This window comes from Maritimimonas sp. 2205BS37-2 (genome assembly GCF_056591755.1).
The window spans coordinates 115,343-230,685 of sequence record NZ_JBWQOI010000001.1 but is presented as its reverse complement, the minus strand read 5'-3'; the positions used below and the strand labels follow the sequence as shown (position 1 = coordinate 230,685).

General features: G+C 33.8%; 95 protein-coding genes (2 of these 95 running past the window's edge). 53 read left to right on the top strand and 42 right to left on the bottom strand.

All coding sequences use genetic code 11. From position 1 onward, the window contains the following. From AC1EUU_RS00990 to AC1EUU_RS00975, 4 genes are all read right to left on the bottom strand, one after another. Window positions 1-827, bottom strand: partial view of an alpha-amylase family glycosyl hydrolase gene (locus tag AC1EUU_RS00990; protein WP_480199507.1) — the 5' end (the start) only. Its footprint begins 1,705 nt before the window's first position; 827 of the gene's 2,532 nt are visible here — the first part of the coding sequence; its start codon is at window positions 825-827; its stop codon lies beyond the left edge, outside the window. A gap of 77 nt (window positions 828-904) precedes the next feature. After that, the gene (locus tag AC1EUU_RS00985; RefSeq protein WP_480199506.1) at window positions 905-2,224 is read right to left on the bottom strand and encodes a SusE domain-containing protein; all 1,320 of its coding nucleotides are present in this window, start codon (window positions 2,222-2,224) and stop codon (window positions 905-907) included. A 17-nt stretch (window positions 2,225-2,241) separates the two neighbouring features. Next, entirely contained in the window at window positions 2,242-4,089 is a 1,848-nt protein-coding gene (locus tag AC1EUU_RS00980; protein ID WP_480199505.1) for a RagB/SusD family nutrient uptake outer membrane protein, read from the bottom strand. A 78-nt stretch (window positions 4,090-4,167) separates the two neighbouring features. Continuing rightward, the gene (locus tag AC1EUU_RS00975; RefSeq protein WP_480199504.1) at window positions 4,168-7,101 is read right to left on the bottom strand and encodes a SusC/RagA family TonB-linked outer membrane protein; all 2,934 of its coding nucleotides are present in this window, start codon (window positions 7,099-7,101) and stop codon (window positions 4,168-4,170) included. Between the two features lie 225 nt (window positions 7,102-7,326). Here AC1EUU_RS00975 and AC1EUU_RS00970 point away from each other — a divergent pair, with 225 nt between their 5' ends. From AC1EUU_RS00970 to AC1EUU_RS00915, 12 genes are all read left to right on the top strand, one after another. Next, entirely contained in the window at window positions 7,327-8,355 is a 1,029-nt protein-coding gene (locus AC1EUU_RS00970; RefSeq protein WP_480199503.1) for a LacI family DNA-binding transcriptional regulator, read from the top strand. Window positions 8,356-8,491: 136 nt separating this feature from the next. Continuing rightward, on the top strand, window positions 8,492-10,027 hold the full coding sequence (locus AC1EUU_RS00965; RefSeq protein WP_480199502.1) for an MFS transporter: 1,536 nt from the start codon (window positions 8,492-8,494) through the stop codon (window positions 10,025-10,027). Next, window positions 10,020-10,688: a beta-phosphoglucomutase gene (gene pgmB / locus AC1EUU_RS00960; protein ID WP_480199501.1), complete on the top strand. Its 669-nt coding sequence runs from the start codon at window positions 10,020-10,022 to the stop codon at window positions 10,686-10,688. Before AC1EUU_RS00965 ends, pgmB begins: the two co-directional genes overlap by 8 nt. A gap of 66 nt (window positions 10,689-10,754) precedes the next feature. After that, window positions 10,755-13,061 (top strand): glycoside hydrolase family 65 protein, encoded by a 2,307-nt coding sequence (locus AC1EUU_RS00955; RefSeq protein ID WP_480199500.1) that lies wholly within the window; start codon window positions 10,755-10,757, stop codon window positions 13,059-13,061. Between the two features lie 12 nt (window positions 13,062-13,073). Beyond that, window positions 13,074-15,014: a glycoside hydrolase family 13 protein gene (locus AC1EUU_RS00950; protein WP_480199499.1), complete on the top strand. Its 1,941-nt coding sequence runs from the start codon at window positions 13,074-13,076 to the stop codon at window positions 15,012-15,014. Window positions 15,015-15,018: 4 nt separating this feature from the next. Then, complete coding sequence (locus tag AC1EUU_RS00945) at window positions 15,019-18,510, top strand: TIM-barrel domain-containing protein (protein WP_480199498.1); 3,492 nt, start codon at window positions 15,019-15,021, stop codon at window positions 18,508-18,510. Between the two features lie 4 nt (window positions 18,511-18,514). Next, window positions 18,515-19,945, top strand: a complete 1,431-nt coding sequence (locus AC1EUU_RS00940; RefSeq protein WP_480199497.1) for an alpha-amylase family glycosyl hydrolase — start codon at window positions 18,515-18,517, stop codon at window positions 19,943-19,945. Window positions 19,946-20,074: 129 nt separating this feature from the next. Beyond that, entirely contained in the window at window positions 20,075-20,536 is a 462-nt protein-coding gene (locus AC1EUU_RS00935) for a DUF4442 domain-containing protein (protein WP_480199496.1), read from the top strand. A gap of 9 nt (window positions 20,537-20,545) precedes the next feature. Beyond that, window positions 20,546-21,292, top strand: a complete 747-nt coding sequence (locus AC1EUU_RS00930; RefSeq protein ID WP_480199495.1) for a DUF1835 domain-containing protein — start codon at window positions 20,546-20,548, stop codon at window positions 21,290-21,292. A 35-nt stretch (window positions 21,293-21,327) separates the two neighbouring features. After that, window positions 21,328-22,020: a cyclase family protein gene (locus AC1EUU_RS00925; protein ID WP_480199494.1), complete on the top strand. Its 693-nt coding sequence runs from the start codon at window positions 21,328-21,330 to the stop codon at window positions 22,018-22,020. Window positions 22,021-22,094: 74 nt separating this feature from the next. Beyond that, window positions 22,095-22,406, top strand: a complete 312-nt coding sequence (locus AC1EUU_RS00920; protein WP_480199493.1) for a YbjQ family protein — start codon at window positions 22,095-22,097, stop codon at window positions 22,404-22,406. 304 nt (window positions 22,407-22,710) lie between these two features. After that, window positions 22,711-23,511 carry a TIGR00266 family protein gene (locus AC1EUU_RS00915; RefSeq protein WP_480199492.1) on the top strand — a complete coding sequence of 267 codons (801 nt, stop codon included), beginning with the start codon at window positions 22,711-22,713 and terminating at the stop codon, window positions 23,509-23,511. Window positions 23,512-23,577: 66 nt separating this feature from the next. Here AC1EUU_RS00915 and AC1EUU_RS00910 read toward each other — a convergent pair whose 3' ends face one another. From AC1EUU_RS00910 to AC1EUU_RS00880, 7 genes are all read right to left on the bottom strand, one after another. Next, complete coding sequence (locus tag AC1EUU_RS00910) at window positions 23,578-24,267, bottom strand: DUF4369 domain-containing protein (protein WP_480199491.1); 690 nt, start codon at window positions 24,265-24,267, stop codon at window positions 23,578-23,580. A 76-nt stretch (window positions 24,268-24,343) separates the two neighbouring features. Further along, window positions 24,344-25,654, bottom strand: coding sequence for a DUF819 family protein (locus AC1EUU_RS00905; RefSeq protein ID WP_480199490.1), 1,311 nt, complete (start codon window positions 25,652-25,654; stop codon window positions 24,344-24,346). A gap of 11 nt (window positions 25,655-25,665) precedes the next feature. Next, a complete protein-coding gene (locus tag AC1EUU_RS00900) occupies window positions 25,666-28,197 on the bottom strand; it encodes a M14 family metallopeptidase (protein WP_480199489.1) in 2,532 nt (843 codons plus the stop codon). A gap of 34 nt (window positions 28,198-28,231) precedes the next feature. Continuing rightward, window positions 28,232-30,457, bottom strand: coding sequence for a DUF5916 domain-containing protein (locus AC1EUU_RS00895; RefSeq protein ID WP_480199488.1), 2,226 nt, complete (start codon window positions 30,455-30,457; stop codon window positions 28,232-28,234). 51 nt (window positions 30,458-30,508) lie between these two features. Further along, on the bottom strand, window positions 30,509-30,679 hold the full coding sequence (locus tag AC1EUU_RS00890; RefSeq protein ID WP_480200751.1) for a type II toxin-antitoxin system antitoxin: 171 nt from the start codon (window positions 30,677-30,679) through the stop codon (window positions 30,509-30,511). Window positions 30,680-30,804: 125 nt separating this feature from the next. Then, the gene (locus AC1EUU_RS00885) at window positions 30,805-30,963 is read right to left on the bottom strand and encodes a DUF4177 domain-containing protein (RefSeq protein WP_480199487.1); all 159 of its coding nucleotides are present in this window, start codon (window positions 30,961-30,963) and stop codon (window positions 30,805-30,807) included. Between the two features lie 3 nt (window positions 30,964-30,966). Further along, window positions 30,967-31,827 carry an SPFH domain-containing protein gene (locus AC1EUU_RS00880; protein ID WP_480199486.1) on the bottom strand — a complete coding sequence of 287 codons (861 nt, stop codon included), beginning with the start codon at window positions 31,825-31,827 and terminating at the stop codon, window positions 30,967-30,969. 114 nt (window positions 31,828-31,941) lie between these two features. Between AC1EUU_RS00880 and AC1EUU_RS00875 the strand changes: the two genes are divergently transcribed. Further along, on the top strand, window positions 31,942-32,724 hold the full coding sequence (locus tag AC1EUU_RS00875) for a S1/P1 nuclease (RefSeq protein ID WP_480199485.1): 783 nt from the start codon (window positions 31,942-31,944) through the stop codon (window positions 32,722-32,724). A 17-nt stretch (window positions 32,725-32,741) separates the two neighbouring features. Then, entirely contained in the window at window positions 32,742-36,104 is a 3,363-nt protein-coding gene (locus AC1EUU_RS00870) for a VCBS repeat-containing protein (RefSeq protein ID WP_480199484.1), read from the top strand. Between the two features lie 6 nt (window positions 36,105-36,110). Here AC1EUU_RS00870 and AC1EUU_RS00865 read toward each other — a convergent pair whose 3' ends face one another. From AC1EUU_RS00865 to AC1EUU_RS00855, 3 genes are all read right to left on the bottom strand, one after another. Beyond that, a complete protein-coding gene (locus AC1EUU_RS00865; protein ID WP_480199483.1) occupies window positions 36,111-39,563 on the bottom strand; it encodes a pyruvate carboxylase in 3,453 nt (1,150 codons plus the stop codon). Window positions 39,564-39,571: 8 nt separating this feature from the next. After that, window positions 39,572-40,633: a hypothetical protein gene (locus AC1EUU_RS00860; protein ID WP_480199482.1), complete on the bottom strand. Its 1,062-nt coding sequence runs from the start codon at window positions 40,631-40,633 to the stop codon at window positions 39,572-39,574. Window positions 40,634-40,737: 104 nt separating this feature from the next. Next, window positions 40,738-42,513, bottom strand: coding sequence for a DUF885 domain-containing protein (locus AC1EUU_RS00855; RefSeq protein WP_480199481.1), 1,776 nt, complete (start codon window positions 42,511-42,513; stop codon window positions 40,738-40,740). A gap of 131 nt (window positions 42,514-42,644) precedes the next feature. Between AC1EUU_RS00855 and AC1EUU_RS00850 the strand changes: the two genes are divergently transcribed. After that, the gene (locus AC1EUU_RS00850) at window positions 42,645-43,340 is read left to right on the top strand and encodes a M15 family metallopeptidase (protein ID WP_480199480.1); all 696 of its coding nucleotides are present in this window, start codon (window positions 42,645-42,647) and stop codon (window positions 43,338-43,340) included. 242 nt (window positions 43,341-43,582) lie between these two features. After that, window positions 43,583-44,335: a hypothetical protein gene (locus AC1EUU_RS00845; protein ID WP_480199479.1), complete on the top strand. Its 753-nt coding sequence runs from the start codon at window positions 43,583-43,585 to the stop codon at window positions 44,333-44,335. Between the two features lie 55 nt (window positions 44,336-44,390). Here the strand turns inward: AC1EUU_RS00845 and AC1EUU_RS00840 are convergent, their stop codons facing one another. The 4 genes from AC1EUU_RS00840 to AC1EUU_RS00825 all read right to left on the bottom strand — a co-directional run bounded on the left by AC1EUU_RS00840 (window position 44,391) and on the right by AC1EUU_RS00825 (window position 51,266). Continuing rightward, complete coding sequence (locus tag AC1EUU_RS00840) at window positions 44,391-44,870, bottom strand: nuclear transport factor 2 family protein (RefSeq protein ID WP_480199478.1); 480 nt, start codon at window positions 44,868-44,870, stop codon at window positions 44,391-44,393. A 21-nt stretch (window positions 44,871-44,891) separates the two neighbouring features. After that, window positions 44,892-46,535 carry a serine hydrolase gene (locus tag AC1EUU_RS00835; RefSeq protein WP_480199477.1) on the bottom strand — a complete coding sequence of 548 codons (1,644 nt, stop codon included), beginning with the start codon at window positions 46,533-46,535 and terminating at the stop codon, window positions 44,892-44,894. 266 nt (window positions 46,536-46,801) lie between these two features. Further along, the gene (gene htpG, locus AC1EUU_RS00830; RefSeq protein WP_480199476.1) at window positions 46,802-48,730 is read right to left on the bottom strand and encodes a molecular chaperone HtpG; all 1,929 of its coding nucleotides are present in this window, start codon (window positions 48,728-48,730) and stop codon (window positions 46,802-46,804) included. Between the two features lie 100 nt (window positions 48,731-48,830). Then, window positions 48,831-51,266 (bottom strand): alpha/beta hydrolase family protein, encoded by a 2,436-nt coding sequence (locus AC1EUU_RS00825; protein ID WP_480199475.1) that lies wholly within the window; start codon window positions 51,264-51,266, stop codon window positions 48,831-48,833. Between the two features lie 137 nt (window positions 51,267-51,403). Here AC1EUU_RS00825 and AC1EUU_RS00820 point away from each other — a divergent pair, with 137 nt between their 5' ends. Beyond that, window positions 51,404-52,411, top strand: a complete 1,008-nt coding sequence (locus AC1EUU_RS00820; protein WP_480199474.1) for a 3-oxoacyl-ACP synthase III family protein — start codon at window positions 51,404-51,406, stop codon at window positions 52,409-52,411. Window positions 52,412-52,460: 49 nt separating this feature from the next. Here AC1EUU_RS00820 and AC1EUU_RS00815 read toward each other — a convergent pair whose 3' ends face one another. The 5 genes from AC1EUU_RS00815 to AC1EUU_RS00795 all read right to left on the bottom strand — a co-directional run bounded on the left by AC1EUU_RS00815 (window position 52,461) and on the right by AC1EUU_RS00795 (window position 58,749). Next, window positions 52,461-54,392 (bottom strand): DUF349 domain-containing protein, encoded by a 1,932-nt coding sequence (locus AC1EUU_RS00815; protein WP_480199473.1) that lies wholly within the window; start codon window positions 54,390-54,392, stop codon window positions 52,461-52,463. Window positions 54,393-54,524: 132 nt separating this feature from the next. Then, entirely contained in the window at window positions 54,525-55,283 is a 759-nt protein-coding gene (locus AC1EUU_RS00810; RefSeq protein WP_480199472.1) for a shikimate dehydrogenase family protein, read from the bottom strand. After that, window positions 55,255-56,277 (bottom strand): DUF368 domain-containing protein, encoded by a 1,023-nt coding sequence (locus tag AC1EUU_RS00805; RefSeq protein WP_480199471.1) that lies wholly within the window; start codon window positions 56,275-56,277, stop codon window positions 55,255-55,257. The genes AC1EUU_RS00810 and AC1EUU_RS00805 overlap by 29 nt, the downstream gene beginning before the upstream one ends. Window position 56,278: 1 nt before the next feature. Further along, complete coding sequence (locus AC1EUU_RS00800; RefSeq protein ID WP_480199470.1) at window positions 56,279-57,199, bottom strand: polyprenyl-phosphate transporter; 921 nt, start codon at window positions 57,197-57,199, stop codon at window positions 56,279-56,281. A gap of 158 nt (window positions 57,200-57,357) precedes the next feature. Further along, entirely contained in the window at window positions 57,358-58,749 is a 1,392-nt protein-coding gene (locus AC1EUU_RS00795) for a tetratricopeptide repeat protein (RefSeq protein WP_480199469.1), read from the bottom strand. Between the two features lie 160 nt (window positions 58,750-58,909). Here AC1EUU_RS00795 and pyrR point away from each other — a divergent pair, with 160 nt between their 5' ends. From pyrR to AC1EUU_RS00770, 5 genes are read left to right on the top strand one after another with little or no spacing between them, the layout of a single operon-like run. Then, the gene (gene pyrR, locus AC1EUU_RS00790) at window positions 58,910-59,452 is read left to right on the top strand and encodes a bifunctional pyr operon transcriptional regulator/uracil phosphoribosyltransferase PyrR (protein ID WP_480200750.1); all 543 of its coding nucleotides are present in this window, start codon (window positions 58,910-58,912) and stop codon (window positions 59,450-59,452) included. After that, window positions 59,453-60,382: an aspartate carbamoyltransferase catalytic subunit gene (locus tag AC1EUU_RS00785; RefSeq protein ID WP_480199468.1), complete on the top strand. Its 930-nt coding sequence runs from the start codon at window positions 59,453-59,455 to the stop codon at window positions 60,380-60,382. It begins immediately after the preceding gene. Window positions 60,383-60,388: 6 nt separating this feature from the next. Then, window positions 60,389-60,721, top strand: coding sequence for a ribonuclease Z (locus tag AC1EUU_RS00780; RefSeq protein WP_480199467.1), 333 nt, complete (start codon window positions 60,389-60,391; stop codon window positions 60,719-60,721). Window positions 60,722-60,734: 13 nt separating this feature from the next. Then, the gene (locus tag AC1EUU_RS00775; protein ID WP_480199466.1) at window positions 60,735-61,088 is read left to right on the top strand and encodes a T9SS type A sorting domain-containing protein; all 354 of its coding nucleotides are present in this window, start codon (window positions 60,735-60,737) and stop codon (window positions 61,086-61,088) included. Beyond that, window positions 61,085-62,041 (top strand): ribonuclease Z, encoded by a 957-nt coding sequence (locus tag AC1EUU_RS00770; protein ID WP_480199465.1) that lies wholly within the window; start codon window positions 61,085-61,087, stop codon window positions 62,039-62,041. Before AC1EUU_RS00775 ends, AC1EUU_RS00770 begins: the two co-directional genes overlap by 4 nt. Here AC1EUU_RS00770 and AC1EUU_RS00765 read toward each other — a convergent pair. Beyond that, on the bottom strand, window positions 62,038-62,400 hold the full coding sequence (locus AC1EUU_RS00765; protein WP_480199464.1) for a CoA-binding protein: 363 nt from the start codon (window positions 62,398-62,400) through the stop codon (window positions 62,038-62,040). The genes AC1EUU_RS00770 and AC1EUU_RS00765 overlap by 4 nt on opposite strands. Window positions 62,401-62,529: 129 nt before the next feature. On the opposite strand from AC1EUU_RS00765, the gene AC1EUU_RS00760 reads away from it, so the two are divergent. The 7 genes from AC1EUU_RS00760 to AC1EUU_RS00730 all read left to right on the top strand — a co-directional run bounded on the left by AC1EUU_RS00760 (window position 62,530) and on the right by AC1EUU_RS00730 (window position 71,210). Beyond that, window positions 62,530-64,971, top strand: a complete 2,442-nt coding sequence (locus AC1EUU_RS00760) for a TonB-dependent receptor (protein WP_480199463.1) — start codon at window positions 62,530-62,532, stop codon at window positions 64,969-64,971. Window positions 64,972-65,137: 166 nt separating this feature from the next. Beyond that, the gene (locus tag AC1EUU_RS00755) at window positions 65,138-66,754 is read left to right on the top strand and encodes an alanine/glycine:cation symporter family protein (RefSeq protein WP_480199462.1); all 1,617 of its coding nucleotides are present in this window, start codon (window positions 65,138-65,140) and stop codon (window positions 66,752-66,754) included. Window positions 66,755-66,897: 143 nt separating this feature from the next. Beyond that, entirely contained in the window at window positions 66,898-67,644 is a 747-nt protein-coding gene (locus tag AC1EUU_RS00750) for a ComEA family DNA-binding protein (RefSeq protein WP_480199461.1), read from the top strand. Between the two features lie 7 nt (window positions 67,645-67,651). After that, window positions 67,652-68,818, top strand: a complete 1,167-nt coding sequence (locus AC1EUU_RS00745) for an acyl-CoA dehydrogenase family protein (RefSeq protein ID WP_480199460.1) — start codon at window positions 67,652-67,654, stop codon at window positions 68,816-68,818. 110 nt (window positions 68,819-68,928) lie between these two features. After that, on the top strand, window positions 68,929-70,134 hold the full coding sequence (locus AC1EUU_RS00740) for an ABC transporter permease (RefSeq protein WP_480199459.1): 1,206 nt from the start codon (window positions 68,929-68,931) through the stop codon (window positions 70,132-70,134). Beyond that, window positions 70,131-70,799 carry an ABC transporter ATP-binding protein gene (locus AC1EUU_RS00735; protein ID WP_480199458.1) on the top strand — a complete coding sequence of 223 codons (669 nt, stop codon included), beginning with the start codon at window positions 70,131-70,133 and terminating at the stop codon, window positions 70,797-70,799. Before AC1EUU_RS00740 ends, AC1EUU_RS00735 begins: the two co-directional genes overlap by 4 nt. Before the next feature lie 27 nt (window positions 70,800-70,826). After that, the gene (locus AC1EUU_RS00730; RefSeq protein ID WP_480199457.1) at window positions 70,827-71,210 is read left to right on the top strand and encodes a thiol-disulfide oxidoreductase DCC family protein; all 384 of its coding nucleotides are present in this window, start codon (window positions 70,827-70,829) and stop codon (window positions 71,208-71,210) included. Window positions 71,211-71,323: 113 nt separating this feature from the next. Here the strand turns inward: AC1EUU_RS00730 and AC1EUU_RS00725 are convergent, their stop codons facing one another. The 4 genes from AC1EUU_RS00725 to AC1EUU_RS00710 all read right to left on the bottom strand — a co-directional run bounded on the left by AC1EUU_RS00725 (window position 71,324) and on the right by AC1EUU_RS00710 (window position 75,787). Further along, entirely contained in the window at window positions 71,324-72,487 is a 1,164-nt protein-coding gene (locus AC1EUU_RS00725; RefSeq protein ID WP_480199456.1) for a sigma-54-dependent transcriptional regulator, read from the bottom strand. Between the two features lie 148 nt (window positions 72,488-72,635). Then, window positions 72,636-73,499, bottom strand: a complete 864-nt coding sequence (locus AC1EUU_RS00720; RefSeq protein ID WP_480199455.1) for a DUF6268 family outer membrane beta-barrel protein — start codon at window positions 73,497-73,499, stop codon at window positions 72,636-72,638. Between the two features lie 43 nt (window positions 73,500-73,542). Continuing rightward, window positions 73,543-74,859: an ABC transporter permease gene (locus tag AC1EUU_RS00715; RefSeq protein WP_480199454.1), complete on the bottom strand. Its 1,317-nt coding sequence runs from the start codon at window positions 74,857-74,859 to the stop codon at window positions 73,543-73,545. 1 nt (window position 74,860) lies between these two features. After that, entirely contained in the window at window positions 74,861-75,787 is a 927-nt protein-coding gene (locus tag AC1EUU_RS00710) for an ABC transporter ATP-binding protein (protein WP_480199453.1), read from the bottom strand. A 127-nt stretch (window positions 75,788-75,914) separates the two neighbouring features. On the opposite strand from AC1EUU_RS00710, the gene AC1EUU_RS00705 reads away from it, so the two are divergent. The 5 genes from AC1EUU_RS00705 to AC1EUU_RS00685 all read left to right on the top strand — a co-directional run bounded on the left by AC1EUU_RS00705 (window position 75,915) and on the right by AC1EUU_RS00685 (window position 84,680). After that, on the top strand, window positions 75,915-76,373 hold the full coding sequence (locus AC1EUU_RS00705; protein ID WP_480199452.1) for a MarR family winged helix-turn-helix transcriptional regulator: 459 nt from the start codon (window positions 75,915-75,917) through the stop codon (window positions 76,371-76,373). A 20-nt stretch (window positions 76,374-76,393) separates the two neighbouring features. Then, complete coding sequence (locus AC1EUU_RS00700) at window positions 76,394-78,802, top strand: 3-hydroxyacyl-CoA dehydrogenase NAD-binding domain-containing protein (RefSeq protein ID WP_480199451.1); 2,409 nt, start codon at window positions 76,394-76,396, stop codon at window positions 78,800-78,802. Between the two features lie 4 nt (window positions 78,803-78,806). Next, entirely contained in the window at window positions 78,807-79,994 is a 1,188-nt protein-coding gene (locus tag AC1EUU_RS00695; RefSeq protein WP_480199450.1) for an acetyl-CoA C-acyltransferase, read from the top strand. An 88-nt stretch (window positions 79,995-80,082) separates the two neighbouring features. Beyond that, window positions 80,083-81,885, top strand: coding sequence for an acyl-CoA dehydrogenase family protein (locus AC1EUU_RS00690; protein WP_480199449.1), 1,803 nt, complete (start codon window positions 80,083-80,085; stop codon window positions 81,883-81,885). A 182-nt stretch (window positions 81,886-82,067) separates the two neighbouring features. Next, entirely contained in the window at window positions 82,068-84,680 is a 2,613-nt protein-coding gene (locus AC1EUU_RS00685; RefSeq protein ID WP_480199448.1) for a zinc-dependent metalloprotease, read from the top strand. A 51-nt stretch (window positions 84,681-84,731) separates the two neighbouring features. On the opposite strand, the gene AC1EUU_RS00680 is transcribed toward AC1EUU_RS00685, so the two are convergent. Both AC1EUU_RS00680 and AC1EUU_RS00675 read right to left on the bottom strand, forming a co-directional pair. After that, window positions 84,732-85,340, bottom strand: coding sequence for a fumarylacetoacetate hydrolase family protein (locus tag AC1EUU_RS00680; RefSeq protein WP_480199447.1), 609 nt, complete (start codon window positions 85,338-85,340; stop codon window positions 84,732-84,734). A gap of 55 nt (window positions 85,341-85,395) precedes the next feature. Then, complete coding sequence (locus AC1EUU_RS00675; RefSeq protein ID WP_480199446.1) at window positions 85,396-86,235, bottom strand: 1,4-dihydroxy-2-naphthoyl-CoA synthase; 840 nt, start codon at window positions 86,233-86,235, stop codon at window positions 85,396-85,398. Between the two features lie 82 nt (window positions 86,236-86,317). On the opposite strand from AC1EUU_RS00675, the gene AC1EUU_RS00670 reads away from it, so the two are divergent. Further along, window positions 86,318-87,568 (top strand): alpha/beta hydrolase, encoded by a 1,251-nt coding sequence (locus AC1EUU_RS00670; protein WP_480199445.1) that lies wholly within the window; start codon window positions 86,318-86,320, stop codon window positions 87,566-87,568. 38 nt (window positions 87,569-87,606) lie between these two features. Here AC1EUU_RS00670 and AC1EUU_RS00665 read toward each other — a convergent pair whose 3' ends face one another. The 4 genes from AC1EUU_RS00665 to recF form a co-directional block, all read right to left on the bottom strand. Further along, a complete protein-coding gene (locus tag AC1EUU_RS00665) occupies window positions 87,607-88,026 on the bottom strand; it encodes a S1 RNA-binding domain-containing protein (RefSeq protein WP_480199444.1) in 420 nt (139 codons plus the stop codon). Between the two features lie 56 nt (window positions 88,027-88,082). Beyond that, a complete protein-coding gene (locus AC1EUU_RS00660; protein WP_480199443.1) occupies window positions 88,083-91,532 on the bottom strand; it encodes a choice-of-anchor D domain-containing protein in 3,450 nt (1,149 codons plus the stop codon). A gap of 71 nt (window positions 91,533-91,603) precedes the next feature. Further along, complete coding sequence (locus AC1EUU_RS00655) at window positions 91,604-91,900, bottom strand: DciA family protein (protein WP_480199442.1); 297 nt, start codon at window positions 91,898-91,900, stop codon at window positions 91,604-91,606. Beyond that, a complete protein-coding gene (gene recF, locus AC1EUU_RS00650) occupies window positions 91,884-92,990 on the bottom strand; it encodes a DNA replication/repair protein RecF (RefSeq protein ID WP_480199441.1) in 1,107 nt (368 codons plus the stop codon). Before recF ends, AC1EUU_RS00655 begins: the two co-directional genes overlap by 17 nt. A gap of 103 nt (window positions 92,991-93,093) precedes the next feature. Here recF and AC1EUU_RS00645 point away from each other — a divergent pair, with 103 nt between their 5' ends. The 7 genes from AC1EUU_RS00645 (at window position 93,094) to AC1EUU_RS00615 (ending at window position 99,058) form a co-directional block, all read left to right on the top strand. Continuing rightward, window positions 93,094-93,858 carry a tetratricopeptide repeat protein gene (locus tag AC1EUU_RS00645; RefSeq protein ID WP_480199440.1) on the top strand — a complete coding sequence of 255 codons (765 nt, stop codon included), beginning with the start codon at window positions 93,094-93,096 and terminating at the stop codon, window positions 93,856-93,858. Window positions 93,859-93,867: 9 nt separating this feature from the next. Continuing rightward, window positions 93,868-94,341: a 6,7-dimethyl-8-ribityllumazine synthase gene (gene ribH / locus AC1EUU_RS00640; RefSeq protein ID WP_480199439.1), complete on the top strand. Its 474-nt coding sequence runs from the start codon at window positions 93,868-93,870 to the stop codon at window positions 94,339-94,341. A gap of 84 nt (window positions 94,342-94,425) precedes the next feature. Continuing rightward, window positions 94,426-94,689 carry a hypothetical protein gene (locus tag AC1EUU_RS00635; RefSeq protein WP_480199438.1) on the top strand — a complete coding sequence of 88 codons (264 nt, stop codon included), beginning with the start codon at window positions 94,426-94,428 and terminating at the stop codon, window positions 94,687-94,689. Then, the gene (gene mutL / locus AC1EUU_RS00630; RefSeq protein WP_480199437.1) at window positions 94,689-96,521 is read left to right on the top strand and encodes a DNA mismatch repair endonuclease MutL; all 1,833 of its coding nucleotides are present in this window, start codon (window positions 94,689-94,691) and stop codon (window positions 96,519-96,521) included. The genes AC1EUU_RS00635 and mutL overlap by 1 nt, the downstream gene beginning before the upstream one ends. A 4-nt stretch (window positions 96,522-96,525) precedes the next feature. Then, window positions 96,526-97,137 carry a rhomboid family intramembrane serine protease gene (locus AC1EUU_RS00625; RefSeq protein WP_480199436.1) on the top strand — a complete coding sequence of 204 codons (612 nt, stop codon included), beginning with the start codon at window positions 96,526-96,528 and terminating at the stop codon, window positions 97,135-97,137. 30 nt (window positions 97,138-97,167) lie between these two features. After that, entirely contained in the window at window positions 97,168-98,025 is an 858-nt protein-coding gene (locus tag AC1EUU_RS00620) for a rhomboid family intramembrane serine protease (protein ID WP_480199435.1), read from the top strand. A 13-nt stretch (window positions 98,026-98,038) separates the two neighbouring features. Next, window positions 98,039-99,058: an endonuclease/exonuclease/phosphatase family protein gene (locus tag AC1EUU_RS00615; RefSeq protein ID WP_480199434.1), complete on the top strand. Its 1,020-nt coding sequence runs from the start codon at window positions 98,039-98,041 to the stop codon at window positions 99,056-99,058. On the opposite strand, the gene AC1EUU_RS00610 is transcribed toward AC1EUU_RS00615, so the two are convergent. From AC1EUU_RS00610 to AC1EUU_RS00595, 4 genes are read right to left on the bottom strand one after another with little or no spacing between them, the layout of a single operon-like run. Then, the gene (locus tag AC1EUU_RS00610) at window positions 99,042-100,667 is read right to left on the bottom strand and encodes an ABC transporter substrate-binding protein (protein ID WP_480199433.1); all 1,626 of its coding nucleotides are present in this window, start codon (window positions 100,665-100,667) and stop codon (window positions 99,042-99,044) included. The two genes, AC1EUU_RS00615 and AC1EUU_RS00610, sit on opposite strands and share 17 nt — an antisense overlap. Window positions 100,668-100,707: 40 nt before the next feature. Beyond that, on the bottom strand, window positions 100,708-101,220 hold the full coding sequence (locus tag AC1EUU_RS00605) for a DUF4442 domain-containing protein (protein WP_480199432.1): 513 nt from the start codon (window positions 101,218-101,220) through the stop codon (window positions 100,708-100,710). 3 nt (window positions 101,221-101,223) lie between these two features. Next, window positions 101,224-101,544 (bottom strand): antibiotic biosynthesis monooxygenase family protein, encoded by a 321-nt coding sequence (locus tag AC1EUU_RS00600; protein WP_480199431.1) that lies wholly within the window; start codon window positions 101,542-101,544, stop codon window positions 101,224-101,226. After that, on the bottom strand, window positions 101,541-102,095 hold the full coding sequence (locus AC1EUU_RS00595; protein WP_480199430.1) for a GNAT family N-acetyltransferase: 555 nt from the start codon (window positions 102,093-102,095) through the stop codon (window positions 101,541-101,543). Before AC1EUU_RS00595 ends, AC1EUU_RS00600 begins: the two co-directional genes overlap by 4 nt. Window positions 102,096-102,138: 43 nt before the next feature. On the opposite strand from AC1EUU_RS00595, the gene mtaB reads away from it, so the two are divergent. From mtaB to AC1EUU_RS00575, 4 genes are read left to right on the top strand one after another with little or no spacing between them, the layout of a single operon-like run. Further along, entirely contained in the window at window positions 102,139-103,473 is a 1,335-nt protein-coding gene (gene mtaB, locus AC1EUU_RS00590) for a tRNA (N(6)-L-threonylcarbamoyladenosine(37)-C(2))-methylthiotransferase MtaB (RefSeq protein WP_480199429.1), read from the top strand. 1 nt (window position 103,474) lies between these two features. Then, window positions 103,475-104,128 carry an alpha/beta hydrolase family protein gene (locus AC1EUU_RS00585; protein ID WP_480199428.1) on the top strand — a complete coding sequence of 218 codons (654 nt, stop codon included), beginning with the start codon at window positions 103,475-103,477 and terminating at the stop codon, window positions 104,126-104,128. 12 nt (window positions 104,129-104,140) lie between these two features. Next, the gene (rfbC, locus tag AC1EUU_RS00580) at window positions 104,141-104,680 is read left to right on the top strand and encodes a dTDP-4-dehydrorhamnose 3,5-epimerase (protein ID WP_480199427.1); all 540 of its coding nucleotides are present in this window, start codon (window positions 104,141-104,143) and stop codon (window positions 104,678-104,680) included. Window positions 104,681-104,692: 12 nt separating this feature from the next. After that, complete coding sequence (locus AC1EUU_RS00575) at window positions 104,693-105,616, top strand: lytic transglycosylase domain-containing protein (RefSeq protein ID WP_480199426.1); 924 nt, start codon at window positions 104,693-104,695, stop codon at window positions 105,614-105,616. Window position 105,617: 1 nt separating this feature from the next. On the opposite strand, the gene AC1EUU_RS00570 is transcribed toward AC1EUU_RS00575, so the two are convergent. The 3 genes from AC1EUU_RS00570 to mnmA are packed head-to-tail and all read right to left on the bottom strand — an operon-like array spanning window position 105,618 to window position 108,648. Continuing rightward, a complete protein-coding gene (locus AC1EUU_RS00570) occupies window positions 105,618-106,466 on the bottom strand; it encodes a GIN domain-containing protein (protein ID WP_480199425.1) in 849 nt (282 codons plus the stop codon). Beyond that, window positions 106,463-107,425 (bottom strand): NAD(P)H-dependent flavin oxidoreductase, encoded by a 963-nt coding sequence (locus AC1EUU_RS00565; RefSeq protein WP_480200749.1) that lies wholly within the window; start codon window positions 107,423-107,425, stop codon window positions 106,463-106,465. The genes AC1EUU_RS00570 and AC1EUU_RS00565 overlap by 4 nt, the downstream gene beginning before the upstream one ends. Before the next feature lie 35 nt (window positions 107,426-107,460). Beyond that, window positions 107,461-108,648, bottom strand: coding sequence for a tRNA 2-thiouridine(34) synthase MnmA (gene mnmA, locus AC1EUU_RS00560; protein ID WP_480199424.1), 1,188 nt, complete (start codon window positions 108,646-108,648; stop codon window positions 107,461-107,463). A gap of 158 nt (window positions 108,649-108,806) precedes the next feature. Here mnmA and AC1EUU_RS00555 point away from each other — a divergent pair, with 158 nt between their 5' ends. Then, window positions 108,807-110,192 carry a fasciclin domain-containing protein gene (locus AC1EUU_RS00555; protein WP_480199423.1) on the top strand — a complete coding sequence of 462 codons (1,386 nt, stop codon included), beginning with the start codon at window positions 108,807-108,809 and terminating at the stop codon, window positions 110,190-110,192. 155 nt (window positions 110,193-110,347) lie between these two features. Here the strand turns inward: AC1EUU_RS00555 and AC1EUU_RS00550 are convergent, their stop codons facing one another. Beyond that, window positions 110,348-111,073: a toxin-antitoxin system YwqK family antitoxin gene (locus AC1EUU_RS00550; RefSeq protein WP_480199422.1), complete on the bottom strand. Its 726-nt coding sequence runs from the start codon at window positions 111,071-111,073 to the stop codon at window positions 110,348-110,350. 281 nt (window positions 111,074-111,354) lie between these two features. Between AC1EUU_RS00550 and AC1EUU_RS00545 the strand changes: the two genes are divergently transcribed. The 6 genes from AC1EUU_RS00545 to AC1EUU_RS00520 form a co-directional block, all read left to right on the top strand. Beyond that, window positions 111,355-111,888, top strand: coding sequence for an adenylosuccinate lyase (locus tag AC1EUU_RS00545; protein ID WP_480199421.1), 534 nt, complete (start codon window positions 111,355-111,357; stop codon window positions 111,886-111,888). A 69-nt stretch (window positions 111,889-111,957) separates the two neighbouring features. After that, window positions 111,958-113,298, top strand: a complete 1,341-nt coding sequence (purB, locus tag AC1EUU_RS00540; RefSeq protein ID WP_480199420.1) for an adenylosuccinate lyase — start codon at window positions 111,958-111,960, stop codon at window positions 113,296-113,298. Between the two features lie 2 nt (window positions 113,299-113,300). After that, window positions 113,301-113,675, top strand: a complete 375-nt coding sequence (locus AC1EUU_RS00535) for a DNA topoisomerase IV (protein ID WP_480199419.1) — start codon at window positions 113,301-113,303, stop codon at window positions 113,673-113,675. Between the two features lie 4 nt (window positions 113,676-113,679). Then, entirely contained in the window at window positions 113,680-114,501 is an 822-nt protein-coding gene (locus tag AC1EUU_RS00530) for a TerC family protein (RefSeq protein WP_480199418.1), read from the top strand. 23 nt (window positions 114,502-114,524) lie between these two features. Then, window positions 114,525-114,824 carry a hypothetical protein gene (locus AC1EUU_RS00525; protein ID WP_480199417.1) on the top strand — a complete coding sequence of 100 codons (300 nt, stop codon included), beginning with the start codon at window positions 114,525-114,527 and terminating at the stop codon, window positions 114,822-114,824. Between the two features lie 63 nt (window positions 114,825-114,887). Next, on the top strand, window positions 114,888-115,343 hold the start of the coding sequence (locus AC1EUU_RS00520; protein WP_480199416.1) for a TonB-dependent receptor. It continues 1,869 nt past the right edge of the window; the window shows 456 of its 2,325 coding nt (coding positions 1-456); its start codon is at window positions 114,888-114,890; the stop codon falls past the right edge of the window.

Below are 115,343 nucleotides of genomic sequence, written 5' to 3'. Positions count from 1 at the left end.
GCAGCATCGCCCGTTCTCAATAACGTAACTGCATGCGACGTGCTTCCTATTGGGAAGGTTGGTAAATTTGGATAGGTAGTAGCATCTATAAAACCATCGTTTGATTCGTCTAAAATTGTTGTAGAATATGGGTCTGCTATACGCAATGTGCCATCAACAAGATATTGATACATATGATCGGTTTGTGGTGTTAAGCCTGTTAATTCTATCCAAAAACGATCTTTAGCACTGTCTTTATTAAGTAAGTAGTTGGTATCATCACGTTGCCAATTATTAAAGTCGCCTATTAAATTTACAAACTCTTTCCCTGGTGCATACAACACTAAGGTAGCTTTGGTATTATCATTTGTATCTAAATTAATTCCATCTAGCATTCCTGCCGGAACAGAAGCCTCGGTAACTGTAGGTGGAGGGTCTACTGTACCCACTTGCTCAATATTATCTTGTGATTTTTTATCACCAGTACCGTCTTTAGCTTTTACCAAAAAGCCTATGCTCCCAATACCGGTTCTGCTATAAAAAGTGGTTGGAGTCATCGTAAAAGAATAAGTCCCATCACCATTATTGGTTAACTTTTGAGATTCGTCTGAATTAGACCATGTACCATTTGTGGGCGAATCCATTGAGTTACTATCGTTAGTATCGAATGACCAGGCCCATAGGTAAATATCTGAAACTCCCCATGCTCCAGGGTTTACATTGGAAACTGTAATTGTAATTTCATCGTCTTCATTAAAAACGGTCGGCGTAACATTGAAAGTTACATTTTGTACCTGTGCAAATGAATAGGCACTTGCGAAAAGAAATATGAGTAAAAGTTTCTTCATATATTAATTTTATGCAATAAAAGGCTGTTTTCAATTAATGAAGAACAGCCTTTTATCATTATATAAGAGAATTTAAATTAATTTATGGTTATTGTAGGCACACTTGCGTTACTAAAATCTAATGTAATATTATAAGTACCAGCAGTAGAAGGAATATTTGCTCCATTTAATTCTAGCGTACCATCATTTCCATCGTCACCATAGTTTATACCCCAATCATTATTGGCTCTAATTTTAAACTCACCATCTAATAAGGTTACACCATTTAATACCCATACATCGTCTGTAGTAGACCAATCTCTGGTAAACTGCGCATCTGGAGTTGCACCCCAATCATTAAAGGCAGATCCAACCAATCCCCAAATATTATCAATAGCTTCTAAAGAATATGTTAGATCATTTAAATTAACAATTACAATATAGTTACCTGCACTTGCAACGATATTTTCACCTCCGGCTTCTAATGTTCCATTGGCACCATCATCACCATAATTAACGGTCCAATCATTATTCATTCTAAATTTCATTTCCCCATCTAATAGCGTCACCACTCCTCTAAAAGTATCAGAATATTGATCGTATTGTAACATGAAATCTGGAGTTGCTCCCCAATCATTATAGGCAGATCCTACAATTCCTAAAGAAAATGCTTCTATAGTAAATGTTAGATTATTTAAATCCATTGTGATCTTATAATCTCCTGCAGTAACGGCAATATTTGCACCTCCATCATCTAGCGTACCATCTGCTCCATCATCGCCAAAATTATTGGTCCAATCGTTGTTCTCTCTAAACTTGATTTCGCCGTCAATTAGTGTTACATATGCAGCAATTACTCCATTTTCTCCTGTTTTAAAGAATGGTAAATCAGGGCCTGCATTTCCCCAATCATTGGCTGCAGATCCTACCACGCCCCACGTAGTTGATAAATCTAATACCGAGGCAAAAGAAGTTGCACTAATAGTAGAAATCGCCGATTCTATGCTCTCATTTTGACTGAGTACAGCTACAACTTTAATAAGAAGATCGCTAGCACTACCTGCTTCGAATTCTAGATTTATTAAAATAGAATTCAGCTCTTCATTCATAAAAGTTTTTTGGGTATCTGTACCTGTAGTAATCGCTATTGCTTCACTAAAATCGCCTCCGGCTTTGTCAAATAAAATTCTATAAGTGGGTGCAGCATCAAAGCCAAAACTTGGTTCTGTCCAAGAAACAGTTAAAACATCTTGACCATTATTATTTTGTTCTAATACTACCGTAGTTGCAGATATATTTATTGCTACATTGGCATTAGAATTTATGGTCAATAGTTCGGTATCATCACAAGATCCCATGAATAAGGATACTAATGATAAAACGAATAATTTATAGTATAAAAATTTAATTCTTTTCATTTTTAAATCTTTTAAGATTAATATCCTGGGTTCTGATTAAGCGATGGATTTGCAATTATATCAGAAGATGGAATAGGAAAAATGTCTCTAAACGCTTCGGTTGTTCTTCCTTCTGCAACTCCACCTTTCCATGGCCATACACCATTAGTTGTGAATTGGTTAAAGCGAATTAGGTCTGTTCTTCTATGACCTTCCCAATGTAATTCTCGTGAACGTTCATCTAAAATAAAATCTAATGTTAAATCAGATGCGTTAATTTCACCACTAGAGTTTCCATACGCTCTTTCCCTTAAATCATTAATATATCCAACTGCAGTACCTATATCTCCACCTGCGCCGCCTCTTAAGACAGCCTCGGCATACATTAAATAAGCATCTGCCAATCTAAACATTGGGAAATCGGCATCACCGAAATCGCCTGATGGGTCAGATCCAGGTTGGCCTGTTGAAGTTAAATTGCTAAACTTCTCAACAAGGTATCCTTGTGAAAAATCAAAAGGATCAGCAATTTCTAATTCTTGTCCGTCTGTATAAAAATTGGATCTATCATCAGTAACCTGACCTAAGGAATAGGTAAGATTTCCTAAATCAAAAGTAACTTTATATGTTCCGGCACTCACAGCAATGTTGGCGCCTCCAGGCTCGGTTGTTCCATCTACTCCATCATCTCCATAGTTATTAGACCAATCGTTATTTTCTCTAAATTTAATTTCACCATCTGCTAAGGTCACAAAAGCTGAAAATTTATCGGTTCCATCTTGATAGAGTGTCATGTCTGGTCCATCCCATCCATTCACGGTAGCACTACCAACTAATCCCCAAGAAGATGCTGCTCCTAGCGCCGCATTTAAAGACGTGGTGTTTATATCAAATTTGTCCACAAAAGTTTCTGTAGTTCTAATACCAAACCATCCGCCATTAATTCCAAAATCAGCTGGATCTTGACTTCCTCCAACCGGGGCATGTAATAAGAATGTTATTCCTCCAAATCCTTGCGTTCTCAAACCATCAAAAGCAATTGGAAAAATTGTTTCATTTTGAGCGCCATTCGAATCATTATCTGCTAAAAATAACTCATCATAGCTATCATGCAGGCTATAACCCGCTGCTATCACTTTATTAATAGCAGTAAGTGCTTCGCTATATTGCTGTTGTCCTGTATATACTTCGGCATTCATATATAACTTAGCCTGTAACATCCATAATGCGGCTTGGTCGGCTCTGGCATATTCATTAGAACGAGGGCTTGCAATTTCAGATTCGATAGCATTCAATTCATCTACCACATAATTATATACAAAATCTCTATCTCTTTGTTCTGGTAGAAAAGCACCTACCGGATCATCTTCTGTAACAAAAGGAACATTACCAAACATATCAATGGCATGCCAATAACTTAAAGCTCTTAAAAAGCGTGCCTCCGCTCTAAATGTTTGAATTTGACTTCTCAAATCTTGAGAAACGCCTCTTGAATCAAGTTTGGCATCAGTGGTCTCTCTTAAAAACTCATTGGTAAGAACTATTTGAAAGTAAATTCTGTCATACATTGCTTTTACAAACTCGTTTGAAGAAGTCCAAACATGATTGTGTAAATCATGAATTGTACCATCTCTCCAAGCTATAATGGCTTCATCTGTAGTTAGTTCTTGGTGTTTCCAATATTGTCTTAAGTAATTAGAAAAACCTTCATCTATACCGGCAATATCTGGATTACCAGCAGGCCCTTGTTGTCCGCTTACAGCAAAACCGGCATAAACTCTCGCCAAAAATCGCTTATAAGAATCTGGGCTATCAAAAACATTTACAGCCGTTTGGTCTACTATTGGTTCGGTATCCAAATCGCTTTCACACGACAAAAATGCCATCGAAAAAGTGATTAACAAACTGTAAACAAATAATTTAAAAAACTTATTCATCATTTTATTTTTTATTACCATCATAAATTAAAAGTTAACATTTAACCCTAGTATCACTGTTCTGGCACGTGGGTAAAAGTTGTTATCGATACCTCCAAAAATTTCAGGATCCAAGCCCTCATAATCGGTTATTGTGAATACATTTTGAACTGTCGCAAATAATCTTAATCTACTACCATCTTTCTTAAAAATATTTTCAAAGTTGTATCCAGCGCTTATATTGTCCATCTTCAAAAATGATGCTTCTTGTATATAATAGTCACTAAATAATTGCTGAGACTGGAAATTTGTATCTAAAAATGAGGCATGTACATTAGATAATGCATTTACACCAATTAAAGATGCTTGGTTACCTGTAGCAGACGCTACATTATTATAAGCATAATTACCTACGCTTCCTCTAAGCGTAAAATTTAAATCAAAAGCTTTGTATTGTAAGCTAGAAGTAAAGCCTAAAGTATAATCAGCATTAGGTGTTTTATAACGATATTTATCACTATCATTAATGATTCCGTCATTGTTTCTGTCTTCATATACTCCTTCTAATGGATTTCCATTTGCATCATATACTTGTCGAAAAACATAAAACTGATTTTGTGGATAACCTACAGAGTTTATTTGAATGTTATTACCTACACCACCCGAAATACCTCCAACTTGCACTCCTTGAAAACTTGGATCATCATTTAAAGTAAGCTTTGTGATTTCATCATCAAAAAATGAAATATTAAAGCTAGCATCCCATGTTAAATCTTCGGTCTGCACAGGAATTGCATTTAAAGTAAACTCGAGACCTTTATTTTCAACACTACCAATGTTAGTAGTAATGAAATTTGACAAATTAGTACCTGCAGGAACTGAAATAAGCTGTAATACGTCATCAACTTCTCTAAAATATGCATCGATTGAACCTGAGATTCTATTATCTAAAAATCCGAAATCTAAACCAATATTATAAGATGTTGATTCTTCCCATTTAATATTTTCATCATACTCTTCTGGTCTAATTGTTGTTACAAATTCGCTTCCAAATTGGTAGGTTACTCTACCATCTCCATCTGTATACAGAGGTATATATGGATATGCCGGTCCTATTTCTTGCTGCCCGGTAAGTCCGTAACCAACTCTAAGTTTTAGATTAGAAAGTACTTTAGAATCTTTTAAGAATTCCTCTTGAGATATATTCCAAGCTGCAGCCGCAGAATAAAAATTACCCCAACGATTTTCTGGTGAGAAACGAGATGAACCATCTCTTCTTGCACTTAATGTTAAGTTATACTTGTCATTATGTGTAAAATTTGCCCTTGCAAAATATGATAATAATACTACATCATTTGGTCTAGTAGCAAACCCTACACTAGTAACCCCTGTACCTAACACCTCATTAAACCTTTTTGATTTAAAAAAGTTTTGATAAGAGTAACCTACTGTTAAGTCTACTTTACTATTTATACTTTCTATATCTTTTACATAGTTTAAGTAGATATCTGCAAGTTTACTTCTGTTTACAGTTTTCTCAAATCTATTCTTTCCTTGATTAACAAAATCTTGTGCCGCTTCTGGAGGGGTTATAATCGTTTGGTCTACTTCATTGAAATTAAATCCAATGTTTGCAGTTGCTTTTAAACCCTCTAAAAATGGGAGTTTATAGTCAAATTTAATACTCCCTAGAACTCTATCGGTATTAGCCGTATTACGCTGTAGATCAATTAAACCAACAGGATTTCTTGGTGCAACAGTATTAATCCCTCCACCAGCATTGGTCCATTCGAAATAACCACCGAACGGGCTTGTCGTATCAAAAATAGGTTTGGTTGGATCAAATGATACTGCCGAGCCTATTGCTCCTTGATTGCTAAAATTATCATGTAATTGAGCGCCTCTAATGTTTGCTTCAATTCTTAGATTATCTTTAAATAGATTGTGCACATATTTAACAGACATTGATGTTCTTTGCACATAACTATTCTTTAATGTACCTTTTTGGTCTAAATGTCCAAATAATACACGTATTGATGAATTTTTAAATCCTTTCGATAATGTAAAATTACTGTCATGACCAAAAGCTGATTCATAGATTTCATCTTGCCAATAGGTATTATCATCACCCAATAAAGCTATTGCATTTGGTGTATTCGTATTATTTACCGCGGTGATAAATTGCGAACGCGACAATACATCAACTTCTTCTGATACTTCTCCAACTGAAAGTTTCGTATCGAATGAAATTCTGTAATCCGTTTCTCTTCTACCCGATTTTGTGGTAATTAAAATTACACCAGCCGTAGCTCTTGAACCATAAATCGCCGCAGAAGAAGCATCCTTTAATACGGTAAAACTTTCGATATCATTTGGGTTTATGTAATTAAGACCACTATCTTGCTGATCTAATGGAAATCCGTCAACCACAATTAAAGGTTGTGTAGATCCTCCTCCATTAGAAATAGACGAAGTTCCACCTCTAATTTTTATAGTTCCTCCTTGTCCTGGCGCACCACTACTTGGCGTAACTTGTACACCGGCGGTTTTACCTGCAATAAGTTGCTCTGGAGAAACGATGGCCCCTTTATTGAAATCTTCAGGTTTTACATTTTCTAAAGAACCAGTAGCATCTCGTTTAGTGGTACTACCATAACCGATAACTACTACTTCATCCAGGCTCTCGGCCGATTCTTCAAGTAGAACATTAAGGTCATCAAAAGAAGCAACTGTTACTTCTAAGGTATTATAACCTATATATGTAAAAACCAAAACATCTCCAATGTTCACATTATTGAGCTGAAATAATCCGTCAAAGTCAGTTGAAGTACCATTGGAAGTTCCTTTTATAACAACATTAACACCCGGTAATTCGGTACTCGTTGCTTTATCTGTTACTTTTCCTTTTAAGGTTTGCTGGGCAAAAGCCATAAAGGGAAGAAGCATTACAATACTTAAAAAAGCATTCTTAAGTTTCATCATAAATTTTAATTGAATTAGTCTAATTTTTAAGCTTTAAAACTTATCTAAATTTCACATTTCACTCGGTGAAGTTACATGCTTAACATTAAATTAACAACTCTGTACCCCCCATTTTTGCTACGAAAACGGTTTCGTGTTAAAAAGTTTTTTTTATTTTCGCATTAAAGCCTTGCAAAAAAAGTTAAAACCAAATATTTAACGAACACTTTTTGTTAATTTTATAATATGCGATCTAAAATCACACTAAAAGATATAGCCAGAGAGCTAGACGTGGCGGTTTCTACTGTTTCTAAAGCACTACATGATAGTCATGAAATTAGCGAAGAAACCAAAGAAAAAATTAGAGCTTATGCAGCTTATTATAAATACAGACCCAATAGCCTTGCGTTAAAACTAAGAAATCAAAAAACTTCTGTTATTGGGGTAGTAATTCCAGAGATTGTTCACCACTTTTTTTCAAAGGTTATTAGTGGTATTGAAGATATTGCAAATAAAAGAGGGTATACAACCATGATTTGCCTTTCTAATGAATCTTACGATAAAGAACTTTTGAATATACAAATGCTCGCTAATGGAAGTGTAGATGGTGTTATTATATCTATATCAAAAGAGACTTTAAACAAAAATGATTACGATCATTTAAATGAATTGATTGAAGATGATGTTCCGCTTCTCCTATTTGACCGGGTTAACGAATCAATAAAGTGTGATAAAGTAATTGTTGATGACATTGGCGGTGGCTTTAAAGCAACTAAACATCTTATAGAAATTGGATGTAAGAAGATTGCTCTATTAACCTCTTTAGATACACTTAACGTGAGCTCAGATAGAAAGCTAGGCTATTTTAGAGCTTTGCAAGAAAACAATATTGCTGTAGATGAAGACCTCATTATTTCAATTAATGATGAAGAAGATTATTATCAGCAAATTGAAAAACTAATCCTTTCAGAAAATCGACCAGACGGGATTTTTGCGGTTAATGAAATCTTCGCAGCAATTGCTATGAAAATTGCGCAAAAGAATAATTTATCAATTCCAAATGATATAGCAGTTATCGGTTTTACCGACGGATTGATCTCAGAATTTTCTACGCCCTCTCTTACTACGGTTGCCCAACATGGCTTTACTATGGGGCAACAATCTGCCGAGTTATTGATTAATAGAATTGAAAATAAAAATGCAGGTGAAATCTATCAAACCGAAGTAATATCAACCAATTTAAAGATTAGAAATTCTACTAATAAAAATACTTAATCGTTGGGTTTTAAATAAAATTTATATATTTACACCGCTAAATTCATACAATTTAGCTCTTATTTATTTCACACTTCACACATAAGCAAGGTAGATTTATGCCTTGTATTTATCTAATCATTTAAGTTTTTTTCCAATGAAAAAACAGAAATTAAGTTTCTGGCAAATCTGGAATATGAGTTTCGGATTTCTAGGGATTCAAATGGGTTTTGCATTACAGAATGCAAACGTGAGTAGAATTTTTCAAACCTTAGGTGCCGAAATAGAAGACATTCCCATATTATGGGTAGCTGCTCCCTTAACAGGATTAATAATTCAACCTATTATAGGTTATTTTAGTGATCGAACCTGGCATCCTAAACTTGGTAGGCGTAGACCATATTTTCTAATTGGTGCTATACTGGCATCTTTAGCATTATTTGTTATGCCCAATTCACCTTATTTGTGGTTTGCTGCCGGTATGTTATGGATTATGGATGCATCTATAAATGTTTCTATGGAACCTTTTAGAGCGTTCGTAGGAGATAATTTACCTAATAGCCAATTAACAAAAGGCTTTGCTATGCAAAGTTTCTTTATAGGTGTAGGCGCGTATGTTGCATCTAGGCTTCCTGAATTTATGACGTATTTAGGAATCTCTAATACAGCTCCCGAAGGTGTTATTCCAGACTCTGTTAAATACTCATTTTATGTCGGAGGTATTGCTTTTCTTATTGCAGTTCTATGGACCGTACTAAAATCAAAGGAATACAGTCCAGAAGAAATGAAAGCCTTTGAAGAAGCCTCCGAAGATAAAAACTTTGTTAAAGAAGAAAAGACACAAGACTGGTATCTAAAAACTGGAACAGCGCATCTTAGTAAAGGAATCGGGTTAACACTCATCGGTTTATTAGCAACATTTGCCGTACATCATTTTGACCTTAAAAAAGATTTATTCGTACTTACTCTTGGCCTTATAACCCTTGGTGGTTTAGCACTCATAATTTCTGGAGTACTTCAAAAAAATAATAAAATACAAAATGGCTTTGTAACCATTGTTAATGATTTTCAATCTATGCCTAAAGTAATGAAGCAATTAGCTTGGGTACAGTTCTTTTCTTGGTTTGCATTATTTTCTATGTGGATTTATACTACTGGCGCAGTAACAGAACATATTTATGGTACCACCGATACTACTTCAGAAAGCTATAATATTGGAGCAAATCAAGTTGGTGCTATGTTCGCCAACTATAATCTGGTAGCTGCCATAGTAGCATTTTTGTTACCAATTGTTGCAAAAAAAACAAGTAGAAAATTCACCCATTTTCTTGCTTTAGTTGCTGGTGGTCTAGGTTTAATGTCTATTTACTTTATTAACGCGCCAAGCACATTTACTATTGAATGGCTACCAATGATAGGTGTTGGTATTGCCTGGGCAAGTATATTATCCATTCCATACGCTATGCTTTCGGGTGCATTACCAGCAAATAAAATGGGATATTACATGGGGGTATTTAATTTCTTTATTGTAATACCTCAACTAGTGGCCGCATCTATATTAGGATTTTTAGTTTCTAGATTTTTTAACAATCAACCCATTTACGCACTGATTATTGGCGGAGTTTCTATGATTCTAGCTGGTATACTTTCATTAACCGTAAGTGATAAAACAGTACAAGAAATTAATGAATAAAAAAGGATTCATATTCGATCTAGATGGTGTAATAGTTGATACTGCCAAGTATCACTTTTTAGCTTGGAAAAAATTGGCTAATAGCATAGGTATCGATTTTACCCAAGTTCAAAATGAACAATTAAAGGGCGTTAGTCGAGAAGAATCGCTAAAGAAAATTCTAAGCTGGGGCCAAAAGTCAATTTCCGAACAGCAATTTATGGCATTGATGGGTAAAAAAAATGATGATTACTTATCATACATTGACAAAATGAATGAGAGCGAAGTCTTACCAGACATCCCTGAAACGTTGAACTATCTTATTGCTAATCAGCAGCCCATAGCATTAGGATCAGCTAGTAAAAATGCGCGAAAAATATTGCAAAAAGTAAATCTTTTCAATCACTTTAATGTAATTGTAGATGGTAATGATGTTAGCAAAGCCAAACCAGATCCAGAAGTTTTTTTAATTGCTGCCAAAAAACTTGATATGCTTCCCAAAAACTGTATTGTCTTCGAAGACTCTCTAGCAGGTATAGAAGCAGCAAATAAAGCCCAAATGATAAGTATTGGTATTGGCGATAACAATATATTAAATAAAGCAGATTTTGTTTTCAAAAATTTTACTGAAATCTCAAGTGAATTTATAGAAACATTAATCAAAAAGAATAACGATAACTAAAATATTAAGATTTAGATGTTTTAAAAACATCATGATTTGACATCTAATTTCTAACATTTAAATAAAATGAATCAGGATTATATCATACCAAATGAATGGAGTATTGTAGAAGAAGGATTTGATGCTCAGAAAATAAAATCATCAGAAAGTTTATTTAGTATTGGTAATGGAGCCATGGGGCAACGTGCCAACTTTGAAGAAACATACTCTGGAGACACTTTTCAAGGCAGCTATATTGCAGGTGTCTATTACCCCGACAAAACGAAAGTTGGTTGGTGGAAGAACGGATATCCGGAGTATTTTGCAAAAGTATTAAACGCCCCGAACTGGATAGGCATTGATATAAAAATTGAAGAAGAGCTTCTTGATCTCAATACATGCAAAGAAGTGAAAAACTTCAGAAGAGAGCTGAACATGAGGGAAGGATGGCTTTCAAGAAGTTTCTCAGCTATTTTACAGAATAATATTGAAGTAAAAGTAACGGTGAAACGTTTTTTGAGTTTAGATATTGATGAAGTTGGAGCAATTTCATACGCAATTACGCCCCTTAATAAAACAGCTAACATTACAATTACACCATATTTAGACAGTGGTATCACCAATGAAGATTCTAATTGGGATGATCAATTTTGGGAAACCACTAGTATCTCTCATGAAGGTACACAAGCATTTATAGAATCGCATACATTAAAAACTAATTTTCATGTGTGTACGCATATGGAAACTCTCTTATATATAAATGATGAACAAATTGAGTTAAGTCCTCGATTAGAAAAGACATCTACAAAAATTGCGAGTTCTTTTACATCGAATATCAAACAGAATGAAACATTCAAGATTCATAAATTTGGAGGTTATACGGTTGATAGAAATCATAATAAAATTGACCTCAAAGAAGCCGCAAAAAAAGCATTATCTAAAGCAACAAACCTTGGATTTACCGATCTTCTAAAACTTCAGAAGCAATCTTGGCAGCAAATATGGGACATGGCTGATATTACCATAAATGGTGATGTTAAAGCACAACAGGGAATTCGATTTAATATCTTTCAACTTAATCAAACATATTTAGGTACAGATCCGCAATTAAATATTGGTCCAAAAGGCTTTACCGGAGAAAAATATGGCGGTAGTACCTATTGGGATACTGAAGCTTATTGTATACCATTTTATATGACTACCAAAGATCAAAAAGTGGCAAGAAATTTACTTGAGTATCGTTATGCCCATCTAGAAAAAGCAATAGAAAATGCAAAGAACATCGGCTTAAAAGATGGGGCTGCCCTCTACCCTATGGTAACTATGAATGGAGAAGAATGCCATAATGAATGGGAAATTACATTTGAAGAAATACATAGAAACGGCGCTATCGCTTTTGCTATTTACAACTACGTACGTTATACCGGAGATTTTAGCTATGTTTCTGAAAAGGGACTGGAAGTGTTAATCGGAATAGCAAGATTTTGGCATCAACGTGCTACATTTTCAACAAATAAAAATCAATATGTCATTTTAGGTGTTACCGGACCTAATGAATATGAAAATAATGTCAATAATAACTGGTATACTAATTATTTAGCTAAATGGTGTATTGAATATGCCATTGAATGTTTGAATAAAGTAAAGCATGAACTTCCTGAAGATTTTAAAAGAATTATCAATAAAGTAAATCTCAAAGGGGAAGAAAGCTATGATTGGATGAAAGTAGCAGACGAAATGTATTTACCTTTTTCGGAGGATCATCAAGTATATTTACAACAAGACGGATTTTTAGATAAAGAATTAGTTCCTGTTAATAATCTCGAAACTTCGCATCGACCAATTAATCAAAAATGGAGTTGGGATCGCATCTTGCGTTCACCATACATTAAACAGGCAGATGTACTACAAGGTTTTTACTTTTTTGAAGATCACTTTTCTGTAGAAGAGCTTGAGCGCCATTTTGATTTCTATGAGCCATTTACAGTACATGAAAGCTCACTTTCTCCTTGTGTTCATAGCATTCAAGCTGCAAAACTTGGTAGAATGCACCAGGCCTATGAGTTTTATCTACGTACCTCTCGCCTAGACCTTGATGATTACAATAAAGAAGTACATGAAGGCCTGCATATTACTTCTATGGCTGGTACTTGGATGAGTATTGTAGAAGGTTTTGGCGGAATGCGCATTAAAAACAACACTTTAAGTTTTGAACCTCAAATTCCGCAACAATGGAAAGCATACTCTTTTAAAGTCAATTTTAGAGGGCAAATTCTAAAAATTAGTGTATGTCACGAAGACACAAAATTTGAACTTGAAGGTGATCTAGACCTAGACATTATTGTTAATAATAAAACAATAAATGTATCACCCAATAACTTGGTAACAATTTAAAAAATAAACGTCATGAAGAAACTAATTATAATAGTAACATGTATTAGCTTCTTCTTTTCCTGCAAGCAAGACAAGAAGGATAATTTATCAATAAGCGAAGCCAATAAAACAATTTCCAATCAATCTTTATTAAGGGTTGAGCCTCCAAATTGGTGGGTGGGAATGAAAAATTCGAAGCTTCAACTTTTAGTAAATCATAAGAACATTGGTAGCTATCAACCTAGTATATCATATACAGGAGTCACAATAGACAAAATATCTAAAGCAACAGAAAGCAACAACTATCTTTTTATAGATATATCAATTTCTGAACTTGCAAATGCCGGAAAATTTGATATTGTTTTTAAAAATGAGCAAGGTGAAACAAAAGCACATACTTATGAGTTGAAAAAAAGGCTTAAGAATGGTGATGATCACAAAGGTTTTAATAACACCGATGCTATCTATTTAATTACACCAGATCGTTTTGCCAATGGAAACACAACGAATGATATTGTAGATGGACTTAAAGAAACAGTAATCGATAGATCTCATGATTACAAACGCCATGGCGGAGATATAAAAGGAATTATTGATCATCTTGACTATATCAAAGAAATGGGATTTACTCAAATTTGGTCAAGCCCTTTATTAATAAACGATATGCCTCAGGGCTCTTATCATGGATATGCCATAACCGATTATTATCAGGTTGACCCTCGATTTGGAACTTTAGAGACGTATAAAGAACTAGCTTCAAAAGCCAATGAAAAAGGGATTGGTATTATTATGGACCAAGTAGCAAATCATTGTGGGTTGGGGCATTGGTGGATTCAAGACCTTCCTTTTGATGACTGGCTGAATTATCAAGAACATTACGAAAACAATAAGGACAATTGGAACTGGAAAACAGTGATTCATTCAAATCACAGACGAACCAGTAATCAAGATTTATATGCATCTCAAGTTGATAAACAAGATAATGCAGATGGTTGGTTTGTTGACGCTATGCCCGATCTTAATCAGCGAAATCCATTTATGGCATCATATATCATTCAAAATAGTATTTGGTGGATTGAAACTCTTGGTCTAAGTGGTATTCGTCAAGATACATATCCTTATCCTGACAAAAAATTTATGAGTGAATGGGCAGGCGCTATTATGAATGAATATCCAAATTTTAATATTGTTGGTGAAGAATGGAGCTACAATCCATTATTAATAGGATATTGGCAAAAAGGTAATAACAATAAAGATGGTTACAATTCAAATCTAAAATCTACCATGGATTTCGCTATGCAGCGTAAAATTGTTGAAGCGCTAAACGATGAGGAATCCTGGGATAAAGGTCTTGTAAAGATCTATGAAGGTTTAGCTAACGATTTTGCATATGCCTCACCCAAGAATATCATGATTTTTCCAGACAACCATGATATGAGTCGTATTTTCACCCAACTAAAAGGTGATATTAAAAATACCAAAATGGCGTTGAGCTATCTGCTAGTTCTTCCGCGGATTCCGCAAATTTACTATGGTACTGAAATCCTTATGGACGATTTTGAAAAACCTGGCGATCATGGTTTAATTAGAACCGATTTTCCAGGTGGATGGCAAGGTGATGCGGTAAATGCATTTACTGAAGAAGGGCTCACAATTGATCAAAAAGAAATGAAATTATTTCTTAAAAAATTACTCAATTATAGAAAGAATAGCAAGGCTATTCACGAAGGAAAAACAACTCATTTTGCACCTTTTATGGGCACCTATTTTCTATATCGCGTGCATGGTGATGAAACCTTAGTTCACATAATTAATAAGAATAAAGAACCCATAGAAATCGATTTAAAACGTCATGCTGAGATGGATTTAAAAGGTAAAACCTTAAAAAACATAATTACTGGAGAAACCATCACTTGGGGAGACGGTATTCAATTAAATGAAAGAGGAAGTTTATTACTTACCACTAAACTATAAATAAATGAAAAGAATTTTTCTTCTTTTATTGAGCTTATTTTTCACAGCTTCAACAATTGGCCAGGTAACTTTTGTTGTGAACGAATTGCCAGAGAATCATGACTATAATAATTCATTGTTTATTTCTGGTGATTTTGAAGGGTGGTCTGGTGGAAAAGAAGCTTATAAATTAAAGAAGCAGGACACCTTATATACGATTACACTATCCAAAAATATAGATACTTTTTTATACAAGTTTACCTTAGGAAATTGGCAAACTGTTGAACGCGATCAAGAAGGAGCCCAAATAGATAATCGCACCTACAAGTTCACTAAGGAAAATGATACCGTTTTTATTAAAATTTCTAGCTGGGACGAAAATAGTGCTGGTAAAAAATCTACAGCTGTTAAAAATGTAACTGTAATTTCAGATTCGTTTGAAATACCTCAATTAAATACCAAACGTCGTATATGGATTTATCTGCCGCCCAATTATAATGATTCAGAAGAAAAGTACCCCGTTTTATATATGCATGATGGCCAAAATATATTTGACAAATCGTCGTCTTATTCTGGTGAATGGCAAGTAGATGAAACATTAAATAAACTTTATAAGTTAAATAATTTTAAAGCCATTGTTGTTGGTATTGATAATGGTGGTGAAAAAAGACTTAATGAGTATTCTCCTTGGGTGAATAGAAAATATGGAGGAGGTCAAGGTGATGCTTATCTCGATTTTTTGGTTAATACACTTAAACCTTACATCAACAAACATTATAGAACTTTAACCAATAGAGAAAACACCGGAATTATGGGGAGCTCAATGGGTGGATTAATTTCTCATTATGCTGCGTTAAAATATCCTGAAGAGTTTGGAAAAATCGGAGTATTTTCTCCAGCTTTTTGGTTTGCACCTCAGATCAATGAATTTTCTAAAGCTCATGGAAATCTTAAGAATACTCAGATATATTTTTTAGCTGGTGGCAAAGAAGGAAGCAATGTTGCCTTTAATGAAATAAATCAGACTGTGAAAGACATGAACAGTATGGTTACCATTTTAAAGAAGCAAGGTTTCACTAGAGAAAATATACTGTCTAAAGTGGTTCCTGATGGAAAGCATAACGAAGAACTCTGGAAAACAAGCTTTGAAGAAGCAATGCTGTGGCTTTTCCCAAAAGCCAAGAATCCTGTAAGAACTTTTATTAATGCTTCTCAAGAATCGGAAAGTAAATATAAAGTCGAAGTAAGCGATGGTGTTTATTGGATTCAATTTTATACTGATAAGATTGTAGAAACCACTTTTATACCTACTAATGAAGAATTTAAAAAAGAATCACATGCCGTTGTTCTAAATCCTGAAAAGGTTGCAACAATTCCTGTTCTTACGAAGAATAATTATGTTATTACTTCAGGAGGCATTTCCGTTGACATACAACAGCAGCCTTTTAAAATAACCTACTTACATCACAATAAAGAAATCATTTCTGAAAGAAATGGCTATAGAAAAATAGATGGTTTAGAAACGCTTCAATTTAACCTTACTGAAGATGAAATACTTTATGGTGGAGGCGCAAGAGCCTTAGGTATGAATCGTAGAGGTAATAGGCTTCAACTCTATAACAAGGCTCATTATGGATATGAAGAACGTAGTAAACTAATGAACTATACAATGCCTTTAGTACTTTCATCAAAACAGTACATGATTCATTTTGATAACGCTCCAATTGGCTATCTCGATTTAGACAGTGAAGCTACCAATACACTTACATATGAAACTATTTCGGGTAGAAAAACTTATCAAATCGCTATAGGAGATTCATGGTTAGATCTGATCGATAACTATACCGATCTAACCGGTAAACAACCAATGCCACCACGATGGGCTTTTGGTAATTTCTCAAGTAGATTTGGATACCATTCACAAGCTGAGACTGAGGCAACAGTTAAAGCATTTAAAAATGAAAAGATTCCGTTAGACGCTGTTATTATTGATATTTATTGGTTCGGTAAAGATATTAAAGGGCATATGGGCAATCTTGAATGGCTTAAAGACTCTTTCCCTGAGCCACAAAAAATGATCAAAAATTTTAAGTCAAAAAATGTAAATACCATCTTAGTTACTGAACCTTTTATTTTATCTACTTCTAAAAGATGGAATGAAGCCGTTGAAGCCGGTGTATTGGCAAAAGATTCTATTGGAAAACCTGCTCAGTATGAATTTTATTTTGGAAATACTGGTATCATAGATGTTTATAAACCTAAAGCCAAGCAATGGTTTTGGAATATTTATAAAGAATTAGCCGACCAAGGTGTGGCAGGTATTTGGGGAGATTTAGGGGAGCCAGAGGTGCATCCAGATTGGGTTCAACACGCTACCGGTTCGTCTAATGAAGTGCATAATACCTTTGGACATGATTGGGCACAATTGGTGTATAATGGCTATAAGAGAGATTTCCCAAAAACAAGGCCATTCATCCTTATGCGTGCAGGAGCTACTGGTTCTCAACGCTTCGGGTTAATTCCATGGTCTGGAGATGTAAATAGAAGCTGGGGAGGTTTGCACAGTCAACCAGAAATTGCATTACAAATGGGAATGCAAGGTTTATCATATATGCATTCTGACCTAGGTGGTTTTGCGGGTAATAATTTAGATAATGAATTGTACACACGTTGGTTACAATATGGTGTTTTTCAACCCATATATAGACCTCATGCTCAAGAAGAAGTTCCTCCAGAACCCGTTTTTAGAGAAGCTAAAACAAAAGCACTAGCTAAAGAGGCCATTGAATTGCGTTATAAATTTTTACCATATAACTATACGTTAGCATTCAATAACCACACTACAGGTGCTCCATTAATGAGACCGCTTTTTTTTGAAGAACCTAATGATACTTTATTATTAAATTATTCTAAAGCATACCTCTGGGGCAATGATATTCTTGTTTCCCCAATAATGGAGGCTGGCATAAAACAACAAGAAATTTACTTTCCAAAAAGGAGTCTTTGGTTTGATTTCCATACCAAGGAAAAAATTGAAGGAGGACAAACACGAACTATAAAATTAAAAGAAAATTATATTCCTACATATGTTAGAGCCGGGGCATTTATTCCAACTGCCATGCCTATGCAAAGCACTAGTGAATATACCGGATCTAAAATAGAATTGAATTATTACCATGATACTTCTATCAAAGAAAGTGAAGGCCAGCTTTACAACGATGACGGAAAAACTACAAATGCCTTTAAAAATGGTCACTATGAACTATTAAGGTTTAAGTCCAAACTTGAAAAAAAATGGTTACAACTTAAATTAAACGCTGAAACAGGTAATCACTATAAGGCAAATTCAAAGCAGTTAAATATTAGTATTCATAACATAGATTGGAAACCAAAGCGGGTTAAAGTAAACGGAAAAAAAACACAAATAATTTGGAATGAAAAAAGCAAAACTTTAGTCATTCCTGTAATCTGGAATACCTCAAAAGAACTTGAAATAAATATAAAACGTAAATATTAAAATCATGAGAAACATAATGGCATTTTTTGTTATCATTCTATTGATAGCTTCCTGTAAAAGTGAAAAAAAAGAAGAAAAAGCATCAAACGATACTGTAGTTGAAAACATTGCCCCAGTATCAAGCGATATGATGGAGAATGCAGTAATCTATGAAGCAAACATCCGTCAATATTCAAAAGAAGGTACCTTTAATGAATTCACCAAAGACATTCCTGAGCTTAAAAAACTTGGCGTAAAAATAATCTGGCTCATGCCAATTCATCCAATAAGCATGAAAAATAGAAAAGCCAAAGGTGATCTAATGGTTCATGATATTAAAGATGATGAAGAACGTAAAAAGTATTTAGGTAGTTATTATTCTGTAGCAGATTATAAAGGTATAAATTCTGAATTTGGTACTGCCGACGATTTTAAAAAGCTAGTTAAAACAGCACATGATAATGGTATGTACGTCATTTTAGATTGGGTTGCAAATCATACTGGCTGGGATCACTCATGGATTGAAAAACATCCAGAGTTTTATACTAAAAATGAGAAAGGAGAAATAACCGATCCTGTAGACCCAAGAACAGGAGCATCTTGGGGCTGGACAGATGTTGCCGATCTTAATTATGATAATAAAGAGCTTTGGCAGGAAATGACAAACGATATGAATTATTGGTTAACCGACTTTGATATAGATGGTTTTAGGTGTGATGTAGCCGGTGAGGTGCCTACTCCTTTCTGGGAATTTGCTACGAAACAACTTCAAGCTACTAAACCAATATTTATGCTTGCCGAATCTGAATCAAAAACCTTATTCCATAATGCCTTTGATATGGGATATAATTGGGAAGGACACCATATTATGAATGAAATGGCAAAAGGCCATAAAAGTGCTAAAGATTGGAATGCTTACATGCAAAAAATTGATACAGCTTACCAAAACGATGATTTCTTAATGAACTTTGTTACAAACCATGATGAAAACTCATGGAATGGTACTGTTACTGAGCGCATGGGAGAAAGTGGTGAAGCAATGCTTGCATTCAGCTATATGCTTCCTGGGATGCCTCTTATATATTCAGGTCAAGAATATGATATGAATCATCGATTAAAATTCTTTGAAAAAGATGAAATTCCAAAAACTAAGGGTAAAGTGTGGCCAATTCTTGAAAAATTAGGAAAACTTAAAAACACTTCTTCTGCCTTACATGGTGGTAAAAATAGAGCTGATTACAAGTCAATTGCTACAGGGAATGATAACATCATGGCTTTTACAAGAAGCAAAGATGGTAGTTCAATAACATTTATTGCTAATTTTTCTAAAGAGCCTTTAGAAATTGATAATGTTATTAAAGGAGAGTTTTTAGATTATATGACAAATTCAAAAACCGAACTGAATCAAGACAAATTAAGTTTACAGCCGTGGGAATATAAAATTTTGATTCATTGATATAGCTTCAATAAAATGAAAAGTGCGTTGAACTGAATTCATTTCTGCGAACTTATTCAAATAGCCTTAATTCCCTGATAAAGTTTTTATCAGGGAATTTTTAATTAAATTGACCTCAAAATTTAATGAATGGCAAAATATAGCGTCAGCAACCTTAATAAATTCTTACTCTTTAAATTACCCTCTGCATATTTTTCTGGAGTACGGGTGAAATCAATTTCTGATAATGAAGCTACGGCTACTGTAAAACATCGTTGGATCAATCAAAACCCATTCCGATCTCTTTACTGGGCAACCCAAGGCATGGCTTCAGAACTTACAACGGGTATTTTAGTAATGAAAAAAATACGTGAAAGCGGACAAAAAATATCAATGTTAGTACGTGAGCAAAAAGGAGAATTTACTAAAAAAGCAACAGGAAGAATTAATTTTATCTGTAAAGACGGTTATTTAATTGAAGAAGCCATTCAAAAATCAATTGAAACCGGAGAAGGTCAAACAATAACACTTACCTCAGAAGGCTTCGATGAGCAAGGGGAATCCGTTTCGCTATGGGAATTTACCTGGGGGATTAAGGTGAAGACAAAATAGGGCATTAAGTTGAAAAAACAAATTCACATATTAAATGGCGATGCGCTTAAAAATCAATTCCCAAAAAATATTGAAGGGCAGGTCATTGTGGCTAGAGAATGCCTGGTTGATGGAACAGTTGAAGGAAGAACACTTGATGAACTTTTTAACAATAGAGCTGAGTACTTAAGCAGAACCTATGGCGGAACTACAAGAGACTATTATCAAAAAGTGGTTCCTGAATTTCATAAAATTTTAAATATTGAAGCCGATTCTGAAGTTAATTTATGGTTTGAAGATGATCTATTTTGTCAGGTAAATTTTTGGTTTATCACTAACCTATTGTATAAAAACGCTACGAACAGTAGGCTATTTTTAGTTAGACCAGAAACTCATTCTCAGTTTGGTTTTGGAGCATTAAACCAATTACAACTTGAATCAAGATATAAGAACAAACTTGTTTTGGGAAATGCACATAAGATATCTGGTTTGTGGGAGCTATATAAAAATAATAATACTGATGAATTAGTCAATATTGCTTCAACGCTAAGGAAAGAATATCCTTTTATATATAGAGCGGTAGAAGCTCATATTGATCGAATTCCGAGTAATGGAAATCTTGGAAGACCAACTGAATCTTTAAAAAAGATCATGAAGGAATTAAAAACCAGAAAATTCCCTGTCATATTTAGAGAATTTAATAAAAGAGAAAATATTTATGGTTTTGGAGACTTGCAGGTTAAAAAATTATACGATGAAATAATAGACAACTACTAGTATATCTAGCAGCTTTCTATTTTAAAAAAATAATAATGTCTGAAATAATAGACCTAAGTCAAGATATTTACGAAGGTATGCCCGTTTATAAAGATTTACCTCAAGTAAAAATGTCTGTACATAATACGCATGAAGAATGGGACGGTATAAAAAAACCAATCACCAGAACACCTGCTGTTTACAAATTAGAAATGGGCGAACATACAGGAACTCATGTTGACGCCATCAATCATATGGCCGCACAATATAAAGGTCAGTCTATTGACACAATGCCCTTATCAATGTTTTACACCGAGGCAATTTGTTTGGATTTCTCTCATAAAGGCTTAAGAGAGTTAATTGAACCTCAAGAAATTGAAGAGGCTTGTAAAAAAGAAAATCTTACCATAGTTAAAGGAACTACCGTGTTGTTTCATACTAATCATTATAGAAAGCATTTCAATACAGAAAACTGGTCAAAAGGGCCAGGCCTGTCCATCGCTTCCGCCAAGTATTTAGCAGAAAAAAACATTGTTGCCTTTGGAGTAGAGACTATGTCGCCCGGGGTATCCGGAATTTCAAACAAAGAAGTACATCACATCTGTGGAGCGTTCGGGTTTACGCATTACGAAAACCTCATTAATCTTGATAAATTAATCGGAAGAGGCACATTTAGATTCATTGGTTTGCCATTAAAAATACGAGGTGGAACTGGCTCTCCTGTAAGAGCAATTGCCGTTTTTGAATAAGTAAATAGGTTGTATGTTGTAACAAAATTTAATTTTTGACAACTTATAATTACATTAATCAAAAAACAACTACTATGATCATTTCAACAACCGAAACTATTCCTAATAGAGAAATTAAAGAGATTTTAGGTATTGCCCGTGGTAGTACCGTACGTGCACGTAATATCGGCCGTGATTTTTTCGCCGGACTTAAAAATATTGTAGGAGGAGAAATTGAAGAATACACCAAGTTACAAGCGCATGCCAGAGAACAAGCCATGCAACGCATGATTAGCGATGCCCAGCGTATGGGCGCTGATGCCATTGTGAATGTTCGCTTAACAACTGCTATGGTGATGCAAGGAGCTGCTGAAATCTTAGCCTATGGTACGGCTGTTAAACTTTAAGATTATGGAAGCATTTGCAATTGGGCTACAAATTCTTATCTGGGTTTTTATCGGTATAGCCATTATCTATCTTATTATTCGACGTATGAATATTAGCCAGACAGAAGATTTCGAGAAAAGAGATAATTAAATTTATCTTACAAGAAAAAAAACTAGCGAAGTTATTAGAGAAAGATGACAACATATTCTTATGGTCATTTCTCTAGTTATTTAGCTCTAACGTAGTAATAATTATAAATTACTACCTGCCAAGATTTTTATAACTTTAAAGAACAGAATAAAAATAAATTATAAACCAAACAAAATGACAGCACACGAAATAGATTTCACTATCTACGGTGAAGAAATGCAATATGTAGAAATAGAATTAGATCCACAAGAGGCCGTAGTTGCCGAAGCCGGAAGTTTTATGATGATGGATAACGGTATTAAAATGAATACCATTTTTGGCGACGGATCGGGGCAAACACAAAGCGTTTTAGGGAAGATTTTCTCAGCAGGGAAACGAATCTTAACCGGCGAAAGTCTCTTTATGACTTCTTTCTTGAATATAGAACAAGGTAAAAAGAAAGTATCATTTGCTTCTCCGTATCCGGGAAAAATTATTCCGCTTGACTTGTCTAAATATGGCCAAAAATTCATTTGTCAAAAAGATGCCTTTTTATGTGCAGCTAAAGGTGTTTCCATTGGTATTGAATTTTCTAAAAGATTAGGTAGAGGACTTTTTGGTGGCGAAGGGTTTATTATGCAAAAGCTTGAAGGTGACGGAATGGCTTTTTTACATGTTGGAGGTACCGTTGCAAAAAAAGAATTACAAGCAGGAGAAGTACTTAAAGTAGACACTGGATGTATTGTTGGCTTTGATCATACCGTAGATTATGATATAGAATTCGTTGGCGGAATTAAAAACACCGTATTTGGTGGTGAAGGATTATTTTTCGCTACCCTTCGCGGACCTGGTACTGTATATGTTCAATCACTACCTTTTAGTAGATTAGCTGGACGCGTTATTGCCTCTGCGCCACAAACAGGTAATAAAAGTAAAGGTGAAGGAAGTATATTAGGCGGTTTAGGCGATATACTTGATGGAGATAATCGATTTTAATGTAATTGTCTACTTGAACGAAGTGAAAGATCTCAATACAGATTCTTCACTTCGCTCAGAATGACATTACTGTTTCTCTTTAATCTCAGCAATAAACTTATCAAGTTCTTTACCGTATTTTGATGCTTTTATATCTTGCGAAAGTGAGTTATTAATTGTGTCCAACAAATTAATATTTGCATTATACAACTCGGTTAAAGCTAAATACGGAGCAACCTCAGTGTCTGCATTTTTTACAGCAAAATTGGTAGTGTAAAAGTATCTTCTCTTGATCAGACTATTAGATTGTTTTAAGATAGAATCGCGTTTTACACTATCGTTCTTAGCCTCAAACTCTGCTTTTATAAGATCAAGATTTTTATCGGTGAACTTCTTGATCATCTCATTGTATTCTTCGAGCAATTGTTGATTCTTTAATCCTAAAACTTCAGCTGAATACACAAACTTATCTAACTTTGTATTAATTGTAATTTCCCCTTCATCGCCGAAAAATAAAATCCTCTTATTTTTATCATCACCTAACGTCAAATAATAAACCTCAGGACTTTCTAAAGCATCTGATAATGTAAAAGTACTTACCCCGTCCAGATGTATAGAATCGACTGATACTATTAATGTATCTTTTTGTTTTTGAAGATATAAAACTCCCTTTTTTAAGCCTTTTATTTCTCCGTTTATAAACATATTGCTCTTTTTATCTCCAGAACAGGCTATAAAAAATAACGCAATCAAACATCCTAAAATAATATTCTTCATATTCCTAATTTTCGGATGCGAATATAGAGATTTTATAAGTTTCAACCTATCAGACCAAGGCAAAACTAGCCTTTAATTATCCTCCCGAAGCTATTTGCATTAAGATCGTACAACCTATAGCGGCAACTGTTCCAATTGCATAACCAAATACGGCAAGTAATACCCCAACTGTTGCTAATGATGGATGAAAAGCAGCTGCTACAACTGGTGCCGAAGCTGCTGCACCTACATTCGCTTGACTACCAACGGCCAAGAAAAAGTATGGTGCTCTAATTAATTTTGCTACTGCAATTAAAAGTATTGCATGAATCAGCATCCATATAACACCAACTGCTATGAGCCCTAAATTATCAAATACTCCCTTTAAATCCATTTTCATCCCAATAGTAGCAACGAGTATATAAATAAAAACACTTCCCAATTTACTAGCTCCTGCACCTTCGTAGGTTTTTAATTTGGTGAATGATAATACTATTGCTACAATCGTTGAAATACTAATCATCCAAAAAAATTGAGAGCTTAAAAAAGTAAATATATTTCTGGTTCCGGCAGATTCTATATTCGCAACAACTTCAGTAAAAAAAGTACTTAAATAATTTGCTGAAAAATGAGCAAAACTCACAGTGCCGAATGCTATTGCAGCAATGATCATGAAATCACTAAGATTAGGATTTCTTTCTACCTTTTTTGTATAAGTTGATACTTTCTCTTTTAATTCTTCGATAGCCGAAGTATCTGACTTTAGCCATTTATCAATTCGTGCAGACTTACCTATTCCAATTAGCAATAATGCCATCCAAACATTAGCCACAACGATATCAACAAGTACCATTGCTCCAAATTTGTCTTGATTATAGCCATAAATTTCTAACATCGCAGCCTGGTTGGCACCACCACCAATCCAGCTTCCCGCCAAAGTGGATAAGCCTCTCCATACAGCATCAGGCCCTACACCTCCTACAGTTTCTGGTGAGAAAATTGAAACGATAAGAATTGCTATTGGTCCACCAAGCATTATTCCAATTGTACCTGTTAGAAACATAACCAACGCTTTCCAACCTAAGTTGAAAACGGCTTTTAAGTCGATACTTAAAGTCATTAAAACCAAAGCTGCTGGTAATAAGTAGCGACTCGCCATATAATATAAATTAGACTTATGCTTAACAGCTTCTCCCGTCTCATTTACTGTTTCCCATTCTGGCGCAATGAGTCCAAGTGTACTAAATAAAGCTGGTATAGTGTAAGCTAAAAATAATGCGGGGACAATTCCGTAAAACTTTTTCCAAAATCCATTTTTACTGGAAGAAGTATAAAAAATAAATCCTAAGGCAATCATTAAGAGACCAAAGGCAATTGTGTCTTGTGTAAATAGTGGTGAAGTATCCATGTTATATGTTTTTATTGTCCAACGAAGAAAACAGCATTACAAAAAGCTAATTTTCCATTTTCCCAAAAGCTTCTAAATAATGGATTATCAACTAAATACACAACTTCACCGCCTCCTATTGTTTCTACTCCAAACACTAAGGAATTATCTATATTTTTCAGTGCATTAGCACCTGCAAATCCACTTACCTGATCAGATTTATCTTTAATAACACTCACATTTTGGCCTTCTTTTAAATAGGCATAATGATTACTATTTAATTTAAGCGTGTGGTAGGTTTTTTCATAGCCAAACCCTAATGGATTTGTATTGTCTATCATGGCTTTAAAAATGCTTCCTGTAATTAAATTAGAAATAGCTTGACGTTCAAGATTATCAAATGCTTCTAGTTCTAATTTCGCTTTAAGTTCTTCTTCAATTTTCTCAGCTGCCTTCTTTTCATCATCATTTTTAAACCTTGATAATTGAAAATCTTTACTGCTGGCAAATTTATTTAAAGCACCATCTATAGCAATTAATCTACCGCCCTTTTGCACCCATTCTTTCAAAGATTTTAGTCTTTTCTCACTTAAGGTACTACCATACCAGCCATTGGGTAAAATTAAAACATTGTACTTATCTAAATTTACCCCACTAAAATAGTCTGCATCTAAAACAGTAATCGGATAGTGCAGCTGCTGCTCAAAGAAATGCCAAATCTCACCAAAACTTAAACTAGAAACTCCTTTACCCGACAGCACCGCTACCTTAGGTGGTTTTATATATCTAACTGTAGCTGATCCAAAGTCTTTTCCTTTGGTAACTAATCCTGAAGAAACAGCATTTAAATTTCTATTAAAATCCTTAGCTGTTTTTCTAATTATTTCATCAAATTTCGCTCCTAACTTTTTATTCCCTGTTCTGGTTATAATTAATGTTCCTGCAGCATAATCTTTACCATTGATTGAAAATGGAAGGCTTGAAAAGCGGACTTTTACATTATGCTTTAATAATTCTGCTAAAAAAGAAGCATCGGCAACATTATTCCATTTTGAAAGGTACGCATAAGGTTTTTCCGAACCAGTTATTTTACCATTTTCCTCAATTTTAGGAGCATCATTAACGGCTATTACATTCGTTAGCGCATAGGCTTTTAACCCACGTGCATACGGTAATGACCAGGCAGTAATATCATAGGTTAACGAATCTCTTAATTTAGCTTGAGGTTCAAAAAGCGACTTTATTAAATTAGACTTAGGTTGATTCATATTAATCACCAGATCATTTGTTGATAATCGTATGTTACTGTTTTTATTTAACTGATAATCAAACCCTTTTACTGAAGAATTTGAATTTGAAGTACCATAATTAATTTCATGATTATCTAATAACTTTCGTAGGCTATTTATCTTATCGCGGTCATTATCCGCACTAATAACAAAGCTTTTATAGCGCCCTTTAGGGCTATTTTTTGCCTTTATAAAGTAGTCAGCAAATTCCTTTTTTAACTGATCAGCATTTGTAGAAGCTGTTTCTATTGTTGAAAGCCCGGTTGTATAATGATGTTCAATTCTATCTTTTAAAGTTAACTCTCCTCCTTCAGAATTTGTAATTCCTAAACCTGCTCTACCATGACCAGCTTGTTCGTAGGTCATTCCAATAGCTCCGTTAAACGTTGGGTAGGTATCACCATAACTCGGATAAAGAAGATCAAACCATTCTTTGGTAAAATACAACCATCCATTTTTGTCAAAGTATTTTGCATGATTTTTACCTATGGTCTTTTGAAAATCACGTTGAAAATTAGTGATAACTTCATGATATGGTTCGGCTGCCGGGGCAAAATAATATGGGTTATCTACTCCTTGTTCATGAAAATCAACATGAATATGAGGTAGCCATTTATTATATTGTTTTAGTCGCTGCTGTGATTCCACTTGTGTAATCCATGCCCAATCTCTATTTAGATCAAACATATAGTGATTCGGCCTTCCGCTTAACCATGGCTCGTGGTGTTCTTTAGTGTCTGGATTTTTGTTATATGGACTATTACCAAATTGATTAAACCAATTTGCATATCTATCGCGCCCATCTGGATTAATACAAGGATCCATAATGACAATGGTGTTTTTAAGCCATTCTTTCGTTTGCTGGTTATTAGGGTCAACCAAAGCGTGTAGTGTTTTCATGGATGCCTCGGTACTAGATGCCTCGTTACCATGCACATTGTAGCTTAACCATACAACGGCAATATCTTCATTTGGCGATCCCTCAATTACTCCAATCGTTTTTAAATGATTCTCTCTCAATTCTTCTAGTTTCAAAAAATTTTCGGGTGCTGTAATAAACGCCAAGTATAGTGGACGACGCTCATACGTTTCGCCATATTTTAAAAGTGAGACATTATCATTCGTTTCCGCTACATGTTTAAAATAATCAACTACTTGATGATGACGAGAAAAATGATCTCCCAGGTCATATCCTAAAAAGTCTTGAGGTGATTTTGTTTGCGAAAAAATTGATAGGGAAAGAAGTAAAAGAAACAGAAAGACTATATTTTTCATTGTATTATTGAATTAGAAGTCCAAATATATTGAATTATATATTCAACCAGTAGGTAAATTTTATTGTTAGTGATCTTACTCTTGGCGCAAAAGTGTTCACAAAATAATTGTCATTGTAAACTATGAAGAGATCTGACAGTGGTTTAAAGCGCCATTGCAAACGACTATTAATTCCTAAATTATCACGTTGATTACTATACTGCACCAAAGTCGTCCAAAATAGTTTTTTATTAAATGTTACATCAAACCGCGGTCCTACAAGCCAAATGGAGGCATCCGGATAAGGGTCAGGTAAATTAATATTATCATAATTTATTTGAGCCGAAGCAACAAAATAAGGTTGAAGTCTAAGATTTAAATCTCCCTGAAAGGAAAATCTTTTTCCATTAAAAAAAGTTCCATAAGAAGGGTTAATCGAATAGGAGAATTTTTTACGCATATCAGAGCGATATTGTATTTCGTATTCGGTATAATCATATTCTGAGCCTTGTGGTAATTCAATAGCATCATCAGTATTCGTAGGGTCAAAACTATCATTAACAAGTTTTGTATACCTATGGTTCAATGCAAAAGACAGCTCTGATTGATTATTAAAATTACTTTCCCACTCAATTCGATTAAGCCTATCAGAAACGCCAAAATTTAATGCATCGGGTCTAAAAATTGCGATAGGTAAAAAAGTTAAACTATGTCTATTAAAAATTCCTTTTTTGGGCCAAAACTTAGCTTGTAGATTTAAAACAGCCTTAAAGATATCGGTGCGCCTAACAAATCCTAATTCAGATCTGAAATCATCACCAATATAAACACCGCTAATTCTAGCATCGAAATATCTACTGTTAAATTGTGTTGTGGCACCTGCTGAGAAATCTTTGCTTCCACTATTAGGAGTAAATGACTTGTGAAGATAATATTTACCTGTCCAGGTGTTATCCTTTGATGCCAGATTATAATCTAAACCTACAACCCTATTGTATGTATTATTATCTTCATCATCGTCGTTGTTATTAAGAAAGTCATAATCTTTTGTAGTCTGTTTATTAACAAATAAGAAACTCAAATTAGATCTGCTAAACAGTTTATGTTGTAATGCCACAACGGCATTATTGGTTGCTGCGATTTCATTTGTTGGATCTTCTTCGGTTTGCATATTTAAAAGTCCGATTCTCATATTATTCGTAAGCTTACCACTCAATCTTGCACCAGCAATGATAGAATTTTCTATAGTTTCACCATCTAAATCTTCGGCGATACCAATTCTTCTCGAAAAGAAGGCACGCGATTCTCGGAAATCACCAAAACTTCCAAAAAGATCACTGTTCTCAATAAAAAATTGACGTCTTTCGGGTAAAGCAATACTGAACCTTGTTAGGTTCGTTACCTGGCGATCTACTTCTACCTGAGAAAAATCAGGGTTAATGGTTAAATCTAAATTTAAGCTATTACCAATTGTAAATTTCGCATCTCCTCCAATCTTAAAATCAGTATCATCCGTGTTTTCTTCGAAATTTTTAAGGGCGCTTGTGTTGATATATGGAATTAAAGATATTGGTGATTTAGACTTACCCAAAGGCTTTTCAAAGTGCATATCACCCATATACGCCAAATTGAAAATAAATTGATTTTGAGGTATATTAATCCAAGTGTTTCGCTCGTTGTCTTGTGTATCGAAATGATAACTATTGAAGCGCCATTTAACCTCTCCTTCTCTATATTTAAATGCATAAAGCGGAATGGCCCACTCACAGATGTAATAGTTATCATGAATCTTCGATTCTCCCTGCCATTTTACATCCCAAGATCCATCAAAATCTCGTACATCAGTTCCTCCGTTCGCTAATAAAATTTCTCGTAATACCCCATATGGATTAGAACCAAAAATAAAGGCATTCGTAGCATCATTAAACGTGTCAAACATTAACGTGATATTATCGCTTCCACCAGCTCTAAAATCACGTCTCAAAGAAGGTACAATAAAGTCATTACCCTTGGCATAAACTTTAATTCCGACGTACAAATTATCGTCATCAAATAACATTTTAATCTCAGTTTGAGCTTTGGCCTGTAAAGAATCTGTAGGAAACTGTTGCCAAAAATTTGTTACGACATCAGCAGTATCCCATACCTCTTCATCTAACTGAGCATCAATTGTTATAGGTGAATTAATGTACTTAACTGTAAAGCTTTTGTTTTGAGCTGTTATTTTAAAAACTAAAAGTAAAAAGGCTGCATATATACAGCACTTGTAGGTTGGTTTCATTCCATTATTTGACTTCAGTCAAATATAGAGCATTTAAATGTTAAAGAATTCTTAATTGTCTGGTCCCTTCTTTTTAGGCTCTCTTTTGGCTTGTTTTAAGCTTTGATTAAGCATCCATTCAATTTGCCCATTGGTACTACGAAATTCATCGGCAGCCCATTTCTCTATTGCTTTGAGCATCTCTTCATTAATCCGTAGTGCAAATGCTTTCTTTTTAGCCATTAATAAGTTGATTTTATTCGCTTCGTATTTATCGATAAAAATGAACAATTAAATCTAATAATAAAAGTGTCATCGTTAGAACAAAGAGTATCATTGTTTTTTTTAGTTCTTAACAAAAAGGGCATTTATCTATTCTTATCACGTTCAAAAACTATTCTTGTAGAATTTTCGGCAATATGTATTACCTGCCATCCATTTCTGGCATGTTCATTTAATGTATCTTCTAGACGTTCATGGTTTTTTGTCATACCCATTTTCCAATTTACTACTTTATACTCTTTCATACACTATTGATTTAAGGTTCCTGTATTTAGTACTGGTGAAGCGTCTTTATCACCACATAAAATCACCATTAAATTACTAACCATGGCTGCTTTACGTTCTTCATCTAAGTCTACTATTTCCTTTTTGCCGAGCTCTTCTAAAGCCATCTCAACCATGCTTACGGCACCTTCTACGATTTTATGTCTTGCGGCAACTATAGCGGTAGCTTGCTGACGCTTTAACATTGCATTTGCAATTTCTTGAGCGTATGCCAAATACCCGATTCTTGCTTCTAACACCTCAATACCGGCAATTGATAAACGTTCATCTATTTCTTTTTCTAACGTCTCACTCACTTCGTTCACACTCGAGCGAAGGGTTATATCCTCTTCATGGCCTTCATCGGCAAAATTATCATAGGGATACATACTTGCTAATTTACGTACCGCTGCATCCGTTTGTACACGAACAAAATTTTCGTAATTATCAACATCAAACGCTGCCTTATAGGTATTTGTAACACGCCATACTAAAATAGTGCTAATCATAATAGGATTCCCTAATTTATCATTTACCTTAAGGCGCTCACTATCAAAATTACTGGCACGTAAAGAGACCTTTTTCTTTGTATAAAAAGGGTTTACCCAGTAAAAGCCATTTTTCTTTACGGAGCCTACATATTTACCAAATAATAATAATACTCTTGAATTGTTAGGTTGTACCATAATAAATCCCATAGCTAATAGTATCACAATTAGAAAACCAATAATAAAGATTGGCCTTCTAAATCCAATAACTCCATAAATACTAGCTACTAATAATGCTAAAACAATAAACAGCATAAGGTAGCCATTTGCAGGGATGATTGTTTTTTCTTGTTTCATGTTTGTTGATTTTAATATGATATTATTTTGATATCACAAAGATATAATAAAAAAATTAATATTTACAAATTTTTTAACATAGTTATTTTATACTTTAGCAGAAATTTAGATTCAATGAGATTACACATTTTTGTTTTATCCATATTTGCCTTAGCCGTTTTTAATATTTCTTACGGTGCAGATATTTGGGGACCAACCGGCCATAGGGCCACGGGAGAGATTGCTGAAAAACATTTAACTAAGAAAGCAAAAAGAAAAATAGAAAAGCTATTAAAAGGTGAAGGTTTAGCTTTTGTATCTACTTATGCTGATCAAATAAAATCTGATAGAAAATATAATAAATATTACACATGGCATTATGTAAACATGCCTTTAGATGTTGACTATGAAAATTCTGAGAAGAATCCCAGAGGTGATTTGGTTACCGGTATTAACAAGTGTATAGAAATACTAAAAGATAAGAATGCTTCTAATGAAGATAAAGCTTTCTACCTTCGAATGCTAGTACATTTAGTAGGTGATTTGCACCAGCCATTACACATTGGAAGAGCCGAAGACAAGGGCGGCAACACCGTTCAAGTGCAATGGTTTGGAGAAGGTACAAACTTACATAAAGTTTGGGATGAACATATGATTGACAAATGGGATATGAGCTACTTAGAGCTTGCAGAAAACACTACGGATATTACCAAAGAACAAATAAAAGCAATACAGAAAGGCTCTATAGTGAACTGGGTGGATGAAACACATAAGTTATCTAAAGTAGTTTATGAATCTGCCAAAGTGGGTGAAAATTTGCGTTATAGATATTCTTATGATCATTTCGGAACAGTAAGAGAGCAACTGCAAAAAGGAGGTATTCGCTTGGCAAAAATATTAAATGATATTTTCAAATAAACTAAGCTTTATTAGAAATGAGAAGCTTTAAGAAATTTCAAATTCTTTCATTACTTATTTCAACTTTGGTTTTCTCTTGTAAAAAAGAAGCCAAAGAAAATCAAGATAAGACACAAACTACTAATAAAAAAGAGCTCGCTGTAAATGAGCAAAAAATATTTGAAAAGATATCATCTGATCAAAGTGGTGTTTCTTTTGTCAACAAAATAGAAGCGGATGTTTCTACCACAGAAAATCTTTTTGACTATGATTATTTTTATAATGGAGCTGGTGTTGGTGTAGCCGATATAAATAATGATGGTTTACAAGACATTTTCTTTGCCGGAAATCAAGTTGACAATAAGCTTTACCTAAATAAAGGCAATCTCATTTTCGAAGATATATCTGAAAGAGCACAAATAAACACTAATAAATATTGGTCTAACGGCGTTACCTTCGCTGATGTTAATAACGACGGATGGTTAGATATATATGTTACGCAAGCAGGCCCGAAAGAAAAAGAGAAAAGGAAAAACTTACTTTTTATCAATCAAAAAGACCTTAGCTTTAAAGAAAGTGCCCAAGAATATGGTTTAGCCGATACAGGAATAAGTACGCAAGCCGCCTTCTTTGATTATGATAAAGATGGCGACCTTGACTGCGTTGTTTCTAACGAAAATGAACTATACGGAACTGATCCTATCAACTTTAATCGATTATTGTCTCAAAATAAGGACCTCTTAAAAAACAGCTCCATACAGCTTTATGAAAATGTAAATAATCGTTTTAAGAATGTTACGGAGAAATCGGGATTATTAAAACCAGCTTTTGGTTTAGGGCTCGTTGTTAGTGATATCAATGATGATGGATGGTTAGATATTTACATCGCGAATGATTATTATGTTCCTGACGCTATGTATATCAACAATAAAAACGGAACATTTTCAGATAATATCAAACTATCAACAAAACAGGTTTCTTTCTATGGAATGGGCGTTGATATTGCCGATATAAACAACGACGGACTCAAAGATATTTACGTTCTAGATATGGCTTCTAATGATCATTTTAGAGCCAAGACATTAATGGCTTCAATGGATGTGCCAAGGTTTAAGTTGCTTACAGACAGATTTAATTATCAAAGTCAGTACATGTTTAATTCTCTGCAATTAAATATGGGAAACAATCGATTTAATAATATTGCTCAACTAGCAAAGCTTTCTAAAACTGATTGGAGTTGGGCAGGTTTAATGGTAGATCTGAACAACAGCGGTAACAAAGAAATATATGTAACAAATGGCTATAGACGCTATGCTCTTGACAACGACCTACAAGGCAAAGTAAGAGCAGCCAAAAATCAATATAAGGGTAATGTGCCTTTAGAGGTTAAGAAGCAATTATATTATGAAATGCCGTCAGAAAAGCTTTCTAATATCTTATATGAAAGTAACGAAGACTTAAAATTTAAAGACAATACCTATAAGTGGGGATTAAATGATCCGTCTTACTCAAATGGTGCAGCTTATTCAGATTTAGATAATGATGGTGATTTAGAATTGATTGTTAACAATATTGATGAAGAAGCTTTTATATATAAAAACCTAACCATAGAAAATAAACTGGGTAACTATTTAAAAGTTATTCCTAAAGGCAAAATATCAGAAACTTTTGCAAAAATCACTATTAGTTACGGTAATAAAAAACAACTTATTGAATCTAAAAGAGTGAGAGGCTATTTGTCATCAGTAGATAAAGCAGCACATTTTGGTTTAAAAAATACAACCCTCATAGATACTGTTCGCATTGAATGGCTCAATGGAACATTTGAAGAAAAGTATCATATAAGCGCTAATTCTACTATCACTTTTGATAGTTCTAATGCTCAAAAAACAATTCAGCCAGCTCAATTCGATCTTAGTTTTAACGAAATAGCTTCTCAGCGTCTTGGTATTACTTATAATCATCAAGAAAATGATTTTAATGATTTTGCCAAAGAGGTATTATTACCTTACAAACAATCTACCCTTGGCCCCAGTTTGGCTATAGCGGATATTAATGGGGATGATAAATTAGATTTATTTATTGGAGGAGCATCAGGGCAAAGTGCAAAAACATATATTCAAACTCAAGATGGCTTTAGCGAAGTCTCCAATAACACCTTTAATGAAGACAAAGCTTCTGAAGATTTGGAAGCACTATTCTTTGATGCCGATTCAGATGGCGACAATGATCTTTATGTTGTAAGTGGCGGTAATGAATTCGATGCTTTTTCAAAAAATTATGTTGATAGGTTGTACATAAATAATGGAAGTGGAAATTTTGTTAAGAGTACTACTGGTGATTTCACTAATGAAAAATTTAGTGGTAAGACAGTAACAAAGATAGATTATGATAATGACGGAGATCAAGATTTGATCGTTGGAAATAGAATGATTCCTAAAAATTATCCTAAACCTTCAATTTCGGTTATATATCAGAACAATAAAGGGAAATTCACACAAGTTACAGAAGCAGTTGCGCCAGATTTTATGGGTTTTGGTATCGTAAACAAAGTAATTGCAACTGATTTTGATAATGATGGTTGGGAAGATTTTATCGCGGTAGGCGATTGGACGCACATAGGGTTATTCAAAAATAATAAAGGAACTTTTGAAGAAATCTCAAGTAAAAGTAATTTGACCGAGGACAAAGGATGGTGGTTTACCGTTGCCGAAACAGATGTCAATAAAGATGGTTATAAAGATTATATTATTGGCAATGTTGGTTTAAATATAAAATTTAATGCAAGCAAAGAAGAACCTTTTAAAGTTTTTGTAAATGATTTCGATTCAAATGGCACCACAGATCTCGTATTGAGTAAGCAATATCGTGGCGAATATGTTCCTGTGCGAGGAAAGGAATGTTCAACTCAACAAATGCCATTTATCTCAGAAAAATATAAAACCTATGAAGAATTCGCCAGCGCCTCTTTAGTAGATATTTATGGTGACAAATTAGAAAATGCCTATCAAGCTGAAGCAACTGAGTTCAGATCGCTGGTGTTGATAAATAATCAAAATGGTACGTTTACTAAAGAGTATTTACCTTCAATGGCACAAACTCATCCAGTCTTAGATGTAGTATTTTATGATGTAAACAAAGATGGTTTTGAAGATGCCATTCTTGGAGGTGACATATATAATACGGAAGTGGAAACTCCAAGACTAGATAATATATCTGGTACTGTTTTAATATCCAATCAAAATAATAATTACACTGTTTTGCCTAATTATAAATCTGGTTTATATATAGATGGCAATGTTAAGTCACTCAAGCTCATTAATCATAAAGGTAAAAACAAAACCTACCTATTAGCTGCAAAAAATGATGCTGCCTTATCTGTGCATGGGTTAAAGGAATAAAAACCACTACTCTATTGTTAGTACCAAATCATCTTGCATCACCATAGTTCCTTCTGATAAAGTAATTGATTTTACCGTTCCCGTTTTTGTAGCAGTAACAGTAGTCTCCATTTTCATGGCTTCAATTACAAAAAGAGGATCATTTTCTTTAACTTTTTGACCAGGTTTCACAAGTGTCTTATACAACAGGCCCTGTAATGGCGCGCCAACCTCATTTTCATTTGAGGCATCGGCCTTTATATTTTCTATCTTTTGGATATTTAACGACTTGTCTTTTATTTCAACATATCTGTTTTCACCGTTCACCTTAAAAAATACAATTCGTATTCCTTCATCATTTGCCTCTCCAATTGAAAGCAATTGCACTAAAACTGTTTTACCAGGTTCTAATTCGACCATAATCTCCTCTCGGGATTCCATCCCATAAAAAAAGTTTTTAGTGGGAATTGTAGCCACGTTTGCATATTGCTTATAAAATTCGTGTGCTTGCTCAAAAACTTTTGGGTATAAGCTATATGACAAAAAGTCTTCAAATTCTATTGGACGTGTAAATCCCTTTTGGAATTTATTCTCAAAAGTTTTGTATTCTTTATCAAAATCTACCGATTTTAAGTGCGCATTTGGTCTATTTTTATAAGCCTTTTTATTCTTAAGAATAATTTTTTGCAGTTTCTGAGGAAAGCCACCAACAGGCTGCCCTAAATCACCTTTAAAGAAGTTAATCACTGACTCAGGAAATGAAATTTCAGTTCCTCGATCTAAAACATCCTTTGGCGTAAGGTCATTAGTAACCATAAAAATAGCCATGTCTCCTACTACTTTCGAGCTTGGTGTTACCTTAATAAGATCACCAAATAAATCATTTACTTCTCCATACATCTTTTTCACCTCATCAAAACGATCGCCAAGACCCAAAGCTTCCGCCTGAGGCCGAAGATTAGAATATTGCCCCCCTGGAATTTCATGCTCAAACACCTCTGCTGTACCTGATTTTAATCCAGATTCAAAAGGATAATAATACTCTCTAATGTCTTCCCAATAATTAGAAAATTCATTTAGTTTATTCGCATCAAATTCATGCGCCCGTTCATGGTATTTCATCATTTCAACAACCGCATTAAAATTTGGTTGCGAAGTTAATCCTGATAATCCACCTAAAGCCACATCAACGACATCCACTCCGGCTTCTATCGCTTTTAAATATGTAGCCGATTGTAAAGAAGAAGTATCATGAGTATGCAAATGAATTGGTAGATTTACCGTATCCTTTAAGGCCTGTACAAGCTCAGTGGCTGCATAAGGTTTTAGCAAGCCAGCCATATCTTTTATGGCAATCATATGAGCTCCTGCATTTTCCAGATCTTTCGCCAATTGGGTATAATACTTTAAATCATATTTAGTGTTTTTTGTATTTAGAATATCGCCAGTATAGCTAATTGCAGCCTCTGCGATACCACCTGTTAGGTTTCGAACATAATTAATACTAGGTTCCATCGCCTTTACCCAATTAAGGGAATCAAAAATTCTAAAGATATCTACTCCGTTTTCCCATGATTTCACAACAAACTTTTCGATCAAATTATCCGGATATGCCGTATATCCTACGCCATTTGATCCGCGCAATAACATCTGAAATAAGATATTCGGTATCGCTCTTCTCAAAGTTCTTAACCTCGTCCATGGACTTTCGTGTAAGAATCGCAGACACACATCAAAAGTTGCACCTCCCCACATTTCCAAACTAAATGTATTTGGATGGTTTTTAGCAAAGCTTTCAGCTACACGGAGCATATCATAACTACGCATTCTTGTTGCTAATAATGACTGATGCGCATCTCTAAAAGTTGTATCGGTAAATTGAATTTTATTCTCTTCTTTTAGCCATTTGCAAAATTTCTCCGCTCCCATTTCGGTGAGCATATCTTTTGTTCCTTTTGGATATTCTGCAAACAACTTAAACTCAGGAATCTTTGGTGTTCTAAATTCTTTGTTTTTATCAATAAATTTAACATCCGGATTCCCATTTACGATCACCTCGCCCAAATAATGCGTAAGCTTTGTAGTTCTATCTTGAGGAAGCTTAATCTTAAATAAAGATGGTGTATTTTTAATAAAATTTACGGTTACTTTTCCATCTTTGAAATCCTTGTGTTGAATCACATTCTGCAAAAAGCGAATATTTGTTTTCACACCTCTTATTCTAAACTCTTTTAATGCTCTCACCATTTTACGTGTAGCACCATCTAAAGTTCTGCCATGAGCAGACACCTTGACCAACATTGAATCAAAAAACGGGCTAATTTTAGAGGCTTGGTACACACTTCCGGCATCTAGGCGAATACCCATGCCAGCGGCACTACGATACGTTGTGATCGTACCATAATCTGGTGTGAAATTATTCTCAGGATCTTCGGTGGTGATACGACATTGTAAAGCATAACCATAAGTATCTATAGAATCTTGTCCATAAATTTTTATTTGCCTATCGGCTAATTTATAGCCCCCAGCAACAAAAATTTGTGTTTTTACCAAGTCAATTCCAGTTACCATTTCAGTAACGGTGTGTTCTACCTGAATTCTCGGATTAACCTCTATAAAGAAAACATTATCTTCTTTATCTACCAAGAATTCAACGGTACCAACATTGTTATAGTTAACTTCTGCAGCAATATTTACAGCATAGTTATACAAATTCTGTTTTAGTTCATCACTTAAGCCAAAAGAAGGCGCTACTTCAACTACTTTTTGATGGCGTCGTTGCACAGAACAGTCTCGTTCATGCAAATGTCTTATAGTGCCATGATTATCAGCAACAATTTGAATTTCAATATGCTTTGGGTCTTCAACGTACTTCTCTAAGAACATTGTGTCATCTCCAAAGGCATTGAGCGCTTCATTCCTTGCCGAATCAAAGTTTATTTCTAAGTCTTCATCATTACGCACAACGCGCATTCCTCGTCCTCCTCCACCAGATGCCGCCTTTAACATCAACGGATATCCAATAATATTGGCTTCGGCTTGTGCAATTTTCAAAGAGGTTAGATTCTTCGTATTACTTTCTATAATCGGTACTTTGCACTTAACGGCAATCTTCTTGGCGGTAATTTTATCTCCCAAAGCATCCATTACCTCTGGATCTGGGCCAATGAATATAATTCCATGTTCTCTGCATGCTCTGGCAAATGTTGAATTTTCTGATAAAAATCCGTACCCAGGATGTATGGCATCCACACCTTTAGATTTAGCCAAACCAATGATTTCTTGTATATCTAAATAAGGTTTTAAAGGCTGTTCTTTTGTTCCAATCTGATAGGCTTCATCTGCTTTATATCGGTGTTGAGAATAACGATCTTCATAGGTATAAACTGCAACCGTTGTTAAATTGATCTCTGTACAAGCTCTTAAAATTCTAATAGCAATTTCACCTCTATTAGCAACAAGCACTTTTTTAATTTTCATAGCAACAATTATTGAATGATATATGGATTAACGTTTTTATAATTCCTAACAATAAAATCTAAGGCACTTTCTAAAATTTCACCCATGTTGGAAGATTTCTTAAAGTTAAGATCAGAAGTTAGTTCATAAAGTCCTTTTTTAAGTTCATTAATCTTTTCTGGTGTAGAAATAGAATCATTCTTCATACAAGATAATAAGTGTTTTAAACGATCATCTTCACTTCGAGCCCTTTTAGCTAATAAAGAACGTTCTTCAATTTTATACTGTTCTATTGATTGTTCTTGAAGAATACTTAAAGTTAACGCTACCAATTTATTATTCTCTTTTAGAAATTGTGGTTTATAAACTTTTGGGTTGCCTTCAAAATTCTGCTGGTCAAAATCTATCGCTCGAATTCGATATTGAATTCTATCAAAATCATGGGTTATTACCATTACATAATTGTAAGAACGCATATCTCCCAATAGCCTCACAAAACTCCGTTCATTGAATTTTACAAATTCTTTTGCAATAGCCGCCTTATCTTGATCTGAACAGGAATCTAGCTGCTCTTCTATAAAAACATCACCGGGTATTCCAGAAATATGTTCTTCAATAAGTGTGTCTTTATGTACTAAGAAATTAATATGATTTGGTGACAGCATATGCTCAAGTTCTAAACCATAAATACGTGATGCGTCAGCCTTTTTAACATACAAATAGATGTAATTATCATTTAGAACATTTCGCACTTTAATTCTAAAAGGTTTCGAATTACCGAATGTGCAAAAATCGATGGAGTCAATGCTTAAAAAAGGTAAAATTGAATCACTACCATCAGAATGCAAAATAGTATACATTCTTTTCAAACTGGTTTCAATTTCCTCTCTTTCATGTTCGGCGAAATAAGTACTTATCCACAAAGTGTCATTGCCTTCCTCGTCATATATCTCTACTGCTCCTTGAAAGCGCAAAAGATCTTCATAATAGATAGGAATTTTTATATTTCTACTATGTTCGGTAAGATAGTCTGAAAGCTTCGCATTGATTGGATATGCAGGCTTTTTTTTAGATATTAACTTTTCATCCATAGCTCTAAAATCTCTTTAAAGATAGAATGAATAAAGCTCAAAAACAAAAACTGCATTGATATAATTTTAATCAATGCAGTTTTATAAATTTATATGATTCTCAATTAACCTTTCTGGCTCTCGATCCAACGATCAATTTTATTTTCAAGAAGTTGTAAAGGCACACATCCTGTTTCTAAAACCTGATTATGAAATGCTCTTATGTCGAATTTTTCACCTAGTTCGTTTTCGGCTTTACTTCGTAATTCTCTTATTTTTAACTGTCCAATTTTATAAGATAATGCTTGTCCGGGATTAGCCATATATCGTTCAATTTCAGAAGTAATACTCGCTTCACTTTCGGCTTCATTATCTAATGAATACTGAATAGCTTGTTCGCGGGTCCATCCTTTGGAATGCAAACCAGTATCAACAACTAAACGAATCGCCCTGTGCATTTCAGCACTTAACATACCAAAGTATTGATATGGATCGGTCATTAAGCCCAATTCTTTTCCTAATGATTCAGAATATAAGGCCCATCCTTCGCCATAAGCACTATACCATAAAGTTTTTCTAAAGTTTGGTAAACCGGTGTTTTCTTGTTGTAATGAAATCTGATAATGGTGTCCTGGAATAGCCTCATGTAAAAATAGTGATTCATCAGAAAACATATTATATCTTGTTACATCTGGAATCGGTGTATAAAAAATACCTGGACGTGTACCATCAATTGACCCAGGATTGTATTCTGCACTAGCCGATTTTTCTCTAAATGCTTCGGTACGTCGCACTTCAAAAGGTGTTTTAGGCTTTAAATCAAACAATCGTTCAATTTGGGGCTTCATTTTGTCATGAATAGTATTAAAGTTATCTATTACCTGTTTGGGATCAGTAAATGGCATTAGATCTTTATTTTCACGTACATGATCAAAAAACTCCTTTAATGTTCCTTTAAAACCAACCTGCTCTTTCACTTTTTCCATTTCACCACGAATACGCTTAACTTCTGATAGGCCTAATTGATGAATTTCATCTGCCGTCATCGCTGTTGTTGTATAAAACTTAATTTGATGATCGTAATATTCTTTTCCATTAGAAACATCGGCAATACCACTAGAGCTTCTACCCGCTTGCATATATTCATCACTCATAAAATCATATACTTTTTGATAGGCTGGTATAACTTTTTCAGTAACCATCTCTTTATAAGCATCTCTTAAAGTTGTTTTATCTTCATCTGAAAAGCTATCAGGAAAATTTTTAGCAGGACTATAGAATAAATGGTTCTCTACATCACTATTAGTCATTGCCTTTAACTGTGGAAGTACTTTTTTGATAAGTGATTTAGGTAATACATGACCAACCTTCATTCCTTCACGCATGTTATCCCCTGTTGAAGCCAACCAATCTAAATAATCATCAACTCTTGCCAACCAGTTTTTATAATCTTGAACTGTTTTAAAGGGTTGTGCACTGGCACCACTTGCAAATTGACCCATTTGTAAATTCAAAGACCACATTTGATCAATTGGCGTATATTTTTTAAATTTTAATCGATTGAGGTTTACCTCACAATCCCATAAAAGAACATCTTTTGTCATTCTATCTTCTTCTGATAAGCTCTCATCAGAATAATCGTTCAATTTTTTCTTGTAATTTGTATAAAACTCTTTTTCTTTTTGTAAAAATTCAGTTGACAAATTATTTGGAAGTGTGTCATTATACCTGTTATCTCCGGCCTGTGTTGCACTGATAGGATTCAGCTTTAAATGATCTTGATAATAAGCCTCGAAAACATTCTCAATAGCGGGATAAACATTCGTTTGCTCCTTCTTGTCTTTAGCGCAAGAAGCTAGCATGACCAAAGTAAAAAATAGTAAGAAATATGTTTTTTTCATGTTTTGATATAGTTAAACCATCAAATATACAGTTTATAGCATTACTCATTAAACTAAATCTATTTTAAAATTGTTAAAATAAATTTAAAAGATTTTCGTTACTTTAGCTAGAAGATTAAACCTTGCTAACCATGAAAATTTTTAGCCTAGCAGCTATTGTTATTCTAACTCTGTCTAGTTATAGCACTACAGTTAATGCCCAAAAAGCATTGGTAGAGCTTCCTAGCGGATTTGTATATGCTAAAGAAGTAATACCTAAATTACGAACAGACTTACGCTATTATTCGTCAAATAATTTTATTGGCAAACCTATTGACGGTTATATACAGCCAAAATGTATAGTAACCAAAGAAGCGGCTGAAGCTCTCAAAAAAGTTCAAGAGGAGTTACAGATGCTTGGCTTTGGACTTCTGATTTATGATGCGTATAGACCACAAAGAGCTGTTGATCAATTTGTTGCATGGACAAAAGACACAACAGATAATGCGATGAAGGATAAATATTATCCAAATATAGAAAAAAAGGATTTGATACCACAGCAATATATTGCTGCAAAGTCAGGTCATAGTAGAGGAAGTACCGTAGATGTAACCATTGTTTCGTTAACCACTGGGCATCTATTAGATATGGGAAGCCCTTATGATCTATTTGACGAAAAATCATCTATTGATTATCCAAATATTACAAGAAATCAACATGCGGTTCGCTTATTATTAAAGCGAAGAATGGAAAAACATGGCTTTAAGTCACACCCGAAAGAATGGTGGCATTTTACCTTAAAAAAAGAGCCATACCCCAATAAATATTTTGATTTCGTTGTAGAATAAATTAGAAAAACCGCTTTTGAAGCGGTTTTTTCTTTTATATCTCATCATGTCTTGCTTTTTGAATTCAAGCAAAACACTACATTATCTTAATCAATATTAAAAGCTTACTGATTTAAAAACAGGCGCTTAATATAAATTCACTTTTTCTTGAATAAAAAAAGTAGGACTTTATTTGGTAGGGTTGTTATATAGTCAGTAAAACCATTTAACAAAAACAAAATATTGAAATTAAATAAAAAATGATGAGAAAAATTCCCCAACTATTAATTATTTGTAGCTTTATTTTACTTTCATTTTCTGATGTAAATAAACCTAAAACGTATTGGTATAAATCTACTAACAGTAAAGGTTATATCAAAATAGAGAAGTTTGATAATGAAGCAAATAAGTCTGTACTTAAAACTACGATCAATGCTTATTTTGGTAACGAAAAATTAGATTTTTCATTAGCTACAACTGCTGATACTAAAAAATTAGCCAATGCTTCGAAAATTGAATTTGATGGCACCATTGATTCAAACATTAATCCGGTAGTATATACCGGAGAGCGCGTAAAATACAACAAGAATGCTTCTTATTGGAACTTTACAGGTGATTTTAAAAGTGACATCACAACCGATGAAGAAGTAAATCAATTCTTAGAGCCAAATCATAAAACAATGATTAGAGTACCTAAAGTTACAATACCATCATTTAATGTTTGGGCTATTGTTTCAGAATTACCATTTAGCAAACGTGAAGGTACTTTTAGATTTAATTCTTTAGATGAAACAAAGTTATACGTTAAAAAGAATCAAGTCATTCGTTATATCGGTAAAGTTTCAGTTACTGTAAATGGTACTAAAAAGAGCTTGCATAAATTTGCTCATACCGGCGATAAAATGAAAACTACCTATTACTGGGTTAATGAAAATAGAGATCTTGTAAAAATTCTATTAGATGAAGAATTTGAATTCATATTAAGTTCTGAAGAAGAAATTTTTAATAAAAAATAGATTGTCAATTATTCATAAAAATAAAACCGCTTTTAAAACTAAAAGCGGTTTTATTTTATTTGATCTTTCCATCATGAAAGCCTGCTCTTTTCCATTGTCCAGATTCATAAACCCAAATATTGGTTACTCTAAAAGCATTTTCTTTTTCTATCTCTAGTTGCTTGTTTTTAACCTTTACTCTAGCAGTAACTAAAGCCATGTTACCATAAAACTGTATATCTTTTTCATCCATCTCATACGCTATTACCTTAAGATTACCATCAGCAATATCTTTTGATCTTTTATGTAAATAGTCAAACCATTGTTTTTTACCGATAGCTTTACTACTACTATTAGTATGTCTGTAATTACTTGTCACCATCTCTTCAAGCTTGACTATATCGCCTTCCTTAAACGCCAAATTAAAGGTTTCAATAGCTTTATTTAAAGATTCCTTTTGACTATTGATTAGTTGATCATTCTCTTTGTAATTAGAGCAGCTTATTGCACACAAGATGAGACTAAGGAATAAAACTGTCTTTATTGTTTTTATCATAATAATTATAGCAATACGGTTTTAATTTTTGAGCTTAGCAGGCATTTTTTGTCCATTTTGATACAGAAAACAAGAACTATATTTACCAGCTTCGTCTTTTACAAATTCCAATTTGGCAGGAACTTCCTTTAAAAAGAACATTTCTTCTGTTTCTGCATGTAACTGAAGTTTAGGTTGACCTGTAGCTTGGATAAATATCTTATTGTTAGTTACAGTAATATTTAAGTCGAAGCCGGGTTGTAACTCATAAGCTCCAACATATTTTTTAAGAATGTCTTCTGCAACATTAATCCCTTTTCGTTCTGAAGCTGGTTTTTTATAGGTTTCAATTCCCACAACTTCATTACCCATATTTGTCATTTTCACTTGTCTCTTATTTTCTTTACCTTTTGAAAAATGATACGCTATCGTACCGTCCTCAAAAATAAAATGAGCTTCTGATAATGGGTAAATATTGAATGGGCTACTTCCATCTCTAGTGCTAATCAGCTGCCCATCTTTAAATGTAATTCTTCTAATTACCTCGCCTTCAAACTCATAAGCTCCCACCCATTGCTTTAACTTATCTTCTGAAAGCGAAACTGCATCTTTTACACTTGGAAATGGTTTACCAATCGCTAAGGCAGCAACACGCCTTGTTAAACCTCCCACATCATTACAACTGCAGTTACTCAAACCTATAACATATACATCTTCCTCAGGAAAATAAATACCATTTGTTGAATAGCCAAAAATACCCCCGCTATGCGTATATAAAGGTGAACCTTTTAGGTCTCCTCTACTCAATCCATATCCATAGTCAATTTCTTCGCCACTGTTTAGTTTTGACCCGTTAATGGCTTTTGCCAAGGTTTCTTTTTTAACAAGTTTATTATCTCGTAAAGCTAGTTGCCATTTTAGCATATCATCAACTGTAGACATTAATGACCCGGCAGCGTAGGGCAATGTTAAACTCAGATAATCGGCATTTCTAAAACCATTTTCATTTGTCATATAACCAGAGGCACGATTTGATATAAGTTCTACCATATTACCATATCGCGAGTTGGTCATTTCGAGTGGTTTGAATATTTCTTGTTCAATAAAATCTTCGTAACTTTTATCTGACACTTTTTCAATAATGTAACCTAATAATATATACCCAGAATTATTATATAAAAAACGCTCACCTGGATCAAAATCTGTGGGTTGATTTTTGAATATATCAATGATTTCTTTAGGTGTTTTATCAAATCTTGCAAGGCTATCTAAATTCATTGAGGTGTAACTTTTAATTCCTGAAGTATGATTTAATAATTGATGAATGGTAATCTTCTTATCCTTGGTTGGATAATCTGGAATAAACTTCGTTATTTCATCTTCAATCTTTAATTTACCTTGTTCTTCTAGCATTAATATGGCTACGGCAGTAAACTGCTTTGTAATCGAAGCCAATTCGAATACATTTTCTGGCTGCATAGGAACATCCAATTCTAAATTAGCCATCCCCATTGCTCCACGATAAATTGCTTTACCATTTTTCGCAACTAATAACGCCACACCTGGCTCATTAGCTTTATAGGTTGATTTTACAAGCTCATCTATATCGTTTGTTAGATTTTGCGCCTGAATTGAAAAAGAAAAGCTTAAGGCTAGAATAAGTACTAAAAATTTATAATGTTTCATGTTGTAGTTTTGAATTATAAGTTCTGAGAATATGACGCCATTCAATAAGAAGAGTTACATTCAATTTGGGCTTTAAGAATTCCCATGTTCATTTAAGCTAAAGAAAGTTTTAATTTCGTTTAGTGGCCAATACTGAAACAGGGTTGGCACTAGTAACGAAGTTCGACTATTTTTACGATAAAGTCAAGAAATAAAAAAGCCATTACAAAAATTGTAATGGCTTTTTTTATTTATGAGATGCTGAAACCAGTTCAGCATAACGTATTTTATTTCATAAGATCGAAACTACGTTTAATAAAATTTGTTAGCTCTTCTCCTTGCAATAGATTTTGAGATAATCTTGCTAAATCTAATGCTTGATTCACATATTCCTCTTTTTTACCTTTGGCTTTTAGAATCTTCTGCATCAGGTCATTATTTGTATTGACTACAAGATTATACATCTCAGGGAATCCTCCCATCCCCATGAATCCACCTCCTCCGGTTTGCTGCATTTCTTTCATTCTGCGCATAAACTCAGGTTGCGTTATGATAAACGGATTTGCATTAGAATCTAACGCCTCTAACTGAACAGAATACTTGTCTTTTGGTACAATACCTTCAACAATATCTTTTAATTTATCTTTTTCCTCATCAGATAATTTAGAGATCTGCTCTTCATCTTTCTTGATTAAATTATCAATATGGTCAGAATCAACACGTGCAAACTTTATAGGTTGCTTGCTATCAGACAACTCAGTATTCTCACCTTCAATTTTTTGAATTAAGTGAGAAACAATCGGAGAATCTAACAACAACACCTCATATCCTTTATCCTTAGCTGATTCAATATAGCTGTGTTGTTCTTCTTTATTACCTGCATATAAGACTACAATATTCTTGTCTTTGTCTGTTTGAGCAGGTTTAATTTTTTCAATTAGTTCTTCAAAAGTTAAATAGTTGCCATCAACTGTTGGATATAATGCGAATTTTTGTGCTTTATCATAAAACTTCTCTTCAGAAAGCATTCCATATTCAATTACAATCTTAATATCGTTCCACTTTTTTTCAAACTCTTCACGGTCTTTTTTGAAAAGTGATTGTAATTTATCTGCTACTTTTTTAGTAATATAAGAAGAGATTTTCTTCACCGCTCCGTCTGCTTGCAAATAACTTCTAGATACATTTAATGGAATATCTGGTGAATCAATTACACCTCTTAGCATTTGTAAGAAATCTGGTACAATCCCTTCAACATTATCAGTTACAAATACCTGATTTTGATATAGCTGAATTCTATCTTTTTGAACATCTAAGTTTGTAGTTAACTTCGGGAAGTATAAAATTCCGGTAAGATTAAAAGGATAATCTACATTTAAATGAATGTTAAACAAAGGCTCTTCAAATTGCATTGGATAAAGCTCTCTATAGAACGACTTATAATCTTCTTCTTTTAAATCTTTAGGTTGCTTTGTCCAAGCCGGATTTGGATTATTGATTATATCATCAACTGTAATCTTATTTTGCGGCTCAGTAGTTTCTTTACCGTCTTTATCAGTAGTAGTTTTAGGTGTATGATCAGGATCATTTACCTCTTTAGTACCAAATTTGATTGGTACTGGCATAAACTTATTATACTTCGTTAATAATTCACGAATTCTGTGTTCTTCTAAAAACTCAGTTGAATCTTCAGCAATGTGTAAGATAATTTCGGTTCCTCTATCATCTTTATCCGTTTTCTCTAAAGTAAATTCAGGTGAACCGTCACAAATCCAATGAACTGCTGGTGTATCAACTACATGAGATTTAGTAATAATTTCAACTTTATCAGCAACCATAAATGCTGAATAGAATCCTAATCCAAAATGACCAATAATTCCGGCATCCTTTGCTGCATCTTTATATTTATCTAGAAATTCTTCTGCGCCAGAAAAAGCTACTTCATTAATGTATTTTTGTACTTCATCTTCACTCATTCCCAGACCTTGATCTATAATGTGAAGCTTTTTTCCATCCTTATCAATTTTTACTTCAATTTTAGGCTCGCCGTATTCAGCTTTCGAATCACCTACAGCTGTTAAGTGCTTTAATTTAAGAGTAGCATCCGTTGCGTTAGAAATAAGTTCACGTAAGAAGATCTCATGATCTGAATACAAGAATTTCTTAATTAATGGAAATATGTTTTCGACTGAAACATTAATTGTTCCTTTTGCCATGATATATGATTTTAGTTTATAGCCTTTTTAAGTCAAAAAAAATACCAAAGGAAATTGTGTGACAAGATGACACAAAAAAGCCGCCAAATGGCGGCTTTTATTAATTTGAAGCAGTTTCAGTAACTTTCTTTTTATTCTTGACATATTTTTCTAACCATTGATCTTGTTCCCAAAGCAAATGCAATATACTTTCTTTGGCACGATAACCATGACTTTCTTTAGGTAACATAACTAGGCGAACTGTTGCACCCAATCCTTTTAATGCATTAAAATACCGCTCGCTTTGCATCGGGTATGTCCCTGAGTTATTATCAGCTTCTCCATGAATTAAAAGTAAGGGTGTTTTCATTTTATCTGCATGCATAAAAGGTGACATCGTATAATAAATTTCTGGGGCCTCCCAATAATTACGTTGCTCCCGCTGAAAGCCAAACGGAGTTAAAGTTCTGTTGTATGCACCACTTCTTGCAATACCTGCAGCAAATAGATCAGAATGTGATAATAGGTTCGCTACCATAAATGCACCATAACTATGTCCGCCAACAGCAACTCTATCTCGATCAATATACCCCATATCATCGATTGCATCAATTCCTGCTTTTGCATTCGCTATCAACTGCTTTCTAAACGTATCATTCGGTTCCTTATCTCCTTCTCCAATAATTGGAAAAGCAGCATCATCTAAAACAGCATAACCTTTGGTAACCCAATACAGTGGTGATCTCCAACTAGGATATGTAAACTCATTAGAATTTTGTGTAGTTTGAGAAGCGCTTGATTTATCCTTATATTCAACTGGATAGGCCCACATGATCATTGGCAATTTTTCTTTTTTCGATTTATCATACCCAACTGGTAAATACAGCGTTCCGGTGAGGTCTAAACCATCATCGCGCTTATAAGAAACAACTTCTTTATGCACATTTTGCATACTAGCAAATGGGTTCTGAAAATTAGTTATTTGTTTAAGTTTTTTATTTCTTGTGTTTCTAAAGTAATAATTAGGATACTCATTTTTTGATTCTATTCGAACCAGAAGTCGTTTCTTTTTAACATCATAATCTCTTAAATCTTCTAACTTACTAGTAAGCTTTGATTGATAGAGTCTACTCTTCTTTTGTGTTTTTAGATTTACTTTATCTACAAAAGGGAATTTCCCATCTTTAGAATATCCATCACCTAAAGTAAATATATTATCACCTTCCATCGCAAGCACATAAGAGCCGTATTGATTTCTTTTTGTAACAGGTGTTCCAGGATCGCTGTATACATCTTGATAATTTCTATCATTAATTATTTTAGCTTCTTCCAAAGGGTTCTCAGGATTGAATAGATATGTCTTTGTGTTTCTATTATCAAACCAATAATCTTGAGCTAGTGCCATTCTATCGTTGCCCCAGCTAATTCTATAGAAGCGATTTTTCACCTTTAAAAGACTTTTAGGAGTTCCATTAAATGGCGCATCCAATTCAAATACTTCATCGCGGTATTCAACTTTTTCCTTAGGATCACCACCGTCTAACGCCTCAACATAAATTAAAGAGGAGGGCCTATCAGAACGCCATGCCACATTTCTCTTTCCTGTTCTAACCGCCATAAATCCTTTGGGAAGGTCTTCAATCAATGGAATCTGAGATACGTTTTGAACACTTTCACCATCTTTCGTATATATATTGGTTTCAGAAGGAAATCTTCGATAAGGCACTAAATAAGAAAAAGGCTTTTTTATTGTTGTAATCATAACGTATTCACCATCTGGCGAAAAGCTTACATCACCATACATTGCACTTCCCATCCATGGCGTTTCTTGTCCATCTAGCGTAACTTTAGATAACTCAGATAAAGCAAGTTGCTCAAAATTATGTTCGTCACTCTTATTTTTTAATAAATCTTGATAGGTTCTATTCTGTGCTTTTTTACCGTCATTTTTTGAAATTGTTGGACCCGATGGAATTGTCTTTGAAGTATTAATCAATGCTTCTCTATCTTTTGATAACATTTTAACCAATAAACTATTACCATCTTCAAACCAATTGATCACATCTCTCATATTGGCATTAACCTTCGCCTCGGTTAACTTTTTGGCTTTAGCACTATCAATATCTAAAACCCAAACTTCTACACCACTAGCAGTTGTATTTGTCATTGCTAGTTTAGATTGATCTGGTGACCAACTAAAATTTGCCAATCTAGGATTTTCAGGAAGTCCTTCAACATCTAAAATGGCCGTTCCGCTTAATTTACGAACCTTTAAACCATTAAAATAATTCGTTCTACTCCCAATATTCGTCTTGGGGTTAATTCTTAAGCCTCCTAATCGTAATTCATCTTCAGAAAGTTCTGAAATAGTTTTGTATGGATTTCTATATCTGAGAATCATATTCTCGTAATCATTATCCATTAAAACAGATGGAGCTAATGGTACATCTACAAGATCTAAAATTTCTTTCGATGGTTTTTGATACGTCAAACTTTCTTGAGAAAACCCAAAAAAGGTAAAGGAAATAAAGGCAATTGCAAAGATGATTTTTTTCATTTTTTTTAGTTTTTGTGATGAGGGTCAGCTAAGTTAATAATTATTAATCATTGTATAATAGAAGTTCTTTTTACTATTCGTTGCATAATAAATTTATATATATTTGAAATAATAAACCTGATCCAAATAATTTATTTATGTATAATTCAAAAATTACGGGCCTAGGATACTATGTGCCTGAAAATGTTGTCACAAACGATGATCTTAAGCAATGGATGGATACCAATGATGAATGGATACAAGAACGAACCGGAATCAAAGAGCGTAGATGGATAGATCCAAAAACCGGTGACAACACTTCTAATATGGGTGCCAAAGCTGCTAAAATAGCTATTGAGCGCGCTGGATTAACAAAAGAAGATATTGACTTCATCGTATTCGCTACTTTAAGTCCTGATATGTATTTCCCCGGTGGTGGTGTGCGTGTTCAAGACATGCTAGATATGCCAACTATTGGTGCTTTAGATATACGCAATCAATGTTCAGGATTTATTTATGGGCTATCAGTGGCAGATCAATTTATTAAAACTGGCATGTATAAAAATGTGCTGGTTATTGGTTCTGAAAATCACTCTGGTGGTTTAGAGCGTTCTACTCGTGGGCGCGGTGTTACCGTAATTTTTGGTGATGGTGCTGGCGCTGCCGTGTTATCGCGTACTGAAGAAAAAGGAAAAGGTATTTTATCATCACACTTACATTCTGAGGGTAAACATGCTAAGGAACTGGCTTTAGAAGGCCCTGCAACCGGTAGATGGGTTCCAGAAATTTTAGAAGCTAATGATCCAAATGACACCTCATATTACCCATATATGAACGGGCAATTTGTGTTTAAGCATGCTGTGGTACGGTTTTCAGAAGCTATCGTTGAAGGATTGCAAGCAAATAATTTGCAAAAAGAAGATATCGATATGTTAATTCCGCATCAAGCCAATCTACGTATCGCACAATTTGTTCAGCAAAAATTTCAATTAGACAATAGTAAGGTCTATAATAATATTCAAAAGTACGGTAATACAACTGCCGCTTCAATTATTATTGCATTAACCGAAGCTTGGGAAAAAGGCAAAATAAAAGATAACGACCTAGTTGTTTTAGCTGCCTTTGGTAGTGGATTTACCTGGGGAAGTGTTGTAATAAGATGGTAAATAGTAAGTGCTTTGTAAAAACTAAAAAAGCGCTCATATGAGCGCTTTTTTAGTAATCTAATTTTGTAAGATAATTCAGTTTATCTTTCCATATTTTTAGCTCTTCAGAATATGAATCGATGTTTTTCTGCACATTTTTGAGTAATGGATTATCATCAGAATCACTGGAAATAAAACTTATGTTATTCTCTAACTGCTTAATTTCCCGGGTGGTTTCATCAATCTTTTTACGAACAAAATATTGCTCATCTTCTAGTTTCTTAAATTGCTTATTTGTGAGATAACCATCAACAATGTTTCTAAATTTTATCAATGCTATCTCACCTCTACCCATATTTAATTTTCCATAAAGCTTATCTAAAACCTTATTGAATTTAGATTCAATGTGACGCATATTTGAAGGTACCGAACCCAAGTTTTTCCAATCATCGGTATATGATTGAATTACCTCTAAGGTTAAACTCTCATTACCATCAGCTTGGCTTCTAAGATTATCTAACAGCTCTTTTTTCTTATTAAATATCTCTATTTGTTCTTTATTAGCTTCGTCTTGAACATTATGAAGTCTATCAAAATAATGGTTACAGGCATCTTTAAAGCGTTTCCAAATCTCATCTGAATATTTTTTTGGAACATGCCCAATTGATTTCCAGTCAATCTGAATTTGCTTCATGATAGGCGTTACAGTATTCCAATCTTCACTTTCTTTTAATGACTCCGCTTGTTCAACTAAGGTCATTTTCTTATTGAGATTCTCTTGCTGTATCTTCTTTACATCCTTGTAAAAGGCGTTTTTGGCTCTATTAAATTCGCGAGTAGCTTCTTTAAATCCTTGCCAAGTTTGATTATTTTTTGCACGAGGAACTCTTCCAATCTTAAAGAAATTCTGACGTAACACATCAAGTTCTCTGATTTTTTTCTGCCATTCAGAATGCGAATTGGGCTTCGATTCGATTAACTGCTTAATTTCATCTATTACCGCTTGCTTTTTAATAAAGTTATCTTCGTATTTAGATTCTAATTCTTTCTGTGCATCATGTCTTTTATTATGAATCTTCTTAGTAGCTTCACTAAAACGATTCCATACTTCTTCGCGATGCTCTCTATCTACGGGGCCTATATCTTCTTTCCAAAGTCTGTGAAGTACCTGCAGTTCTTTAAAAGCTTTCTGTACATCTTGATCTTCTGCTAAGGCTTCGGCTTTTTCAACCAACTTTAACTTTTCTTCAAGATTGTGCTTAAAGTCTAATTCTCTAAAATCTTTATTTAGATGTAATAGATCATAAAAACGCTCTACATGATGATGATATGTGCGCCAAACATCGTTGTATTTTGTATGTGGGATCTTCCCTACTTTTCGCCAACGGTCTTGTAAACTTCTAAAATTATTATACATCGTAGAAGCATCTGCCGTATTAATTAACTCTTTAAGTTCTTCAATTAATTCTAGACGTATTTTTAGATTTTCTTTTTGAGTAGCTTCTTGTTGCTTGTAATAACGGTCACGCTTTACCTTAAACTCAAATAACAAGTCATTATACTGAGACTTTACAGGATTATTATACTGAAAATCTATTTCGTTACCACCGTCATCTAAAAAAGCTTTTTTCTTTTCTTGCAATAAGGCACCAAATTTCAAGTTGAAGTTCTTTTTTATTTCTTCTACTTGATTTTTTACTTGGTAAACTGCTTCTACCTTGGTTAATTTTTGAAGTTCTTTTACTAAACCTTCAAGATCTAATGAAGTATAATCAACCTTTTTGATTTCTTCAGCTTTAGGAGCTTCCTTTTCTTCTTCAGAGCTTTTGTTCTCTTCAGAACTCTTTTTCTCATCAGAACTCTTTTGTTCTTCCGCTACTACCTCTTCATTATCTTTTTTTTGGTCTTCAGAAGCCTCTGCTAAGGTTTTCTCATCGGTATCATTCGTAATATTCTCCTCAACCTCGTCTGCCGGAATATTTTCAGTATTATTTTCTAACATATCTTAATGTTTAAAGTTCCTCTTTCAATTAATAAAAGTCTCGAAAGATACTAATAGCATAGCAAAGCACAAAACTAAACTATTAAATATAGATGCAAAAATAACGAGGAAGTTGCGTTCTTTTTTAAGAAACTATGAGTTCCAAATTTCCCAAGCTTTTTCAGCCTGTAATTCTAACATTTTTAAACCATTACAAATTGTACTTCTACTTTCCTTTCCCTTTCTTAAAAAAGTGGTTTGAGAAGGGTTATAAATGAGATCATATAACAAATGTTTATTAGTAAGATATTCATACGGAATATCTGGACATTTTTCAACCTCTGGATGTGTACCCAAAGGTGTGCAGTTTATAATTACACTATATTTCTTCAGAAAATCATGAGATAATTCGGCATAGGAGATTTGATTTTCGTTCTTAGGAGTTCTGGATACAAATAAGGTCTTAATTTGTAGTTTTTTTAAGACAAAGTCAATCGCTTTTGAAGCTCCGCCTGTACCAAGGATTAAGGCATTATTATGATGCTCTTTTAGCAAAGGTTTTAAGGAGTTTTCAAACCCATAGGCGTCGGTATTAAACCCTTTCAATTTGTTATTGCTTAATATTTTAATAGTATTAACGGCTCCAATTTCCTCAGCTTCCTGATCTAATTCATCCATAAAATCAATCACCTCTTCCTTATATGGAATGGTAACATTGAGCCCCAATAAATTCTTCTCTGTATTAATGATTCTTGGAAAATCATAGATCGATGGAACATCAAAATTTCTGTACACATGGTCTTCCAATTTAAGCGCATTAAATTTATCTGTAAAATATTTTCTCGAAAATGAATACGATATATTCTTTCCAAGAAGTCCATAGTTATGCTGTTTTTCCGTTCTTTTTTGCATAATTATCAATTAATAAGATAATGCCTATTCCTAGTAAAATAAAAAAAATGGCATACCAATTATTTATATCACTTAAATCTGGTAAATAACGTTCATAATTTCCTAAAACTTTATTCCCATGTGAGTCAAGCAAAAATTCTCCAGCTTCACTTTTCTTAAATATTTTTTCCTTCCAAGGCCAAACAATTCCTAAAGATCCTGATATAAACCCAATTATAACGGCTGTCACAATTTGATGCCAACGTTTTAAAACATATCCTAAAATTTGCGAAGTTACTATCAACCCAAATGCTGAGCCGGCACCAAAAGAACCAATGATCTTTAAATATCTTATACGTTCTGGATCTTGAAGAAAATCAAAGTTACCAGAAAACACATCGGTGATTGATCTATATAACATATTCACAGAATCAACTAATAGTAGCACATAGTTACCTAGTAAAATCAGAATGAATGAACCAGAGAGCCCCGGGAGTGTCATCCCAGAAACTCCAATTATTCCGCAAAAGAACACAAACCAAAGATTATCATTTTCTTTAGCCGGATTCATAAAACTAATTGCTATTCCTACGCCGAAACCAATAACAATTGAAATTATATTTTGTGGGCGCCAATCATTAAAACCTTTGCCTATATAATAGATGGAGCCAATAATCATTCCAAAAAAAGCACTCCAAATAAAAAGCTCGTAATTGCGAATTAGATAATCAAGTAATAATGATACGCTAAAATAACTAAAGATGCTTCCCGCAAAAAGTAAAACAATAAAACGGCCATTGATATATTGAAAGAAGCTTTTAAAACGACCATTATGAAGTAACTTAAATGCTTTTGCGTTAATCTTTTGAAATGAATAAATCATTTCTTCGTAAAAACCAACTACAAAAGCTACCATTCCTCCAGAAACACCCGGTACTTTATTAGCCGCCCCCATAGCTACTCCTTTTACAAATAGTAATATGCGGTCTAACAAGGTACGTGTTTTTTCAGGCATATTAAACTGTTTTTTTAACGGCTGTTCGTTCTAAAATTAAAATTGTGGCGAATCCAATAATCATTAATATAATAGCTAACATCAATTGGTTTTCTCCGTCATAGTTAAAAGGTGATATACTTTGATCTCTCAATATTTTGAGTTTGCCATTAATAACCTCTGATTCTAATACCTCTTTCCAAGGCCAGATTTTATTCAGAGAACCAAGTATAAACCCTGTTAATGTCGCCAACGTTAAATTCTTATAATGATCAAACAACCACTTCAACAGACGAGAAAAAGTCAACAACCCTACAACAGCTCCTAAAATCAAAAGCAAGAGCGTTTTAACGTCTTTATCATGTACGGCATCAACAGCCGGTTTATAAGCTCCTAGTAATAATAAAATAAACGCTCCTGAAATGCCTGGTAAGATCATCGCGCAAATTGCCAAGCTTCCTGCTAAAATCAAGTACAAACTAGAATTGTTGGTTGCAAGTGCAGGTAAAGTAGTAATATAATAGGCTAAAAGTGCACCCAAAATAAGCGTAATTACCGTTACAAAACTCCATTTACTTATTTGTTTAGCAACGTAAATAATACTCGCTACCACTAAGCCAAAGAAAAAAGCCCATAGCAAAATTGGTTCATTTTCTAATAACCATTTTATAACTCTTACCAGTGATAACACGCTGATAGCAATACCAATGACCAATGCCAATAAAAAATTGCCATTAATAGATTTCCATGCAGCGGCAAATCCATCGTTTTTTAGAACTTTTAAGGTCTCAAAATTTATGGCGTTTATAGCATTTATAAGTTCTTCATAAATACCTGAAATAAAAGCAATTGTTCCACCAGAAACTCCCGGAACCACATCGGCCGCACCCATGGCGATTCCCTTTAATGAGATGATTAAATAATCAAAAAAAGTACGTTGCATTAGCAATTTAGAATTAGCAAATCAAAAGTACATGATTTTTTTAATTTGGTAATTTCTATTTAAGGTAATATGAAAAATTTACGAAGAGACAAATACTATTTGAATTGAGGGGAAAACTTTAATTACGATCTGTGCAATTTTATATTAAATTTTGAAAACTACTTTTTACTTTCTTCGATTATTTTTTTCACCTTTTCTTTATCAAATATTACAGGATAAAGTTCTTTCATTATTAAATGATATTCATAATCGAGCTTTAGTGCATTCTTCAAATAACGCAGACCATTTCTTTCATTTTGCGCTAAGAAGTTAATTCCACTCAAACGATACTCAATTTCGGCAAAATCGGTGTACAAACTTTTCGCTTTTTTTAGTACCTGCAAGGCATCTTTGTATTCTCCTAAGAAATGTAAAACGTCAATTAAGGCCACAAAAATATCCAATCGGTAATCTTCCAATTCTACACACCTTTGAAAAGCCTTGGCCGCTTCCTCAAATAAATTCAATTTTATATTTACCTCTCCAAACCGCGACCAGTAAGCGGCATTCTCATTATCAATTTGTAATGCTTTATTAATAAAATACAACGCTTTTTGATAATTTTCCTGGTTCATATAAAGCCCCGTTAATGCTAACCAACCTTTATCTAATTGCGGGTCTTCTTTTACGGTAAGATTATAATATTTCAGTGCTAGTTTTTGATCATTAATTCTTTCATAACACAACCCTAGACGTAAATATATAAACGGTGTCCCATCTTCTAATTGAACGGTAACCAAGTAATTATTAATGGCTTCTTCGTATCTTTCTAATTCTTCTAACGTTTTTGCCTTTTCTATATAAGCACCAATAAAATCTTCATCTATTAAAAGAGCATAATCAAAGGCTCTTAAAGCATCTTCAAATTTATCGATGATATAATATTGGCGTCCCAATTGATGCCATGCTATCTCACAATAAGGCTCGTTATCGATATATTTATTTAGATAATCTATTGCTTCATGGTGCTTTTGCTCCATGTCAAAGCAATAAATAATATTGTAAAGTGAAGAATAATCATCATATTCAACTTCTAAGCATTTAGCAAAATTTAATCGAGCGGTTTCATAATCATCTAAGAAAAGATATTCCATACCAATCATAGATAAAATATCAAGCTCATCTTCAGCAAACAGTAAGGCTTTGTTTAATGCCTGTATCGCTTCTTTGTGCATATCTTTTTTAGAATATAAAGCTGCCTTATGTAAGTATATTTGGTCATTAGAAGGTTCAATTTCTTCTAATTGATCTAACAAAACGCTTGCCTTATCAAATTTTTCTTCAAAAATAAGCAGCTCAATAAAAGCGAGCTTTAAATTTATAGCTGACGGATGTTGTTTAAGCCCAAGGTCTATTGCTTTTTTTGCTAACGAAATCTTTCCTGAATCAAGATAATGTGTAATAATTTCTTCAAACTCTACCGAGTCAAAAAAATATACATTATTAGTTTTTAGCATTGATTCAAATCTGGTAAGCGGTAAGTTATCGTTAGCATCAGGAAATTGAAACATATAATTGAGCACTCGGTTATGAAATAAAAGTAGTGCAAGACTTTTTGTATCCAACTTTCAACCTACAAATGTTTTTAACAATTTAATTAACAGAAAGCAACGCATACATTTTTCAAAAAATAATGTACTTTTGTATTCCAAACAAGGTTTGGATAGCAACATGGCTCAAAAGACACTTCTCAACGCTAAAGACATACACATAATTCTTCATCGTTTAGCCAATCAGTTGTTAGAAAACCACTTAGATTTTTCAAAAACTGTATTGATTGGACTACAACCAAGAGGCATTTATTTAGCCAATAGATTAGCCAAGCTTTTACAAGAAGACTATAAAATTAAGAGTCTACAGTTAGGTCATTTAGACATTACATTTTTTAGAGATGATTTTAGACGGCGAGAAGAGCCTTTAGAGGCCAACGCTACTAAAATGGATTTCGCTGTAGAAAACAAGAAAGTTGTTTTAATTGATGATGTATTATTTTCTGGTAGAAGTATTCGTTCAGCTTTAACTGCAATTCAATCATTTGGAAGGCCCGAATCAATTGAACTCTTAGTATTAATTGATAGAAGATTTAGTAGGCATTTGCCGATTCAACCAAATTACAGAGGAAGGCAGGTAGATGTTATAAATTCTGAAAAGGTAAAAGTTACCTGGAAAGAAAACGAAAAAAAAGATGCTGTATACATTACAAATACTAATTAAATGAAGCAGTTAAGTGTAGAACATTTATTAGGAATTAAGTATCTCAGAAAGCAAGATATATATCTTATTTTTGAAACTGCCGATCATTTTAAAGAAGTAATTAATCGCCCAATAAAGAAAGTTCCTTCATTGCGCGATATCACCATTGCCAATCTGTTTTTTGAAAATAGCACGCGTACCAAACTATCATTTGAGTTAGCAGAAAAACGGCTTTCTGCAGACGTAATTAACTTCTCTGCCAGTCAGTCTTCAGTAAAAAAGGGAGAAACATTAATCGATACTGTAAATAATATCCTTTCAATGAAAGTTGATATTGTGGTTATGCGCCATCCTAATGTTGGTGCTGGTGTTTTCTTATCTAAACATATTGACGCTAAAATTATTAATGCTGGCGATGGCGCTCATGAACACCCTACACAGGCACTGCTAGATTCCTACTCCATTAAAGAAGCTTTGGGTTCTGTTAAAGGGAAGAAAGTTGTTATCGTAGGAGATATTTTACACTCAAGAGTAGCACTGTCTAATATCTATGCATTACAATTGTTGGGAGCAGAAGTAATGGTTTGCGGCCCTACCACTTTAATTCCTAAATATATATCAAGTTTAGGTGTAAAGGTAGAACATAACATTAAAAAAGCCTTAGAATGGTGCGATGTGGCAAACATGTTACGTGTACAACATGAGCGCATGGATATAAAGTACTTTCCATCAGTTCGTGAGTACACACAATTATTTGGAATTAATAAAGAATTGCTAAATAAGCTTGGCAAGGAAATTGTAATAATGCATCCAGGACCTATTAACCGAGGTGTAGAAATTACAAGTGATGTGGCCGATTCTGATCAGTCAATCATTTTAAATCAAGTTGAAAATGGTGTAGCCATAAGAATGGCTGTTATTTATTTATTGGCTCAACAGATTAAAAGATAAATGACCATGCAAATAGAGAAAAACGATAAAAACACCCAAATAAAACCAACAGAAAAATCAATTTCTGACTTTTTTCTTGCATTTAAAGAAAAATATATTACTTTTAAAAGTGAGAATTTAGTTCTTGACTTTTCTGATTTTAAAGGGGTAAAAACAGAAAATATCTTAGTATTTTTGCAAATGGCAAATGACCATAGAAATAATGGCATGTCTTTTGTTATAGTTTATAGTGAAACCAGTTATGATAATTTGCCTGATGAGCTTATCGTTGTACCCACTATAAATGAGGCACATGATATTATTGAAATGGAAGAAATAGAACGAGATTTAGGCTTTTAATTTTAAGTTGCGTATGATAAAAAAACTACTCTTTATACTTATTGTCACTTTCTCAATTAGCGCTTTTGCACAGCAAGAGGAAGCTGTAACCGTCAAAAAGGACTCTACGATGGTTATAAGGGATATAGTGGCATCACCAAACCCTTTTAGTGTTACTACTAAAATTAAATTTCGAGCTAAAGACATCTTAAAAATAGAGTTTTCGGTAAAAGATTTAATTGGAAATACAGTTCATTTTCAAAAGTATACCACTAAGAAAGGTATAAACTATATTCCCTTCTACAGGGATAAGTTAGATTCTGGAATATATATTTATTCAATAAAAACCAATAACGAAATTATTTCTAAACGAATTGTCATAAAATGAGTATACAGTTAACCATATTAGGTTGTCACTCGGCCACACCGAGAACTTTTGCTCATCCTACTGCTCAATATTTAGAAATTAATAATCGTTCTTTTTTAATTGATTGCGGTGAAGGAACTCAAACTCAACTTAGAAAATATAAGATTAAGTTTTCTAAGATAGATAACGTATTTATCTCTCATCTACACGGTGATCATTTTTTTGGTCTAATCGGATTAATATCTACGTTTGGCTTATTAAATAGACAAAATGATCTTCATGTATATGGGCCCAAAGGAATTCAAGAAATTATTGAACTTCAGTTAAAACTATCAAACGCTCATTTAAAATATGGTCTCGTTTTTCACGAACTTGAAAATACAGAAAGTCAGTTAATTTATGAAGATGATAAAGTAGAAGTTCGAACCATTCCGTTAGATCATCGTGTATATACAAATGGCTTCTTATTCAAAGAAAAACTAGGTGAACGTAAATTAAATATTGAGGTTATAAAAGAAAATCCCGAAATTGAAATTTGCGATTACCAAAATCTTAAAAACGGTAAAGACTTTGTTACTGATGATGGAACAGTAATAAAAAATAAAGAATTGACTTTCAATCCACCACAACCCGTTAGTTATGCTTATTGTAGTGATACCGCTTATAAGCCAGCTATTACCGAAATTATTAATGGTGTTGATTTACTATATCACGAATCTACTTTTTTAAAAGACAAAGAATCGTTAACCGGAACCACAAAACATTCAACTGCAGAGCAAGCAGCTCATATTGCAAAAAAAGCAGATGTCGATCAATTAATTTTAGGACATTATTCGAGCAGATATAAAGACATCTCTTTATTTCAAAAAGAAGCTCAAACAGTTTTTGATAATGTTACATTAGCTGAGGAAGGTAAAGTATTTGCCGTGGCTAATAAAGTTAATGAAGCGTTGTTACTGGCACATCAAAATTAATACTGTCCGGTAGAAAGTAAAACCAGCGTACAAGCAAACGATACTTCGATTGCATTCTCCCTTAATTGTTCTGCCAGTTCCATATTACCTGTTCCAGGATTAAAAATTACCCGTTTTGGCTTTAAGGAAATAATATAATCATAATACTCTTCTTGACGTTTTGGGTTCAAATATAGCGTTACGGTATCTACATTTTCAAAAGCAGGCTTCCCTGTTTCTATCATTGCCCCAGCGACATAACCGGGTAACAGGCCTATCGCCACAACTTCATGTCCCCTCTTAACCAAGCTCTTAAGTGCCATATTAGAATATCTATTCGTTTTTAAGGATGCCCCAAGAACTAGTGTCTTTTTTGTCATAGTGTTAAAGGTATGTTAATCTGTGTTAAATACTGTTACAAAGATACAATAGTTAGCGTCTGTATAGTATCACAAAACTGTGGCATAACAACTCAATAAAAATTTATTTCATACAAAAATCACAAACTAATGAAAGTTATTATTTACACCATCTGTCTTTTTTTGAGCATGAGTATTACAGCGCAGATGGCAAAAGACAAACTACCTAGAAATGGAAGCGTTTCTGGTAAAGTAGTTGACGCAAAAACGAAAAGCCCAATACCCTATGCTACAGTTGTTATAAAAGATATTGGGGGTAAAACCGTAACTGGCGGTATTACTGATGACAAAGGAAGCTTTGAAATAAAAAAGATACCTGAAGGAAAGAACGTTGTAGAAGTGCAATTTATAGGTTATGAAACCTTCAAAAGAGAAGTGAATCTCGTTTCTGGAAATTTAAGACAGAATCTTGGTACTATCGGATTAAATGAAGAAGCAGCGAATCTTGAGGAAGTAACCGTGGTTGCCGAAACATCAACAATTACTCAAAAAATAGATAGAAAAGTAATTAATGTTGGTAAAGACTTAACCTCTGCCGGTACTACTGCCTCAGAACTATTAAATAATGTACCTTCTGTGAGTGTAGACCAACAAACAGGTAATATTAGCCTTCGAGGTAATGAAAATGTACGCGTATTAGTAGATGGAAAGCCAACAAATATTGATGCCGCGACTTTATTAAGACAGATCCCTTCTACCTCTATAAAAAATATCGAATTGATAACAAACCCTTCTGCAAAATATAATCCTGAAGGAATGAGTGGCATCATTAATATCGTTCTGCATAAAGGCGCAAATCAAGGGTTCAATGCTGTTATAAATACAGGTGTAACCAGAGGTGAGAATACACGTTTTAATGGTTCAATAGATATGAACTACAAAACAGGAAGTGTAAATTTCTTTGCAAATTATGGCTTGAATGCTGGTAAAAATGACAATTTTGGTCATGTAAACAGAATAGACAATAGTTCTCGTCAAGACTTTGAATTTGACAATGACCGAACCTCACATTTAATAAAAATTGGTTCAGATATTTATATAAATGACAAAAATACCATTTCGGTATACACCACTCAAAACTTTGCAAAAGATAGAGCTCGGGGTACTACCTTAGTAGATTTTGCGAATAGCAACACTTTTGATAGAAATGCTAGAACAATATCAATAAGTGATACAGAATCTCAAGCCTATAATTTTAATTATAAGTTAGATTTTGCAAAAGAAGGCCATAATATTGAATTCGAGGCAAACTACTCAAAAAATGAATCTCCAGAAGATGCAGATTTCGACGAATTCAATAATCCTACCGACAATACCTTAAATTATAATGATGATATTAATAATGAGCGTAACACTAAGCTTTTTAATTTAGACTATACCAATCCGGTTTCTAAAAAAGGAAAACTTGAGCTTGGCTTAGAAGTACGATTAAGAGAAGCCAGAAATAAGCGCGATACTGATCAGTTTAGAGTTCTTGATTTAGGCCCTCCTGTTGTATCTGAAAAAACACCAAATTCAATTTTTGATTTCAATCGTGATATTTATTCTGCTTATGTAAATTACAACCATAAGTTTAAGAAAGTATCTGTTCAAGTAGGTGCGCGTTTTGAAAATTATGAAGTTGAAGCACTATTACAAGAAGTAGGGCAACCGAATACAACTTTTGAAGATGATATTTTTTCAATCTATCCATCGGCATTTATCACCTATAATCCTAGCGAAAAAAATCAATATCAAATAAGTTATAGTCGTAGAGTTGATAGACCGTCTATGCAACAGGTAAATCCTATTAGAGAATGGAGTACACCTCAAATTGTTTCTATAGGTAATCAAGAATTAAGACCTCAGTTTACTAATTCATTTGAATTAAACTATACGCGTAAGTTAAAAAATGGTTCGATTACCTTCGGTACATTTTATAGAAGAGTTAACGATAATATCTCTAGAGTTTTAAATAGAGATTTAATAGATCCTGATAAAGTTGAGCTTACCTATTTTAATACTGAAAGTAATGACAGATATGGAGTTGAGGCCTCTGCTAGTTATAAAATAGCAAAGTGGTGGAGAGTGAATGCGAGTACTGATCTATTCGTTCAAAAAGAAATAGGTATTACCGATCAAAATGATCCTGGTAATGAACAAAGACTTGAAGTTACCAATACAGCCTTTAATGCACGCGTTAGCAATAGCTTTACCGCCACGAAAACGTTAAGATTCCAACTCTTCGCCATGTATAGAGGTGGTGGTAGAAGTGTTCAGTTTGAGGTTGAGCCTATGTGGATGTTAAATGCCGGAGCAAGCTTAAGCGTATTCAAAAGAAAAGGAACAATTAGCTTTAGAGTAAACGATATTTTCAAGGGCATGAAATTCCAATTTGAATCTGATAACCCGTACCCTTCTAATGGACAGTTTAACTGGGAAAGTAGAACAGCTTATATAGGTTTTATGTATCGTTTTAGTAAAGGTAAAACTAAAAGTAGAAGAAGAAAAAACAGAAGAGATAACGAAACGCAAGGAAGCGGTTTCTTATAAAATACATTTTTTCAATTTTGGTTAATTAAAACCCCTATTTCAATTTTTTGAGTAGGGGTTTTATGGTTTTTTGATCTTACTGTAGTACACATTTAAGTGACAAAACTTGTAGCTGGTGTTTTTTTTTAGCATATTGCGATAGAATAAAAACTAACTCCAGATAATTATGAGAAAAAAGATCCTTTCATTACTATTATTAGTAATTCCATATTTAACATTTGCTCAAGAAAAAGGTTTAGATGAACAAATAAACGACTGGTTTATGCCCATTGCTTCCGCATGGGAAGGCCTAGTATTAACCACTATACCATTAGGTCAATATAATATTCCTTTGGTAGTTATATTGCTAGTATTAGGAGCTACTTTTTTCACATTCTATTTTAAATTTCCCAGCATTACCAAATTTCCATTAGCTATTAATACAGTAAGAGGAAAATATGATGAAATAGAAGGTCATGGGGTTGAAAAAACTGATATGTCAATTGATGGTGATATACCTGACACTATTAGAGATGAAAGTCAAGATGGTGAGGTTTCACACTTCCAAGCATTAGCGACTGCTGTTTCTGGTACCGTAGGGTTAGGAAATATTGCTGGTGTTGCTGTAGCAATAGCTCTAGGTGGGCCTGGTGCAACTTTCTGGATGATTATTTGTGGCCTAATAGGCATGGCAACAAAATTTGTTGAATGCACACTAGGTGTTAAATATAGAGATGTAGGCGAAGATGGTACTGTTTATGGCGGGCCAATGTATTATCTTTCTAAAGGTCTCAAAGAAGTTGGAGTTGGTAATTTAGGAAAAGTGCTTGGAGCATTATTTGCTATACTATGTGTTGGAGCTTCATTTGGTGGTGGTAATGCCTTTCAATCTAATCAAGCTGCTGTTCAATTAAGTTCATTGTTTGGAATAGAAGGAGGAGCAACTGGCGCTATTATAGGAATTATCCTAGCTATTTTAGTTGGTATAGTTATCATTGGTGGAATAAAACGTATTGCAAAAATTACTGAAAAGATTGTACCATTCATGGCAGGTATTTATGTGTTAGCAGCCTTGGTAATTATCTTTGCAAACTTTAACTATATTGACGATGCGTTTGGATTAATATTTAATGGGGCTTTTACACCAATGGCTGGACTTGGTGGGCTTGTTGGTGTTTTAATTGTTGGATTTCAAAGAGCAGCATTTTCTAATGAAGCTGGTGCCGGTTCAGCAGCAATTGCGCATTCTGCGGTAAAAACTAAATATCCGGCTTCTGAAGGAGTTGTTGCTTTACTTGAACCTTTTATTGACACTGTAGTAATTTGTACTATGACTGCTTTAGTGATTATCTTTTTTAACATAGATGGAACGAATATGCAAAGTGTTTTCCAATATGGAGCTGTAGATGGAAGTAACGTAATCTTAAATGGATCTGGAGAGCTATTAGGAGGTGTAGACTTAACATCAAAAGCTTTTGATTCAGTAATACCTGGCTTCTCATATATTCTAACAATTGCTATTGTGCTTTTTGCCTTTTCAACTATGATTTCATGGTCTTATTATGGATTACAATCATGGAAATACCTTTTTGGCAAAGGAAAAACTGCCGATTTAGTATATAAAATACTTTTCTTAGTATTTGTAGTTATTGGTGCAGCTGCTACACTAGATGCCGTAATTAAATTCTCAGATGCAATGATTCTCGCATTAGTTTTTCCTAATATGATAGGACTGTTTTTCTTATTCCCTAAAGTAAAAGAAGAAATCACAAAATATGTAAATGCTATAAAAGAAGCTAACTAAGCTAACTTTTTATGAACATAAAGAAATCCCATTTCTGGTATAATAAACGTCAACGAAATGGGATTTTTCTTTTGACAGTTCTTATTATTACCCTACAATTGATTTTCTTTTTCGTCGACTTTTCTTCTGATGAAATAGTCGAAATGAGCACTATAGAAATTAAACAGTTTCAAGAAGAATTTGATTCTCTAAAAAGAGTTGAATTAGAAAAAAGGAAACCAAAAATTTATCCATTTAATCCAAGTTTTATAAGCGATTTTAAAGGATATCAATTAGGAATGTCAACCGACGAAATAGACCGATTGTTAGCACATCGATCTTTAGGAAAATATATTAGTTCAGCACAAGAATTTCAACAGATCACAGGAGTATCAGACAGTCTACTCAACAAAATCTCTCCTTATTTTAAGTTCCCTGATTGGATAGCCAACAAACGAACCACATTAAAAACTTCATATAGCACCTCAAATAATGATAAAAGATCTTTTCCTATAAAAGATATCAACACAGCTACTATAGAAGAACTAAAATCTATTAATGGTATTGGCCAGAAACTAGCACAAAGAATCATAAACTATCGAAAAAAGCTTGGAGGTTTTTTAAAAGATAATCAGCTTTACGAAGTGTATTATCTAGATAAAGAAATTGCCGATAAGGTATTAGAACGTTTTCAAGTCATAAAAAAACCTCTCATTAAAAAAATAAACGTGAACGAAGCTACATTTAAAGAACTGCTTTCAATTGTCTATATTGATTACGAACTAACAAAAAAAATTGTAGAATATCGCGAAGAAGTAGCTGAAATTCAATCAATCCAAGAACTTAAGCAAATAGCAGGATTTCCTGTAGAAAAATTTGACAGAATAGCCTTATATTTGGAAGCAAAATAGGTCATTAATGAACAATTTATATTTTACTGAAGAACACGATTTTTTTAGGCAAAGTTTTAAAGACTTTTTACAAAAAGAAGTTGTGCCTCATATTGAAAAATGGGAGAATGAAGGAACTATAGACCGCTTTATATGGGAAAAAGTTGGTGAAATGGGATATTTTGGATTAAATGTTCCAGAAGAATATGGCGGACTTGAACTAGACCTGTTTTATACTGTTATCTTTCTTGAAGAATTACAGAAAATTAATTCTGGAGGATTTGCAGCTGCTATGTGGGCGCATGCCTATTTAGCTATGACGCATGTTAGAAAGGAAGGCGACGAAAGAATTAAGAAAGAATATTTAATACCAAGCGTAGAAGGTAAAAAGATAGGATGCCTTTGTGTTACCGAGCCTTTTGGTGGATCTGATGTTGCCGGTATGCGCTCAACCGCAATAAAAAATGGAGATCATTACCTATTAAATGGCTCTAAAACTTTTATTACGAACGGTTTTTATGGTGATTATATGGTTGTGGCTGCCAAAACACAACCTGAACTTGGTAATAAAGGCATTAGCATGTTTATAGTTGATTGTGATACGCCGGGTGTATCAGCCACTAAATTAGATAAGCTGGGTTGGCGTGCTTCTGACACTGCCGAAATAGCTTTTGATAATGTAAAAGTACCTTTAGAAAATCTAATGGGTGAAGAAGGTAAAGGCTTTCCATACATTATGCAACACTTTGCCTTAGAGCGTTTGGTAATGGGTGTTAATGCCCATGCACGGTCAGAATATGCAATAGAATATGTATTGCAATATATGAGTGAGCGTACAACATTTGGTAAGTCTATCAATCAATATCAAGCTCTTAGACATAAAGTTGCCGATATGGCAAGTGAAGTAGAAGTTTGCAAGACATTTAATTATACGGTTGCCAAACGCTTAAACGATGGTGAATATGTGGTAAAAGAAGCTAGCATGTCTAAGCTAATATCTACTAAAGTAGCAGATGAAGTTGCTTACAACTGTTTGCAGTTGCTAGGAGGTTATGGCTATATGGAAGATTATCCTATGGCACGGCTACTGCGAGATAGCCGTCTTGGCCCTATTGGTGGTGGTACATCTGAAATACTTCGTGAGATCATTGCTAAAATGATCATTGATGGTAAAGAATATAAACCGGCCACTTAACTTCTTATTATTTATTATAATACCCAAGATTATTGCTATTGATATCACAATTTCTTCGTAAGGTTTACTATATCATGTAATTCTTTTTAAGCAAATACGACCCATGTATTATGCTTATTTCTAATAGAACAGTTTATTTTATTGCATTACAATATTTATCAGTTAGAAAAAAACAAACTTTCTTAGCTATTATAGGTGTGCTATTGGGTGTTACCACTTTTATAGTATTGATGAATTTTATGACTGGTGTTAATGATTTTTTAGATCAAGCAGTTTTTAATGGGAATCCAGATGTCACTATTAGCAAAAAACCAGTGATTTCAAAAAACACTATTAACCTCGGTAGTGCATCTATTGAAAATACAGATACAATCTATGATATTTTAAAAAACAATAAAAACATTAAGGCGTTTTCAAGTCAGCTAATTACACCAGCGATTTTAATAAGTGATACCCAACAATTATCTGGTAGTGTCAATGGGATTTTCCCAGAGCAAGAAAAACATATGGTTAATCTTGAAAAAAGATTGGTAAAAGGCAACGGTTTTGAAAGTTTAACCAAAAAAAATACCATACTATTAGGAGTAAGTTTAGCCAAAAGATTAAACATTTCTGTAAATGATACTTTAAGTATCCTCTTACCCAATGGGAAAAATGCTTTATTAGATGTAACTGGTATATTTAGTTTCGGTATCACCACTATTGATAATTATAGAACCTATACCTCTGCTGTTACGCTACAACAGCTGCTAAAGGATCAAAAATCTGTAACACATGTAAACCTAAAGCTAAAAAATCGCTATGATGTAAGTATTGAAAATTTATTACTGAAAAAAATAGAAGAAATTGATGTTCAAAACTGGAAAGACGCTAATAAAACAATTGTAATAGGAAATAAAGTCCGCAACGTTTTAACATGGTCTGTTTCCTTTGCCTTACTTTTAGTTGCTGGTTTCGGTATATATAACATTCAAAATAGCACTGTAATTCATAAGCGAAAAGATATTGCTATATTAAAAACAATAGGTTATTCTGGTAACGATATAATCTATATTTTTTTAATTCAGTCGCTCATCGTAGGTCTCTTGGGCTCTTTATTAGGTCTAGGGTTTGGATATTTAATAAGTTATCTTATTTCGATAACTACACTAGATACTACCGATTTTATAATTGTTGAAACCTATCCTATAAATTTTAAAATAGGCTATTATATTCTCGCATTCTTTTTTGGGATTATAGCCACACTATTATCTGGGTATTTTCCTTCAAAGAAAGCTGGTGAAATAGATCCTATAAAAATTATTAGAGATATATGATACTCTCAGCTCAACATATAAATAAGCTTTTTTTTAATCCTGAGAAGCATAGGGTGTTAAACAATATTTCCTTAGATGTTTACCATGAAGAGCTCATTTCTATATACGGTTCTTCAGGAAGTGGTAAATCTACTTTACTATATATTCTCTCAACCTTAGATACCGATTTCGAAGGAACGCTTACAATCAATGGAGTTAATACCTTAACCCTGTCAAAGAAGCAATTACCCCATTTTAGAAATGAAAATATAGGCTTTGTTTATCAATCTCATTATTTACTAAATGAGTTTAACGCACTACAAAATGTAATGCTTCCAGCTTTAAAACTGGCTAAAAAGCCAGCTGAAATAATAAAAGAAGAAGCATTACAATTGCTTGATGAATTGGGAATGAAATCATTAATAAGAAGAAATCCATACGAGCTTTCTGGTGGTCAACAACAACGAGTTGTCATTGCTAGGGCTTTGATCAATAATCCTATGTTAATTATTGCCGATGAACCAACAGGAAACTTAGATCAAAAAAATTCTGAGTTAATTTTTGGTTTATTAAAAAATATCGCGAAGGTTAAGAAAAAAGGTGTAATAATGACTACCCATAATCCAGCCTTATATAAAAAGTCGCATAGAGCTATTGAAATGATTAATGGTTCGTTACGACTATAAAACCATTCCTTCTAAAACAAAAATGACATGAAAAAATTGACAGCACAAAACATTATTATTTTTGACGGTGAGTGTAATTTGTGTAACGGAGTTGTGGGATGGCTAATGAATTTTGCTTCTCAATCTAATTTTAAGTTTATTCCCTTTCAATCACCCATAGGTCAAGATTTTCTTATAAAATATGGTTTTTCAACCGAGCAATTAGAAACCGTTATCCTAATTGATGAAAATGGAGTGCACACGCATTCAGATGGTTTTTTAAAGATTGTCGCTCAAATTCCAAAATGGAAATTTGTAGCTGCTCTATTAGCATATGTACCTAGAATCATAAGGGACACCATTTATAATATTGCCTCAAAAAATAGGGTGAAATGGTTTGGACAGTCAAAATCTTGTTCGATTACTTTTTAAAAAGAATGAAAGCATCTCTAACAAATGATTATAAAATAATTACCACTTGTAATTCTTGACTTTCCTTTCGATTAGCATATTTCTATTAACGTTTTGTATGCCGTACGGTTATGTTATTTGCTAGCAAACAATTTCACATCATCTTCAGAAACTTCACTACCACCTAAAATAATTAATCGCTCGATAACGTTGCGCAATTCACGAATATTTCCTGTCCAATCATACTCCTGAAGTTTCTTTATCGCCTTATCAGAAAATTCTTTAATAGCATTGCCCTGTTCCTGAGCTATTTGTTTTGCAAAATGCCCTACAAGTAATGGAATATCTTCTCTCCTATCGTTTAATGCAGGAACTTTAATCAATATAACAGCCAATCTATGGTACAAATCTTCTCTAAATCTACCTTCTTCAATTTCTTTCTTTAAGTTTTTATTGGTAGCAGCAACAACGCGAACATCAACTTTAATATCTTTATCACTACCTACTCTACTCACTTTATTTTCTTGTAGTGCACGTAATACTTTTGCTTGCGCCGAAAGGCTCATATCTCCAATTTCATCTAAAAAGATTGTGCCCCCATTAGCGGCTTCAAATTTACCTGCTCTATCCTTATTCGCACCAGTGAATGAACCCTTAACATGTCCGAACAATTCACTTTCAATAAGTTCAGAAGGTATTGCTGCGCAATTTACTTCGATCATTGATGCTTTTGATCGCTCACTTTTTTCATGTAACCAATGTGCCACTAGTTCTTTTCCAGTTCCATTAGGTCCGGTAATCAAAACTCGGGCATCTGTAGCTGCAACCTTTTCAATAATGTCCTTAATATGCGTAATCGCATCACTCTCACCAATCATTTCGTAGTTCTTGCTAACTTTCTTCTTTAGCTGCTTATTTTCAACTACCAGATTTTTCTTATCAAGTGCATTTCTTACCGCATTTAGTAAACGATTTAAGTCTGGTGGTTTAGAAATATAATCAAAAGCACCCATCCGCATTGTCTGAACAGCGGTGTCTAAATCACCATGACCAGAAATCATTAGCATAGGTATTTCTGGTTTCAACTTTTGTGTTTTTTCTAAAACCTCAACGCCATCCATTTTAGGCATCTTTATATCACATAATACTAAATCATAGTCATTATTTTTAATCATCTCAATCCCTAAAAGTCCATCCTCGGCTTCTTCAACTTGATACTTATCATTCTCTTCTGAAATGATCTTCTTCAACACTCTACGTATTGCTGCTTCGTCTTCTATAATTAGTATTTTGCTCATTCTAATATTGAATCTATTATTTATTGATTGTTAATTGCGAAGTTACAATCTTTATACCAAACTATATGCTAGCTGAAAAATATGTATTCTCCTTTTTAAAAAAATGGAACCCAAGCATTATTCTGCATATTTTTATGCAATCTATCTGTTAAAAATTGAATTTTAAGCCAGCTCTAAAAGTGAACGCTTTAGACATATCAAAATCATACACCTCGTCTCTTTTATTTTGAACAAGTCTTAGCGAATTACTTAATGTATAACCAACCTTAGCGAAAAGGTTTAGATGCTTGCCATAATACTTATCAAATCCAATACCTGATATAATTGCCGACATTGATATGTTTTCTGCCACCTGATTATTTATTGTTAGATTATTACTCAAATTAGCATAATATCCGTCAAGCGTAATGAATCCTTCTAAACTGGTTTTCTTATTGAAGAAGTATTTAATCTTACTTATGGGTACTCCAATGGTATAGGTTAAGTGATTATTAACTTCTTTAAAGTAAGTAGCAAACGGTAATGGAAAGGGTAAGCCCGTACGCTGATTATACATTGCCCCAATTGTAAGTCTTGTTTTTTTAGGTTTCAAATTGGTTCGTATCAATAATACTCCACCGCTCCAAGTAAAATCATCACCTGTAATTTTATTGGCTAAATTTGATGAAATAGTTGGTGAAACCTGTGCTGTAAAGCGCCATTTTTCATTCATTAAAAAAGTATATCCTAAGGTATATTCTAAAACATGAATTTCATGTAATGGAGCCACATCAAAATTATAGGTAGCATCAAAATCTAATTTAACATTACTATATCTTAGACCATTAACAAGGATATGTCCTTTCTTTTTTAATTTAACTGGAAAATTAGCCCATATACGAGATCTACTGAAAGTGGGCTCTGTATTTTTTCCAAAAACAGAAGTATAATCCACACCTCCAATATCTTTAATTTGGCATAAGCAGTGACTACTAACTAGTACACAATAGATAAAAAGAAATAATCGCTTCAAATTAGGGAGTTGTTCTCTAACAAAACATAACGACAATTCTTCATCAATATTTTAACCACTTCGCTAATTCTTTGTATGTTGGCTTTTTACCATACATTAAAATACCAACGCGATAGATTTTTGCCGCCAATTTTACAATCACAAAGAAAGTACCAAATAACAATACAAGCGATATCAATTGTTGCCATAATGGTACACCAAAAGGAATACGCATTAGCATTACGACGGGAGAGGTTAACGGTATATACGAAAATACCTGAGATACCGTACCATGTGGATTCTCTATCACTGTAAAAAATCCAACATAAATTGCTAGCATCAATGGCATAATAATTGGCATCATAAATTGCTGCGTATCAGTTTCATTATCAACTGCAGCTCCAATTGCAGCATATAAAGAGCTATACAATAGGTAGCCTCCAATGAAAAAGAAAATAAACATGATTACCAAATTAACAATTGGCAAGTTATTTATCTCTTGAATTACGGCAGTAGCTTGGTTTTGAAACTCTGAAGTTTCAGCAACATTCTTCATTAATTCTTGCTGCTCGGCCATTTGAGCTCCTCCCATATTAATACCAAATAAGGCCGACATTACAGTTATTAAGACACCTCCTATAATTACCCAAACTAAAAATTGCGAAATACCAGCAAGAGAAGTTCCGAAAATCTTACCTAATAATAATTTAACAGGTTTTACAGATGAAATAATGACCTCTATGATTCTACTGGTTTTTTCTTCAATTACGCTACGCATAATCATATTACCATATATAATAATAAACATGAATAATAAATAACCGGCTGCACCACCAAAAATAAGCTTGATCCCACTTCCTAATTTTGAAGTTTTCTTACCTTCAAATGTTTCAAGGTTTGGATTGATATTTACATCAAGTTTCCTTATGGTTTCAGGATCAAAACCAGATTCTTTCAATTTAATATTTCTCGCCTTCTCTTCTATTCTGTCTTCTATCCTATCCATCACTAATAATGATGGGGAATCCTCTGAAAAAAACTTTATTTTATCAGATAATTGATCTACATTTTCTGCCTTCGGAATATAAAGTAATCCATAATTTTCAGCTTCTCGAACCACTTTTTTAGCGTCTTCTAAACTAAGGCTGCTGAGGATATCATACTTCGTGTTTTCTGTGCTTTTAAACTCACTGGCAAAGAATCCGCTTTCGTCTAATACTGAAATCGTCTTAACACTATCATTATTCAATTGTGTTAAATAACCAATTAAAGCAATTAACGCAACCATAATCACAGGGCTTAAAAAAGTCATAATAATAAATGACTTATTCTTTACCTTATTTAAAAATTCTCTTTTTGTAATTAATGCTAAATGGTTCATGTTAATTGTTTTGTACTGTTTGGATGAAAATATCATTTACACTTGGAATCACTTCAACGAAATGAGTTAATTCGCCTTGCGCTGTTAAATGCGAAATAAGATCGTTGGCATTACCATTACCATTAATTTTGATATTGAACTTTAACTCATCATTAATAGTTTTAAAAGTGGCTTCAGATAATTCAAACTTCTCACGAAGGCTTTGAGTAATTTCTGCTTTTCTATCAGTTAATAAACCTACTTCAAATATGTTTGATTTATATTGACGCTTGATATCAATTAATTTACCATCTAAAATTTTATTTGATTCATGTATTAGAGCTATATGATCACAAAGTTCTTCAACAGATTCCATTCTATGGGTTGAAAAAATAACGGTGGCCCCTTCGTCGCGTAATTGTAATATTTCATCTTTAATTCTATTGGCATTGATCGGATCAAAACCTGAAAAAGGCTCATCAAAGATTAATAGTTTTGGCTGATGTAATACAGTAACAATAAACTGTATTTTTTGAGCCATGCCCTTTGAAAGTTCCTGTATTTTCTTGTTCCACCAATCTCCTATTTCGAACTTATCAAACCAATACTTCAAACGTTCTTTTGCTTGTGTTTTATCAAGTCCTTTTAATTGTGCTAAATACAGAGCCTGCTCTCCAACTTTCATCGATTTGTATAAACCACGTTCTTCAGGCAAATAACCAATATCCTTAATATGTTCTGGTTTTAAATTTTCTCCATCCAGAATCACCTGCCCCTCATCGGGCATCGTTATTTGATTGATAATTCGTATCAGCGTAGTTTTACCGGCCCCATTGGGTCCTAAGAGTCCAAAAATACTTCCTTTAGGAACATCAATTGAAACATTATTAAGCGCTCTGTAATTACCAAAATTCTTAATAACATTTTTGGCTTCGAGTAAGTTGTTCATCCGTTTGATTTAAGTTTTCGCAAAAGTATGTAAAAGTTAGTCATCTATTTTAATAATTTGTTACAAGGTGGTTAACAATGCATAAAATTTATTATGCGTGCATAATATTTTTTTATATATTTGTGTCATGCTAAAAGAAACAACCATTGATCATGCATTAAGAGCTACTTGGCAAGCCGTAGCCAAAATGTACAACGAGCAAGCTGCAAAACATGGTAGCACCATGGCCACAGCCTTTGTTTTATTAAATATCGATTTCGAAAATGGCACACCTTCAACAGCCTTGGGCCCGCAAATGGGAATGGAGCCTACAAGTCTTTCTCGTATTTTAAAAACCATGGAAGACAAAGGTGCTATTTATCGTGAAAAAAACCCAGATGATGGTAGAAGTGTATTAATAAAACTAACCGATTATGGCAAAGAAATGCGCAAGGTTTCTCGCGAGCATGTAATTACTTTCAATGAAAAAGTAAGAGCGCAAATCTCTGAAGAAAAACTAAATCACTTTTTTGAGGTAACAGAAAAAATTAATCAATTAATCGCTGAGCGTGACATCTATACAAAAGTGGATCGCAAAGTAATGTAAAATAGTAGGATCACTAAAAAATGAGTAAACGAAGAATTAAAAAAGTAGCAATTATTGGATCTGGTATTATGGGATCTGGAATTGCATGTCATTTTGCTAATATTGGAGCAGAAGTATTGCTACTAGATATTGTTCCGAGAGAGCTAAATGATGCTGAAAAAGCTAAAGGTTTAACGCTAGAGGACAAAGCTGTTCGCAATCGTTTAGTAAATAGTGCATTGGCAACTGCATTGAAATCTAAGCCTTCACCAATTTATAATAAAAAATTTGCAAGTAGAATTACCACTGGTAATATTGACGATGATCTGCATAAGATTAAAGATGTCGATTGGATAATGGAGGTTGTAGTAGAACGCCTTGATATTAAACAACAAGTTTTCGAAAAAGTTGAAGCATACAGAACTCCAGGTACTATTATTTCTTCAAATACTTCTGGTATTCCAATTAAATTTATGAATGAGGGACGTAGTGAGGATTTCCGTCAGCATTTTGCGGTTACTCACTTCTTTAATCCTCCTAGGTATTTAAAATTGTTTGAAGTAGTTCCTGGACCTGATTGTAAACCGGAAATTACAGATTTCTTAATGGAGTATGGAGAGAAATTTCTAGGAAAAACTTCAGTACTAGCCAAAGATACTCCGGCATTTATAGGAAACCGTATTGGTATTTTTGGTATACAATCTTTATTTCATCAAGTAAAAGAATTAGGATTAACTGTTGAGGAAGTTGATAAATTAACCGGTCCCGTAATTGGCCGCCCTAAATCTGCTACTTTCCGTACTGTAGATGTGGTAGGATTAGATACTTTAGTTCATGTAGCAAATGGTATCTATGATAATTGTCCAGATGACGAAGCCCACGAGCTATTTAAACTACCTAATTTCATCAATACTATGATGGAAAATAAATGGTTGGGTAGTAAAACAGGACAAGGGTTTTATAAAAAATCAGTAAATGCAGACGGCAAAAAGGAAATTCTAACCTTAGATCTAGATACCATGGAGTATCGTTCTAAGAAAAGAGCATCGTTTGCAACTTTAGAACTCACAAAGACCATAGATAAACCCATTGACCGTTTCAAAGTATTAGTAAACGGAAAAGATAAAGCAGGTGAATTTTACCGTAAAAACTTTGCGGCGATGTTCGCGTATGTTCAAAATAGAATTCCAGAAATTTCTGATGAATTGTATCGAATAGATGATGCAATGAAGGCTGGTTTTGGATGGGAGAATGGTCCATTTGAAATTTGGGATGCTATTGGAGTTGAAAAAGGTATAGAATTAATGAAGGGCGAAGGCAAAGAACCAGCTTCTTGGGTAGCAGAAATGTTAGAAAAGGGTGAAACTTCTTTTTATACAGTTAAAGCGGGTGCCACCTATTATTATGATGTTCCTGCAAAAGCTCAGGCTAAAAAACCTGGTCAAGATGCATTTATTATTTTAGATAATATACGTAAGTCAAACGAAGTCTTTAAAAACTCTGGCGTTGTAATCGAAGACCTAGGTGATGGTGTTTTGAACTGCGAGTTCCAATCGAAAATGAATACCATTGGAGGTGATGTCTTAGCTGGATTAAATAAAGCAGTCGATTTAGCTGAAAAAGATTTTGAAGGACTTGTAGTTGGTAACCAAGGTGCTAATTTCTCTGTTGGAGCGAATATTGGTATGATATTTATGATGGCCGTTGAGCAAGAATATGATGAGTTGAATATGGCTATTAAATATTTTCAAGATACCATGATGCGTATGCGCTATTCATCAATACCAGTAGTTGCAGCTCCTCACAGTATGTCTTTAGGTGGTGCATGTGAATTATCAATGCATGCCGACAAAGTAGTTGCTGCTGCCGAACTTTATATGGGACTCGTAGAATTTGGAGTTGGAGTTATTCCCGGCGGTGGAGGCTCTAAAGAAATGGCCCTAAGAGCATCAGATCAATTCCATAAAGGAGACGTACAATTAAATGTATTACAAGAGTACTTCTTAACGGTAGGTATGGCAAAAGTTTCAACTTCTGCTTACGAGGCCTTTGATCTAGGACTGCTTCAACCTGGTAAAGATATCGTAGTGGTAAATAAAGACCGTCAGATAGCAGAAGCTAAAAAACATGCTAAGCTATTAGCCGATGCCGGTTATACACAAAAACCTAAGCGTACAGATGTATTGGTATTAGGTAAACAAGCTTTAGGTATGTTCTTAGTTGGAACAGATTCTATGGAAGCAAGTAAATATATCAGTGAACATGACCAAAAGATTGCAAACAAACTAGCTTATGTAATGGCTGGTGGTGATCTTTCTGAGCCAACTAAAGTATCTGAACAATACCTTTTAGATATTGAACGTGAAGCTTTCTTAAGTCTATGTACAGAACGTAAGACTTTAGAACGCATACAGCATATGTTAAAGACTGGTAAACCTTTAAGAAATTAAGAAAATGAAAACAGCATATATAGTAAAAGGATACAGAACCGCCGTTGGAAAATCAAAAAAAGGTGGGTTCAGATTTAAAAGAGCAGATGAACTCGCTGCTGAAACCATTCAATATATGATGGGCAAATTACCCGAGTTTGATGTTAAACGTATTGATGATGTTATTGTAGGAAATGCAATGCCGGAAGGATCTCAGGGTTTGAATATGGCACGTATTATCTCTTTAATAGGCTTAGACTCGGTAGATGTTCCGGGTGTTACTGTAAATAGATTCTGTGCATCTGGTCTTGAAACAATTGGTACTGCAGTAGCAAAAGTTCAAGCCGGTATGGCCGATTGTATTATTGCTGGTGGTGCAGAAAGTATGAGCTCCGTACCGATGACGGGGTTTAAACCAGAACTGAACTATAATATTGTGAATTCGGGTCACGAAGATTATTACTGGGGAATGGGAAATACTGCCGAAGCAGTTGCGCAAGAGTATAAAGTATCTCGTGAAGATCAAGATGAGTTTGCATACAATTCGCATATGAAAGCTTTAAAAGCTTTAGATGAAGATCGCTTTCAAGATCAAATCGCACCAATTGATGTTGCAGAGACCTACATAAAAAATGGAAAAAAAGATACCCGAAAATTCACAGTAACTAAAGACGAAGGTCCACGACGCGGAACGAGTAAGGAAGCTCTAGCAAAATTACGACCCGTCTTCGCTGCAAATGGTAGTGTTACCGCGGGTAACTCGTCACAAACTAGTGATGGTGCCGCATTTGTTATGGTAATGAGTGAAGAAATGGTAAAAGAATTAAAATTGGAGCCTATAGCGCGTTTAGTAAGTTATGCTGCGGCTGGCGTACCTCCACGAATTATGGGAATTGGACCAATTGCTGCTGTACCTAAAGCATTAAAACAAGCAGGCCTCGAGCAAAAAGATATAGAACTTATAGAATTGAATGAAGCCTTTGCTTCGCAATCTCTTGCTGTAATTAGAGAACTAGATCTAAATAACGACATCATTAACGTGAATGGTGGAGCTATTGCTTTAGGTCACCCCCTTGGATGTACGGGCGCAAAACTATCAGTTCAATTATTTGATGAGATGCGTAAACGCAATATGCAGGGTAAACATGGTATGGTAACCATGTGTGTTGGTACCGGTCAAGGCGCAGCTGGAATATTTGAATTCCTTAATTAAAAAGATTTTTGCTTCACATTTAACTAAAATGTGATTTGCTGAGCCATTTTAAAATTAATAATCAAAATTTAAATTATAATCAATAAATATGGAAGTGATGGAAAAAGAGATTTTACGCGGAGGGCAATTCCTTGTAAAAGAAACTAAATGTGAAGATGTTTTTACTCCAGAAGATTTCTCTGAGGAGCAAGTAATGATGCGTGATGCGGTAAAAGAGTTTAATGATAGAGAAATAATTCCTCATAAAGAGCGATTTGAAAAAAAGGATTACGCTTTAACAGAAGAGTGTATGCGTAAAGCCGGTGAACTAGGGTTCTTAGGTGTTTCGGTACCTGAAGCTTATGGCGGAATGGATATGGGCTTTGTATCTACAATGCTTGTTTGTGATTATATCTCTAGTGGAACAGGGTCATTTAGTACCGCTTTTGGCGCACATACAGGTATTGGTACCATGCCAATTACACTTTACGGAACCGAAGAGCAAAAGTTAAAATATGTACCTAAACTCGCTTCAGGAGAATGGTTTGGCGCCTATTGTTTAACAGAGCCAGGCGCTGGATCAGATGCTAACTCTGGTAAAACTACCGCTACTTTATCTGAGGATGGAAAAAGCTACAAGATCAATGGACAAAAAATGTGGATTTCTAATGCTGGATTCGCTAAATTATTTATAGTTTTTGCGCGTATTGAAGATGATAAAAATATTACTGGATTTATTGTTGAGAATGACCCTAATAATGGAATCGTTTTAGGCGAAGAAGAGGAAAAATTAGGTATTCATGCTTCGTCCACACGTCAAGTTTTCTTTAATGACTGCGTGGTTCCTGTTGAAAATATGCTTTCTGAAAGAGGTAATGGTTTTAAAATAGCAATGAATGCCTTAAATGTGGGGCGTATTAAACTAGCTGCTGCTTGTTTAGACTCTCAAAGAAGAGTTACTACTGCAGCGGTGCAATATGCTACTGAGCGTAAACAATTTAATACACCTATTGCAAATTTTGGGGCTATTAAAGCCAAATTGGCTGAAATGGCAACAAATGCTTACGCAGGAGAATCTGCTTGCTATAGAGCTGCAAAAAATGTCGAAGACAGAATCGCTATTCGTCAAGCTCAAGGTAATTCACATCAAGAAGCCGAACTAAAAGGCGTTGAAGAATATGCCATAGAATGTTCAATATTAAAAGTAGCTGTATCAGAAGACATTCAAAATTGTGCAGATGAGGGCATTCAAATTTTTGGAGGAATGGGCTTCTCAAAGGAAACACCAATGGAGGCAGCTTGGAGAGATGCACGTATCGCGCGTATCTATGAAGGGACCAATGAAATTAATAGAATGCTTTCTGTAGGAATGTTAGTAAAGAAGGCTATGAAAGGCCATGTTGATTTATTGAACCCGGCAATGAAAGTACAGGAAGAGTTAATGGGCATTCCTTCTTTTGACACCCCTGATTATTCTGAATTATTTTCAGAAGAAAAAGAAATGATTGCTAAGTTGAAAAAAGCATTTCTAATGGTGGCTGGTGCTGGTGTACAAAAATTCGGACCCAAATTAGAAGAACATCAACAACTTTTAATGGCTGCCTCAGATATGTTGATTGAAATTTATATGGCTGAATCTACGATACTTCGTACTGAAAAAATGGCGAAGTCTAAAGGCGAAGAAAATGTAAAGGAACAAATAGCTATGGCAAAATTATATCTATATAATGCAGTTGATATTGTAAATCAAAAAGGGAAAGAGGGTATTATCTCTTTTGCCGAAGGCGATGAGCAACGTATGATGCTTATGGGGCTTAAACGATTTACAAAATATGCTAATATGCCTAATGTTGTGGCCTTACGAACTATGATTGCAGATAAAGTAGCAGCAGAAAATGAATATTGTTTTTAAGAATATATTAAAAACAAAGTTTAGTAGATTTTTAAAGCCAGCTCTTAAGAGCTGGTTTTTTGTTTTAATCTGTTAACATTTTTTAACATTCTCCTTTCTTTCCGAGGCCTTTTATTTTTCTATCTTAGCTAAATTCAAATAAGTATAATATTCATTTATACAATAAAACTTAACGTACTACTATGAAACTTAACTATTTAAAAGCGGCAAAGCTTTTCTCTATGGCGATGTTAGCGGTAGCTTTTTTAGCCCCGCAAAACATTGATGCCCAGCGAAAAAAGAAGAAGAAAAAAGGCAAAACCGAAATGCCCGCCAAGCCAGCTGCGAAAAAGAAAAACGGAAAAACTATCAAAGAACTGACTAAAAGCAGTAAAAAAATAGATGGTTTATTTGAAATTTATCAAGATACCATTACTGGTTCTTTACAAATGGTTGTCTCTGAAGATCAACTTGGTAAAGAATTTATCTACTTTACTCAATTGGCAGATGCACCAGGTGATTTAGGATTTGCCGGAAGAGGTATTTATCGAGGATCTAAGGTTTTTAAAGTAAAAAAACACTTTAATAAAATGGAATTTATCACTCAAAATACTTCATTTTATTATAATAAAGATAAAGCCATTTCGAAAGCTAGCGATGCTAACATAAGTAATGGAAATATGGCGAGTTTAAAAATTGAAGCTCATGATAAGAAAAATGGATTATACTTAATAAAAGCCGATCCATTATTCCTTAAAGAAACATTTTCTCAAATTAAGCCTCCGCGTCGCCCAGGTCAAAAACCTACAGCCTTCACACTGGGGAACCTAGATAAAAATAAAACGAAAGTAAGTGCTATTAAAAATTACCCTGAAAATACAGATTTGGTTATTGAGTATGTATATTCTAAACCTTCTGTTTTAAATGGTGGATCACGAGCTGTAGTAGATGGAAGAAATGTTAGTGTAAAGGTAAATCATAGTTTGATTGCGATGCCTGAAAATGACTACAAACCAAGATTTGATGATCCTAGAGTTGGTTATTTCATGACGCAGGTAAACGATCAATCTTCTACAAGTGCTACACCGTATAGAGATTTAGTACATAGATGGCACTTAGTGAAGAAAGACCCAAATGCTGCACTATCTGAGCCTGTAGAGCCTATTGTTTGGTGGATGGAAAATACTACCCCAAGAGATATAAGACCTATCATTAAAAGAGCCGCAGAACAATGGAATGTTGCTTTCGAACAGGCTGGATTTAAAAATGCTTTAGTTGTAAAAGAGCAACCTGATGATGCTGATTGGGATGCTGGTGATATTCGCTATAATGTATTGCGCTGGACTTCTTCACCAAATATCATGTTTGGTGGTTACGGACCAAGTTTTGTGAACCCTAGAACAGGACAAATTTTAGGAGCAGATATTATGCTAGAGCACATTGTTTTGGGTAACTCATTGCGCAATGAAAAATTATTTGAAAAAGCAGCCTTGCCTAGTTTTTATAATGAAATGGCTAACCATATAGATGATAATAATCATGGTAAATTTTGTGCGGCAAGTCAAATGGCACACTTAGATAATATGTTTGCCAATGTTGCAAGTAGTGCTTTTGATGATGGTGAAATGGAAAAGAGTAAAATGTTAAATGAGTTTATACATTTCTTAATCTTGCATGAATTAGGTCATACCTTAGGCTTAAACCATAATATGAAATCTAGTCAATTACATTCAATTGCTGATGTAAATAATGAAGCTATAACTTCAAAAGTTGGTTTAACAGGTTCGGTAATGGATTATCCTGCGATTAACTATAATGCCGATAGAGATAATCAAGGGCAGTATTGGACTACAACACCTGGTCCTTATGATAAATGGGCGATTCAGTTTGGTTATCAGCCAATGAATAAATCTGAAATGAAAGCTCTATTAGAAAAATCTTCTGATCCAAGACTAACTTTCGGTAACGATGCAGATGACATGCGTGCTCCTGGTAAAGCTATAGATCCAAGAGTTAATGTTGGCGACATGACCAATGATGCTGTTCAATATTCAATAGACCGCATAAAATTAGCAGATGAAGTAGCTAAAGAAGTATTAGATAGATATAAAAAAGATGCCAATGGTAAATCTTTCCATGAGCTAAGAAATTCATATTTTGTATTAACTGGACAACAAGCGGCATCAGCAAGAACAATTTCTAGGTATATAGGTGGTGTTTATGTAGATAGGGCTATGAATGGACAGAATGGAGCTACTAAACCTTATACACCTGTTGAATACGAAAAGCAGAAAAAAGCAATGAAAGCATTAAATGATTATGTGTTTTCTGCAAAGGCTTTTACAGTTCCTAGTGATTTATATAATTACCTAGCAGGTCAAAGAAGAGGATTTAATTTCTTTAGAAACCCTGAAGATCCAAAAATTCATAGTAGAGTTTTAGGAATTCAGCGAAACGTATTAAGACATTTATTACATCCAAATACATTACAAAGAATTACAGATTCTGAGCTATATGGTAACAAGTATAAGCTTTCTGAAGTGATGAATGATTTAAATAATTCTATGTTTAGAGCAGACAGATATACGAACGTAAATTCTTTTAGACAAAATTTACAAATAGAATATACCAATATGTTAATTGATATGCTAACTGGTAAACAACAAGGAAGGTATACCAATGCAGCTAAGTCAATGGCTCTTTACAATCTTAAGAACATAAGAAATATGGCTACTCCAACTGGTAATATAGCTACCAGAGCCCATAGACAGCACCTACGCACATTAATCGATAATGCGCTTAAGGAGATTAAATAATTTTAATCATTCTGTTTAATTTGAAAAGGCGACATTTTTAATGTCGCCTTTTTATTTAATTTTTATTTCAAATGCCTTTTGACCACTTAGTTTTCCTAATAAGATATCATTTTCCTCAACCTTACCAACGCCTGCTGGTGTACCTGTAAAAATAATATCTCCCTTTTTAAGTGTGAAGAATTGCGAAACATATGCAACTAGCTCGTCAATTTTCCAAAGCATGGCATTTGTATTTCCTTTTTGAACAACCTCATTGTTCTTTAATAATTCGAAACCTAAGTTTTCTAAATTAAAATTTTGTTTTGGGAAGAAGTCTCCTATTACCGCACTACCATCAAAAGCCTTGGCCTTTTCCCATGGTAAGCCTTTTTCTTTACAATAGGATTGTATATCTCTGGCCGTTAAGTCAATGCCCAACCCTACTTCATTATAATACTTATGTGCGAACTTTTCTGAAATATGTTTACCAACTTTACTTATTTTTATTAATACTTCTACTTCATAATGTATATCATTTGAAAAGGGAGGAATGAAAAAAGGCATCTTTTTTGGTAGAATAGCCGAATCTGGTTTTAAGAATATAACCGGATGTTGAGGTCGTTCATTCTTCAATTCTGCAATATGTTTTGCATAATTACGGCCAATACAAATTATTTTCATCAGTTAAAATCGGTTAATTATAAAATTATTTATAAAAAGTGAAATCAAACATCCATTAAGGAATCCACTTCTTATCAAAATTTGGTTTACGTTTTTCAAGAAAAGCATTTCTACCTTCTTTTGCTTCATCGGTCATATATGCCAAACGAGTGGCCTCTCCTGCAAAAACTTGTTGCCCTACCATACCATCATCTGTTAAATTCATGGCAAACTTCAACATTTTTATTGAAGTAGGAGATTTTGCCAAAACTTCTTGCGCCCATTCATAGGCAGTATCTTCTAATTCTTCATGTGGAACCACAGCATTTACCATACCCATTTCAAAGGCTTCTTGTGCAGAATAATTACGTCCTAAAAAGAAAATTTCTCGCGCTTTTTTCTGCCCTACCATCTTGGCTAAATAAGCAGAACCATAACCTCCATCGAAACTTGTCACATCAGCATCTGTTTGTTTAAAAATAGCATGTTCTTTACTTGCTAAGGTCATATCACAAACTACATGTAAACTATGCCCTCCTCCTACTGCCCAGCCGGAAACTACAGCAATAACAACTTTAGGCATAAAACGAATTAACCGCTGTACTTCTAAAATATTCAGTCTATGATACCCATCATCACCAACATATCCTTGATGGCCTCTGGCTTTTTGATCACCACCGCTACAGAATGAAAATACGCCATCTTTGGACGATGGTCCTTCCGAAGAAAGTAATATAGCTCCAATACTGGTATCTTCTTGCGCATCGTAAAAGGCATCATATAATTCGCTGGTCGTTTTTGGCCTAAATGCATTACGCACGTTTGGCCTATTAAAAGCGATTCTAGCCACTCCATTATATTTCTTATAAGTGATGTCCTCATATTTTTTTGCAACTTTCCAGTCAATCTGTATCATATTTTAGATTTTAATTCGTTTGTAAAGATATGACTAAGGAAAAAACTAAAAAAATTAGCCCTTGACAATTAAATTATTTATCATGAAAAATATAGTCGCTAAACTATTTTTATTACTTTTTACAATCTACGGATTTGCGCAAAACACGCATATTGAAAAATTCACCTCTTCTGAAATGGCGGGTGAAATGAATAATGAGCGTATCTTAAAAATATATGTACCAGATTCATATAAAGAAGATTCTACAAGAGTATACCCGCTTGCTATCGTTTTAGATGCAGAATATTTATTTGATATTTACGTAGCTAATTCTAGACTCTTTGCTTCAAAAGATAAAGCTCCTGAACAAATAGTAGTAGGTATTTTTCAAAATCAGAAAAATGAACGAAAAACCGATTGCGAAATAAGTATAGCCAATGGATTATTAACTGAGACAAGTTCTAAATTCTATAAGTTTGTTAAAAATGAATTGTTACCAGATATAGAAAACAGGTATCGAATTTCTCCGTTTAAAACCATCGTTGGAAATACACTAACGGCAAATTTTTTAAACTTTTATATGGTGGAACAGAACCCACCTTTTACGGCCTACATTAATGTTAATCCGTTATTCTCTCCTGATATCAATGGTCTTTTTCAGGGAAAGGTTCCAAATTTAGAAACAAACACTTATTTCTATATGAATACCGGTAAATATAACGGTGTAAAAAGAGATGAGGCCATCAATAAAATACACTACATTTTAAATAATATTGAAAACGAGAGCTTTGTTTATCGATTTGATGAATTTGATAATTCAACCAAAATATCTTCAATAGGTCAAGCCATTCCAGCAGCTATAGCACATATATTTGAAATGTATTCTGCTATCTCTAAGCATGAGTTTGATAACCATATCGCTGATTTAAGTCCTGGTGAGGCTATAGAGTATTTAGAAAGAAAGTATGTAGAAATTCAATATTTATTCGGGTCGAACTTAAAAGTGAGACAACGTGATATTTTCGCTATTGAATCGATTGTTTTAGATAAAGAAGATGGTGCATATTTAGAAGAATTTGGAAAGATGATCAATCGCTTGTATCCAGAATCTCCTATCGGTGATTATTATATTGGTCAATATTATGAAACCGGAAATGATATGAAAAGAGCTTTAAAATATTATAAAAATGGATATGCGAAGATTTCTTCAGATGATCCGAATGCCGATGGTTATTATCAAAACGTAGAACGTGTTTTAGCTAAAACAAAAAAGAAAAAGCAACAGTATGAAGAAGGGTCTACAGAAGAACAAGCTGTGATTGAAGAAGGTTCTGAAGGCGAAGAAGGGAAATAATAAACTAGAAAGTTTTAAAATAAAGGCTGAATATTTATTCAGCCTTTATTTTTTTGCAGACGTATAGAATCCTCTGTAATAACAATCTCCTTCTTTTTGTAAAGAACGCCTAAGGCTTTTTTAAAGTTCTTTTTACTCATTTGTAACTTTTCTTTTATCTCTTCAGGAGAACTTTTATCTGAAAGGTATAGCACTCCATTATTGCTTTTTAGTGCTTCTAAAATGATCATTGTTGTGCTCTCAATATTCTTTCTAAATCCTTGAGGAGTTAAGCTCACATCAATTTTACCATCTTCACGCACTTTTTTAATGTAGCCAATAAGTGACATTCCTTCATTTACCTTTTGAAATAATTCATTTCTGTATAGTAACCCTTCATATTCTTCGTCAATCAATACGGCAAATCCTAGAGGAGACTCTTTTCCTATAATTAAATTTACTTTATCACCTTCTTTCATAATCTTGAATAAAAAAGCCTCGCTAAGCGAGGCTTTAATTTATAATTTTACAATACTTAGTATTTTAATGCTTTTTTACTCACTTCAGCACCATTCTCTAAAGTAGCATTAATTATTAATACTGTACCTTTAGCAATATGACCCGCCTCAAGTACAAAATCGTTTACATTAGGTTGTGCATCTATTAATTTTCTACCTAGCATGTCATATACCTTAACATTTGAGAAAGATGTATTAGATCTTAGTCTTAATCCATCTTCTTCATTAATAACTAAGAAATTAGCATCTAGGCTCTCTTCACCTACATTAAGAACAGATTTGTTAAACTGAATATTAAATCTATTAGTAAAAAATCCTGTTTCGGTAACTTCAAATTCGTAGCCACCAGCCTTTAAGTCATGTACTATACCTAACTCATTATCGACTAAATAAATTTCTTCATTATCCAAAATCCCTTCGGTCTCATGAATTGATATAATAAATTCTTCCTGAATAAAAGAGTTAAAACCAATAGACACTTTTTTGTCTGAACTATAAGGACCAAATCCCTGAATTGCATAGTGACTTCCGTCTTCCATAAGCGAATAAATGCTTACCTGGTTTGCGGCATAATATTTGACTCCATCATAACCTCGGTCGAATCCATCACTTGCCTTTTCAAAGAAACCAAATAATGTTTGGCTAAATGCTCCTCCCTGCTTGCTTTCTACATTCAACCACATTCTATCTTTAGGTTCTTTTTTAGTAGATTTTTTAGAATTTCCTTCTCTAAAAAATTGAGTGTTATTTCCTTCCAATTGCATCGATGGATCAAAAAATATTGTCGCATTGCTAACAACAGCATTTACCAAAAATCCTTGACCTGAAGCAATATTACCACTAGGAACAGCGCTTCCTGTGGGAGAGCCACTACCGCCACCACTTCCTACAGCTGTTCCGCCAACTAGATTATAAGTAGCATAATCACTAGCGGTGTAATCATCATTTTCACCTGGGTTAGCTTGGTATCCGGTAGTATGTGTCCAAAACCATAAGGTACCATCAATCGCTACATTATCAAAAATATCTCCGGCATCATTATCAGAAAACTCTATAAATGTATCAGCATCGATAGCAGATGGGTATGGATTTCCAATTAAATTAAATCCGAAGCCTCCATTAACTGTAAAATCAGCATCAAAACCAAGGGTTTTAGAGAAAAATCCATGATGTGGTGTTCCGGTGAAAGAAATTGTATGTTGCGTTCCACCAGGAGCTGGAGGAGCTTCAGATGCATAACCTCTGGCTCTTTCCAATGTATCTGTATCTTCAGGGCGTACCCAACCTCCTGGATCGCCAAAAACAGCATCCCTCCAATAAAAAAATCTCTCAACTCCGTTAAACACATTACCTACCACAGCATTCTGCACCGGAGAAGACCAATAGGTGAAATCCCTATAATGATCAACCATATTGGAACTTTCAATTTTTGTAATTACCCCCGAAATAGGGCTGGTTGCAGAACTTGTAGTAATCAATGATTCTGTATCACCAATAATAAAACTACCATTAATTGTTAAATTTTCTCCAACTTTTACATAAGTAGAAGTACCACCATTAATATCTATACTCCCATTAATCACCAAATTACAAGATTCAAATGAGCCAGCGGATTCATCATAGGTTCCAGAAATTATAACATCTTTGGTTCTATCAGGTATTCCATTATTCCAAGTACCATTATAGGTAGTTGAGCCAACAGTTTGCGTACCAAGCTCTAAATTTGTACCAGAAGTTGCAGCTGTAACCTCAGATAAATCTGATACTTCAATATAATCTAAAACAGTATTTGACCCAGAATCATAGGCAAAAGTAGTTGATGGTAACTCAGTATTACCACATCCTTTAATAAATGAGGTATTAGCTCCCCAATTTGGAGGTGGTCCATTTTGAGAAACACCTACCATATCAATTCTCTCACTAAAACATTCTGCTGCATCTACTGACCCAGTAATTAAGATAACATCATTTCCATCAAAACTTAGCTGATCAGTTGGCGTACCATTACCACTAGCATTAATATTTTTAAGTAAAAACACATCTCCAGCATTAATTGGCGGTAATTGATAGCTCAAATCTGGTATTTGTGCAGATATTATACCTGTTGTTGTTCTATTATTTAAATATATAGCCACAAAAAAACTTCCTGGTGAGGTTGCGCTCGAAGAAATATTCTTTATTTCCAAATACTGTTCATTTCCTCCACCTTCAAAATATTGAGTTATAAGTAATGGACTACCAATATTCAAATCTTGACCTTCTCCAGTTAGATTAATTATAAATGGATCTTCATCAGAATCATTATTATCAATAGACAACTGAGCAGTTCTTATTCCAACATCGGACGGATTAAATTGAACTGTAAAGGTTGTAGTTCCTCCATTTGCAGGTACTGGAGTCGTTGGAAAGGTAATTGCTATAAAATCTCCTTGATTTGCTCCCGTAATATCAATAATTGGTGCGCCATCAAGAACTAATTCTTGAGTTCCAGTATTTGTAATAGTAAATTCAATTTCAGCAGTTCCGGGTGAGACATTAACAACTCCAAAATCAACCGTTCCACCACTTGTAATATTGCCTCCACTATATGAAATATCTATTTCAGGTTCATCCGGGGGTGCAACAACACCATTTCCAGAAACAAAAAAATTAAACGGGCTCAAACCGGACGGAGTATTATCATTATGCGCAAATACCATATTACCATTATCGAGCCCAGGTGTGCCAGGTGTATAAGTAACAGTAACTTCTATAAAGTTTCCTGGTGTAATAGTAATATCAGAACCAAACGGCACTAACGAGAATACAAAATCACTACTACCCGTATCAACAGCATTACTAATAATTAGATCTGCAGTTGCCGAAGCATCATTAAAAATTCTAAATGTATTAACTACGCTGGTACTTTCCTCAACGTCACCAAATGCCGTGCCCTGAGCCGTACTCGCAGGATCTCCATCAAATATTTCAACATCCAATCCTGGTCCTCCAAAAACTCGAACAATTGGCTCATTTGGAGGGGGAGGATTTTCTCCAACTCCACCTACAGTAAACGTAAACGTCTCTTCATCTAAGGTATCATTATTTAAAACTGTTATAGTAACAACAGATTCTAGTGGGCCCGTGGATTGTGGGGTAAAAGTCACACTAAATTGAGAAGTTTCAGTTGGTCCTATATCTAATGGGTTAGGTGTCCCTGGTAACGTATAAAAAAAATCCGCTTGATTTGACAAATTATCCAGTCCTAAACTCAATACCGAAGATGTATTGTTAGATATTGTAAAAATATGTGTATCGCCATTAGGGTCATTGATATCTACATCCCCAAAGTCGGTATCATTAGCTACACTAATGGTAACATCCCCATTGTTTATTGGCTGGCCTAAACCAGTTACAGATATACTTTGCGCTTGTACTACTCCTACAGTAAAAACAGCAAATAACAGTATACATAGTAATTTTTTCATCATAAGTAGTCTATTAAAATTCCCTTTTTTATCTTTTTCTCTTAGTACAAATATATATAAATCTAGCTGTTTTAAAGCAGTTTTATAGTATTAATAACGATTTTATCCAAACTTTCGTTCATCATTTTAATAATCTTTTCCTTTCCATAACTTAATTCTTCCCTTAAAGTTGATGAAGTTAATCGTATAACCAAGGTGTTTCTTCTCAATTCAACAAGCTCTGTATAACTCGTAACTCCCTGTCCCATAACCTCTAACCAAGCTTCTTTTACCGCTATTTGATCCATGCCTTTTTGCAGATTATTTTCTTGAAGCATCTTCTTCATTAAATCTTGTATTGACTGAAACTCACTAGCTCGCTTGGACATTCGTATTCTTTTTTAATTCAAACATTTTATAAGACTGTTCTGTTTTTTTAATTATTTCTTCAGTTCGCGTAGCATGTGTATCTGAGATAAATAACTGCCCGAAATCTTCATCATTTACCAAAGAAATTATTTTTTCTACTCTGGCTTCATCTAATTTATCAAAAATATCATCTAATAATAAAATGGGTACGGTATTCGACTGATTCTTAATCAAGTCAAATTGTGCTAATTTCAAAGCAATTAAATATGATTTTTGCTGTCCTTGCGATCCAAATTTTTTGACGGAATGACCATCTATAGTATATAACAGATCATCTCGATGGATTCCTACCGAAGTATATTGCAAAATCCTGTCTTTTTCTAAGTTTTCTTCTAGTAAATTGTCTAAAGACCCTTCATTTAAATGAGACTTATAAATAAGATCTGCATTCTCTTTAGTTTCGGAGATATAGGCATAGCGCTTCTTAAAAAGTGGAATAAACTCTTCTAAAAACTGCTTTCTTTTAGTGTGAATTTTGCTCCCTAAATCCGTTAATTGCTCATTATAAATTTTCAAGTTCAACGCATCAAACGTATGATTAATTGCAAAGTACTTCAATAACGAATTCCGCTGTGAAAGCACTTTGTTATAAGCTATTAAGTCTTGTAAATAGAGCTTATCTGATTGCGAAATCACGCTATCCATAAACTTTCTTCGAACATCACTACCCTCTCTAATTAAATCTGTATCAGATGGCGAAATAATTACCAAAGGAATTAGTCCAATATGATTGGATAATTTTTCATAGAGCTTACCGTTACGCTTGATCGCTTTTTTTTGTCCTCGTTTTAAACTGCAATTAATAACTTCTTCACGACCATCTTTCTCAAAAACACCTTCCACTAAAAAAAAGTCTGTTTCATGCTTAATGTTTTGTACAGCAATACTATTAAAGTATCCTTTAGCAAAAGCTAAATGGTAGATAGCATCTAACATATTGGTTTTACCTACACCATTGTGCCCAACAAAGCAGTTAATTTTTTGATCGAAAGCATAATCAGCCGTATCAAAATTTTTATAATTAACTAGTGTGATTTTTTTAAGGTGCATACCAACAAAAAGTGTCTATGCAAAAAAACAAAAATTACAGCAATTATACCCTTTTGTTTTCGATAAAAAATTATATTTTTGCGCATCCAAATTTAGATATCTAATGGCAACTTATAAGAAAAGAGGAAATAAAGCGAAGAAAGAGGTACAACAGAATATAGAAGCTAATAGTACAACAGCTGAAGTATTTAACACTTTAGATGAAACTGCTTCTAAATCAGAAAAATGGATAGAAAAGAATAGTAAAATATTATTTTCAGGACTTATATTGGTACTGGCTTTAGTTTTAGGTTATGGAGGCTATAAAAAGTACATCCAAGAGCCGAAAGAAATTGAAGCTGCCGATGAATTGGCATATTCAAAGAGTTTTTTCGACCAGGCACAAACAAATACGTTAGCTGCGGACTCATTATATACATTGGCTTTAAATGGAGCAGATGGTAAATATGGTCTACTAGACATTATTGATAATTATGGTAGTACAAATGCAGGTAATCTTGCTAAATACATGGCAGGTATTTCTTATTTGAAAATGCGTGATTATCAAAATGCTATTAGTCAATTAGGTAATTTTTCTACAGAAGATCAAATTTTAGGTGCTTTGGCATTGGGAAATATTGGTGATGCATTCGCAGAGATTAATCAACCCGATGAAGCTCTAGAGTATTATGAAAAAGCTGCAGATTTTAAAAGTAATGATTTTACTTCTCCATTATATCTAATGAAAGCTGGAAGAACTGCAATGGACCTTAAAAAATTCAAGAAAGCTGAAACTTTATTTACTAGAATAAAGGATACATATTCTAAATCAGAGGAAGCAAAAGGCATCAATGCTTTTATACAAAGAGCTCAGTTTGCACAACAATAATTAGCAAATATGGCAACTACAAATTTATCAGAATACGATAAAGCAACAATCCCAAATGCGAAAGATCTTCGATTTGGGATTGTTGTTTCTGAATGGAATAGTGATATTACCGAAAATCTATATAAAGGTGCTAAAAGCACCCTACTGGAATGCGGTGCTCTTCAGGGAAACATTGAGCGAGTTAACGTCCCTGGAAGTTACGAATTAGTATACGGAGCCAAACACTTATTAAAAAAAGATACATTCGATGCAGTGATTGCGATAGGTTGTGTTATACAAGGTGAGACCAAGCATTTCGATTTCGTTTGTGATGCAGTCTCACAAGGTATTAAAGACTTAAACATTCAATTCAATTCACCAACAATTTTTTGTGTATTAACTGACAATACAAAACAACAATCAATTGAACGTTCTGGAGGTAAATTGGGTAATAAAGGCGTTGAATGCGCTGTGGCCGCCATTAAAATGGCAACTTTATCATAGATTTAACAGTCTACTTATAAACAAAACTTGATAACTCTTGTTAATTTTGATATTTTTGATGTTTAGGATTCAAAATCTAGGGTTATGTTAGGTAGTTTATTTAAGCAGCGATCTCATTATGTTTATGATTATAAACCTCGGTATTATGATCCGCGAAAAGAACGTTTAAAAGGAGTGGATTCTGACGGTGAGGATCGTATTACATTTAGTAAAACAAATTTAAGAGGAAAATGGGCTCGGGCTAAAAAATCTACTGCAGATAGAAATGCCAATAGAAGGCTAGCTATTATTATTGCCATTTTGGTTGGTATTGTGGCCTATATTTTTAAACTACACACGTTTTTTTAATGCCAGACATCATTCAACTACTCCCCGATCATGTTGCAAATCAGATCGCAGCTGGTGAGGTAGTACAACGTCCAGCTTCTGTTGTAAAAGAATTATTAGAAAATGCGATAGATGCTGAGGCAACAGAAATTAAATTAATAATAAAAGATGCCGGTAAATCGCTTATTCAAGTGATTGATAATGGTATGGGGATGAGCGAGACCGATGCTCGCTTAGCATTTGAGCGTCATGCCACTTCAAAAATAAAGACTGCGGACGATTTATTTAACTTAACCACTAAAGGATTTAGAGGTGAAGCCCTGGCTTCTATCGTCGCCATTTCGCACGTAGAACTAAAAACAAAACCAAAGGATAAAGAACTAGGTACACAGCTTAAATTAGAGGGAAGCAAAGTAACTTCTCAAAATGTCATTTCAACACCAAGTGGCACAAGTGTGGCTGTTAAACATTTGTTCTATAATATTCCTGCACGACGTAATTTCTTAAAATCTAATAGCGTAGAAACACGTCACATTATTGATGAATTTCAGCGAGTAGCTTTAGCTCATCCAAATATTGCATTCTCGCTTTATCACAACGAAGGTGAACTTTTTAATCTAAAAAGTGGTAACTTAAGACAACGTATCGTTGCAATTTTAGGAAGTAAAACAAATGAGAAGTTAGTACCTATTAATGAAGAAACAGATATAGTAAAAGTTGAAGGTTTTATTGCTAAACCTAATTTCGCGAAGAAAAAAAGGGGTGAACAGTTCTTTTTTGTAAACGATCGCTTTATCAAACATGGTTATTTGCATCATGCTGTAGTGAGTGCTTTTGAAGGTTTGCTAGCACATGGATACCATCCATCGTATTTTTTATATTTACGAGTACCGGCAACTACGTTAGACATTAATATACATCCTACTAAAACAGAAGTGAAATTTGACAATGAGCATGCTTTATATGCAATCATTCGTTCAACAATAAAACATAGTTTAGGGCAATATAATGTAGCACCGGTTTTAGATTTTGATAAAGATGCAACGCTCGAAGTTCCTTATGATTATAAAGAAAAAAAAGCTGACACACCTAGAATTACTGTAGACCCAACTTTTAACCCTTTTGATTCTGAAAAGAAATCGAGCGCATCATCATTTAAAAAAGAAAAAAATGGCGATTGGAATTCACTCTATGTCAATATAAAAAATGACGCCTTAGCATTAGAAAATATTGAAGTAGATGCTCAAGAGGTAACTGAAGAATTATTTGATGAAGGTGCAATTCAAAGAAATGCAAAAACCTTTCAAATACATCAAAAGTACATTTTGAGTGTTATCAAATCTGGTATGGTTTTAATAGATCAGCACTTAGCACATCAACGCATCTTGTATGAAGATTTTCTAACAAGAATTACAATTGACGAGGCTAGCAGTCAGCAATTGTTATTTCCTATAGAATTAAACTTTACTTCTGTAGAAATGCAATTGATAAAAGATATGAAAAATGATCTTGAAAGCGTTGGTTTTCTATTAGATAGTTCATCACCTAATACGATTATTATCAACGGCATCCCTACACTTTTAAAAGAGGGAGAAATTCGCCCTGTTTTTGAGCAACTTCTTGATAATCTTCGTCATGAGATACCAGAAAATAGTTTTAGTCAAATAGATATTATAGCAAAGAGTTTTGCTAAAAGCCTTGCTATTAAAAATGGCAAAAAGCTAGATACATTAGAGCAAGAAGAATTGTTGGAAAAACTATTTTTATGCAAAGAACCCAACCACTCTCCTTATGGTAAAAACACCTTTATAACCTTACCACTAGAAGAAATACAATTAAAATTTGATAATTAATTTTATGGGACGACTCACAGAAGCAATCAAGCACTTACTGATTATAAATGTACTCTTTTATGTTGTAACGTATTTTGTTCCAAACATGCAAGATAAGATGTATGAGTTATTTGCATTGTTTTATCCAACTAGTAATTTTTTTAAACCATGGCAATTTATTACCCATATGTTTATGCATGGTGGTCCGATGCATATTATTTTTAATATGTATGCTTTATGGGCCTTTGGTTCTCCATTAGAACAGATGTGGGGAAGAAATAAATTTTTATTCTTTTATTTTTCTGCAGGCTTAGGAGCTGCGTTAATCTATACATTGGCCAATTACTATACTCAAAGTTATGATGCTATTGCCGTAGGAGCTTCTGGTGCTGTATACGGTGTACTTGTTGCATTTGGTATGAAGTTTCCAAACGCTAAGTTAGCTTTGATCTTTCTCCCAATACCCATTGCCGCTAAATATTTCATCCCGCTGATTCTTTTTGGGGATTTCTTCTTTGGATTTACAAGTTACTCTGTAGGAAATATTGCCCATTTTGCCCATATAGGAGGAGCGTTAATTGGTTTTATTATCGCTTTCTATTGGAAAAAGAATCAATTCAAACGTTGGGATAAATAAGGTTTTGCAAGGGATTCAATAAATTGAAGAATGGGGTATACGATTGAACAGATAAAACAAAAATTCAATTTAGCAACGATAGTTGAGCAGATTATTTATATCAATATCGTTGTTTTTATTCTAACTTATGCATTAAAAGCTGTTGCAACATTAATGCAGTGGGAAACCAATATCATATCCAACTGGTTTTCGTTGCCTGCAGATTTAAGCTTTTTCTTTTCAAAGCCATGGACGATCATTTCCTATGGATTTTTACATGCCGATTTTTTACACATATTATTGAACTCTATTGTTCTTTATTATTTTGGCAATTTGTTTTTAAATTTCTTTTCAAAACAACAATTCTTAATTTATTACTTTTTAGGAATTTTTGTTGGTGGAGTCATATTTATTTTGAGTTATAATTATTTTCCCGCGTTAAAAAATGATCGCTCTGTTTTAGTAGGGGCTTCAGCGGGTGTTACCGCCATATTAGTTGGAATAGCAGCTAAAATACCCAACTACGCGATGCATTTTCGATTTATTGGATCTATTAAGCTATGGTATATTGCAGCCGCATTTGTTTTAATGGATATTATTCAATTACCTATAAGTAATACCGGAGGTCATTTAGCTCATTTGGGTGGTGCTCTAGTTGGTTTTTTACTTACTGGCCAACTTAATGAAGCAAAGAACTTTAATAATATTTTTTCAAATATAAAAAAGCCAAAAAAACAAAAACCATTAAAAACCGTTTACAAGAAAGACAGGCCATCACCTTCATCTCTCGATAAAAACGTTGAACAGAAAAAAATTGACGCTATTTTAGATAAGATTAGTAAATCTGGCTATGATACGCTAACCAAAGAAGAAAAAGATTTCTTATTTTCGGTAGGAAAGAAAAAGTAAGCTACAAGCCTCTATGAAAAAGCTTAACTTCTTTAATAAGATTCTATTCTTAGTTAATAATATAATTGCCATTGTATTATTGCTATCATTCTTTGTGCCTTATTTTAAACCTTCATCCCTTCCTGTTGCACCAGTTATTGGACTCACAATACCAATGCTCATATTCGCAAATATTCTATTTGTGATATATTGGATTATTATTGGTTTTAAGAAACAATTTCTTTTATCTACTATAGTTCTAATTTTAGGATATTTATTATCAACTCCTATTTATAAGTTCTCATCTAGCTCAAATAAAAGCGAAGAAAAGGAGCTCAAAATAATGAGCTATAATGTGCGAAAGTTCAATCAAAAAAAATGGACAAAAGATCATTCTATACCTAAAAAAATAAGTGAATTCGTTGCACAGGAAAACCCGGATATTCTTGCTTTGCAAGAGTTTGTAAATTCTGAGGAAGTTACTTTTGACTTTCCATATATCTATAATCCTAAAATAGGTAAGCGTCATAATTCTGGACTGGCATTTTATTCAAAATTTCCAATCATAGCGAAAGGAAGGGTCAACTCAGAAAAACATCATGATCGTATTATCTATGTTGATATTTTAAAAGATAATGACACGCTTCGCTTATACAATTTCCATTTACAATCATTAGGACTAGTACCCGATGAAGAATATTTAGGGCAAAAAGATTCTGATCGCTTAATTGGTCGTTTAAAAAAAGCCTTTAAACTACAAGAGCGTCAACTAATGCCTTTAATTGAAATGCAACATGGTTATAAGGGAAAAACTATTGCGATTGGAGACTTAAACAATACCGCGTATTCTTGGGTCTACAAAAATTTAAAAGGAAATCTAAAAGATTCTTTTATTGAAGCCGGAACCGGCTTTGGAAAAACATATGATTTTAAAGGCTTCCCTTTACGAATTGACTATATTTTGGTTGATAAAACTTTAAAAGTATCACAACATAGAACTTATAAGGTTAAGTACTCTGACCACTACCCTATTCAGGCTACTGTTTCGTTTTAGAAACAAACTTTAAATTCAATAAATTTATCGGGTTAATACCAAGCCCTTTCACGTTCTTTTGAGAAAAACGTACTACAGCGTCATAATACAATGGTACTATTGGAGCTTCGGCAATAATAATACTATCCATTTGTTGGTATAAATCGTAACGTCTTTGAGGTTCAACAGTAATAAAAGCTTCTTCATATAATCTATCAAATTCTAGGTTTTTAAAGTGCGTATAGTTAGGTCCATTTGGGGCAAAATTCTTACTATAAAACAATGACAGGTAATTCTCAGCGTCAGGATAATCTGCAATCCAGCTCGCCCTAAATACAGGAAGTTTTCCGGTAGCCTTTGATTGTCGTAATGTCGATGGCGGCACCACATCAATGGTTACTTTTAAGCCTATTTTTTCTAATTCACGCTGAATATACTCACATAAGTCTAAATATTGACTGTTCGTAGTTATCGTTACTTCTGGGTTTTGATTACCCGTTTCTCGCATATATTCATTTACCAATTCTTTGGCTTTTCTAGGATCATATTCATAGCCTTTTAAATTATTAAATGAAGGTAATCCTCTAGGTACAAAACCATTAATTGCCGGCGTACCAATACCATTTCGCATGTAAAGAATCATTTTTTCTCTATCAAACCCATAATTGATCGCTTTTCTTAACAAACGGTTTGATGTTGGATAATGACGCTCTACATCCATTAATAAACCTAAATATTCAGTATTTAAATATGATCCAGTAATTAAATTTAATTGATCATCATATCTCTCTCTTAATTTACCTTGCGTAGTCAGTGCATCATCTTTATAGGAAGCATCTAAACCTGACAAGAAATCGATATTACCCTGTACCAATTGTAAAAATTCACTTTGTTTATCTGGCAAGAAAGTAATGGCAACGGCTTCTATATATGGTAACTGATTACCGTTTTTATCTTTTTCATGATATCTATGATTTTTACGATAAACCAACTTTGTGTTTTCTACCCAAATTTTAAATTCAAAAGGACCTGTACCAATTGGATTTGATCTAAATTCATTACCATAATAAGTTACTATTTCTTTAGGAACGACTGAACAATATTTCATGGATAATAAACCTAAAAATGGTGGGAAAGGTTTCCTTAAATTAAAGACAAAAGTAGTATCATTATGTGCTTTGAAATTTGCAACATTTTGTAAAACCCATCCACCAGGTGAAGCTACATTTTTATCTAATAAGCGTTTAAAGCTATACTCAAAGTCGGAAGCAATCACCTTTCTTGTAGAATCTTTTCCGAATTTCACATGTTTATGAAATTGCACATCATTTCTTAGATAGAAGGTATATTTTTTTCCATCTTCTGAAATATGCCAACTCTTGGCAATATCCGGTTGCACATGCAAGCTGTCATCTAATTGTACTAACCCGTTATAAAGCTGATTTACAGCCCAAATATCTGCTTGTTTTTTCGCAAAGGCAGGGTCTAATGAACTAATATTAGAATGCTCATTGTATCTAAACACCTGTGAATCATCAAAATTAGACTTTTTCTTACAAGCAATAGAAGTTAATAAAAGGAGTAATGCAAAACTAAGCAAAGTAAAAAGTCTAAAAAAAACAGACTTCATACTTTCTACCTTTAATTCTGTAGAATGATCAAAATAGCAATTAGGCTTTCTTTCTTTTCTCTTTATAAAAAATTTTATCTGCAACGTAAATTGTTTTTAGAAGTTCACAAAAAACTATTGAACCATCTTTATTTGAAATATTTAATTCTTTAATAAAATCAATTTCTCCCTTTTCACTCACAGCTCGTTTCATTTGATCAATTTCATCATTGGTAAACTCAAATTCTATAAAGGCCGTTTCCTTTGCCGGGCGCTTAAATTTAATATTGGCAGCTTTATCCCATACTACATAGTCGTCGCCTAAAATATTAATAAGCTGTACCATGTATACGGGGTCTGCCGCAGAAAATAAACTTCCTCCAAAAATAGACCCCACATAATTACGATTCTTAACACTCAATGGAATTTTTACTTTAACCGTTAATAAATCTTCAGAAACATAATAAATTCTACCAGTAGATCGACGATACATTGGCGAAATATTGAATCCGTATTTAAAGATTTGTCTTTTGGTAAAAAATTTAGACAGTATCTTGGTTAACTGTGCATACATTAACTATTCTCTTTTAAAATCATAATCACGTTCTACTTTGCAAATCCGCAATTTATATTCTTGATACCAAAGTTTACGCCCTTTTTCACGAGCAATGGTATGTTCTATATTATTTTTCCATTTTGTAATAGATTCTAAGCTTTTCCAATAAGATACTGTGATACCCAATTCTTCTCGAACCGTTTCTATACCTAAGTAACCTTCTTGCTCTTTTGCAAGTTCCTCCATTTTATAGGCTGTTTCTAAATACCCATCATTAATCTCTGTTCTTAAGGTAGAAAAAATTACTGCGTAATACGGTGGTTGTGGAGTTTTTGCAATCATAAATGTAGTTCAAATTTTTTTTCAGGTATTTTTAGATCTTTATCCACGTAGTTTTTGATAAATTCAAATTTTAGTTGTTCTAAGATTTTACTGGATGCGATATTTTCGTCTGCTACACAAGCAATTAACCTTTTAAATCCGATTTTTTTAGCATAATCTCTTAAGCCTTTGGCAATTTCAGAGGCATATCCTTTGCCCCAATATTTTTCGAGTAATCTATAGCCAATCTCACATTCGTTTTCCTTAATATTTAATACTAATGTGTCTTCACTAGATGCTTCTCCATGGTCGGCACTTTTCACTAAAGCAACAGATCCTACAAAAACAGTATCAACTTTTCGTTCTACAGCAAAAATCCAAAAATCATTCTTCTCATTGTTGTAAGATTTTATTAGTTTTTCTAATTCGGCTTTATCTTCGTCATATGTCATTGGTTTACCTCTAACAAACTGCATAACTTTAGCATTTCCTTGCATTTCATGAAATGCTTCAAAATCAGTTAGTTTCAACTTTCTTACGTTAAAGTTTTCCGTTTCAAAAATTAAGCTCATTTGCGGTAAAAATTGTACTTTTGCTCCCCGTAAATGTACAGCAATGAATGCACAAAAAAAAGTTGCTTTTTACACCTTAGGTTGTAAGTTGAATTTTTCTGAAACCTCTACCATTGCGCGCAATTTTCAAAACGAAGGTTTTACGCGAGTTGGTTTTGAGGAAATGGCTGATGTCTACGTAATAAATACGTGCTCGGTAACTGACAATGCTGATAAACGCTTTAAAACTGTTGTAAAGTCTGCACTAAAGCAAAATGAAAATGCCTTTTTGATCGCAGTGGGATGTTATGCCCAACTAAAGCCTAAAGAGTTAGCTGCTATCGATGGTGTTGATCTCGTCTTAGGAGCTACTGAAAAATTTAATGTAACTAGTTATTTGAATGATCTTACTAAAAATGAGATTGGAGAGGTTCATTCATGTGAAATCGCTGAGGCTGATTTTTATGTAGGATCTTATTCTATTGGTGATCGAACTCGTGCTTTTTTAAAAGTGCAAGATGGCTGTGATTATAAATGTACATACTGCACTATACCTTTAGCTCGTGGTATTTCACGAAGCGATACCCTTGATAATGTTTTGAAAAATGCTCAAGAGATTTCTAAAAAAGGTATTAAAGAAATTGTTTTAACAGGGGTTAATATAGGTGATTATGGAAAAGGTGAATTTGGTAATAAAAAGCATGAGCATACTTTTTTTGAATTAGTACAGGCCCTTGATAAAATTGAAGGCATACATCGATTACGTATTTCATCTATTGAACCCAATCTTTTAAGAGATGAAACCATAAATTTTGTAGCGCAGTCAGATAATTTTGCTCCGCATTTTCATATTCCTTTGCAAAGTGGAAGTGATGAGTTATTAAAAAAAATGAAACGTCGCTATTTGCGAAAGGTCTATACAGATCGGGTATCCCAAATTCGTGAAGTACTACCAAATGCTTGTATTGGTGTCGACGTAATTGTAGGTTTTCCTGGTGAAACAGATGAATTATTTTTAGAAACCTATAATTATCTAAATGACCTTGATATTTCTTATTTGCATGTATTTACTTATTCTGAAAGACCAAATACTGAAGCGGTCTTAATGGAGGGCATTGTTCCGAAGAACGTCCGCCATAAACGGAGCAAAATGTTGCGCGGCCTATCGGTTAAAAAGAGAAGGGCGTTTTATGAAAGTCAGCTAGGAAGTCAATTGACGGTATTATTCGAAAGTGAAAATAAAGAAGGTTACATTCATGGATTTACCGAAAACTATGTAAAAGTAAAAGCTCCTTGGAATCCTGAATTAGTAAATACCTTACATTCAGTTGAACTAACCGAAATTGATGCCGACGGACTGGTACGTTTTAACTTTGTAAAAGAGCCTGTTTATAATTGATATGAGTAAGACTCCTATTTATTTTGTGCCAGGCTTGGGTGCCAACTCGCTAATTTTTGAAAATCTCGAATTTCCACCAGATCAGTACGAGGTTCATTACTTAGATTGGCTCGTTCCTACTTCTTTAGATGAATCCATTCAACACTATGCCCAACGCATGTGTAACAGAATTCATCATGAAAATCCTGTTTTAGTAGGAGTTTCTTTCGGAGGTGTAATGGTGCAAGAAATGAGCAAACTAATTAATACCAAAAAAATTATTATCATTTCTAGCGTTAAATCAAAAAAAGAACTTCCAAAACGCTTACGATTGGCAAAAGCAACAAAAGCTTATAAACTTTTTCCCACAAAATCAATAAGCAATATTGAGGCTTATGAGAAATATGCGTTTAGCGGATTCACTAAGAAACGCATTGAACTTTATAAGAAATACATGTCCATGAATGATGAACGTTATTTACCATGGGCAATTTACAATGTATTGCATTGGAGTCAAGAGCGTCCTACTGAAAATGTGATTCATATCCATGGTAGTGATGATGGTGTTTTTCCAATAAAACATATTAAGAACTATATTAATGTTCATGGAGGTACGCATGTAATGATTTTGAATAAAGCAAAGAAAATTTCTCAACTTTTGATTGAACATATTTAGTACCTTCGCGTCATGAATATTGAAAAAACCTTTATTGACGGTCTATTAGTTATTACCCCAAAAGTTTTTGCCGATGATCGGGGTTATTTCTTAGAAAGTTATAATAAAAAAGTCCTTGAAGATATATTAGATGTTGAGTTCGTTCAAGACAATGAATCAGCTTCTCAAAAAGGTGTTTTAAGAGGATTACATTTTCAAAATCCTCCGTACGCGCAAGGAAAATTAGTGCGTGTTATTAAAGGTAGTGTACTCGATGTTGTAGTCGACCTAAGAAAAGATTCAGCTACTTATGGCAAACATTATAAACATGTACTATCTGGCGAACATAAAGAACAACTTTATATTCCTGAGGGATTCGCACATGGTTTTTTGGTGCTTGAAGATGATACGATTTTCAGTTATAAGTGTACTGATTATTACAATAAAGATTCAGAAGCATCTATATTATGGTGCGATAAAACATTAAATATTAATTGGCAAATAGAAGAACCAGTTATTTCTGAAAAAGATAAAGTTGGCCTAAAATTTGTGGATTTTAAATCACTTTTTTAACCCCCTTAATTTATGCGTTTACATCATAAAATACTTATTTTATTAGCCATTATTATTGTGAGTGGCATTCTAATCAATGCTACACAACAAGATACCGAATTTCAATCAAAAAAAGAGCAGGTGTCTTTTAAGAATACTAGCGACACCTATAATATCAAGGCTTTAAAAATACCTAAAAACTTGTCGTTTGCGGGTGAACGGGTTCCATTAGAACGTCATGATGTGAAAGAACGCATTGATAGAGAATTATTAGTGAATACTTATTGGCAATCGAATGCTTTATTATGGTTAAAACGTATTAACAGATACTTTCCGATTATTGAACCAATCTTAAAAGAAAAAGGAGTACCTGATGATTTTAAATATTTGGCTGTAATTGAAAGTGATTTACTTAATGTTACATCTCCTGCTGGTGCAAAAGGCATGTGGCAAATGCTAAAATCAGCCGCTCGTGAAAATGGATTGGAAGTAAATAGCAATGTTGATGAACGCTATCACTTAGAGAAAGCAACACGCGCAGCCTGTGATTATTTGATAAAGGCAAAAAAGAGGCTAGGTAGCTGGACACTAGCTGCTGGAGCTTATCATGCAGGAAATTATGGTATTGATAAGCGCATGGGAACTCAAATGGTAGATAATTATTGGGATGTATTAGCCGGAGAAATGACCGAACGCTATGTTCCGAGAATTATTGCTGCGAAAGAAATCTTATCTAACCCGAATAAATATGGCTTTCATTTCGATAAAGAAGATTTATATACATTACCAAAGAGCTATCCCGTTAAAATAGATACCCCAATTACTAATATCGCAGCGTTTGCTAAAAAATTTGGAACACATTATAAAGAACTAAAAATCCACAATCCTTGGTTACGTGAAAATACGCTCCATAATAAAACACGTAAAGTTTATTATATAAAAATTCCTGAGCGTTAGATTACAGGTTTTCAAGTAGGGTCATTGACTCTCTCTTTAATAAACTTGCATTGTCTTCGAAAGTATTTAATGTAATTTCCGGATTATTAAATAGGTAAACTTTAGCCTTGTTTTTTGCCTCTATGCTTATCGTTTCTCTTGCATTTACATAAGAATCTGTGCGATCTAGTACTAGTAACATAACACTATCCGCTACAAATTCAGCTCCTTTAAACCCAGCATTATCAGAAGCATTTAATTCTAAGTTAGCGGTTTTTCCTTCTGCCTCAATTGTGGAACTGCCACTGTAATTGAAGGTACTACCTTCGGTAATAGCATCTAATTTAATTCTAGACGATTCTTTAGCGTTTACAACAAGACTATCTGCCCTAACTCGGATATCACCCTTTCCACGCTCATTGGTTTCAAGGCTTAAAAGTCTTGTTTTTAAGTTATCAAGTTTAATTTCAGATTTGTTATTCAAAATAATCTCGATGTTAAAGACATCCAATTCTTCGGGAACATTTACTTCACTATCATCATTTAGAATGATTTGGTCTAAGTCTTCAACATATAGAGTAATATTGAATCGCTTAGAACGTGTAATCCTTTTATTTAATGAAAGCATTAATACGCTATTTTTCACATCAGAATCTAATACATCATGTAGATTCTCATCTGCTTCGAGTTCTAATGAATTTTGATTTCCTTGCTTTAAAGTCAATTTGATTTTGTCGCTAACTTCTAACTTAGAAAAATAATCAAGGGTTCGTTCTTCTGTTACAACCACTTTATTTCCTTTAATCTTTGACTGCGCGGTTATTGAAACAGTAATTAGGGTGAAAATAATCAATAGGTATCTTTTTTTCATAGTACAGCTATATTTTGTTTTACTTCTTTATATTCAGTAATCATATCATTCAAAATCTGTGCCGCAGGTTTAATATCATGAATTAGCCCTGCTATTTGACCAATTTCTAGCTCGCCTTCTTCAAGATCACCTTCAAACATTCCACGTTTTGCTCTGGCCCTACCTAATAATTCTTTTAGGTCATCAACCGAAGGTGCTTTTTTATACAGATCTTGTAGATCATGATAGAATTTATTTTTTAATAAACGTACAGGTGCCAGTTCTTTTAAGGTTAAATGTGTGTCGCCTTCTTTCGCGTTAACCACTTCTTGCTTAAAATTAATGTGTGAAGAGGCTTCATGGCTGGCAACAAATCGACTACCAACTTGAACGGCATCGGCTCCTAATATCATTGCAGCGAGCATGCCTCGCCCTGTAGCAATACCTCCAGCTGCAATTAATGGTATTGATATTTGCTCTTTCACCATTGGTATCAATGTAAACGTTGTTGTTTCATCACGGCCATTGTGCCCTCCTGCCTCGAATCCTTCGGCTACTACAGCATCTACACCAGCTTCTTGTGCCTTTAAAGCAAATTTCACACTACTAACAACATGCACAACCGTGATCCCTTTCTCTTTTAAGAAGCTCGTCCAAGTTTTTGGATTGCCGGCGGAGGTAAAAACAATCTTTACCTCTTCGTCTACAATAATTTTAATGATTTCTTCAATATTAGGATAAAGCATTGGCACATTAACTCCGAAAGGTTTATCAGTGGCTTTTTTACATTTTTTAATATGCTCAAGAAGTACATTTGGATACATCGAGCCTGCCCCTAAAAGACCAAGACCTCCAGCATTACTTACTGCTGAGGCCAATCGCCAACCGCTAGCCCAAATCATACCAGCTTGAATAATAGGATATTTAATATTAAATAGTTGCGTAATTCGGTTTTGCATGGCTCTAAAGTAAGGAAATATTTTGTTATAAGTTCCTCTTTTGAGGGAACGCAAACTTAAGAAATAACCCCAGAACCTAACAGCTCATCATTATGATACCAGGCTACAAATTGCCCTTCTGTAATCGCAGATTGTTCATTCTCAAAATCTACATAAAGTCCGTTAGAAACTTTATATAGCGTAGCATTTTCTAGGGCTTGTCTATAACGTATTCTAGCTTTTACGTTCATTGATGCTCCATCTTTAAGTCTCAAGTCTTCACGAATCCAATGAATTTCTTCATTCTTAACCAACAATGTACTTCTATACAATCCTCTATGGTCCTTTCCTTCACCCGTATAAATTACATTTTCTAGAACGTCTGTTTCAATTACAAATAAGGGTTCTTTAGTACCTCCAACGGCCAATCCTTTACGTTGTCCTTTTGTGAAATAATGAGCTCCTTGATGCTTTCCAACTTCCTTCCCATCACCAATAGCGTAGTGATATTTTTTTGCCTTATATGCAAGTTCTGCTTCTTTATCTACAAACTCTTTTGTTCCTCTGTTAAATATAGAAGCATTCTCGGGTATCTGAATAATGGCACCTTCTCTTGGTTGTAGTTTTTGCTGTAAGAATTCGGGTAATCTTACTTTACCAATGAAGCATAAACCCTGTGAATCTTTCTTTTCTGCTGTAATCAGGTCTTGCTCAGCAGCAATTTTACGCACTTCAGGCTTAGTTAGTTCACCTATAGGAAATAATGATTTAGCCAATTGTTCTTGAGATAGTTGGCATAAAAAATAAGATTGGTCTTTATTTACATCCTTACCGGCTTTTAATTGATAAATGGTTTGTTCATCTTTTATAATCTGATCTTTTCTACAATAATGGCCGGTAGCTACATAATCTGCTCCTAAGTTTAAAGCAATTTTTAAAAAGACATCAAATTTAATCTCTCGGTTGCATAAAACGTCTGGGTTAGGCGTTCTACCCATCTCATATTCATTAAACATATAGTCAACAATGCGCTCTTTATATTGCTCGCTTAAATCAACCACTTGAAATGGAATACCCAGTTTTTCTGCAACTAACATTGCATCATTACTATCTTCTAACCAAGGACATTCATTTGAAATGGTAACAGACTCATCATGCCAGTTTTTCATGAACAAGCCTATCACATCATAACCCTGCTCCTTTAATAAATAAGCAGCAACGCTAGAATCTACACCTCCCGAAAGTCCAACAATAACTCGTTTCATATATCAAATTTGAATTTGCAAAGATAATTAGTTTCCTAGTTATAATCTAAAAAGAACCATCTATGTCTATGATTCGTTTATAATTTTGTTAAACTTTTATTAAAATTTGTTAAACAAAATATATTTTGTTTAACTTTACTGTAAAATTATTAAACACAATGAAAATTACAGCAACATTAAAAAAGACAATGGTATTATTAATATTGGTTGTTATTTCATGGTCATGTAGTGACGATGATGATGCAGTCAATGTGGTTCTTCAACCTGAAACAATCAGTGATATAGCAGATGCGAATGATGATCTATCTAGCTTAGTAGCAGCATTAGACAGGGCTAATCTATTTGCTACGTTAGACGGTTCTGGTTCTTTTACGGTATTTGCCCCAACGAATTCGGCATTTTCTAATTTTTTAGCAGCTAATGGTTTTGCTTCGTTAGAAGATGTACCAGTTGATGTATTAACTCAGGTACTTCTCAATCACGTAATAAGTGGTGAATTATCTTCCGGTAGTTTAAGTACAGGCTATGCCAAAACTTTAGCAACAAACGCCAGCACTAATGAAAACCTAAGTATCTTTATAAATACTGTATCAGGAGTTACGCTTAATGGCATTTCAAACGTGACTACGCCAGATATTCAAGCAACTAATGGTATTATTCATGTGGTCGATGCTGTAATAGGCTTACCAAATATTGTAGATCATGCCTTAGCAAATCCGCAGTTATCAAGTTTAGTGGGAGCCCTTACTAGTAATGGTAATACTACTTTCACAGATTTACTTTCTACACCAGGGAATTTTACTGTCTTTGCGCCCAATAATGACGCTTTTACAAACTTCATCAACCCGAATAATAATGATCTAAATGCAATTCTCTCTAACCATGTGGTTCCAGGAGTTACAGCAATTTCAAATCAGCTTTCAAACAGTTATGTAAACACTGCTGCTACATTTAGTGACACGCAAAATCAATTGAGCTTATATATTAATACAGATAATGGTGTAGTTCTTAATGGAAATTCGAATGTAATTTTAGCCGATGTCGTCGCCACAAATGGTGTAATTCATGTTGTTAATACGGTTATTGATTTACCTTCTGTGGTAACTTTCGCCTTGGCAGATCCAAACTTTTCAATTTTAGTTCAGGCATTAACTCGAAATGATCTTACAACAGACTTTGTAGGCATTTTGTCAACATCAGAGGGTACAGATCCTGCTCCTTTTACCGTATTTGCACCTATAGATCAGGCTTTTGTTGACCTTTTATCTGAATTATCATTAACGGCGCTTACTGATATTGATGAGCCCACATTAAATGCAACTTTAACATACCATGTAGTTGGAGGAGCTAATGTTTTAGATTCGGATTTATCAGATGGTTTAACGGTGTCTACATTGGGTGGTGACATTACTGCGAATGTTACTGGTGGTGCAACCTTAACAGATGCTAATAGTAGGGTTAGTACTATAATTGCAACTAACGTACAGGCAGCTAATGGGGTAATTCATGCAATTGATAAAGTGATTTTGCCTCCTCTTCAATAAAAAATATTGGTTGGTAATTAGTTTGGTTAATTAATGAAAGTCTCTGGTGATGCGTAACCCAGAGGCTTTTTTTAGGCATAAAAAAACCATAGCTTAGCTATGGTTTGATTAGTTTTAAATGTTTAGCGCTAACTCAGTTTAGTATTGAGGGTTTTTTAATTCTCTTTTGTTGCCACCTGTTTTTTCAAACGTGGCTTCTTTTTATTTGGTTGTTCTGTACTTACTAACTCTCCATCAACATAGTTCTCCCAAGTACCAACGCGTATATCGTCTTTAAATTGTCCTTTAGTAGTTAATTCTCCTGTTTTTCTATTATAATATGCTGCCGGACCATTTAATAAACCATTCTTATAATTAAAATCTTGGTACAAATGACCTTTAATTGAGTACTTCTTATAATTTCCATCTAGCTTTCCATCTTTATAATGGGCAATTTCGGTTGGTTTGCCAGAATTATAAAAAGTTTTATACACACCATCTAGCTTACCATCATTATAATTTTCTTCAGACATTACGGTCTTCCCATCTATATGAAAGTATAACCACTTCCCTATTCTATTCTTACCAATCATTAATCCTTTGCTTTCTAAAATACCCTTTTGCGTGTAAAACTTTACATTTGCTGTATTATCTGTTCGATTGTATTCTTTTATTACAATAGGGAAATCAGAACTTGCTGCAGAATAATATTTAAAAGTACCTACCTCTTTACCATGCTCAAATTGACCAGAGTAGCGAACGCGCCCGTTGTTGTAATACTTACGCCATACTCCATTTCGTTTACCATCTTTATCAAATTTATTAACCCCTTCTTGGGCATCAACAGTAAAGAACATTAAAAAAGTAACACAAAAAAAAGCTGTTTTTCTAAGTAGTTTCATATTGCTATAAACTCAATAAGTTATTTTTTGTTGTAGTAAAACAATTATTATACCAAGTCAAAAATACAAACGCAATTTTAACTGCTTTATTTTTAACGAATAGCAAAAATATGGAACTAAATTTCTATTCTTTATATAATAAAATGCTAAAAAATGAGTTTTTAACTATCCTATAGAAGCCTAAATATTAACTAAACCCGAATTAGCCGAAAAAGAAAATGGGGGCCATAACTAAAATGACAAAGTATTCTTTATTAAAAGAATTGAATGCAATCAAAACTATGAGCAAGTCTCATAAAGATAAAGTGAGTAAAGTAATTTTAAAAAATGAAGTTCTTTTTAAATCACTCATAGAGATTGCATTTGATTATGATGACGAAACCGCTGTCAAGGCTGCTTTGATTCTAGAGACAGTCTGTGAAGAGCGGGTAGATTGGATTGCCTATAACTTACCTTATTTTATAGAAAATATTGCTTATCTAAAAAATGAAAGCGCCATAAGGCCTGCAGCAAAAATCTGTAATCTCATTGCAAAAGAAGTTGATTCTAAATTTGATTCACCAATAAAAGTAATTGTAACCAAAGAGCAAACAGAACAAATTATTGAAACTTGTTTTGATTGGTTAATGAAAGATACCAAAGTAGCCAGTAAGGCACATGCCATGGAAGCACTCTATTTTCTAGGTAATCAAATGAATTGGATTCACTACGAATTAAAGCTTATTATAGAGCGCGATATTGACGCCGAAAGCTCAGCCTATGGAGCCCGAGCGGCTAAAATATTAGAGAAAATGGGTAAAAATAACATGGCCTAGAAATCTTTTAACTTTTTGGTTTTCACTTCTCTTTAAATCATTATTTTTGTTGCTCAAACAGCAGATCTAATGAATTTAAACAGCTTGAACGCTATTTCACCAATTGATGGTAGGTATAGAAACAAAGTATCTCAATTGGCACCATTCTTTTCTGAAGAAGCCTTAATAAAATATAGAGTACAAGTAGAAATAGAGTACTTTATTGCACTTTGCGAAATTCCTTTGCCACAATTGGAGGCTTTTGATCAAAACTTATTTGAAGACTTAAGAGCTATTTACAAAAATTTCTCATCCGAAGATGCTTTAGAGATCAAAGAGATTGAAAAGGTAACAAATCATGATGTAAAAGCTGTTGAATATTTTATTAAGAAAAAATTTGATGCTTTAGAGCTTCAAGCATATAAAGAGTTTATTCATTTTGGACTTACCTCACAAGATATTAATAATACTGCCATACCGTTATCCATAAAAGAGGCAATAGGTGATGTTTATGTACCCGAGTATTTTATGCTTCTTGAAAAACTAGAAGCTTTTGCCAAAGAATGGTCAAACGTTCCAATGCTCGCACGTACCCATGGGCAACCGGCTTCTCCTACACGCTTAGGTAAAGAAATAGAGGTTTTTGTGGTTCGCCTAAAGGAACAATTCAATCTATTAAATGATATACCGAGTGCCGCAAAATTTGGTGGAGCCACAGGTAATTTTAATGCACATAAAGTAGCATATCCAACTATTAACTGGAAGGATTTTGGAGGAAGTTTTGTTCAAAGTTTAGGATTACAACATTCATTTCCAACCACTCAGATTGAGCATTACGATCATATGGCTGCTTTGTTTGATACTTTAAAAAGAATCAATACTATTATAATTGATCTTGATAGAGATATTTGGACCTACATTTCAATGGATTATTTTAAACAGAAGATTAAAAAAGGTGAGGTAGGTTCATCGGCAATGCCACATAAAGTAAATCCAATAGATTTTGAAAATTCTGAAGGTAATTTAGGCATTGCAAATGCCATTTTTGAGCATTTAGCTGCCAAGCTACCCATTTCGAGATTACAACGTGATCTTACAGATTCTACCGTTTTAAGAAATGTAGGTGTTCCTATAGCACATACTATTATTGGATTTAAATCTACGTTGAAAGGGTTAAATAAATTGCTTTTAAATGAAGAAAAGTTTGAGCAAGATTTAGAAAATAATTGGGCCGTGGTTGCCGAAGCTATTCAAACTATTTTACGTAGAGAAAATTATCCTAATCCATATGAAGCTTTAAAAGGCTTAACAAGAACTAATGAGAAAATCAATCAGAAATCTATTGCTTCTTTTATTGAAGAATTAGATATCTCTGATACCATTAAGTCAGAATTAAAAGCAATCACTCCAAGTAATTATACAGGCATTTAATCATGAAATTTTTCGCTCTAATTGTTGGTATCTTGTTTATGTTTTCATCTTGTGAAAGCGGTGAAAAACTCAATGCTGAAAGTTTACGAACGGGTACTTTTACTACCTATTTAGATGATTCTGATGCGGTTTCTACAGCGGTAAGAAATGACTCCATTCAAATAGAAACTTATAACAATCATAAAGACACATTCAATATTAAGTGGAAGTCTAACTTTGAATATATTTTAACCAAGGTGAACCCTAAAAAAGGACTGGATAGTGTTCCTTTTTATGTAAAGATTACTGGTGTTAAAGGCAATTCATATAAATTTAAAGCCTATTATAAAGGCTCAAATTTTAAACAAACCGGCAAAGCTGTAAAACTAAAAAACTAAAACCATGTTAGAAATGTTTTCCGATCCAGGTATTTGGATGGCGCTATTAACCCTCGTTTTCTTAGAAATTGTACTTGGTATAGATAACATCCTGTTTATATCGATTGCCTCAAATAAATTACCTGGAGAGCAGCAGAAAAGAGCTACCAATATCGGTCTCTTTTTAGCGATGCTTTTACGCGTAATTCTTCTTTTTGGAATCTCGTATCTCACTGCAATGGACAAAGTAATCTATCATATTGATACTTCTTGGTTAAAAGTTGGTGTTACTGGGCAAAGCCTCATTATGCTCGGTGGTGGATTATTCTTATTATATAAAAGTGTTCAAGAAATACATCATAAGGTTGAAGGTCAAGAAGAAGATGAAGTTAAAAAAGCTACGGCCAAGACTTCATTGAATAGCGTTATTTTTCAAATTACAATGATCAATATTGTCTTTTCATTCGATTCTATTTTAACAGCGGTTGGTATGACTACTGGTATTGATAAACAAGCAACGTCTATAGATGAAGCTCTAATCGTTATGATAATTGCCGTAGTTTTGTCAATGATTATCATGATGGTATTCGCAAACCCGGTAAACAAATTTGTGAGCAAGCATCCAACTGTACAAATGTTAGGTTTAGCATTTTTAATTCTAATTGGATTCATATTGATCTCAGAAGGAGCACATATGGCACATTTACAAATATTTAACACCGAAGTAGGTGTGATTCCTAAAGGATATTTGTATTTTACCATCGCATTTTCATTAGGCGTTGAAATGCTTAACTTCCGCCTGCGTAAGAATGCTCAAACAGTTTTAAAATCTAAAAAGGAACATTGAAATCGGCTTTACGGCATAAAATTTTGGCGATACTACTAACTCTGGTAGTTCTTTTCCCTTTTGCTTTACAAGCATCTCATGCTTTAAATAGTCATGAGCATGCAGTTTGTACGGCTAAAGATGTAAAGCATTTTCATAATAAAGACTTAGATTGTAGTATCTACCACACTCCTGTGCAGCAAAATTCATTTGACACAGGTATTGCATATTCTTTTTTTATACCTAAAAAGTTTGTTGTTCATTTTATCGATGACACACAAACAATATCTTTTGGTCTCACCAAACTTAAGTCATCAAGAGCGCCGCCATATTTTATTGTTTAAAAATTCAACAATCAACAATGAATTTCTCATTTACTGAGAATACAACAATAAAATATACTACTAATGAAATTAAAATTATCAATCCTATTGATAGGATTATGCTTTTTTTCGTATGCCCAAAATAGCATACGCGGAAAGGTAACCGATACCAATGATGCACCTTTATTTGGTGTTGAAATTTATGCACCTAAGTTACATAAAGGCGTAACTTCTAATGAAGATGGTTCTTACGAATTTAAAAATTTACCCAATGGTAAAGTAACTATTGTTTTTGCTTTTATAGGATATCAATCTGTCGTGAAGACAATAACTTTTAATAATGCCCCTCAAGAATTAAATATTGCTCTAAAGGAATCTGTTTTTGAAATGGATGAAATTATTGTGTCTACTCCTTTCAATAAATTACAAAGTGAAAATGTAATGAAAGTAGAACATAAAAGCATTGAACAAATTCAAAAAGCCGGTGCTCCTACTCTAATTCAGGGACTAACTACTATTCCGGGAGTTTCATCAATTTCT

What these genes read in the sequence shown, in the direction of transcription:
- AC1EUU_RS00985 (WP_480199506.1), bottom strand. Translation starts at nt 2,224, where the DNA reads ATGAAAAGAATTAAATTTTTATACTATAAATTATTCGTTTTATCATTA.
- AC1EUU_RS00980 (WP_480199505.1), bottom strand. Translation starts at nt 4,089, where the DNA reads ATGGCATTTTTGTCGTGTGAAAGCGATTTGGATACCGAACCAATAGTA.
- AC1EUU_RS00975 (WP_480199504.1), bottom strand. Translation starts at nt 7,101, where the DNA reads ATGATGAAACTTAAGAATGCTTTTTTAAGTATTGTAATGCTTCTTCCC.
- AC1EUU_RS00970 (WP_480199503.1), top strand. Translation starts at nt 7,327, where the DNA reads ATGCGATCTAAAATCACACTAAAAGATATAGCCAGAGAGCTAGACGTG.
- AC1EUU_RS00965 (WP_480199502.1), top strand. Translation starts at nt 8,492, where the DNA reads ATGAAAAAACAGAAATTAAGTTTCTGGCAAATCTGGAATATGAGTTTC.
- pgmB (WP_480199501.1), top strand. Translation starts at nt 10,020, where the DNA reads ATGAATAAAAAAGGATTCATATTCGATCTAGATGGTGTAATAGTTGAT.
- AC1EUU_RS00955 (WP_480199500.1), top strand. Translation starts at nt 10,755, where the DNA reads ATGAATCAGGATTATATCATACCAAATGAATGGAGTATTGTAGAAGAA.
- AC1EUU_RS00950 (WP_480199499.1), top strand. Translation starts at nt 13,074, where the DNA reads ATGAAGAAACTAATTATAATAGTAACATGTATTAGCTTCTTCTTTTCC.
- AC1EUU_RS00945 (WP_480199498.1), top strand. Translation starts at nt 15,019, where the DNA reads ATGAAAAGAATTTTTCTTCTTTTATTGAGCTTATTTTTCACAGCTTCA.
- AC1EUU_RS00940 (WP_480199497.1), top strand. Translation starts at nt 18,515, where the DNA reads ATGAGAAACATAATGGCATTTTTTGTTATCATTCTATTGATAGCTTCC.
- AC1EUU_RS00935 (WP_480199496.1), top strand. Translation starts at nt 20,075, where the DNA reads ATGGCAAAATATAGCGTCAGCAACCTTAATAAATTCTTACTCTTTAAA.
- AC1EUU_RS00925 (WP_480199494.1), top strand. Translation starts at nt 21,328, where the DNA reads ATGTCTGAAATAATAGACCTAAGTCAAGATATTTACGAAGGTATGCCC.
- AC1EUU_RS00920 (WP_480199493.1), top strand. Translation starts at nt 22,095, where the DNA reads ATGATCATTTCAACAACCGAAACTATTCCTAATAGAGAAATTAAAGAG.
- AC1EUU_RS00915 (WP_480199492.1), top strand. Translation starts at nt 22,711, where the DNA reads ATGACAGCACACGAAATAGATTTCACTATCTACGGTGAAGAAATGCAA.
- AC1EUU_RS00910 (WP_480199491.1), bottom strand. Translation starts at nt 24,267, where the DNA reads ATGAAGAATATTATTTTAGGATGTTTGATTGCGTTATTTTTTATAGCC.
- AC1EUU_RS00905 (WP_480199490.1), bottom strand. Translation starts at nt 25,654, where the DNA reads ATGGATACTTCACCACTATTTACACAAGACACAATTGCCTTTGGTCTC.
- AC1EUU_RS00900 (WP_480199489.1), bottom strand. Translation starts at nt 28,197, where the DNA reads ATGAAAAATATAGTCTTTCTGTTTCTTTTACTTCTTTCCCTATCAATT.
- AC1EUU_RS00895 (WP_480199488.1), bottom strand. Translation starts at nt 30,457, where the DNA reads ATGAAACCAACCTACAAGTGCTGTATATATGCAGCCTTTTTACTTTTA.
- AC1EUU_RS00890 (WP_480200751.1), bottom strand. Translation starts at nt 30,679, where the DNA reads ATGGCTAAAAAGAAAGCATTTGCACTACGGATTAATGAAGAGATGCTC.
- AC1EUU_RS00885 (WP_480199487.1), bottom strand. Translation starts at nt 30,963, where the DNA reads ATGAAAGAGTATAAAGTAGTAAATTGGAAAATGGGTATGACAAAAAAC.
- AC1EUU_RS00880 (WP_480199486.1), bottom strand. Translation starts at nt 31,827, where the DNA reads ATGAAACAAGAAAAAACAATCATCCCTGCAAATGGCTACCTTATGCTG.
- AC1EUU_RS00875 (WP_480199485.1), top strand. Translation starts at nt 31,942, where the DNA reads ATGAGATTACACATTTTTGTTTTATCCATATTTGCCTTAGCCGTTTTT.
- AC1EUU_RS00870 (WP_480199484.1), top strand. Translation starts at nt 32,742, where the DNA reads ATGAGAAGCTTTAAGAAATTTCAAATTCTTTCATTACTTATTTCAACT.
- AC1EUU_RS00865 (WP_480199483.1), bottom strand. Translation starts at nt 39,563, where the DNA reads ATGAAAATTAAAAAAGTGCTTGTTGCTAATAGAGGTGAAATTGCTATT.
- AC1EUU_RS00860 (WP_480199482.1), bottom strand. Translation starts at nt 40,633, where the DNA reads ATGGATGAAAAGTTAATATCTAAAAAAAAGCCTGCATATCCAATCAAT.
- AC1EUU_RS00855 (WP_480199481.1), bottom strand. Translation starts at nt 42,513, where the DNA reads ATGAAAAAAACATATTTCTTACTATTTTTTACTTTGGTCATGCTAGCT.
- AC1EUU_RS00850 (WP_480199480.1), top strand. Translation starts at nt 42,645, where the DNA reads ATGAAAATTTTTAGCCTAGCAGCTATTGTTATTCTAACTCTGTCTAGT.
- AC1EUU_RS00845 (WP_480199479.1), top strand. Translation starts at nt 43,583, where the DNA reads ATGAGAAAAATTCCCCAACTATTAATTATTTGTAGCTTTATTTTACTT.
- AC1EUU_RS00840 (WP_480199478.1), bottom strand. Translation starts at nt 44,870, where the DNA reads ATGATAAAAACAATAAAGACAGTTTTATTCCTTAGTCTCATCTTGTGT.
- AC1EUU_RS00835 (WP_480199477.1), bottom strand. Translation starts at nt 46,535, where the DNA reads ATGAAACATTATAAATTTTTAGTACTTATTCTAGCCTTAAGCTTTTCT.
- htpG (WP_480199476.1), bottom strand. Translation starts at nt 48,730, where the DNA reads ATGGCAAAAGGAACAATTAATGTTTCAGTCGAAAACATATTTCCATTA.
- AC1EUU_RS00825 (WP_480199475.1), bottom strand. Translation starts at nt 51,266, where the DNA reads ATGAAAAAAATCATCTTTGCAATTGCCTTTATTTCCTTTACCTTTTTT.
- AC1EUU_RS00820 (WP_480199474.1), top strand. Translation starts at nt 51,404, where the DNA reads ATGTATAATTCAAAAATTACGGGCCTAGGATACTATGTGCCTGAAAAT.
- AC1EUU_RS00815 (WP_480199473.1), bottom strand. Translation starts at nt 54,392, where the DNA reads ATGTTAGAAAATAATACTGAAAATATTCCGGCAGACGAGGTTGAGGAG.
- AC1EUU_RS00810 (WP_480199472.1), bottom strand. Translation starts at nt 55,283, where the DNA reads ATGCAAAAAAGAACGGAAAAACAGCATAACTATGGACTTCTTGGAAAG.
- AC1EUU_RS00805 (WP_480199471.1), bottom strand. Translation starts at nt 56,277, where the DNA reads ATGCCTGAAAAAACACGTACCTTGTTAGACCGCATATTACTATTTGTA.
- AC1EUU_RS00800 (WP_480199470.1), bottom strand. Translation starts at nt 57,199, where the DNA reads ATGCAACGTACTTTTTTTGATTATTTAATCATCTCATTAAAGGGAATC.
- AC1EUU_RS00795 (WP_480199469.1), bottom strand. Translation starts at nt 58,749, where the DNA reads ATGTTTCAATTTCCTGATGCTAACGATAACTTACCGCTTACCAGATTT.
- pyrR (WP_480200750.1), top strand. Translation starts at nt 58,910, where the DNA reads ATGGCTCAAAAGACACTTCTCAACGCTAAAGACATACACATAATTCTT.
- AC1EUU_RS00785 (WP_480199468.1), top strand. Translation starts at nt 59,453, where the DNA reads ATGAAGCAGTTAAGTGTAGAACATTTATTAGGAATTAAGTATCTCAGA.
- AC1EUU_RS00780 (WP_480199467.1), top strand. Translation starts at nt 60,389, where the DNA reads ATGCAAATAGAGAAAAACGATAAAAACACCCAAATAAAACCAACAGAA.
- AC1EUU_RS00775 (WP_480199466.1), top strand. Translation starts at nt 60,735, where the DNA reads ATGATAAAAAAACTACTCTTTATACTTATTGTCACTTTCTCAATTAGC.
- AC1EUU_RS00770 (WP_480199465.1), top strand. Translation starts at nt 61,085, where the DNA reads ATGAGTATACAGTTAACCATATTAGGTTGTCACTCGGCCACACCGAGA.
- AC1EUU_RS00765 (WP_480199464.1), bottom strand. Translation starts at nt 62,400, where the DNA reads ATGACAAAAAAGACACTAGTTCTTGGGGCATCCTTAAAAACGAATAGA.
- AC1EUU_RS00760 (WP_480199463.1), top strand. Translation starts at nt 62,530, where the DNA reads ATGAAAGTTATTATTTACACCATCTGTCTTTTTTTGAGCATGAGTATT.
- AC1EUU_RS00755 (WP_480199462.1), top strand. Translation starts at nt 65,138, where the DNA reads ATGAGAAAAAAGATCCTTTCATTACTATTATTAGTAATTCCATATTTA.
- AC1EUU_RS00750 (WP_480199461.1), top strand. Translation starts at nt 66,898, where the DNA reads ATGAGCACTATAGAAATTAAACAGTTTCAAGAAGAATTTGATTCTCTA.
- AC1EUU_RS00745 (WP_480199460.1), top strand. Translation starts at nt 67,652, where the DNA reads ATGAACAATTTATATTTTACTGAAGAACACGATTTTTTTAGGCAAAGT.
- AC1EUU_RS00740 (WP_480199459.1), top strand. Translation starts at nt 68,929, where the DNA reads ATGCTTATTTCTAATAGAACAGTTTATTTTATTGCATTACAATATTTA.
- AC1EUU_RS00735 (WP_480199458.1), top strand. Translation starts at nt 70,131, where the DNA reads ATGATACTCTCAGCTCAACATATAAATAAGCTTTTTTTTAATCCTGAG.
- AC1EUU_RS00730 (WP_480199457.1), top strand. Translation starts at nt 70,827, where the DNA reads ATGAAAAAATTGACAGCACAAAACATTATTATTTTTGACGGTGAGTGT.
- AC1EUU_RS00725 (WP_480199456.1), bottom strand. Translation starts at nt 72,487, where the DNA reads ATGAGCAAAATACTAATTATAGAAGACGAAGCAGCAATACGTAGAGTG.
- AC1EUU_RS00715 (WP_480199454.1), bottom strand. Translation starts at nt 74,859, where the DNA reads ATGAACCATTTAGCATTAATTACAAAAAGAGAATTTTTAAATAAGGTA.
- AC1EUU_RS00710 (WP_480199453.1), bottom strand. Translation starts at nt 75,787, where the DNA reads ATGAACAACTTACTCGAAGCCAAAAATGTTATTAAGAATTTTGGTAAT.
- AC1EUU_RS00705 (WP_480199452.1), top strand. Translation starts at nt 75,915, where the DNA reads ATGCTAAAAGAAACAACCATTGATCATGCATTAAGAGCTACTTGGCAA.
- AC1EUU_RS00700 (WP_480199451.1), top strand. Translation starts at nt 76,394, where the DNA reads ATGAGTAAACGAAGAATTAAAAAAGTAGCAATTATTGGATCTGGTATT.
- AC1EUU_RS00695 (WP_480199450.1), top strand. Translation starts at nt 78,807, where the DNA reads ATGAAAACAGCATATATAGTAAAAGGATACAGAACCGCCGTTGGAAAA.
- AC1EUU_RS00690 (WP_480199449.1), top strand. Translation starts at nt 80,083, where the DNA reads ATGGAAGTGATGGAAAAAGAGATTTTACGCGGAGGGCAATTCCTTGTA.
- AC1EUU_RS00685 (WP_480199448.1), top strand. Translation starts at nt 82,068, where the DNA reads ATGAAACTTAACTATTTAAAAGCGGCAAAGCTTTTCTCTATGGCGATG.
- AC1EUU_RS00680 (WP_480199447.1), bottom strand. Translation starts at nt 85,340, where the DNA reads ATGAAAATAATTTGTATTGGCCGTAATTATGCAAAACATATTGCAGAA.
- AC1EUU_RS00675 (WP_480199446.1), bottom strand. Translation starts at nt 86,235, where the DNA reads ATGATACAGATTGACTGGAAAGTTGCAAAAAAATATGAGGACATCACT.
- AC1EUU_RS00670 (WP_480199445.1), top strand. Translation starts at nt 86,318, where the DNA reads ATGAAAAATATAGTCGCTAAACTATTTTTATTACTTTTTACAATCTAC.
- AC1EUU_RS00665 (WP_480199444.1), bottom strand. Translation starts at nt 88,026, where the DNA reads ATGAAAGAAGGTGATAAAGTAAATTTAATTATAGGAAAAGAGTCTCCT.
- AC1EUU_RS00660 (WP_480199443.1), bottom strand. Translation starts at nt 91,532, where the DNA reads ATGAAAAAATTACTATGTATACTGTTATTTGCTGTTTTTACTGTAGGA.
- AC1EUU_RS00655 (WP_480199442.1), bottom strand. Translation starts at nt 91,900, where the DNA reads ATGTCCAAGCGAGCTAGTGAGTTTCAGTCAATACAAGATTTAATGAAG.
- recF (WP_480199441.1), bottom strand. Translation starts at nt 92,990, where the DNA reads ATGCACCTTAAAAAAATCACACTAGTTAATTATAAAAATTTTGATACG.
- AC1EUU_RS00645 (WP_480199440.1), top strand. Translation starts at nt 93,094, where the DNA reads ATGGCAACTTATAAGAAAAGAGGAAATAAAGCGAAGAAAGAGGTACAA.
- ribH (WP_480199439.1), top strand. Translation starts at nt 93,868, where the DNA reads ATGGCAACTACAAATTTATCAGAATACGATAAAGCAACAATCCCAAAT.
- AC1EUU_RS00635 (WP_480199438.1), top strand. Translation starts at nt 94,426, where the DNA reads ATGTTAGGTAGTTTATTTAAGCAGCGATCTCATTATGTTTATGATTAT.
- mutL (WP_480199437.1), top strand. Translation starts at nt 94,689, where the DNA reads ATGCCAGACATCATTCAACTACTCCCCGATCATGTTGCAAATCAGATC.
- AC1EUU_RS00625 (WP_480199436.1), top strand. Translation starts at nt 96,526, where the DNA reads ATGGGACGACTCACAGAAGCAATCAAGCACTTACTGATTATAAATGTA.
- AC1EUU_RS00620 (WP_480199435.1), top strand. Translation starts at nt 97,168, where the DNA reads ATGGGGTATACGATTGAACAGATAAAACAAAAATTCAATTTAGCAACG.
- AC1EUU_RS00615 (WP_480199434.1), top strand. Translation starts at nt 98,039, where the DNA reads ATGAAAAAGCTTAACTTCTTTAATAAGATTCTATTCTTAGTTAATAAT.
- AC1EUU_RS00610 (WP_480199433.1), bottom strand. Translation starts at nt 100,667, where the DNA reads ATGAAGTCTGTTTTTTTTAGACTTTTTACTTTGCTTAGTTTTGCATTA.
- AC1EUU_RS00605 (WP_480199432.1), bottom strand. Translation starts at nt 101,220, where the DNA reads ATGTATGCACAGTTAACCAAGATACTGTCTAAATTTTTTACCAAAAGA.
- AC1EUU_RS00600 (WP_480199431.1), bottom strand. Translation starts at nt 101,544, where the DNA reads ATGATTGCAAAAACTCCACAACCACCGTATTACGCAGTAATTTTTTCT.
- AC1EUU_RS00595 (WP_480199430.1), bottom strand. Translation starts at nt 102,095, where the DNA reads ATGAGCTTAATTTTTGAAACGGAAAACTTTAACGTAAGAAAGTTGAAA.
- mtaB (WP_480199429.1), top strand. Translation starts at nt 102,139, where the DNA reads ATGAATGCACAAAAAAAAGTTGCTTTTTACACCTTAGGTTGTAAGTTG.
- AC1EUU_RS00585 (WP_480199428.1), top strand. Translation starts at nt 103,475, where the DNA reads ATGAGTAAGACTCCTATTTATTTTGTGCCAGGCTTGGGTGCCAACTCG.
- rfbC (WP_480199427.1), top strand. Translation starts at nt 104,141, where the DNA reads ATGAATATTGAAAAAACCTTTATTGACGGTCTATTAGTTATTACCCCA.
- AC1EUU_RS00575 (WP_480199426.1), top strand. Translation starts at nt 104,693, where the DNA reads ATGCGTTTACATCATAAAATACTTATTTTATTAGCCATTATTATTGTG.
- AC1EUU_RS00570 (WP_480199425.1), bottom strand. Translation starts at nt 106,466, where the DNA reads ATGAAAAAAAGATACCTATTGATTATTTTCACCCTAATTACTGTTTCA.
- mnmA (WP_480199424.1), bottom strand. Translation starts at nt 108,648, where the DNA reads ATGAAACGAGTTATTGTTGGACTTTCGGGAGGTGTAGATTCTAGCGTT.
- AC1EUU_RS00555 (WP_480199423.1), top strand. Translation starts at nt 108,807, where the DNA reads ATGAAAATTACAGCAACATTAAAAAAGACAATGGTATTATTAATATTG.
- AC1EUU_RS00550 (WP_480199422.1), bottom strand. Translation starts at nt 111,073, where the DNA reads ATGAAACTACTTAGAAAAACAGCTTTTTTTTGTGTTACTTTTTTAATG.
- AC1EUU_RS00545 (WP_480199421.1), top strand. Translation starts at nt 111,355, where the DNA reads ATGAGCAAGTCTCATAAAGATAAAGTGAGTAAAGTAATTTTAAAAAAT.
- purB (WP_480199420.1), top strand. Translation starts at nt 111,958, where the DNA reads ATGAATTTAAACAGCTTGAACGCTATTTCACCAATTGATGGTAGGTAT.
- AC1EUU_RS00535 (WP_480199419.1), top strand. Translation starts at nt 113,301, where the DNA reads ATGAAATTTTTCGCTCTAATTGTTGGTATCTTGTTTATGTTTTCATCT.
- AC1EUU_RS00530 (WP_480199418.1), top strand. Translation starts at nt 113,680, where the DNA reads ATGTTAGAAATGTTTTCCGATCCAGGTATTTGGATGGCGCTATTAACC.